At 70.3% G+C, this 115,343-nt stretch carries 71 protein-coding genes and 12 pseudogenes (1 of these 83 only partly in view); 40 read left to right on the top strand and 43 right to left on the bottom strand.

The genetic code is table 11. The features are described 5' to 3' along the window. From ABT057_RS24565 to ABT057_RS24520, 10 genes and pseudogenes are all read right to left on the bottom strand, one after another. Positions 1 to 196 carry the start of an SDR family NAD(P)-dependent oxidoreductase gene (locus tag ABT057_RS24565; protein WP_352345717.1) on the bottom strand. The gene continues 599 nt to the left of window position 1, outside the view, so 196 of the gene's 795 nt are visible here — the first part of the coding sequence; its start codon is at positions 194 to 196; the stop codon falls past the left edge of the window. 39 nt (positions 197 to 235) lie between these two features. After that, positions 236 to 1,021 carry an FAD-dependent monooxygenase gene (locus tag ABT057_RS24560; protein WP_352345716.1) on the bottom strand — a complete coding sequence of 262 codons (786 nt, stop codon included), beginning with the start codon at positions 1,019 to 1,021 and terminating at the stop codon, positions 236 to 238. Between the two features lie 245 nt (positions 1,022 to 1,266). Continuing rightward, entirely contained in the window at positions 1,267 to 1,929 is a 663-nt protein-coding gene (locus ABT057_RS24555; protein WP_352345715.1) for an O-methyltransferase, read from the bottom strand. 43 nt (positions 1,930 to 1,972) lie between these two features. Continuing rightward, positions 1,973 to 7,270, bottom strand: a pseudogene (locus ABT057_RS24550) (type I polyketide synthase); the annotation flags it as partial. After that, the gene (locus ABT057_RS24545; RefSeq protein ID WP_502973962.1) at positions 7,270 to 12,570 is read right to left on the bottom strand and encodes a type I polyketide synthase; all 5,301 of its coding nucleotides are present in this window, start codon (positions 12,568 to 12,570) and stop codon (positions 7,270 to 7,272) included. The gene ABT057_RS24545 and the pseudogene ABT057_RS24550, both read right to left, overlap by 1 nt. 57 nt (positions 12,571 to 12,627) lie before the next feature. Further along, the gene (locus tag ABT057_RS24540; protein ID WP_352345712.1) at positions 12,628 to 19,101 is read right to left on the bottom strand and encodes an SDR family NAD(P)-dependent oxidoreductase; all 6,474 of its coding nucleotides are present in this window, start codon (positions 19,099 to 19,101) and stop codon (positions 12,628 to 12,630) included. Next, entirely contained in the window at positions 19,098 to 35,960 is a 16,863-nt protein-coding gene (locus tag ABT057_RS24535) for a type I polyketide synthase (protein ID WP_352345711.1), read from the bottom strand. Before ABT057_RS24535 ends, ABT057_RS24540 begins: the two co-directional genes overlap by 4 nt. Beyond that, positions 35,960 to 36,493, bottom strand: coding sequence for a nuclear transport factor 2 family protein (locus ABT057_RS24530; protein WP_352345710.1), 534 nt, complete (start codon positions 36,491 to 36,493; stop codon positions 35,960 to 35,962). The genes ABT057_RS24535 and ABT057_RS24530 overlap by 1 nt, the downstream gene beginning before the upstream one ends. Beyond that, a complete protein-coding gene (locus ABT057_RS24525) occupies positions 36,490 to 41,814 on the bottom strand; it encodes an SDR family NAD(P)-dependent oxidoreductase (RefSeq protein WP_352345709.1) in 5,325 nt (1,774 codons plus the stop codon). Before ABT057_RS24525 ends, ABT057_RS24530 begins: the two co-directional genes overlap by 4 nt. 35 nt (positions 41,815 to 41,849) lie before the next feature. Further along, positions 41,850 to 46,757, bottom strand: a complete 4,908-nt coding sequence (locus ABT057_RS24520; protein ID WP_352345708.1) for a type I polyketide synthase — start codon at positions 46,755 to 46,757, stop codon at positions 41,850 to 41,852. A gap of 531 nt (positions 46,758 to 47,288) precedes the next feature. Here ABT057_RS24520 and ABT057_RS24515 point away from each other — a divergent pair. The 6 genes and pseudogenes from ABT057_RS24515 to ABT057_RS24490 form a co-directional block, all read left to right on the top strand. Then, entirely contained in the window at positions 47,289 to 48,155 is an 867-nt protein-coding gene (locus ABT057_RS24515) for a 3-hydroxyacyl-CoA dehydrogenase family protein (RefSeq protein ID WP_352345707.1), read from the top strand. Further along, positions 48,152 to 48,430 (top strand): phosphopantetheine-binding protein, encoded by a 279-nt coding sequence (locus ABT057_RS24510; RefSeq protein WP_352345706.1) that lies wholly within the window; start codon positions 48,152 to 48,154, stop codon positions 48,428 to 48,430. The genes ABT057_RS24515 and ABT057_RS24510 overlap by 4 nt, the downstream gene beginning before the upstream one ends. Next, complete coding sequence (locus ABT057_RS24505) at positions 48,423 to 49,544, top strand: acyl-CoA dehydrogenase family protein (protein ID WP_352345705.1); 1,122 nt, start codon at positions 48,423 to 48,425, stop codon at positions 49,542 to 49,544. Before ABT057_RS24510 ends, ABT057_RS24505 begins: the two co-directional genes overlap by 8 nt. Further along, positions 49,510 to 50,613: an HAD-IIIC family phosphatase gene (locus ABT057_RS24500; RefSeq protein ID WP_502973960.1), complete on the top strand. Its 1,104-nt coding sequence runs from the start codon at positions 49,510 to 49,512 to the stop codon at positions 50,611 to 50,613. Before ABT057_RS24505 ends, ABT057_RS24500 begins: the two co-directional genes overlap by 35 nt. 443 nt (positions 50,614 to 51,056) lie before the next feature. Next, positions 51,057 to 51,818, top strand: coding sequence for a thioesterase II family protein (locus tag ABT057_RS24495; protein WP_352345703.1), 762 nt, complete (start codon positions 51,057 to 51,059; stop codon positions 51,816 to 51,818). Positions 51,819 to 51,983: 165 nt separating this feature from the next. Beyond that, a pseudogene (locus ABT057_RS24490) lies at positions 51,984 to 52,301 on the top strand (hypothetical protein); the annotation flags it as partial. Between the two features lie 120 nt (positions 52,302 to 52,421). On the opposite strand, the gene ABT057_RS24485 reads toward ABT057_RS24490, so the two are convergent. Continuing rightward, positions 52,422 to 52,886: a MarR family winged helix-turn-helix transcriptional regulator gene (locus tag ABT057_RS24485; protein ID WP_352345702.1), complete on the bottom strand. Its 465-nt coding sequence runs from the start codon at positions 52,884 to 52,886 to the stop codon at positions 52,422 to 52,424. A 148-nt stretch (positions 52,887 to 53,034) separates the two neighbouring features. On the opposite strand from ABT057_RS24485, the gene ABT057_RS24480 reads away from it, so the two are divergent. Then, positions 53,035 to 53,520: a DUF2269 family protein gene (locus ABT057_RS24480; RefSeq protein ID WP_352345701.1), complete on the top strand. Its 486-nt coding sequence runs from the start codon at positions 53,035 to 53,037 to the stop codon at positions 53,518 to 53,520. 94 nt (positions 53,521 to 53,614) lie between these two features. Here ABT057_RS24480 and ABT057_RS24475 read toward each other — a convergent pair whose 3' ends face one another. From ABT057_RS24475 to ABT057_RS24465, 3 genes are all read right to left on the bottom strand, one after another. After that, entirely contained in the window at positions 53,615 to 54,781 is a 1,167-nt protein-coding gene (locus ABT057_RS24475; RefSeq protein ID WP_352345749.1) for a pentapeptide repeat-containing protein, read from the bottom strand. A gap of 99 nt (positions 54,782 to 54,880) precedes the next feature. Continuing rightward, complete coding sequence (locus ABT057_RS24470) at positions 54,881 to 55,705, bottom strand: helix-turn-helix domain-containing protein (RefSeq protein ID WP_352345700.1); 825 nt, start codon at positions 55,703 to 55,705, stop codon at positions 54,881 to 54,883. Then, positions 55,702 to 56,457 (bottom strand): peptidoglycan-binding protein, encoded by a 756-nt coding sequence (locus ABT057_RS24465; RefSeq protein WP_352345699.1) that lies wholly within the window; start codon positions 56,455 to 56,457, stop codon positions 55,702 to 55,704. Before ABT057_RS24465 ends, ABT057_RS24470 begins: the two co-directional genes overlap by 4 nt. Before the next feature lie 308 nt (positions 56,458 to 56,765). Here ABT057_RS24465 and ABT057_RS24460 point away from each other — a divergent pair, with 308 nt between their 5' ends. From ABT057_RS24460 to ABT057_RS24450, 3 genes are all read left to right on the top strand, one after another. Beyond that, a complete protein-coding gene (locus tag ABT057_RS24460) occupies positions 56,766 to 57,131 on the top strand; it encodes a peptidoglycan-binding domain-containing protein (protein WP_352345698.1) in 366 nt (121 codons plus the stop codon). A 103-nt stretch (positions 57,132 to 57,234) separates the two neighbouring features. Further along, the gene (locus tag ABT057_RS24455) at positions 57,235 to 57,600 is read left to right on the top strand and encodes a peptidoglycan-binding domain-containing protein (RefSeq protein ID WP_352345697.1); all 366 of its coding nucleotides are present in this window, start codon (positions 57,235 to 57,237) and stop codon (positions 57,598 to 57,600) included. Between the two features lie 115 nt (positions 57,601 to 57,715). Beyond that, positions 57,716 to 59,482 carry a C40 family peptidase gene (locus ABT057_RS24450; protein ID WP_352345696.1) on the top strand — a complete coding sequence of 589 codons (1,767 nt, stop codon included), beginning with the start codon at positions 57,716 to 57,718 and terminating at the stop codon, positions 59,480 to 59,482. Between the two features lie 35 nt (positions 59,483 to 59,517). Here ABT057_RS24450 and ABT057_RS24445 read toward each other — a convergent pair whose 3' ends face one another. The 3 genes from ABT057_RS24445 to ABT057_RS24435 all read right to left on the bottom strand — a co-directional run bounded on the left by ABT057_RS24445 (position 59,518) and on the right by ABT057_RS24435 (position 63,108). Continuing rightward, positions 59,518 to 60,873, bottom strand: a complete 1,356-nt coding sequence (locus tag ABT057_RS24445) for a GH25 family lysozyme (RefSeq protein ID WP_352345695.1) — start codon at positions 60,871 to 60,873, stop codon at positions 59,518 to 59,520. A gap of 145 nt (positions 60,874 to 61,018) precedes the next feature. Beyond that, positions 61,019 to 62,413 (bottom strand): sensor histidine kinase, encoded by a 1,395-nt coding sequence (locus ABT057_RS24440; RefSeq protein WP_352345694.1) that lies wholly within the window; start codon positions 62,411 to 62,413, stop codon positions 61,019 to 61,021. Continuing rightward, positions 62,410 to 63,108: a response regulator transcription factor gene (locus ABT057_RS24435; protein WP_352345693.1), complete on the bottom strand. Its 699-nt coding sequence runs from the start codon at positions 63,106 to 63,108 to the stop codon at positions 62,410 to 62,412. Before ABT057_RS24435 ends, ABT057_RS24440 begins: the two co-directional genes overlap by 4 nt. A 124-nt stretch (positions 63,109 to 63,232) precedes the next feature. Here ABT057_RS24435 and ABT057_RS24430 point away from each other — a divergent pair, with 124 nt between their 5' ends. Continuing rightward, positions 63,233 to 64,480: a DUF3500 domain-containing protein gene (locus ABT057_RS24430; RefSeq protein ID WP_352345692.1), complete on the top strand. Its 1,248-nt coding sequence runs from the start codon at positions 63,233 to 63,235 to the stop codon at positions 64,478 to 64,480. A gap of 1 nt (position 64,481) precedes the next feature. Further along, the gene (locus ABT057_RS24425) at positions 64,482 to 65,840 is read left to right on the top strand and encodes a HupE/UreJ family protein (RefSeq protein ID WP_352345691.1); all 1,359 of its coding nucleotides are present in this window, start codon (positions 64,482 to 64,484) and stop codon (positions 65,838 to 65,840) included. 88 nt (positions 65,841 to 65,928) lie between these two features. On the opposite strand, the gene ABT057_RS24420 is transcribed toward ABT057_RS24425, so the two are convergent. Then, positions 65,929 to 66,627 (bottom strand): 2-phosphosulfolactate phosphatase, encoded by a 699-nt coding sequence (locus tag ABT057_RS24420; protein WP_352345690.1) that lies wholly within the window; start codon positions 66,625 to 66,627, stop codon positions 65,929 to 65,931. 225 nt (positions 66,628 to 66,852) lie between these two features. Here ABT057_RS24420 and ABT057_RS24415 point away from each other — a divergent pair, with 225 nt between their 5' ends. The 4 genes and pseudogenes from ABT057_RS24415 to ABT057_RS24400 form a co-directional block, all read left to right on the top strand. Next, positions 66,853 to 67,275, top strand: coding sequence for a VOC family protein (locus tag ABT057_RS24415; protein WP_352345689.1), 423 nt, complete (start codon positions 66,853 to 66,855; stop codon positions 67,273 to 67,275). A gap of 109 nt (positions 67,276 to 67,384) precedes the next feature. Next, positions 67,385 to 68,416: an aldo/keto reductase gene (locus ABT057_RS24410; protein ID WP_352345688.1), complete on the top strand. Its 1,032-nt coding sequence runs from the start codon at positions 67,385 to 67,387 to the stop codon at positions 68,414 to 68,416. Between the two features lie 7 nt (positions 68,417 to 68,423). Further along, positions 68,424 to 69,518, top strand: coding sequence for a winged helix DNA-binding domain-containing protein (locus ABT057_RS24405; protein ID WP_352345687.1), 1,095 nt, complete (start codon positions 68,424 to 68,426; stop codon positions 69,516 to 69,518). Position 69,519: 1 nt separating this feature from the next. Then, positions 69,520 to 69,700: pseudogene (locus ABT057_RS24400) on the top strand (MBL fold metallo-hydrolase); the annotation flags it as partial. A gap of 102 nt (positions 69,701 to 69,802) precedes the next feature. Here the strand turns inward: ABT057_RS24400 and ABT057_RS24395 are convergent. From ABT057_RS24395 to ABT057_RS24375, 5 genes are all read right to left on the bottom strand, one after another. Further along, positions 69,803 to 70,117: a putative quinol monooxygenase gene (locus ABT057_RS24395; protein ID WP_352345686.1), complete on the bottom strand. Its 315-nt coding sequence runs from the start codon at positions 70,115 to 70,117 to the stop codon at positions 69,803 to 69,805. 100 nt (positions 70,118 to 70,217) lie between these two features. Beyond that, the gene (locus ABT057_RS24390; protein ID WP_352345685.1) at positions 70,218 to 71,507 is read right to left on the bottom strand and encodes an alpha-L-fucosidase; all 1,290 of its coding nucleotides are present in this window, start codon (positions 71,505 to 71,507) and stop codon (positions 70,218 to 70,220) included. 22 nt (positions 71,508 to 71,529) lie between these two features. Next, positions 71,530 to 72,390 carry a carbohydrate ABC transporter permease gene (locus tag ABT057_RS24385; protein ID WP_352345684.1) on the bottom strand — a complete coding sequence of 287 codons (861 nt, stop codon included), beginning with the start codon at positions 72,388 to 72,390 and terminating at the stop codon, positions 71,530 to 71,532. Continuing rightward, positions 72,380 to 73,285, bottom strand: a complete 906-nt coding sequence (locus ABT057_RS24380) for a carbohydrate ABC transporter permease (protein WP_352345683.1) — start codon at positions 73,283 to 73,285, stop codon at positions 72,380 to 72,382. Before ABT057_RS24380 ends, ABT057_RS24385 begins: the two co-directional genes overlap by 11 nt. A 43-nt stretch (positions 73,286 to 73,328) precedes the next feature. Further along, positions 73,329 to 74,621, bottom strand: a complete 1,293-nt coding sequence (locus tag ABT057_RS24375) for an ABC transporter substrate-binding protein (RefSeq protein ID WP_352345682.1) — start codon at positions 74,619 to 74,621, stop codon at positions 73,329 to 73,331. 96 nt (positions 74,622 to 74,717) lie between these two features. Here ABT057_RS24375 and ABT057_RS24370 point away from each other — a divergent pair, with 96 nt between their 5' ends. Continuing rightward, the gene (locus tag ABT057_RS24370) at positions 74,718 to 75,926 is read left to right on the top strand and encodes an ROK family protein (protein WP_352345681.1); all 1,209 of its coding nucleotides are present in this window, start codon (positions 74,718 to 74,720) and stop codon (positions 75,924 to 75,926) included. Positions 75,927 to 75,956: 30 nt separating this feature from the next. Here ABT057_RS24370 and ABT057_RS24365 read toward each other — a convergent pair whose 3' ends face one another. Next, positions 75,957 to 76,217: a hypothetical protein gene (locus ABT057_RS24365; RefSeq protein WP_352345680.1), complete on the bottom strand. Its 261-nt coding sequence runs from the start codon at positions 76,215 to 76,217 to the stop codon at positions 75,957 to 75,959. A gap of 243 nt (positions 76,218 to 76,460) precedes the next feature. Here ABT057_RS24365 and kilB point away from each other — a divergent pair, with 243 nt between their 5' ends. The 4 genes and pseudogenes from kilB to ABT057_RS24345 form a co-directional block, all read left to right on the top strand. Beyond that, on the top strand, positions 76,461 to 76,907 hold the full coding sequence (kilB, locus tag ABT057_RS24360) for a plasmid transfer protein KilB (protein WP_352345679.1): 447 nt from the start codon (positions 76,461 to 76,463) through the stop codon (positions 76,905 to 76,907). A 63-nt stretch (positions 76,908 to 76,970) separates the two neighbouring features. Further along, positions 76,971 to 80,321 (top strand): hypothetical protein, encoded by a 3,351-nt coding sequence (locus tag ABT057_RS24355; RefSeq protein WP_352345678.1) that lies wholly within the window; start codon positions 76,971 to 76,973, stop codon positions 80,319 to 80,321. A gap of 506 nt (positions 80,322 to 80,827) precedes the next feature. Beyond that, entirely contained in the window at positions 80,828 to 81,556 is a 729-nt protein-coding gene (locus ABT057_RS24350) for a dienelactone hydrolase family protein (protein ID WP_352345677.1), read from the top strand. Positions 81,557 to 81,627: 71 nt separating this feature from the next. After that, positions 81,628 to 81,783, top strand: a pseudogene (locus ABT057_RS24345) (IS630 family transposase); the annotation flags it as partial. Between the two features lie 283 nt (positions 81,784 to 82,066). On the opposite strand, the gene ABT057_RS24340 reads toward ABT057_RS24345, so the two are convergent. The 3 genes from ABT057_RS24340 to ABT057_RS24330 form a co-directional block, all read right to left on the bottom strand. Continuing rightward, on the bottom strand, positions 82,067 to 82,579 hold the full coding sequence (locus ABT057_RS24340) for a DUF6232 family protein (protein ID WP_352345676.1): 513 nt from the start codon (positions 82,577 to 82,579) through the stop codon (positions 82,067 to 82,069). A gap of 226 nt (positions 82,580 to 82,805) precedes the next feature. Next, positions 82,806 to 82,985 (bottom strand): hypothetical protein, encoded by a 180-nt coding sequence (locus tag ABT057_RS24335; protein ID WP_352345752.1) that lies wholly within the window; start codon positions 82,983 to 82,985, stop codon positions 82,806 to 82,808. 88 nt (positions 82,986 to 83,073) lie between these two features. After that, positions 83,074 to 84,030, bottom strand: coding sequence for a LysR family transcriptional regulator (locus ABT057_RS24330; RefSeq protein ID WP_352345748.1), 957 nt, complete (start codon positions 84,028 to 84,030; stop codon positions 83,074 to 83,076). 182 nt (positions 84,031 to 84,212) lie between these two features. On the opposite strand from ABT057_RS24330, the gene ABT057_RS24325 reads away from it, so the two are divergent. The 8 genes from ABT057_RS24325 to ABT057_RS24290 all read left to right on the top strand — a co-directional run bounded on the left by ABT057_RS24325 (position 84,213) and on the right by ABT057_RS24290 (position 90,299). Beyond that, entirely contained in the window at positions 84,213 to 84,554 is a 342-nt protein-coding gene (locus tag ABT057_RS24325) for a DUF6817 domain-containing protein (RefSeq protein WP_352345675.1), read from the top strand. A gap of 75 nt (positions 84,555 to 84,629) precedes the next feature. Beyond that, positions 84,630 to 85,547 carry a ketopantoate reductase family protein gene (locus ABT057_RS24320; RefSeq protein ID WP_352345674.1) on the top strand — a complete coding sequence of 306 codons (918 nt, stop codon included), beginning with the start codon at positions 84,630 to 84,632 and terminating at the stop codon, positions 85,545 to 85,547. Positions 85,548 to 85,703: 156 nt separating this feature from the next. Continuing rightward, positions 85,704 to 86,243, top strand: a complete 540-nt coding sequence (locus tag ABT057_RS24315) for an SRPBCC family protein (protein WP_352345673.1) — start codon at positions 85,704 to 85,706, stop codon at positions 86,241 to 86,243. Positions 86,244 to 86,740: 497 nt separating this feature from the next. After that, entirely contained in the window at positions 86,741 to 87,637 is an 897-nt protein-coding gene (locus tag ABT057_RS24310; RefSeq protein WP_352345672.1) for an aminoglycoside phosphotransferase family protein, read from the top strand. Between the two features lie 7 nt (positions 87,638 to 87,644). After that, on the top strand, positions 87,645 to 87,887 hold the full coding sequence (locus ABT057_RS24305) for a hypothetical protein (protein WP_352345671.1): 243 nt from the start codon (positions 87,645 to 87,647) through the stop codon (positions 87,885 to 87,887). Between the two features lie 66 nt (positions 87,888 to 87,953). Further along, positions 87,954 to 88,412: a MarR family winged helix-turn-helix transcriptional regulator gene (locus tag ABT057_RS24300; protein ID WP_352345670.1), complete on the top strand. Its 459-nt coding sequence runs from the start codon at positions 87,954 to 87,956 to the stop codon at positions 88,410 to 88,412. A gap of 26 nt (positions 88,413 to 88,438) precedes the next feature. Then, positions 88,439 to 89,893 (top strand): MFS transporter, encoded by a 1,455-nt coding sequence (locus ABT057_RS24295; protein WP_352345669.1) that lies wholly within the window; start codon positions 88,439 to 88,441, stop codon positions 89,891 to 89,893. 112 nt (positions 89,894 to 90,005) lie between these two features. Beyond that, positions 90,006 to 90,299: a DUF1330 domain-containing protein gene (locus ABT057_RS24290; RefSeq protein WP_352345668.1), complete on the top strand. Its 294-nt coding sequence runs from the start codon at positions 90,006 to 90,008 to the stop codon at positions 90,297 to 90,299. 58 nt (positions 90,300 to 90,357) lie between these two features. Here the strand turns inward: ABT057_RS24290 and ABT057_RS24285 are convergent, their stop codons facing one another. Both ABT057_RS24285 and ABT057_RS24280 read right to left on the bottom strand, forming a co-directional pair. Beyond that, positions 90,358 to 90,894, bottom strand: coding sequence for a hypothetical protein (locus ABT057_RS24285; protein ID WP_352345667.1), 537 nt, complete (start codon positions 90,892 to 90,894; stop codon positions 90,358 to 90,360). A gap of 177 nt (positions 90,895 to 91,071) precedes the next feature. After that, positions 91,072 to 92,037 carry a helix-turn-helix transcriptional regulator gene (locus tag ABT057_RS24280; protein ID WP_352345666.1) on the bottom strand — a complete coding sequence of 322 codons (966 nt, stop codon included), beginning with the start codon at positions 92,035 to 92,037 and terminating at the stop codon, positions 91,072 to 91,074. Positions 92,038 to 92,129: 92 nt separating this feature from the next. Between ABT057_RS24280 and ABT057_RS24275 the strand changes: the two genes are divergently transcribed. The 3 genes and pseudogenes from ABT057_RS24275 (at position 92,130) to ABT057_RS24265 (ending at position 94,253) form a co-directional block, all read left to right on the top strand. After that, positions 92,130 to 92,495 (top strand): VOC family protein, encoded by a 366-nt coding sequence (locus tag ABT057_RS24275; protein ID WP_352345665.1) that lies wholly within the window; start codon positions 92,130 to 92,132, stop codon positions 92,493 to 92,495. A gap of 40 nt (positions 92,496 to 92,535) precedes the next feature. After that, a pseudogene (locus ABT057_RS24270) lies at positions 92,536 to 93,572 on the top strand (IS481 family transposase). Positions 93,573 to 93,713: 141 nt separating this feature from the next. Further along, positions 93,714 to 94,253, top strand: coding sequence for a GNAT family N-acetyltransferase (locus ABT057_RS24265; RefSeq protein WP_352345664.1), 540 nt, complete (start codon positions 93,714 to 93,716; stop codon positions 94,251 to 94,253). Between the two features lie 38 nt (positions 94,254 to 94,291). Here the strand turns inward: ABT057_RS24265 and ABT057_RS24260 are convergent. The 6 genes and pseudogenes from ABT057_RS24260 to ABT057_RS24235 form a co-directional block, all read right to left on the bottom strand. Continuing rightward, positions 94,292 to 95,397 (bottom strand): annotated as a pseudogene (locus tag ABT057_RS24260) (IS630 family transposase); the annotation flags it as partial. A 788-nt stretch (positions 95,398 to 96,185) separates the two neighbouring features. Continuing rightward, complete coding sequence (locus tag ABT057_RS24255) at positions 96,186 to 97,094, bottom strand: aminoglycoside phosphotransferase family protein (protein ID WP_352345663.1); 909 nt, start codon at positions 97,092 to 97,094, stop codon at positions 96,186 to 96,188. 302 nt (positions 97,095 to 97,396) lie between these two features. Next, a pseudogene (locus tag ABT057_RS24250) lies at positions 97,397 to 97,585 on the bottom strand (IS5-like element IS4811 family transposase); the annotation flags it as partial. A 47-nt stretch (positions 97,586 to 97,632) separates the two neighbouring features. Continuing rightward, positions 97,633 to 97,797 (bottom strand): annotated as a pseudogene (locus ABT057_RS24245) (DUF6192 family protein); the annotation flags it as partial. 1,016 nt (positions 97,798 to 98,813) lie between these two features. Then, positions 98,814 to 99,383 carry a GNAT family N-acetyltransferase gene (locus ABT057_RS24240; RefSeq protein WP_352345662.1) on the bottom strand — a complete coding sequence of 190 codons (570 nt, stop codon included), beginning with the start codon at positions 99,381 to 99,383 and terminating at the stop codon, positions 98,814 to 98,816. A gap of 177 nt (positions 99,384 to 99,560) precedes the next feature. Next, positions 99,561 to 100,265 (bottom strand): GntR family transcriptional regulator, encoded by a 705-nt coding sequence (locus ABT057_RS24235; RefSeq protein ID WP_352345661.1) that lies wholly within the window; start codon positions 100,263 to 100,265, stop codon positions 99,561 to 99,563. Between the two features lie 160 nt (positions 100,266 to 100,425). Between ABT057_RS24235 and ABT057_RS24230 the strand changes: the two genes are divergently transcribed. Together ABT057_RS24230 and ABT057_RS24225 are read left to right on the top strand one after the other, a co-directional pair. Further along, positions 100,426 to 100,959 carry a YbhB/YbcL family Raf kinase inhibitor-like protein gene (locus tag ABT057_RS24230; protein ID WP_352345660.1) on the top strand — a complete coding sequence of 178 codons (534 nt, stop codon included), beginning with the start codon at positions 100,426 to 100,428 and terminating at the stop codon, positions 100,957 to 100,959. Between the two features lie 8 nt (positions 100,960 to 100,967). Next, a complete protein-coding gene (locus ABT057_RS24225; protein WP_352345659.1) occupies positions 100,968 to 101,660 on the top strand; it encodes an iron-dependent transcriptional repressor DtxR in 693 nt (230 codons plus the stop codon). Between the two features lie 211 nt (positions 101,661 to 101,871). Here ABT057_RS24225 and ABT057_RS24220 read toward each other — a convergent pair whose 3' ends face one another. From ABT057_RS24220 to ABT057_RS24185, 8 genes and pseudogenes are all read right to left on the bottom strand, one after another. Beyond that, positions 101,872 to 103,065, bottom strand: coding sequence for a barstar family protein (locus ABT057_RS24220; RefSeq protein WP_352345658.1), 1,194 nt, complete (start codon positions 103,063 to 103,065; stop codon positions 101,872 to 101,874). Positions 103,066 to 103,329: 264 nt separating this feature from the next. Then, positions 103,330 to 104,412, bottom strand: coding sequence for a protein kinase family protein (locus ABT057_RS24215; protein ID WP_352345657.1), 1,083 nt, complete (start codon positions 104,410 to 104,412; stop codon positions 103,330 to 103,332). A gap of 262 nt (positions 104,413 to 104,674) precedes the next feature. Then, positions 104,675 to 104,977: pseudogene (locus ABT057_RS24210) on the bottom strand (transposase); the annotation flags it as partial. A 4-nt stretch (positions 104,978 to 104,981) separates the two neighbouring features. After that, positions 104,982 to 105,349 (bottom strand): annotated as a pseudogene (locus ABT057_RS24205) (leucine zipper domain-containing protein); the annotation flags it as partial. Positions 105,350 to 105,451: 102 nt separating this feature from the next. Next, on the bottom strand, positions 105,452 to 106,240 hold the full coding sequence (locus ABT057_RS24200) for a class I SAM-dependent methyltransferase (protein ID WP_352345656.1): 789 nt from the start codon (positions 106,238 to 106,240) through the stop codon (positions 105,452 to 105,454). A 312-nt stretch (positions 106,241 to 106,552) separates the two neighbouring features. Further along, complete coding sequence (locus tag ABT057_RS24195) at positions 106,553 to 107,326, bottom strand: SDR family NAD(P)-dependent oxidoreductase (RefSeq protein WP_352345655.1); 774 nt, start codon at positions 107,324 to 107,326, stop codon at positions 106,553 to 106,555. 56 nt (positions 107,327 to 107,382) lie between these two features. Further along, positions 107,383 to 107,952 carry a TetR/AcrR family transcriptional regulator gene (locus ABT057_RS24190; RefSeq protein WP_352345654.1) on the bottom strand — a complete coding sequence of 190 codons (570 nt, stop codon included), beginning with the start codon at positions 107,950 to 107,952 and terminating at the stop codon, positions 107,383 to 107,385. 147 nt (positions 107,953 to 108,099) lie between these two features. Further along, positions 108,100 to 108,276: pseudogene (locus ABT057_RS24185) on the bottom strand (IS5/IS1182 family transposase); the annotation flags it as partial. Positions 108,277 to 108,407: 131 nt separating this feature from the next. Between ABT057_RS24185 and ABT057_RS24180 the strand changes: the two are divergent. The 6 genes and pseudogenes from ABT057_RS24180 to ABT057_RS24155 all read left to right on the top strand — a co-directional run. Next, positions 108,408 to 108,761 carry an antibiotic biosynthesis monooxygenase family protein gene (locus tag ABT057_RS24180; RefSeq protein ID WP_352345653.1) on the top strand — a complete coding sequence of 118 codons (354 nt, stop codon included), beginning with the start codon at positions 108,408 to 108,410 and terminating at the stop codon, positions 108,759 to 108,761. A 292-nt stretch (positions 108,762 to 109,053) separates the two neighbouring features. Then, a complete protein-coding gene (locus tag ABT057_RS24175; RefSeq protein WP_352345652.1) occupies positions 109,054 to 109,488 on the top strand; it encodes a M35 family metalloendopeptidase in 435 nt (144 codons plus the stop codon). A gap of 28 nt (positions 109,489 to 109,516) precedes the next feature. Beyond that, positions 109,517 to 110,293 carry an ABC transporter ATP-binding protein gene (locus ABT057_RS24170; RefSeq protein ID WP_352345651.1) on the top strand — a complete coding sequence of 259 codons (777 nt, stop codon included), beginning with the start codon at positions 109,517 to 109,519 and terminating at the stop codon, positions 110,291 to 110,293. Continuing rightward, complete coding sequence (locus tag ABT057_RS24165; RefSeq protein WP_352345650.1) at positions 110,290 to 112,896, top strand: ABC transporter permease; 2,607 nt, start codon at positions 110,290 to 110,292, stop codon at positions 112,894 to 112,896. Before ABT057_RS24170 ends, ABT057_RS24165 begins: the two co-directional genes overlap by 4 nt. A gap of 378 nt (positions 112,897 to 113,274) precedes the next feature. Continuing rightward, positions 113,275 to 114,606, top strand: coding sequence for an MFS transporter (locus ABT057_RS24160; protein WP_352345747.1), 1,332 nt, complete (start codon positions 113,275 to 113,277; stop codon positions 114,604 to 114,606). A 350-nt stretch (positions 114,607 to 114,956) separates the two neighbouring features. Next, positions 114,957 to 115,343 (top strand): annotated as a pseudogene (locus tag ABT057_RS24155) (hypothetical protein); the annotation flags it as partial.

Below are 115,343 nucleotides of genomic sequence, written 5' to 3'. Positions count from 1 at the left end.
GCGTCTCCAGATGCTTCACCTCCGGCCGGTTGTCGGTGGCCAGCACGGACGCCCCCCGGGCTGCGAACCACGCGGCCGTCGCCGCGCCAATGCCTCGGGCCGCTCCGGTGACCACGGCGACTAAGCCGTCCAGTTCGTCCGGTGAGGCGTCGGGAATGGTGTGCGGGCGCTGTTGTTCATGCTGTTTGTCGTGCATGAGGCTGATCCCATCTGGACTTGCTTCTCCGGACTTGCTTCAAAAAGTGGAAACGGAACGACCAGCAGAGAACTCGCCTTGCATTCCGCCCTGTGGAGAGGGAATCAGTGCTTGATTGCTTGCTTGTTGTCTCGTGTTGTTCCGGTGTGGCGAGCCCGGTTGCAATTGCTGACCGGTCCGCTGTGGCAGAACTGTCCGCCGGTGCATGACGGTTGCCCGGCCGGGCCGGGTCACCCGGACTCCCGGACGGCTCTCCCTGCCCGTCGCGCCGATTTCGGTCACCTTGGCGGCGATCTCCTCCTGCGGCACACCCACTTCCATCTCGCCCATCAGCGTCTCGGTCCGCGAGGGCTCACCGGGGAAGCCGACGCCGAGCAGTTTGCGCACCGTACTGCGCCCGCCGTCACAGCCGACGAGATAGCGCGAACGCAACTGTTCGCCGTCGGCCGGCTCGACGGTCACACCCTCGTCGTCCTGCTCGAAATCGGCCACCGCACAACCGCGCCGGACCTGTGCACCCAGTTGGGTCGCATGTTCTTCGAGCAGGTGAACGATGACCGGCTGCGGGATGCCCAGCAGATGGGCGTGCGCGGAATCGAGGCCCCGGGGCGCGGGTTTGTTGATGGCGGCGAAGAATCCGCCGGCGGGACGCTGCCTTCCGAGTTGGCGAATGCGATCCAGGAGTCCGCGCATTGCCATCATGTCGAGACTGCGAATGTGCAGACCGACGATGCGGACGAACGACACGGGCTCGGTTTCCACGGTGAAGCCGCGCTCGACCGTATCGCTGGACGACGGCTCGGAGGTGAACCGCGAAGAGGGCATGGGTGTTGCCTTTCGGGAGTGCCTTGTTGGCGAGGCACTCCCCGGCGACACCTACGTCAATCCAGGTGATCACGACTCCGAACGGGCCCGTGCGGTGGCAGGGCGGATCCGGTGTGGCGGCCCGGCCGGTCCCGGTCACCTCGTCCGGCTTCGGCGTGTCCGGGTCTGTGAGTCCGATCTGTGTCGCCGGGAAGAACTGCCCGCCTCAAGCCCACCCGTTGTCGCCGTCGACGGCCGCTCAGGTGTCACTTCCTGCGGGCGAGGGTGAGTCCGTCGGCCATGGACAGCATCGCCAGGTCCACGCGATCGTCATGGAGGAGGGCCGCATTCAGTTCGCGCACGGCGACGGTGTCCGCATCACGTGTGTCCTCGTCGAGGACGCGGCCGAAGAACACGGTGTTGTCCAGCGCGATCAGCCCGCCCGGCCGCACCAGCCGCAGCGCTGCCTCGTAGTAGAGGGGATAGCCGGCTTTGTCCGCGTCGACGAAGACCATGTCCGCTCCCTCGGGACCGAGTTCGGTCACCAGCGTGGTCAGGACGTCCGCCGCCGCCCCGATGCGGACTTCGATCCGATCGGCGACTCCGGCGCGCCGCCAGTACGGTTCGGCGATCATCGGCCACTTCTCGGAAACGTCCACAGTGATCAGACGCCCGTCGTCGGGCAGGGCACGCGCCATGCACAGCGTGCTGTAGCCGGTGAACGTTCCGATCTCCACAACCGTCCTTGCGCCGATCAGCCCGATCAGCAGCGCGAGAAACTGGGCTTCCTCCGCCATGACCTGCATGGCCTGGCCCATGGGCAGCTCGACGGTCTCGCGCCTGAGGTCGCTGAGGATCTCGTCGTCCCTCAGTGACACCTTCCGGACGTAGTCGAGCAAGGCAGGCGAGAATTCAGTTTGCTGTGCCATTTTCCATCCCATCTGTCCGACATGCGTACCTGTCTTCTGATCGTCATTCGGACAGGCCGAACCTCCTGTCGATGAGGCTGAGCACCTCCTGCGCCGACGCGTCGGCGAGGTCGAGGCCGGCCGCCGGAGGTTCCCGCAGGCTCGACAGCAGCCGTCGTAGGCGGCTGCCGACCTCCGCGGCGGTCGCGTCCCCAGGTTTCAGTGCGGGCGCCAGGGACTCCAACCGGTCCAGGACCTCGAGTACCGGCGCCACAGAGGTCGAGGGTCCGACCAGGGCGCACAGGTGCGCGGCCAGGTCGGTGGGGTTGGGCTGGTCGAAGATCAGAGTCGGCGGCAGCCGCAGCCCGGTCGCGGCGTTCAGCCGGTTGCGCAGCTCGATCGCCATCAGCGAGTCGAACCCCAGGTCGGTGAACGCCCGCTCGGCGTTCACCGACTCCGGCCCGGTGTGCCCGAGCACCGCGGCCGTGTGACCGCGTACCGCATCCAGCAGCACCCGATGTTGTTCGGCCTGCGACAGTCCGGCCAACCGGTGCGTCAGGTCGTGGTGTTCAGACGTACGGCGCGCTCGCCGTCCGATCAGTTCGCGCATCAGCGGTGGCGCGTCCTGGCCGGCGCCCAGGTCGAATCGCGCCGGGACCAGCAGCGCGCTGTCCAGCCGCAGCGCCGTGTCCAGCAGGGCCAGTCCCTCGTGCGCCGACAGGCCCGTGGCACCTGCCCTGGCCGCCCTGGCCCGATCGATCTCGCTCATCCCGGCGGTCATCCCACGGTCCTCGCCCCACAGTCCCCATGCCAGTGACTGCCCTGGGAGGCCGTGCGCCCGGCGCCGCGCCGACAGTCCGTCGAGCACCGCGTTCGCCGCGGCGTACGCCCCTTGGCCCGCACTGCCCAGGACCCCGGCCGCCGAGGAGAACAACACGAAGAAGGACACGGGATGGTCCTGGGTCAGCTCGTGCAGTGCGAGCGCGGCGCCCGACTTGGACCGCATCACCCGCTCGATCCGCTCCGGCGTGAGCGACTCGATGACTCCGTCGTCGAGTACGCCCGCCGCGTGGATCACACCACCGACGCGTACGTCCGCCAGCACCTCGGCCAGGGCGTCGCGGTCGGAGACGTCCACGGCGGCCACGCGCGCACCCAGCTGCGCGGCCAGTTCCGCGGCTCCCTCGGCGGCCATGCCCCGGCGGCTGAGCAGCAGAAGCTTCCGAATGCCGTGCTCGGCCACCAGATGCCGGGCGACAAGCCCCCCCAGTACACCCGTGCCGCCGGTGATCACCACCGTCGTGTCCGGGTCCACCAGGGGCTCGGCCGAGGTGAACGGTGCGTCCGTGGCCCGCATCAGCCTCGGTGCCAGCATCCGGCCCGCACGGACCGCGATCTGGGTCTCTCCGGCGGCCGCCGCGGCCAGGAGCGCCGAATCGTCGTGTGTGCCGTCGGTGTCGACGAGCAGGAACCGGTCGGGATGCTCGGACTGCGCCGAGCGCACCAACCCCCACACTCCCGCCCCCGCCAGATCGGGGACGTCCTCGCCCGAGGTTGCCGCGACCGCCCCACTGGTCATGATCACCAGCCGCTCGTGCGCGGACCGGTCACCCGCCAGCCACTCCTTCAGCAGCTGAAGCACCCGGCCGGCCTCGGCAGGCTCCGGCCCCCCACCGCAGCGGCGTACCACCAATGCGCGCACGGACGGGCCGTCGGACGTCGCCGCCGGGCGCCAGTGGAGCGTGAACATCGCCCGGTCCACCGCCGGTGCGGCCGTCGGCATGCCGGCCGCCACCGGCCGCACCACCAGCGACTCCACCGAGACGACCGGGTTGCCGGCCTGATCGTCCGCCACCAGGGTCAGCGTGTCGTGTCCCGTGCGGGTCAGTTGCACGCGTGCCACCGAGGGGCCTGTGGCGTGCACCGAAACCCCTGCCCATGCGAACGGCAGCCCGCCCCGGTCATCCTCCGTCCGCAGGAACATCGAGGCGTGCAGGGCCGCGTCGAGCAGTGCGGGATGCAGGGTGTAGGAACCGGAGCCCGAGCCGGTGTCGTCGATGCGCACCTCGGCGTACACCGTGTCGTCCGTCCGCCACGCCGAGCGCAACCCCTGGAACGCCGGGCCGTACTCGTAGCCCTGCTCGCGCAGCCCCTCGTAGGTGCCGGCCAGGGGGATCTCGGTTGCGCCCGGAGGTGGCCAGTGGGTCGTACCCGTGTTCGGCGCGGCGTCCCGGGCCGACAGGACGCCCGATGCGTGGCAGATCCAGTCGGGCGACTCCCCTGTGCGTGAGTACACCTTCACCGGGCGGTCGCCCGCCGCATCGGCCGGATCGAGTACGACCTGCAGGTGCACGTCGCTCTGTTCGGGCACCACCAATGGCGCCTGGACGGTCAGTTCCGCCAGCGCCGGGCAGTCGGCGAGCCGTCCCGCGGTGACCGCCAGGTCCACGAAACCGGCACCGGGGAACAGGACCGTTCCGCCGACGGCATGATCGGCCAGCCACCGCTGGGCGTGCCGGGCCAGCCGGCCGGTCACCACCAGCCGGTCGGAGTCCGGTGACTCGACCACCTCCCGCAGGATGCCGTGGTCGAGACCGCCGGCACGGAGGTGTGCCTCTCTGTCGCGTGCCGTTCCGTCGACCCAGTACCGCTTCGACTGGAAGGCGTAGGTCGGCAACTGGATCCGGCGTCCGGCACCGGCCAGCCAAGCCGGCCAGTCCACCGCGACTCCCTCCACGTGCAGCTTGCCCAGAGCTGTGAGGAGTGCCACCGGCTCGGCGAGACGTTTGCGCAGCACGGGCACCCACGGCACGACCCCGGACGCCATGCCCGAGAGCACGGCGTCGGGCCCGATTTCCACGCAGCGTGCGACACCCTGGGCGACCAGGCTGTCCACGCAGTCACCGAACCTGACCGTCTCCCGGATGTTCGCGACCCAGTAGTCGGGGGAGCACAGTTCGGCCGCCGACACCGGTGCGCCGGTGACCCCGGAGACGAACGGGATCGTCGGCGGGGTGAAGGCCACTGTCCGGGCGACAGCCCCGAACTCCGCGAGCATTCCGGCGACCAGCGGCGAGTGGAAGGCGTGGCTCACCGACAACCGCGTCGCCCGGATGCCGCTGCCGGCCAGCTCGGCGGCGGCCGCGAGCACGGCTTCCTCGGCTCCGGAGAGCACCACGGCGTCCGGTCCGTTCACCGCGGCGATGGCGACCTGCTCGCCCAGGAAGGGCAGCACCGCCGATTCCCCGGCCCGTACCGACACCATCGCCCCGCCGACGGGCAGCGCCTGCATCAGCCGGGCCCTGGCAGCGACCAGCCGGGCAGCGTCGGGCAGGGACAGAACCCCGGCCACATGCGCCGCGGCCAGTTCACCGACGGAGTGCCCGAGGACGACATCCGGACGTACTCCCAGGGACTGAATCAGCGTGGTCAGCGCCACCTCGACGGCGAACAGTCCGGTCTGGGCGAACTCGGTCTGATCGAGCAGTTTCGGCGTGTCGCCCCAGATCACCTCCCGCAGCGGGCGGGACAGGTACAGGTCCAGTTCGGCGGTCACCTTGTCGAACGCCTCGGCGAACACCGGAAAGGCCTCGTACAGTTCCCGGCCCATGCCCAGCCGCTGCGACCCCTGCCCGGTGAACCCGAACGCCGTCGGCCCCTCGGATCCGAGCGTCCCCGCGCTCGTCCCCGGCGCGGTGTCGCCCGCGGCGAGCGCGGCGAGGCCCGCCAGCAGCTCCGCACGATCCGTACCGACCACCACCGCACGGTGGTCCCACACCGAACGGGTACCGATCAGCGAGAAGGCCACATCCACCGGATCCGGGCCGCAGCCGTCGCGGTCCCGGTCCTCGAGGTACGACAGCAGTCGCCCGGACTGCGCGCGCAGGGCCTCCGCGGTGCGCCCGGACAACAGCCAGGGGATGACCGCCGGAGCCTTTGCCGGCTCGGCCTCGGCGTCCGCCGACTCGGCGTCTGCGGGTTCGGGCTCTTCGACGATGACATGGGCATTCGTGCCACTGACACCGAACCCGGAGACCCCGGCCCGCCGTGGTCGCGCGGCCGCGGGCCAGGCCCTGGCCTCCGTCAGCAGTTCCACGGCCCCGCCCGACCAGTCGACCAGCCGGCTCGGTTCGTCGACATGCAGGGTTCGGGGCAGCACACCGTGCCGCATCGCCAGCACCATCTTGATCACACCGGCCACACCCGCCGCAGCCTGTGCGTGACCGATGTTCGACTTGACCGATCCCAGGAGCAACGGCCGGTCACGGCCCTGACCGTAGGTCGCCAGCAACGCCTGCGCCTCGATGGGATCACCCAACCGCGTGCCGGTGCCGTGGGCCTCCACAGCGTCCACATCGGACGGAGCCAACCCGGCACTGGCCAGGGCCTGCAGGATGACCCGCTGCTGAGAGGGGCCATTGGGCGCGGAGAAGCCGCTGCTCGCGCCGTCCTGGTTGATCGCGGAGCCTCGTACCACGGCGAGCACGGGGTGACCGCCTCGGCGCGCGTCCGACAGCCGCTCCACGAGCAGCAGGCCGGCGCCCTCGGACCACCCCGTGCCATCCGCGGCCTCGGCGAACGACTTGCACCGGCCGTCCGCCGCCAGCCCCCGCTGCCGGCTGAACTCGATGAACGGGCGCGGCTCCGCCATGACCGTCACACCACCGGCGAGGGCGAGGTCGCACTCCTTGTTCCGCAGAGCCTGGCAGGCCAGGTGCAAGGCCACCAGCGAGGACGAACAGGCGGTGTCGATGGTGACGGCGGGCCCCTCGAGGCCCATCTGGTAGGCGATCCGGCCGGAGGCGACGCTGCCGGCGAGCGAGCTGCCCACGTGGCCCTCGAAATCCTCGCTCGACTGCTCGAGGAGGGCGCCGTAGTCGTGGTACATCACGCCCGTGAACACGCCTGTCCGGCTGCCGCGGACCGCGGCGGGACGGATACCGGCATGTTCGAACGCCTCCCATGAGATCTCCAGCAGCAACCGCTGCTGCGGATCCATGGTCAACGCCTCCCGCGGTGAGATCCCGAAGAACTCGGCGTCGAACCGGTCGGCGTCGTGGAGGAATCCGCCTTCCCGCGCGTAGGACGTGCCGTGGTGGTCCGGGTCGGGGTGATACAGACGGGTCAGGTCCCACCCGCGATTGACGGGGAAGCCGGAAACGGCGTCCTCGCCGTCTCCGAGGAGCTGCCACAGCTGTTCCGGGGTGCGCACACCGCCCGGATAGCGGCACGCCATCCCGATGATCGCGATCGGCTCCCGCTCGGCGGACTCGGCCGCGCGCAGTCGCTCCCGGCTCTCGTGCAGCTCGGCCGTCACCCATTTCAGGTGGTCAAGGAGGACATCTTCGTTCATCGCACCCACTACCTGCCGAATTCGTTCTGGATGAAGGCGAGGACTTCGTCCGCCGACGCCGACTGCAACTTGGCCGTGACCGTGCTCCTGTCCGGCCCCTTTCCGGGTCCCGTCCCGGACTTCTCCGCGAGGCCGTCCCACTTCGACATCAGTGCGCGCAGGCGGTCGGTGATCCGCGCATGTTCGTCGTCGCCCGGCGAGAGGGCGGACAGCAGTCCGTCCAGCCGGTCGAGTTCGTGCAGCGCGGAGACGACGGCTCCTGGCGCGTTGGGGTCGCCGGTCCGGCCACGTCGTAGTTCCGCCGAGACCTGGCGGCCCAGGGCTGTGGGTGTCGGGTGGTCGAAGACCAGGGTGGCGGGCAGCCGCAGGCCGGTCGCGGTGTTCAGCCGGTTGCGCAGCTCGACCGCGGTCAGCGAGTCGAAACCCATCTCCAGCAGTCCCTGCTGCGTGTCCACGCGCTCGGGGCCGGGGAATCCGAGAACCGCGGCTATGTGCGTCCGAACCGCTGTGATCACCCTCCGGTCCTGTTCGTCCGCCGGCAGCCCGGTGAGCTGCTCCCTCAAACCGACCGCGGCCGCCTCGCGGTGGGTACGTACCGTGGCCAGGCCGCGCAGTACGGCCGGAACCTCGCCTCGCAGTGCCGAGGCATCCAGGCGCATGGACACAACCGCCGGTTCGTCCGCCGTCACCGCGGCGTCGAAGGACGACAGAGCGTCGTCCGTGGGCAGTGCGCCGATACCGAACCGCGTGATCCGCGCACGGTCCGCCGCGTTCATTCTGCGAGTCATCCCGCTGGGCTGTTCCCAGGGCCCCCACGCCACGGAGACCGCCGGCAGTCCCGACGCACGCCGGTGCTGCGCCAGGGCGTCCAGGTACGCGTTCGCCGCCGCGTAGTTGGCCTGGCCCGCCGAGCCCAGCGTTCCCGCCGCCGACGAGAACAGGACGAAGGCGTCCAGATCCCGGGTCAACTCGTGCAGATGCCGGGCCCCGTCCGCCTTCGCCCGCAGCACCGCGTCCACCTGCTCGGGCGTCAACGACGACACCACGCCGTCATCGACGACACCCGCGGTGTGCACCACCCCGGTCAGCGGACGGTCGGCCGGGATCGACGCGAGCACCCCGGCCAGTGCCGCGCGATCACCGACATCGCACGCGACGACCGAGACCTCGGCATCAAGACCGGACAGGTCGGCGGAGCCCGTTGTTCCGCTCCGACTCACCAGCAGCAGGTGACGCACACCGTGTGCCGTGACCAGGTGCCGCGCCACCGCCGCGCCCAGCGCGCCGGTCCCACCGGTGACCAGCACCGTGCCGCCGGGGCGGAAGGGTGAGACGCCCGGGTCGGACACCCTCACCCGCTCCAGCCTCGGAACCAGCGCCCTTCCGTCGCGGATCGCCGTCTGGGGCTCGGCGGACGACAGGACGCCGGGCAGCAGGCGAAGTGAGGCGTCCTCGTCGTCCAGGTCCACCAGGACGATGCGGTCCGGGTGCTCCAACTGTGCCGTGCGCACCATTCCCCACACGGCCGCGCCGGCCAGATCCGTGACGGCAGGCCCCACGGCCCCTCGGGTCACCACCACCAGGCGTGACGAGGCGGGCCGGTCGTCGGCCAGCCATGCCTGCGTCAACCGCAGCACCCACTCGAGCGACGCGCGGACGTCCGGGTTCCCGTCCACACAGGACACCACCACGTCCGCTGCCGAGCTGTCGACCGCGCAGAGATCCGCGACCCGGCGGGCGCCGAGCGCGTCCGCCAGACCCGGCCCGTCCTGGCCGATCACCACATGTGTGCCGGAGGGCCCACCGGTCGCCGATGTGTTCTCCCATGCCACCCGGAACAGCGTTTCCCCGGCGCGGGCCGGCTGGAGCCGGCCGGCCGGCGCGGGCCGCAGCACCAGGGCGTCGATCGAGAGCACTGCCGCGCCGGATTCGTCGACCGCGGCCACGGCGAACTCCTCGGGGCCGATGGGGGAGAGACGAACCCGCAGGGACGTCGCCCGCACGGCATGCAACCGGACACCGCTCCAGGAGAAGGGCAACCGTGTGTCGTCGGTGGTGACGGTCAGCGCGGCCGCGTGCAGTGCGGCGTCAAGCAGCGCGGGGTGCATCCCGTACCGCCCGGCATCCGCGGTCACGTCGTCGGGCAGGGCCACCTCGGCGAGAACCTCGTCGCCGTACCGCCAAGCTGCCCGCACACCCTGGAATGTCCTCCCATAGGCGAGGCCGGCCGCATGGAGGCGTTCGTAGAGTTCCGGCACGGCAACCGGTTCGGCGTCCTTCGGCGGCCACTCCGTGAGGGCGAGCCCTGGTTCCGTTCGGCCTTCGCCGCATGAACCGCCTGCGTGCCGGGTCCATTCCCGCGCGCCCACGGCCCGTGAGTGAATGCCCAACACGCCTTGGTCGACGGTAACTTGAAGTTCGACCGCACCCCGTTCAGGCAGTACGAGCGGGACTTCGAGGGTGAGGTCCGCCAGCCAGTCGCCGCCCGTGCGGTCGGCGGCGTGCAGTGCCATTTCCACCATCGCCGCACCGGGCAGCACGACGCTGCCCCGTACCCGGTGTTCGGTGAGCCACGGGTGGGCGGCGGTAGAGAGCCGTCCGGTGAACACCGTGCCGCCGGTCCCGGCGACTTCGACCGCCGTGTCCAGCAGCGGGTGCTCGGCGGCGGAACGGCCGGGACCGGGGCGGAGCCAGTAGCGCTCGTGCTGGAAGGCGTAGGTGGGCAGGTCGACGCGCTGACCGCCGGTCCCGGCCGACAAGCCCGCCCAGTCCACGTCGACGCCGCGCACGTGCAGTTCCGCCAGTGCCGTCAGCGCGGCCTCCGGTTCCGGACGGTCCTTGCGCAGCAACGGAATCGCGTCCACGCCCTCGGCCGTCGCCGCCAGGACGGCATCGGGCCCGAGCTCGACGAACGTCGTCACACCCTGCGACTGCAGCGTCCGCAGACCGTCGGCGAACCGTACCGTCTCCCGTGCGTGCCGTACCCAGTACTCCGCCGTGAACTCCGCGATCGGCCCGCCACTCACATTGGACACGACAGGGATCTCCGGGCGCCCGTACGACAACGTCCTGGTCACACGGCGGAACTCGTCGAGCATGGGCTCCATCAACGGTGAATGGAAGGCATGACTCACCCGCAACCGCCGCGTCCGCCCGAACCGCGACGCCACGGCGAGCACGGCTTCCTCGTCCCCCGAAATCACCACCGACGAGGGCCCGTTCACCGCGGCGATCGACACCTGCTCGGTCAGCAACGGCGTCACATCGGCCTCCGAAGCGACGATCGCGACCATCGCCCCGCCGACCGGCAGTGCCTGCATCAGCCGCCCGCGTGCCGCGACCAGAGCGACACCGTCGTCCAAGGACAACGCCCCGGAGACATGGGCCGCGGCCAGTTCACCGATCGAATGCCCGACAACGACGTCGGGGCGCAGACCCCACGACTGCGCCAGACGGAACAGCGCGACCTCCACCGCGAACAGCGACGCCTGGGTGTAGACGGTCTGATCGAGCAGACCGCCGTCCGACACCGCCTCGCGCAGCGGTCGCGCCAGATACCTGTCGAACCGGGCGCACACCTCGGCGAACGCGGATTCGAACACCGGAAACGCCGCGGACAGCTCCCGGCCCATACCCACCCGCTGGGAACCCTGACCGGAGAAGACGAACGCCAGCTTCCCGCTCCCGGCCACCCCCCGCACCAGGCCGGCCATCTCATCACCGGAGGCCAGCGCCGCCAGCCCGCGCAGGAAACCGTCCCGGTCCCCGGCGACCACGGCAGCGCGATGCTCGAACGCCGAGCGGGTGGTGACCAGCGACGCTCCGACATCGTTCAGGCCGATGTCCGGCCGGGCCGCGACGAACTCACGCAGCCGCGATGCCTGCGCGCGGACTGCCGCTTCGTTCTTCGCGGACAGCACCCAGGGCACATGCACTCCGGGGCCGGCCCGTCCCGGCATACCGCCGTCGGGTTCCGGGACGCCGTCGGGTTCCGGGGCCTCCAGGATGACGTGCCCGTTGGTACCGCTGATCCCGAACGACGACACGGCCGCCCGCCGTGGCCGGCCGGTATCGGGCCACGGCTGCGCCTCGGTCAGCAGCCGGACCTTTCCGGCCGACCAGTCCACGTTCTTCGACGGCTCGTCCACGTGCAACGTCCTGGGCACCACGCCCTCGCGCATCGCCATGACCGTCTTGATCACGCCGGCGATCCCGGCCGCGGCCTGTGCGTGGCCGATGTTCGACTTGATCGAGCCGAGCAGGAGTGGATGGTCCCGGTTCTGCCCATAGGTGGCGAGCAACGCCTGGGCTTCGATCGGGTCACCGAGCGTCGTGCCCGTGCCGTGTGCTTCGACCACGTCGACCTGCGCGGCCGACAGTCCGGCGTTGGCGAGGGCCTGCCCGATCACACGCTGCTGCGAAGGGCCGTTCGGTGCCGTCAGACCACTGCTGGCACCGTCCTGGTTGACCGCACTGCCGCGCACCACGGCCAGCACCGGATGGCCGTTGCGGCGCGCCTCGGACAACCGCTCGACCAGCAGCACACCCACGCCCTCGGCGAACCCGGCCCCGTCCGCCCCGTCCGCGAACGCCTTGCACCGGCCGTCCGGGGCGAGACCGCCCAGTCGGCCGAACTCGGTGAACACGACCGGTGTGGCCATCACGGTCACTCCGCCGACCACGGCGAGTGAGCACTCCTCACGGCGAAGCGCATGGCATGCCAGGTGCAGTGCGGTCAGCGACGACGAACAGGCCGTGTCGACGGTCACCGCCTGCCCCTCGAAGCCGAAGGCGTAGGCCACCCGCCCGGACAGCACGCCACCGGACGCACCGGTGAGCAGGTATCCGTCGGCGCCCGACGGGGCCTCGCCGCCGGCCGGGCGGTAGTCCTGGCTGCCGTTGCCGACGAAGACGCCGACCTGAGCGCCGCGCAACGACTCGGGGTCGATGCCGGCCCGTTCGAAGACCTCCCACGCGGTCTCCAGCATGATCCGCTGCTGCGGATCCATCGCCAGCGCCTCCCGGGGGCTGATGCCGAAGAACTCCGCGTCGAACTCGTCCGCGCCCTGCAGGAATCCGCCCACGGACGGCTGCTCCGGATGCGTGGCGGCCGTCCCGCCGATGTCCCAGCCCCGGTCCGTCGGGAACGGCGTGATCGCGTCCTCGCCCTCCTCGACCAGCCGCCAGAGGTCCTCGGGGGAGGTCACGCCGCCGGGATACCGGCAGGCCATCCCGACGATCGCCACGGGTTCCCGATCCCGGTCCTCCAGTTCACGCACCCGTCGGTGTGCCTGTCGGGCGTCGGCGATCGACCGCTTGAGGTACTCGCGGAGCTTGTCGTCGTTCGACTCGTTCGACATGTGGCGTCACCCTCCGGCCTGGTCGTCGACCATGTGGAACAGTTCGTCGTCGGTCGCCGCATCGAGGTCGCTCACATCGGCGGGCAGGGCCCCGTTCTCGGCCGAGACCAGGGCTTTCAACCGCGCCATCACCTGTGCGCGCGCCGGGGCGTCGGAAGCGAGCCCGGCCAGGGCGCTCTCCAGCCCGTGCAGCGCGGCGAGGGCGCCGTGCGCGTCGGCCGTGCCGTCCGGAACGAGTTGCGCTTGAAGGAACTGGCCGAGCGCGACCGGGGTCGGGTGGTCGAACACGAGCGTCGCGGGCAGCCGCAGGCCGGTCACCGACTTGAGCCGGTTGCGCAGTTCGACCCCGGTGAGCGAATCGAAACCCTGCTCCTGGAAGCCGCGCCGAGCCCTGATCTCGTCCCGCCCGGTGAAGCCCAGCACGGCCGCCGCGTGGCTGCGCACCAGGTCCACCAGCGTCTGTTGCCGTTCACCCGGTGGCAGTTCGATCAAGCGTCGGGTCAGGGACCGCGGATCACCCGTGCTGCTGACAGTTCGCCGGGCCGGCGCGCCCAGGACGCCCTGGAGCATGGGCAGTCGCCCACCGCGCAGTTCGGATGTGTCGAGCCTGACCGGTGCCAGCACCGGTTCGCCGACTCCCAGCGCGGCGTCGAACAGCGCGAGACCTTCCTCGGTGGACAGCGCCAGCACGCCGCGCTGGGCCTTGCGCCGCAGGTCCGCGGAATCCAAGTGGCTCGTCATGCCGGTCCGCTCACTCCACAGGCCCCACGCGAGGGACACCGCCGGCAGCCCCTGCGCCGTCCGGTGATGGGCGAGCGCGTCCAGGAAGGTGTTGGCGGCCGCGTAGTTCCCCTGTCCGGGCGCGCCGAGCAGCCCGGCGGCAGAGGAGAACAGGGCGAAGACCGCGAGGTCCGCGTCCCGGGTCAATGCGTGCAGATGACCCGCGGCGTCGATCTTCGGACGTGTCACCGTGTCGAACCGTTCCGGCGTCAACGACTCGATCACGCCGTCGTCCAGGGCTCCCGCGGTGTGCACCACCGCGGTCAGCGGGTTCTCGGCGGGCACCGTCGCCAGGACGGCCTCGACGGCGGCGCGGTCGGCGACGTCGCACGCGGTCACGGACACGTCCACCCCCCGCGCCGTCAGTTCGGTCACCAGGTCGTCCGCTCCGGGGGCCGCCATGCCCCGTCGGCTGACCAGCATCAGTCGCCGTGCCCCGTGTTCGGTGACGAGGTGACGTGCCACCGCGCGGCCGAGTGTTCCGGTTCCGCCCGTGACGAGCACGGTGCCGTGGGGATCGATCGCGGCGGGAACCGTGAACACGATCTTGCCGATGTGCCGTGCCTGGCTCATGTACCGGAACGCCTCAGGTGCGTGTCGGACGTCCCAGGTGGTCACCGGCACATGCCGCAGGGCTCCCTTCTCGAACAGTTCCACGATTTCGCCGAGCATCTGTCCGATCCGTTCCGGGCCTGCCTCGAGCAGGTCGAACGCGCGGTACGCGACGCCCGGATGTGCCGCGGCCACGTCGGAGGGCATCCGGATGTCGGTCTTGCCCATGTCCAGGAACCGGCCGCCTCGCGGCAACAACCGCAGTGACGCGTCCATGAGGTCCCCGACCAGCGAGTTGAGCACCACGTCCACGCCCGCGCCCTCGGTGACGTCGCGGAACTGCCCTTCGAAGTCGGCATTCCGGGAAGAGGCGATGTGCCCCTCGGCCATCCCGGACGATCGCAGCACGTCCCACTTCGAGAGACCCGCGGTGCCGAAGACATCGGCCCCGAGATGTCTGGCCAGCTGGACCGCCGCCATCCCCACACCGCCGGCTGCCGCATGCACCAGGACGGACTCGCCCGGCCGCAGATCCGCCAGGTCGACCAGCCCGTAGAACGCCGTCAGGAAGACCGCGGGCACGGACGCGGCCTGCACGAACGACCAACCGTCCGGCATCACCGCGAGCATGCGCCGATCGACCACGGTGACCGGTCCGACACCACCGCCCAACAGCCCGAAGACCCGGTCCCCGGGGTGGAGATCGGAGATGTCCGCAGCGGTCTCCAGCACGATTCCGGAGCCCTCGGTGCCCATGACCGCATCGCCGGGATACATGCCCAGGGCGATCAGCACGTCACGGAAGTTGAGCCCGGCGGCACGCACGGCGATCCGGACGTGCCCGGCGGGCAGCGCCTCGCGCGCCTGCGGGTGGTCGACCAGCGCGAGGCCGTCGATCGTGCCTGTTCGCATGGTGTCCAGGCGCCAGGTGCGCGAGCCCGAGGGCGGCGTCAGGACTCCGGCCGAGGCGCCCCGGACCAGTCGCGGGACAAGCAGGGCGCCGCCGCGGACGGCCACTTGCGGCTCGCCGGAGCCCACCGCGTCGGCCAGCGACCGGCCACAGTCCGTGGTGTCGTCCACATCGATCAGCACGAACCGGTCGGGGTGCTCCGACTGCGCGGATCGCAGCAAGCCCCACGTCGGCGCGGCGGTGAGATCCGGCACGTCCTCTCGGGCATGCGTGGCGACGGCACCGCGCGTCACCACCGCGAGCCGTGATCCGGCCAGAGTCTCGTCACCGAGCCATCGCTGTGCCAGTTCGAGCGTCTCGCGCAGGGTCGTCCTCGTGTCGCCGTCGCGGGCGATGACCGGTACGAGCACGACCTCAGGTACGGCATCCCCCGGATCGCCCGGCAGAGCGTCCAGTCCGGAGCACGCCTCCACCTGGAAACCCGCCGCTTCGAGTCCGGCTCGCAGGCCGAGCCCATCGGTCCCGACGACCGCACACCGGCCGAGGGACGACGCCGGGGCCGCCGCGAGGGGCGTCCACTCCACCCGGTACAGCGAATCGCTCGCCGCGTCCAGGTGCTGAGCGGTGGCGGCCCGCGTCACGAGCGACCGGACCGACGCCACCGGCTGACCGGACTCGTCGGTCACCGCCACGGCCACCGAACCGGGACCGTTCGGGGAGAGCCGGGCACGCACGTGGCCGGCGCCCACCGCGTGCAGGCTCGCACCGGCCCAGGAGAACGGCAGCCGGACCTGTCCCGGTCCGGTCCCGGCGGCGTTCCCGTCGAGCAGGTCGGTCAGCAGTGCCTGGAGCGCGGAGTCCAGCAGGACGGGATGCAGCCCGAACCCGCGGGTCTCGCCGTTCTCCGGCAGCACCGCCTCGGCGAAGATCTCGTCGCCGAGCCGCCATACGGCCCGTAAGCCCCTGAACGCCGGGCCGTATCCCAGACCGACGTCGTTCAGCCGGTCGTAGAAGTCGTCCAGGTCCACCGGTGCGGCGCCCGTGGGCGGCCATGCCCCGAGCACCGCCGACGGCTGCGCCGGATCGCTCGACGTCAGAGTGCCGACCGCGTGCCGAGTCCACGGTGTGCCCGGGGGCGAGTCTTCGGGGCGGCTGTGCACGCTCAACGCCCGGTCACCCGAATCGTCCGGGGCCTCCACCGACACTCTGATGTGGACACCGGCGGTCTGCGGAAGTATCAGCGGTTTTTCCAGGGTGAGTTCGCCGATGTGACCGCAGCCGACCTCGTCGCCGGCGCGGACGGCCATGTCGACGAACGCGGTGCCGGGTACCAGCACCGAACCGAACACGGTGTGGTCCGCCAGCCAGGGATGGGATCGCAGCGAGACGCGTCCGGTCAGCACCACGCCGTCGGACTTCGGCAGCGCCATCGCGGCGCCCAGCAAGGGATGTCCGGTGATGTCGAGCCCGATCCGGGACGCGTCGCCGGGGTCGTCGGTGTCCGCCAGCCAGTAGCGCTGTCGCTGGAAGGCGTAGGTGGGCAGATCGACATGGCGCCTGGGAACGTCCCCGAACGCTCTGTCCCATGTGATGCCCACGCCGGCGACGTGGGCGTCGGCCAGTGAGGTGAGGAACCGCCGCAGACCGCCCTCGTCCCGGCGCAGCGAGCCCAGGGCGGCGATGTCCACACCCATCGCGTCCGCGGTGTCCTGCATGCCGACAGTCAGCACGGGATGCGCACTCGATTCGACGAAGGCGGTGAACCCGTCGCCGATCAGCGCCCGGATCGCGGACTCGAACCGAACGGTCTGCCGCAGGTTGCGATACCAGTACTCCCCGTCCAGCCCGCTCGTGTCGATCCGGCCGCCGTCCACCGTGGAGTAGAACGGGATCTCGCTGTCGCGCGGCGCGATACCGGTGAGGCCGGCTTCGATCTCGGCCCGGATCGCCTCGACATGAGCGCAGTGCGCGGCGAAGTCCACTCCGGCCAGGCGCCAGCGCAGCACGCCCCGGCGGGAGAGCTCGCGTTCGTACTCGTCGAGGGCGTCGATGTCACCGGAGACCGTCACCGCGGCGGGGCCGTTCACCGCCGCGACCCACAACCGGCCGTCCCACGGTCCCAGCATGGCCGCCACGTCGGCGCCCGGCGCGACCACCGAGAGCATCCCGCCCCGGCCGCACAGCCGCCGCAGCGCCCTGCTGCGCATCACGACCACCCGTGCCGCATCGCGCAGCGACAGCGCGCCCGCCACGCAGGCGGCCGCGATCTCGCCCTGGGAGTGCCCCACGACGGCCGCGGGCACGACACCGTAGGAACGCCATACGTCCGCCAAGGACACCATGATCGCGAACAGCACCGGCTGGACCACGTCCACCCGGTCCGGTCCCGGCGCGCCGTCGGCACCCCGCACCACATCGAGCACCGACCAGTCGACGTACTCGCCGACAACAGCGGCGCACTCGGCCATCCGAGCCGCGAACACCGGTTCCGTGTCCAGCAGCTCACGGGCCATCCCGGTCCACTGCGTGCCCTGCCCCGGGAAGACGAACGCCACTCTGCCGGTCACCGTGCCGGCCCCGCGCACCACGCCGGCCGCAGGCGCGCCCGCGCTCAGCGCGTCGAGCCCGCGTACCAGCTCGTCACGGTCACGCCCGACCACCACGGCCCGGTGTTCGAGGACGGCACGTGTCGTGGCCAGGTTGTACGCGACGTCCGCGACCGACACGTCCGGCGTGGCGCGCAGGTACTCCGCCAACCGCCCCGCCTGGCCGCGCAACGCGTCCTGCGTCCGGCCGGACAACACCCACGGCACCAGGTCGGGGCCGGTGGCGGGCCGTCCCTCGTCCGGACCGGGCCCGGCCTCCTCGAGGATCACGTGCGCGTTCGTACCGCTGACTCCGAAGGACGACACCGCAGCCCGCCTCGGGCGCCCGTTTCCCTCCCACGGCACGGGCTCGGTCAGCAGCGACAGGTTCCCGGCGGACCAGTCCACGTGCGGCGACGGGACGTCCGCATGCAGCGTCCGCGGCAGAACCCCGTTCTTGAGGGCCATCACCATCTTGATCACACCTGCCGCGCCCGCGGCCGCCTGGGTGTGCCCGATGTTCGACTTGACCGACCCCAGCCACAACGGCCGCTCCCGTCCCCGGCCATAGGTCGCGATCAGCGCCCGTGCCTCGATGGGGTCACCGAGCTGGGTGCCGGTTCCGTGCGCCTCCACGGCGTCCACGTCGGACGCGGCCAGCCGGGCGTTGGCCAGCGCCTGCGCGATCACCCGTTCCTGTGCCGGTCCGCTCGGTGCGGTGAGCCCGTTCGACGCGCCGTCCTGGTTGACCGCCGAGCCACGGACCACCGCCAGCACCGGGTGTCCGTTGCGGCGGGCGTCCGACAGCCGCTCCAGCAGGAGCAGACCCACGCCTTCGGCGGCGCCAAAACCGCCTGCGTCCGCGGAGAAGGCCCGGCACCTGCCGTCCTGTGCCAGTCCGCGTTGCCGGCCGAACTCGATGAACACGTCCGGCGCGGCCATCACCACCACACCGCCGGCCAGGGCCAGCGAGCACTCGCGGGACCGCAGCGCGTGCGCCGCCCAGTGCAGTGCCACGAGGGACGACGAACACGCGGTGTCCAAGGTGATCGCGGGGCCTTCCAGGCCGAAGGCGTACGCCACGCGGCCGGACGCGACACTCGCGGTGTTCCCGGTCACCAGGTGGCCCGCGAGTTCCTCGGGCGCCTGGCCGAGGCGTGACCAGTAGTCCTGATAGGTGACACCGGTGAACACACCGGTGTCGCTGCCGCGCAACGACACCGGGTCGATTCCGGCGCGTTCGAACGCCTCCCACGAGGTCTCCAGCAACAGACGCTGCTGCGGGTCCATGGCCAGGGCCTCACGGGGGGAGATGTCGAAGAACGCGGCGTCGAAGTCCGCGGCGTCGTACAGGAATCCGCCTTCGCGCACGTAGGAGGTGCCGGGGTGGTCGGGGTCCGGATGGTAGAGGGCGGACAGGTCCCAGCCGCGATCGACGGGGAACTGTGAGATTCCCTCACGACCCGCCCGGACCAGCTCCCAGAGGTCCTCCGGGGAGCGCACGCCGCCCGGGTAACGGCAGCTCATCGCCACGATCGCGATCGGCTCCTGGTCCCGCGACTCCATGTCGAGCAACCGCTGCTGCGTCCTGTGCAGATCCGCCGTGACCCTGCGGAGGTAGTCGCGGAGCTTGTCCTCATTGCTCGTGGTCATGACACTCCCAGGTCCTTGTCGATGAACGAGAACAGCTCGTCGTCATCGGCCGTCCGCAGGGACTCGGCCGCGTCCGCGCCGTCCTCGCCGGAGTCGCTCCACTTCACGAGCAGCGAGCGCAGCCGCATGGTGAGGTGTGCGCGCTCGGTGCTGTTCGCCGACGAGAGCCTTGCCGCCAGCCGGTCGAACTCGTCGCCCGGGGCGTTCCCGTCGTGGGCGAGCCGGCTCGCGAGGTAGCCGGCCAGCGCGCTCGGTGTCGGATGGTCGAACACCGTGGTCGCCGGCAGGGTCAGACCCGTCGCCGCGCCCAGCCGGTTGCGCAGTTCGACTCCGGTGACCGAGTCGAGGCCGAGCTGCTGGAAGGCGCGGTCCGTGGCCACGTCACCTCCGCCCGCATGCCCCAGGACGGCCGCGACGTGCGAACCGACCAGCTCCAGCAGATGGCGTGCACGGTCCTCCTCGGACAGTGCGGCGAGTCGTCCGGCGAACGACTGCTCTGCGGAGCCGGGTTCTCCCGCGGCACCCGTCCGGGCCGTGAGCTCGCGGACCTCGGGCACTTCCCGCAGCAGCGGGCTCGGCCGCAAGGCGGTGAAGGCGACGTGGAAACGGCTCCAGTCGACCTCGGCGACGGCCACGTACGTCTCGTCGGCCGCCAGTGCCCGGCCCAGCGCGGTGAGTGCCAGCTCCGGCTCCATCTCCGGCAGACCGTGCCGTCGGAGGGTTCCAGAGACCGCGCCACGCGCCATGCCGCCACCGGCCCACGCTCCCCAGGCCACCGATGTCGCGGGCAGACCGAGATCTCTGCGGTGCCGGGCCAGTGCGTCCAGGAACGCGTTGCCCGGCGCGTAGTTCCCCTGTCCGGGCAACCCGATCGTGCCGCCGAGCGACGAGAACACCACGAAGGCGGAGAGTCCGAGGTCCTTCGTGAGCTCGTGCAGGTTGAGCGCGCCGCCCATCTTGACCCGCAGCGAGCGGTCCAACTGGTCCGGGGTCAGGGCACTGACGGTGCCGTCGTCGAGCACGGCCGCCGTGTGCACCACCGCCGTCGGCGCGGGCACCGTGGAGAGCAGCCCGGCCAGGGCCGCGCGGTCGGACACGTCGCACGCGGCCAGGGTGACCCGGACGCCGGCTTCGGTCAGCTCCGCCTCGAGTTCCGGCGCACCCGGTGCGTCCCGGCCGCGGCGACTGACCAGCAGGAGATGTTCGGCTCCCTCGCGTGCCAGCCATCGGGCCACCCGCGCTCCGAGCGCTCCGGTGCCCCCGGTGACCAGCACCGTCCCTCGAGGACGCCACGACGAGTCGCCTTCCGCGGCGCGGCCGGCGGGTACCAGCCGGCGCACGAACACACCGGAGGAACGCACCGCCGCCTGGTCCTCGCCGGTCGTCGCGGCGAGGAGCGCACACAGCCCCGCCCCGGCACCGGCGTCCATCGTGGCGGGCAGATCGACCAGTCCGCCCCAGCGGTCGGGGTGCTCCACGCAGGCCACCAGGCCCAGCCCCCACGTCAACGCCTGCCGGATACTCGCCAGTTGTTCGCCCTCGCGCACGGCCACGGCGCCACGGGTGGCGCACCACAGCGGAGCGGACAGTCCGGCATCGCCGAGCGCCTGCACCAGTGCCACGGTGCCGGTGAAGCCCGCGGGCACGACCGGACTCGGCCGCTCGTCCAGCGCCAGCAGGGACAGCACACCCTCCACGGGGGAGTCGGTGGCAGCGCGGAGCCGGGCGGCGAGTGCCTCCCGACCGGTGTCGCCCGGGTCGACCTCGACCTCGACGACTCGCGCGCCCGCCGCGGTCAGCGCATCGACACATCCGTGGATCCATTCCCGCTCCACGCCCTGGAGCGGGACCACCACGAGCCAGCTGCCGGCCAACGACGCCGAAGACGTCTCCGGCATCGGCCGCCAAGCGATCCGGTACCGCCAGGAGTCCACGGCCGACGCTTCACTGATGTGCCGCCGGTATGCGGACAACACCGACATCACCGTGCGCAGCGACTCCGAGTCGTCATCCGCGTCCAACGACAGCGTCCGGCCCAGCACCTCGGCGTCACCGCTGTCCACCGCCGTCCAGAACGCGTCGTCGGCCGGTGCCTGCGCACCGCTCGGCAACCAGTACCGCTGCCGTTGGAACGGATAGGTCGGCAGATCCACCCGGCGTGCGTCCAACCCGGCGAAGGCCTCGCCCCAATGCACTTCGACGCCTCGCACATACGCCTCGGCCAGCGCGGTGAGGAATCGGTCCGGGCCGCCGTCGTCCCGGCGCAACGACCCGATCACAGCCGTGTTCTCCGCCGTTTCCCGGATGGCCGCCGTGAGTACCGGATGCGGGCTCACCTCGATGAACGCGCCGATTCCGGCCTCGGCCAGGCCGCGCACGACCGCGTCGAGGCGGACGGTCTCACGCAGGTTGCGGTACCAGTACGCGGCGTCCATGCACGTGGTGTCGATCGGCTCGCCGGTGACCGTGGAATGAAGCGGAATCTCCGCCGGACGCGGGGCGACCGGCGCGAGGACGGTCAACAGCTGTTCGCGGACCGCTTCCATCTGTGCCGAATGGGAGGCGTAGTCCACCGCGATCCGGCGCGCGCGCACACCGTCGGTCCTGCACTGGGCCACCAGGCCGTCGAGGGCTTCGGAATCACCGGACACCACGACCGCGTTCGGCCCGTTGACCGCGGCGATGGACAGCCGCTCACCCCACGCCTGCGCACGGACCCGGACCTGATCGAGCGGGAGCGGGACGGAGACCATACCGCCCCCGCCGGACAACGTGGCCAGGGCCTGGCTGCGCAGTGCCACGACACGCGCGGCGTCCTGCAACGACAGCGCACCGGCCACGTACGCGGCGGCGATCTCACCCTGGGAGTGGCCGGCCACCGCGGCCGGCCGGACGCCGTGGGAACGCCACAGCGCGGCCAGCCCCGCCATCATGGCGAACAGCGCCGGCTGGACGACGTCCACGCGATCCAGGTCGCGCCCGTCCGTCAGGACGTCCGTCAGGGACCAGTCCACGTACGGCGCCAGCGCCTCGGCACACGCCTCGATCTCCTGTCGGAAGACCGGGGAGGACTCCATCAGCTCGGAGGCCATCCCCGGCCACTGCGAGCCCTGGCCGGGGAACACGAACGCGACCTGCGCGCCGGTGTCGGCCACGCCCTGGACCAGGTCCGGGCCGGCACCGCCCGCGGCGAGCGCGGCCAGCCCGCCCCGCATCGCCGCCGAGCCCGTTCCCAGCACGACCGCCCGGTGCTGGAACGCCTGTCGCGTGGTGGCGAGCGAGTACCCGACGTCCTGTACGGCCGAGTCCGCGGCCTGCATCAGACGGGCGGCCTGGGCGCGCAGGGCCGGCTCGGTGTGTGCGGACAGGATCCACGGCAACGGCACAGGAGCGTCGGGCCGCTCATCGGCCGCCACGTCCGGAGCCTGTTCCAGGACGACGTGCGCGTTGGTGCCGCTGATCCCGAACGAGGACACCGCGGCGCGGCGCGGCCGGCCGTTCACGGGCCAGGGCCGGCTCTCGGTCAACAGCCGCACCGGACCGGAGGACCAGTCCACATGGGGCGTCGGCGTGTCCGCGTGCAGGGTCCGGGGCAGGGTCGCGTGCCGCAGGGCCAGGACCGTCTTGATGACTCCGGCGACACCGGCGGCGGCCTGGGTGTGTCCGATGTTCGACTTGACCGATCCCAGCCACAGCGGGTGATCCCGGTCCCGGCCGTAGGTCGCCAGCAACGCCTGCGCTTCGATCGGGTCGCCGAGAGCCGTGCCGGTGCCGTGCGCCTCCACCACGTCCACATCGGACTCGGAGAGCCGGGCTCCCGCCAGCGCCTGGCGGATCACCCGCTGCTGGGCCGGGCCGTTCGGCGCGGTCATGCCGTTCGAAGCGCCGTCCTGGTTGACCGCCGACCCTCGGATCACCGCGTACACGGTGTGCCCGTTGCGTCGGGCGTCCGACAGCCGCTCGACGAGCAGCATGCCCACCCCCTCGGCCCAGCCGGCCCCGTCGGCGGTCGCGGCGAACGACTTGCACCGGCCGTCGGGGGACAGCGCGCGCTGGCGGCTGAACTCGACGAACAGGCCCGGCGTGGACATCACCGTGGCCCCGCCCGCCAGCGCCAGCGAGCATTCGCCGTTGCGCAGGGCCTGCGCGGCCAGGTGCAACGCCACCAGCGAGGACGAGCACGCCGTGTCGACGGTCATGGCGGGCCCTTCCAGCCCGAACGTGTAGGCCACCCGTCCGGACGCCACGCTGGCGGCGCTGCCGATACCGACGTAGGCCTCGAGTTCCTCGGGCACCTGGCGCAGCCGGGAGCCGTAGTCCTGCTGCATCACCCCGGCGAAGACCCCGGTCTGACTGCCTCTCACCGTGTCCGGGTCGATTCCGGCCCGCTCGAACGCCTCCCACGAGGTCTCCAGCAGCAGCCGCTGCTGCGGATCGATGGACAGCGCCTCGCGCGGGCTGATGCCGAAGAACTGCGGGTCGAAGTCCGCGGCGTCGTAGAGGAACCCGCCGGTGCGCGTGTAGCTCTTGCCGGGCCTGTCGGGATCGGGGTGGTACAGCTCGCCGATGTCCCAGCCGCGGTCGGAGGGGAACTCGGCGATGGCGTCCCCGCCCCGTAGCAGCAGTTCCCACAAGTCCTCGGGCGAGCGCACACCACCCGGGAACCGGCACGCCATGCCGATGATCGCGATCGGCTCGTCGGCCGTCACCGCGGCAGGGCTCTGCGTGGCCGGAGCTTCCCCGCCGAGCAGTTCCCCCCGCAGGTGGGCGGCCAGCGCGACCGGGGTCGGGTAGTCGAACACGATGGACGCGGGTATCCGCAGACCGGTCTCCGCGCCCAGTCTGTTGCGCAGTTGCACCGCGCTGAGCGAATCGAACCCGACCTCCTTGAAGGACTGGTCCGACCGGATCGCGTCGGGTCGGTCGTGCCCCAGCACAAGGGCCGTCTGTGCCTGCACCAGATCCAGGACCGCACGTTCACCCGCCGCCGCCGGCAGGACGGCGAGGCGTTCGGCCAGGCTCGGTCCGGCCGTGTCGTCCACCACGCGCCGTACCGGTGCCGGCATCAAGCCGCGCAGCAGGGGGCTGGTGTCGGCGGGACGGGCGGTAGCCATATCCAGCCGGGCGGGCACCAGAACAGCGTCCGAACGGCCGATGGCCGCGTCGAAGAGCGCGAGACCGTGCGAGGGGGACAGGGTGGCCACGCCGGCCCGGGCCAGCCGTTGCCGCAGCCCGGTCGCGTCGAGCCGCCTGGTCATCCCGCTGGCCTCGGCCCACAGGCCCCACGCCAGCGACTGGGCCGGCAGACCCCGGCCGCGGCGCAGTTCGGCGAGCGCGTCCAGGAACGCGTTCGCCGCCCCGTAGTTGCCCTGGCCCGGATTGCCCAGCACCCCGACCGCCGAGGAGAACAGCACGAACGCGGACAGGTCCGACTCGAGGGTCAGCTCGTGCAGCCACCACGCGGCGTCCACCTTCGGCCGCAGCACCCGGTCCACCTGCTCGTCCGTCATCGACGAGATCACACCGTCGTCGAGCACGCCTGCCGCGTGCACCACCGCGACCAGCGGGTGCTCACCCGGCACCGTTGCCAGCAACGCGGCCAGGGCAGCCCGGTCGGAGACGTCACAGGCGGCCAGCCGGACCTCGGCGCCCAGGCCGGTCAACTCGGCTTCCAGATCGGCCGCGCCCTCGCTCGCCGGACCGCGGCGGCCGGCCAGCAGCAGATGGCGCACTCCGTGTTCGGTGACGAGACGGCGGGCGACCAGACTGCCCAACGCGCCGGGGGCTCCCGTGATCAGGACCGTGCCGCTCGGGTCGATCGGCGACACGGCGGCTTCTCCGGGCGCCGGTTCGAGCCGGGGTGCCAGGACCGTGCCCTGCCGTATCACGAGTTGTGGTTCGCCCAGGTCGAGCGCGGCCGGCAGGACGGCCCCGGTCGCCTCGTCGTCGTCCAGGTCCACCAGCACGAACCGGTCCGGGTGTTCGGCCTGGGCCGACCGGAGAAGTCCCCACACCGGTGCGGCGGCCACGTTGTCGCCCGGACCCACGGCGCCCCGCGTCACGATGACGAGCCGTGCGGAGGAAAACCGCTCGTCCGCGATCCAGGACCGCAGCAACGCCAGCGCCCAACGGACCGACTCGTGCGCGGCCGGGACCACGTCCCCGGACACCGGGCATGCCGCGAGCACCACGTCCGGCGCGGCCCCGGCCACCTCGTCGAGGTCCGCGAAGGGCTCGCCGGGCAGTCCGCCGACCGTACCGAGAACCGCCCACCGCGCGGCGGCGGGCGTCGCCGCCGGTGTCCGCTCGACCCAGTTCACGCGGTACAGCGAGTCCTCGCGCGTCCTCGGCCGGTCGGCCGTCAGCGGCCGCGTGCTCAGCGAGTCCATCGAGATGACCGGCGCGCCGGTGCGGTCCACGGCCGTCAGCGACATCCCGCCGGACTCGGTGGGCCTCAGCCGGACCCGGAGAGCCGAAGCGCCGGTGGCATGCAGCCGGAAACCGTTCCAGGAGAACGGCAGAAGGGGCGTGCCGTTCTCGACCGCGGCTGTTTCGAGGGCGTGCAACGCGGCGTCCAGCAGTGCCGGGTGCACACCGAACCCGTCCGCTTCCACGCCGTGCGGCAGCTCGACTTCGGCGAACAACTCGGCATCCCGCCGCCATGCCGTACGAAGTCCCCGGAACGTCGGACCGTAGTCCAGCCCGACACCGGCCAGCCGCTCGTACAGCCCGCCCACATCGACCGCGGCGGCGCCGTCCGGCGGCCACGCCACCGGGTCCACGGCGGAGGGCACGGAGGTCGTGAGTGAGCCGCAGGCGTGCAGTCGCCAGTCCTCGTCGGATCCGGAGTACCCGGAATGCCCGGAGTACCCGGAGTACACGGTCAGTTCGCGGCGTCCGGTCTCGTCCGCCGCACCCACCCGCACCTGCACCCGCACCCCGCGCTCCGGCACCACCAAAGGCTCCTGGAGCACCAGCTCCTCCACCAGGTCGCACCCCACCCGGTCGCCCGCCCAAACGGCCAGCTCCACCAACGCCGCACCCGGCACCACCACCGAGCCCAGCACCGCATGGTCGGCGAGCCACGGATGCGTGGCCGGCGACCAACTGCCGGTCAGCACGAGTCCCGCGCCGTCGGCGAGGACGACGCAGCCGGTCAGCAAGGGGTGGCCCGCCGTGTGCGCGGCCGACGTGGTGCCCGGCTCCAGCCAGAACCGGCGGCGCTGGAACGGATAGGTGGGCAGGTCGGCCCGCAGCGCGCCGGGGACAGCCGGTGTCCAGTCGACCGGGACGCCGAGCACATGCGCTTCGGCCAGCGACGTCAGGTACCGGTGCAGCCCACCGTCGTCACGCCGCAGCGTGGGGATCACCGCACCCGCCACACCGGCGGCGTCCACGATGTCCTGGACCGCGGGCAGCAACACCGGCTGCGGGCTCACCTCGACGAAGTGCGTCAGCCCCTGACCGGCCAGGTCTCGCACGACCTGCGCGAACCGCACCGGCTCACGCAGGTTGCGGTACCAGTAGGCGGCGTCGAGGGTCGAGGTGTCGTGCCGCTGGCCGGTGACGGTGGAGTGGAAGGGGACGCTGCCCGTGCGGGGTGTGATGGTGGTGAGGGAGGTCTGGATCTCCTCCTGGAGGACTTCGACGTGTGCCGAGTGGGCGGCGAAGTCCGCGCCGGCGATGCGCCAGCGCAGCTTGCCCAGGCGGGAGAGTTCGCGTTCGAGTTCGTCGAGGGCGTCGAGGTCGCCGGAGACCGTCACCGCCGCGGGGCCGTTGGTCGCCGCGATCCACAGACGGCCGCTCCAGGGCTCCAGAAGCTGCCGCACTTCGCCCACCGGGAGCACGATCGACAGCATCCCGCCCCGGCCGGACAGCCGGCGGAGGGACTTGCTGCGTTCCGCCACGACCCGGGCCGCGTCGGAGAGGGACAGCGCGCCCGCCACGCAGGCGGCGGCGATCTCGCCCTGGGAGTGTCCCACCACCGCGGTCGGGGTCACCCCGTACGACCGCCACAGTTCGGCGAGGGACACCATGACCGCGAACAGCGCCGGCTGTACCACGTCCACCCGGTCCAGAGCGGATCCGTCCCGGATGACGTCGAGCAGGGACCAGTCGACGAACGGGCTCAGCGCGGTCGCGCATTCGGCCATCCGGTCGGCGAACGCGGGGGAGGTGCCGAGCAGTTCACTCGCCATCCCCGCCCACTGCGTGCCCTGCCCGGGAAACACGAACACCACCCGGCGATCCTCACTCGCCGTGCCGGTCACCACACCCGGAACGTCCCGCCCCTCGGCCAAGCCCGCCAGCCGGGCCCGCAGTTGAGCACGGTCCGCGCCGACGACGACGGCACGGTGTTCGAACACCGTGCGGGTTGTCGCCAGTGACAGGGCGACGTCCTTGACGTCCAGTTCGTCGACGACGTCCAGGAGCCGGGCGGCCTGTGCGTGCAGTGCCTCGGGGGATTTGGCCGAGAGCACCCACGGTACCGGCGCGGCCGCGCCCGTGCCGGCCCGTGCGGGGGCGGCGACGGGTTCTGGGGTGTCGACGGACTGCGGGGTGCCGACTCGTTCCGGGGCTTCGACGGTTTCCGGGGCTTCCAGAATGACGTGTGCGTTGGTTCCGCTCATTCCGAACGAGGACACCGCCGCCCGCCGTGGCCGGCCGACGCTCGGCCACGGCTGTGGCTCGGTCAGCAGTCGCAGTGATCCTGCCGACCATTCCGCCTGGGACGTCGGCTGATCGACGTGCAAGGTCCGCGGCAGTAAGCCGTACCGCATCGCCTGCACCATTTTGATCACGCCTGCCATGCCCGCGGCCGCCTGGGTGTGGCCCAGGTTGGACTTCACCGAGCCGAGCCACAGCGGGCGGTCCGCCGGCCGCTGCCGGCCGTAGGTGGCCAGCAGCGCCTGCACCTCGATCGGGTCGCCCAGCCGGGTGCCGGTGCCGTGTCCTTCCACGGCGTCGACGTCGGAGGCCGTCAGGCCGGCGTTGGCCAGTGCCCGCCGGATCACGCGCTGCTGGGCCGTGCCGTTCGGTGCGGTCAGCCCGTTGGACGCGCCGTCCTGGTTGACGGCGCTGCCCCGCAGCACGGCGAGGACCTGATGCCCGTTGCGTCGGGCGTCGGACAGCCGTTCCACCACCACCATGCCGACGCCCTCGGACCAGCCCGTTCCGTCGGCGGCATCGGCGTAGGACTTGCATCGGCCGTCCGACGACAGCGCGCCCTGCCTGCTGAACTCGACGAAGGTGCTCGGTGTGGACATCACGGCCACGCCGCCTGCCAGGGCCAGGGAACACTCGCCGGACCGCAGCGCCTGCGCGGCCAGGTGCAGTGACACCAGGGACGACGAACATGCCGTGTCGACGGTGACCGCGGGCCCCTCGCATCCGAGCACGTACGCCACCCGGCCGGAGGCGACGCTGGCCTGGTTGCCGATCAGCAGATGGCCTTCCAGGTCGTCGGGAACGGCCTGCAACCTGCCCGCGTAGTCGTGGTACATGACGCCGGTGAAGACACCCGTGTCACTGCCGCGCAAGGACGCCGGGACGATCCCGGCGTGCTCCAGGCCCTCCCACGCGGTTTCGAGCAGGAGGCGCTGCTGTGGATCGGTGGCCAGTGCCTCCCGGGGGCTGATGCCGAAGAAGGACGCGTCGAAGTCGGCCGCGTCGTACAGGAAACCGCCCTGGTTCGTGTAGCTGGTGCCGGTCTTCGCCGGGTCCTCGTCGTAGAGCGCGTCGAGGTCCCATCCCCGGTCGGCGGGGAAGCCCGAGATCGCGTCGGTGCCCTCGACGACCAGTCGCCACAGGTCCCGTGGTGAGCCCACACCGCCCGGATACCGGCAGGCCATGCCGATGATGACGATCGGATCGTCGTCAGTGGAGGTGAGCCCGCGATCCGGCTCGTCGCCGTCGGACTCGGACCGGTGTCCCGTGATGGCGTCCAGCAGATGGCCTGCCAGCGCGGTGGGTGTCGGGTGTTCGAAGACGACGGTGGCGGGCAGCCTGAGCCCGGTGACGGTGTGCAGTCTGTTACGGAACTCGACCCCGGTCATCGAGTCGAACCCGAGATCCTTGAAGGAGCGGTCCGGGTCGAGGGTCTGTGGGTCGGGATGGCCGAGCAGGGCCGCCAGTTCCGTGCGGACGAGGTCGAGTACCGCGCGGGCACGCTCGGGTTCGGGTCGTGCGAGCAGGCCGGGCAGGCCACCGCGCGGTGGGGGAGTGGGCCCTGCCGGGCGGCGGCGGGTCAGCCTGGCCGGCAGCACGTGGGCATGCACGCCGGCCAGGGCCGCGTCGAAGAGGGCGAGTCCTTCCTCGGCGGTGATCGCCGCCAGCCCGCCGCGTCGCATCCGGGCTTCCTCGGCCGGGTTCAGGTGTCGCGCCATGCCGACGCCGTCCGCCCAGAGCCCCCAGCCCAGTGACAGTCCTGGGATGCCCTGTGCCCTGCGGTGCCGGGCGAATGCGTCCAGGAACGCGTTGGCCGCCGCATAGACCGCCTGTCCCGGGTTGCCGAGTTCGGCGACCGCCGAGGAGAACACGACGAACGCGGACAGATCGCGGTCCTGCGTGAGCCGGTGCAGGTGCACGGCTGCGTCCACCTTGGGGCGCAGCACGGTGTCGATCTGGTCCGGGGTGATCGACGTGAGGGTGGCGTCGTCGAGCACACCGGCCGCGTGCACGACGGCGTCCAGGTCCGGAAGCGCGGCGAGCAGGTCGGCCAGCGCGTCCGGGTCCGCCACGTCGCACGCCTCGACCGCCACGGTCGCACCCCATGCGGTCAACTCGGCCTCGAGTTCGGCCGCGCCGGGCGACTCCCGGCCGCCACGGCTGGTCAGTACGAGGTCGCGCACGCCGTGAGCGGTGACGAGATGGCGGGCGAGCAGTCCGCCGAGGCCACCGGTCCCGCCGGTGATCAGGACCGTGCCGCTGAGGGTGCGCGGGCCGTCGGCGGCGGGGCTGAGCCGGCTGACCCGCGGTACGAACAGCCGGCCCTCCCGCACCGCAGTCCGAGGTTCGTCCGCCGCCAGGAGGGCGGGGACGTCCGCCCGATCGGCCGGCTGTACGTCGATGAGCTGGAACCGCCCGGGATGTTCCAGCTGAGCCGTACGCACCAGGCCCCACACCGCGGCGCCCGCCGGATCCTCGATCTCCGTGTCGGACTCCACGGCCACCGCGCCGCTGGTGAGCACCGCCAGTCTGGTGCCCTCGAACCGCTCCCGGGACAGCCAGTCCTGGATCAGGGCGGTCAGCCCGGCCGTCAGGGCGTGTGCCCGGCCGGCCACGTCGTGCGAGGGCCGCTCGGCCGTGCAGTCGACGAGCAGGACGTCCGCGGCGGGGATCTCGGCGTCGAGACCGGCGGACCAGGATGTCTCCGCGACCACCGGTGTCCGGCCCACAGCCGCGGCATCCACGGTACGGCGCACCCACTCGACCGCGTGCAGCGCGTCGGGAACGGCCGTGTCCGTGGCCAGCAGCGCCAGTGATCCGACGGCCAGGACAGGGCTCCCGGACGTGTCGGTGACGGTCAGCGCCACGGTGTCGTCGCCGGTGCTGGTGAGCCTGACGCGCAGCGCGCTCGCGCCGACGGCGTACCGGGTCACGCCGGTGAAGGAGAAGGGCAGCAGACCGGTCCGGGGCCGCCCGAGCAGCCCGAGCACCACGGGATGCAGCAGGGAATCGAGCAGGGCGGGGTGCAGACCGAACGGGCCCGGTTCGGCTGCCAGCTCGACTTCGGCGTACACGTCCGCGCCGGATCGCCACGCGGCCCGCAGGCCCTGGAAGCCGGGGCCGTAGTCGTAACCGAGTTCGGCCAGTCGTGGATAGGCGTCGGTCAGGTCGATCGGCCGGGCTCCGGCCGGCGGCCACCGCTCGGGCAGCGGGGACGGGGGCGAGGCGGTGCCGGTGTCCAGGGCGCCGGTGGCGTGCCGGGTCCAGTGCGGGTCGCGCTCACCCCGGGCGAACACGCTGAACGGGTACTGGCCGGCCGCGTTCACCGGCCGGACGACCACCTGGAGGTCCGTGCCTTCCGCTTCGGACACGATCAGCGGATTCTCAAGGGTGAGCTCGGCGACGTGCTCGGCACCTATCTGGCCGGCCACGTACAGGGCCAGTTCGGCGAAGGCCACCGCGGGCAGCATCTCCCTGCCCAGCACGACATGCTCCGACAGCCATGGAATGTCCTGTGCCGACAGGCGTCCGGCGGCCAGCCAGCCCTGCTCGTCGGCCAGTTCGGTCACGCCGGTCAGCCACGGGTGCCCGGCCGGCGCGAGGGCGCCGCCGGTCAGCCAGAAGCCCCGGCGCTGGAAGGGATAGGTCGGCAGCTCGACCGGGCGCGGATCGCGGCCCGCGAAGTACGACGGCCAGTCGACCGGCACACCGCGGGTGTTGAGGTGCGCGACGGCGGTGCAGAGCGTTTCCGCCTCCGGCCGGTCGTGCCGCAGCGCGGGAACGGCGACAGCGGTCGCATCCGTGGCGGCGTCGCCCGCGAGGACGGCGAGCACCGCGTCCGGTCCCAGCTCCAGGTAACCGGTCGTGCCCTGTGCGTCGAGATGGCGGAGGCCCGCGTCGAAACGGACGGTGTCGCGCACGTGCCGGGCCCAGTAGTCCGCTGAGCCCAGCTCTGCCGGCGTCGCGAGCTCGCCGGTCAGGTCGGAGACGACGGGAATGTGCGGGGCCGTGACGGAGAGTTCGCCGAGTTCCCGGCGGAAGCCGGCCACCATCGCGTCCATGTGCGGCGAGTGGAACGCATGGCTGGACCTCAGCCTTCGCACCCGCCCGCCCAACTGCTCGGCGAGACGGCGCGCCGGACCCTCGTCGCCCGAGATCACCACGGAGTTCGGGCCGTTGACCGCGGCGATGCCCACGGATCCCTCGTGGCCGCTGAGCAGCGCGGTGACCTCCTCGACGCCCGCGCGCACCGCGAACATCGCGCCGCCGACGGGCAGCGCCTGCATCAGCCGGCCGCGCACCTCGACCAGTCGGACCGCGTCGGGCAGCGACAGCGCACCACCGACGTGCGCGGCGACGATCGCGCCCACCGAGTGCCCCAGCACGTGGTCCGGGCGCAGTCCCCAGTGCTCCACGAGCCGGAACAGGGCCACCTCCAGGGCGAACAACGCCGCCTGGGTGTATCGGGTCCCATCGAGCAGCCCCGTCTCGTCGGTGAACATCACCTCGCGCAGCGGGCGGTCCAGGTGGGGATCGAACAGCCCGCACACCTCGTCGAGCGCGTCGGCGAAGACCGGGTACGCGGCGAACAGGTCACGTCCCATGCCCACCCGCTGGCTGCCCTGGCCGGTGAACAGGAACGCCGTGCCACCGGCGGCCCTCGCACTGGCCCGCAGCACGTTCGGCGCGGTCCGGCCCTCGGCGAGCGCGGACAGCCCGGCCCGTAACTGCGCCCGGTCCTGCGCCACGATCGCGGCCCGCTGGTGAAACGCGGTGCGAGTGGTCGCCAACGAGAACGCGAGGTCGACCGGATCGGCGTCGAGTGCGGACAGCCGGCCGGCCATCTCGCGCAGCGCGTCGTCGTCCTTGGCGCTCAGTACGACGGGCGCGACGCCGGGTGCCGGACGCGCCGGCAGCGGACCCTCGTCGGGCGTCGGCTCCTGGAGGATCACGTGCGCGTTGGTTCCGCTGATGCCGAACGAGGACACGCCGGCGCGGCGGGGCCGGCCGGACGAAGGCCACGGCACGGCCTCGCGCAGCAGTGCGATGCCTCCCGCCGACCAGTCCACATGCGGCGACGGAGCGTCCACATGGAGTGTCTTCGGCAGCGAACCCTGCTGCATGGCGGTGATCATCTTGATGATTCCGCCGACTCCGGCCGCGGCCTGTGCGTGCCCGATGTTGGACTTCAGCGATCCCAGCCACAGTGGACGTCCGGCCGGCCGGTCCTGCCCGTAGGTGGCCAGCAGGGCCTCGGCCTCGATCGGGTCGCCGAGGGTGGTCCCGGTGCCGTGCGCCTCCACCGCGTCGACCTCGTGGGCGGCCAGCCCGGCGCCGGCGAGTGCCTGGCGGATCAGGCTTTCCTGGGCCGCGCCGTTGGGTGCGGTGAGCCCGTTGCTCGCGCCGTCGGAGTTGATCGCCGAACCGACGAGGACGGCGTGCACCCGGTGGCCGTTGCGCCGCGCGTCGGACAGCCGCTCCAGGACCAGTACGCCCACGCCCTCAGCCCATGCGGTGCCGTCGGCGCTCGCCGAGAAGGGCTTGCAGCGGCCGTCCGGTGAGAGCCCGCGCTGGCGGCTGAACTCCACGAACATGCCCGGGTTCGACATGACCGTGGCACCACCGGCGAGGGCCAGCGTGCACTCGCCCTGGCGCAGCGCCTGCGCCGCCAGGTGCACGGCCACCAAGGACGAGGAGCACGCGGTGTCCACGGTGACCGCCGGACCGAGCAGTCCGAGCGTGTAGGCGACCCGGCCGGACATGACGCTTGGCGTGCTGCCCGTCAACCGGTAGCCCTCGGAGCCGCTGTCGGCGGCGTGCAGGCGGGGACCGTAGTCCTGGGAGGTCGCGCCGACGAACACCCCGGTGCGGCTGCCGCGCAGGGTCGTCGGGTCCGTCCCGGTCCGCTCGATGCCTTCCCAGGACACCTCCAGCAGCAGGCGCTGCTGCGGGTCCATCGCGGCGGCCTCGCGTGGGCTGATGCCGAAGAAGTCGGCGTCGAACCGGTCTGCGTCGTGCAGGAAGCCGCCGTGCCGGGCGTAGGAGGTGCCCGGCCGGTCCGGGTCGGGGTCGTAGAGCCGCTCGACGTCCCAGCCCCGGTTGGCGGGAAGCGGCGTGATGGCGTCGCGGCCCTCGCTGACCAGACGCCACAGGTCGTCCGGCGAGCGCACGCCGCCCGGGTAGCGGCAGGCCATGCCCACGACCGCGATCGGGTCGTCCGCAGTCGCCGTCGTGGTCGCCGCCGTCGGGGACGTGGTCGGGGACGTGGGCTCGGACGGCCGGGTGCCGGCCAGCTCCTGGCGCAGGAAGCCCGCGAGCTCTGCCGGCGTGGGGTACCGGAACATCAGGCGGTACGTCAGACGCAGGCCGGTGGCCCTGCTCAGGCCGGCGCTGATCTGTGTCAGGCCGACGGAGTCGACCCCGAGGTTCTCGAAGGTCAGGTCCGGGTCGATCGACTCGCCGGTGACAAAACCCAGTTCGAGCGCGACGTGGGTCCGCACCAGCTCCAGCAGGTCCCGCGGCGCGGCCTGCGGCGCGGGCGCGTTCTCGCCCACCCAGTGCCGCTGCCTGGTGAAGGCGTACGTGGGGAGGTCGGTGAACCGGGCCGGTTCACCGGTCAGCCCGGCCAGCCACTCGATCCCGGTGTCGGCGGGCGGTCGCCCGTCCGCGAGGTCGGCCAGCGCGCGCCGGTACTCCGCGAGGCCCGGGCCACGTACCACGGCACGGTGCTCGAAGACCGTTCTGGTCAGGGCGAGCGACAGCCCGACAGCCTGCGGTTCGGCGTCGGGACGGGCGTCCAGCCAGGACAGCAGGGCGGACGCCTGGGCGGGCAGAGCATCCGGTGCGGGTGCCGAGATCAGCCACGGCACGTCGCCTTCGGACCGGCTGAGCGGAGTGACGTCACGTGCCGGGGGTTCGGCGAGCACGAGGTGGCAGTTCGTCCCACCCATGCCGAACGAGCTCACCCCGGCCAGCAACGGCCGCTCGGAACGCCACGCACCCAGTTCGCTCTGCACGCGCAGGCGCAGCTCGGACAGCGGGATGTCCGGGTTCGGCTGCTCGAAGTGGAGGCTGGGCGGCAGCTGCCGGTGCCGGATGCTCAACACCACCTTGAGCAGCCCGGCGATGCCTGCCGCGCCCTCCAGGTGGCCGATGTTGGTCTTGGCCGAGCCCACCAGCAGCGGGTGACGGGCCGAGCGGTGCTCGCCGAGTGCCGCCCCGAGCGCCCGCGCCTCGACGGGGTCGCCGACCCTGGTGCCGGTGCCGTGCAGTTCGACGTACTGCACGTCCGACGCGTCGACGCCCGCCTGGCGGTGCGCCTGTTCGATGACCTGACGCTGGGCGACCGCGCTGGGCACGGTCAGCCGGCTGTCGCCGCCGTCGTTGTTGACCGCACCACCGAGAATGAGGCTGTGGATCTCGTCGCCGTCGGCGAGCGCGTCGGACAGCGTTTTGAGCACCACCAGCGCGCCGCCCTCACCACGCACATAGCCATTGGCCCGCGCGTCGAAGGTGAAGCAGCGGCCCTGCGGTGACAGTCCGCCGAACCGGGCCGCCCCCAGGGTGGTCTCGGCAAGGATGTTGAGGTTCACCCCGCCGGCGAGGGCTGTGGTGGACTCGCCCCGGCGCAGGCTCTCACAGGCCAGTTGCACGGCGACCAGCGAGGACGACTGCGCGGTGTCCACGGTCATGCTGGGGCCGCGCAGCCCGAACGTGTGCGAGACGCGGTTGGCCATGACACCTCGGCCGATGCCCGCCATCGTGTGCTGGTCGATGGCGTCCGGACCGGAACTCAGCAGCACGGTGGCGTAGTCGTCCCACATCGCCCCCACGTACACACCCGTCGCGGTGCCCCGCAGCCGCGACGGCACGATGCGGGCGTGTTCCAGAGCCTCCCAGCTCAGTTCCAGCAGCAGCCGCTGCTGCGGGTCCATCGCGGCGGCCTCACGGGGGGAGACACCGAAGAACGCCGCGTCGAAGGAGGAGATGTCGTCGAGGAAGGCGCCGAAACGATGGGGCAGCGCGGAGCCGGGCCAGCGGTCCGGCGGCGCTTCCCCCACCGCGTCCACGCCGTCGCGCAACAGCTGCCAGTACTGGTGGGGCGTGGAGGACTTCGGGAGCCTGCACGACATCCCCACCACCGCGATGGGTTCGCCGGGCCCGGTGCGGGGGTTCGGGTCGCTCGTCGCCATCACGCCACCGTCTCCCGGTCCGGATCCGAAGCGGGCGAGGAGCCGGGCCGCACCGGTGGTGGCGCCATCATGTGCAGGCGCCGGTGCGCGATGCGCCACGCCGTGCCCTCGCGGTGCAGCAGGTCCACGTAGTTGCCGAGCCTGCGCAGGTCGAACCGTCCGTCGAGGTAGCGGCCCGTGACGGTGAAGATCGAATACACCTCGGCCGTGTCCTCGCTCAGCCTGGTGACCAGCAGGTTGGACGTGGCGTGCCGGGAGTGGACGCCCACCGTTTCCCGGTTGTGCCGCCACAGTGCCGCCAGTCCGGCGGTGATCTGGTCCCGGGTGCGGACCGCGGCGGGAAAGCCCTCGGGGGCCGGATCCATCTCGAAGAGCGCGTCCGCCGTGTAGAGGGTGCCAAGCGTCTCGAACTCGCCGGAGTCGAACAGCAGCCCGGCCGCGACGACGACATCGGTGACTGCGGCTCGCTGGACCAGGGTCCGGGGGTCGAGCTGATCCATGTCGCCCGGCTGGATCCATCCGGTGTCGGTCACGAAGTCCTCCTGAAATCGTCGTTCTGGTGGAGCGCGGACAGCCAGGACCACACCGCTGCCGCCGTGGTGTCGGAGTGATCGCCGACCATCGTGCAGTGGTCGCCGGGGACCTCACCGGCCTCGTGGCCGAACGGCCAGTGCGAACGCCAGTCCGTGACGGCCGGCTCGTCCGGCGAGCCCGGCACGCAGTCCCGCGGCCGCAGGAACAAGGTCCGTGCGGTCACCGGCCCCGGCCGCCAGTCGCGGAACATGCGCCGGTAGGTGCCGAACGCGGTGATGGCGGTCAGGTCCGGCCTGGCGAAGGTCTCCCGGCGCACCACGAGTTCGTAGTTCATGGCCCGGCGCAACGCCGGAGACATCCCGTCGGGCAGGTAGGTGTCCAACAGCACCAGCGCCGACGGCCGTACGCCTGCCGCCTCCAGTCCTTCGGTCACCGCGTGCGCGAGCCAGCCGCCGGACGAGTAGCCGAGGACGACGACCGGCGCGTCGCCACGAGCGCGCAGCACCTGCCGGACGAGCACACCGACGAGCGCGTCGACCGAGGACGCCAGCGGTTCACCGGCCCGGTAGCCCGGCACCGGGACCACCGCCAGCTCGGTACGGCCCCGGAAGTAGTCGGCCAGCCTGGCGAACTGGATCGCCGGCTCGACCGGTGCGAACGGCGGGAACGCGAACAGGGTGGGACCGTGTCCGCCGCGAGCCATCCGTACGAGGGGGGCGAGATCGAAGCCGGCGGGATCGTCGTAGGTCTCCCGCAGGCCCGCCGCACCGACGCACAGGGACTCGATCGCCTCCATCTTGCCCTGCAGAGCCAGTTTGCTGTACAGGGCGTGCAGCCCGCTGCCCTCGTCGGACGCGGTGCCCGGACCGGCCACCGCGTCCGCGCGCAGCAGCGTGGTCAGGTGCTCGGCCAGCGCGGCCGGGGTCTCGTGGTCGTAGATCAGGCCGGTGGGCAGCCGGCGGTCGGTCACCTCGGTCAGCCGGTTGCTCAGTCCGACCGCACGCAGCGAGTCGAACCCCAGCTCGCGGAACGGCCGTTCGGGCCCGATCGCGTCGGGTGAACCGTGACCGAGCTCGGCGGCGACCTGCTCCCGCACGATGCCGAGCAGCGTGTTCCGCTGCCCTTGACCGGATTGGCCGGCCAGTCTCGAGCGCAGGTCCGAACGGGCGGAGGGGCTGTCGGCAGCGGGTCGCGGGATCAGGGCGGCGATCAACGGACGGGGACGGGCCGCTGTGTATGCGGTCGCGAACCGGGCCCAGTCCACGTCGGCGACGACCGGCGTCGGGGTGCAGCCCGCCACGGCCCGGTGCAGCGCCCGTAAAGCCGCGTCGGGGTCCATCGGCCGCAGGCCCCGGGCGGCGTACCGGTCGCCGGCCCCTTCGGCCATGCCGGGTCCCGCCCACACGCCCCACGCGATCGAGGTGGCGGCCAGGCCGCGCGCATGCCTTCGTTGCGCCAAGGCGTCGAGGGCCGCGTTGGCCGCGCAGTAGCCGGCCTGTTCGCCGCTGCCCCACGTACCGGCGGCCGACGAGAACAGGATGAAGGCGTCGAGATCGTCCTCGGCGGTCAGTTCGTCGAGCAGGGCGGCCCCGGCCGACTTGGCCGACATCACCTCGGTGAGCTGCGCGAGGCCGGTCCGCGCGATCGGTGTGGCGGGCTGCGCGGTCCCCGCGGTGTGCACGACGGCCCGGACCGGGCGGCCATCGGCGCGCAGGCCGGCCAGCACCGAGGCGATCCGCTCGCGGTCGAGCACGTCACAGGCCACGAGGGTGACCTCGGTGCCCAGTGCGGTCAGCTCGTCGTGGAGTGCTTGTGCGCCCGGTGCGTCCGGGCCGCGCCGGCTGAGCAGGACCAGATGCTCCGCTCCCTCGCCCGCCAGCGAACGGGCCACGTGCTTCCCGAGCCCGCCGGTGCCGCCGGTGACCAGCACGGTGCCGGTGGGCCGCCACGGCTGCCGGCCCCGGGGGACGGGCGTGCGGGTGAGGCGGCGGGCGTGGCTGCCCGACGGCCTGATCGCCACCTGGTCCTCGCCGCGGTCGAGGGCGAGCACATCCGCGAGGGCGGCCAGGTCCGCCTCGTCCGGTGTGCAGGGCAGATCGACCAGCCCTCCCCATCGATCCGGGTGCTCCAGTCCCACCACCCTCGCCAGCCCGGCGACCGCAGCGCCCGCAGGACTCGTGACCGCCTCCCCGGACACCGAGGCCGCACCGGCGGTGACGCACCACAGTGGTGCGGGGATGCCCGCGTCACCGAGAGCCTGTGCCAGGACCAGGGTGGCGGCCAGGCCCCTCGGCACGCCGCCGAGTGCGGGAAGTGGCTCTTCGGCGTCGCTGAGCAGGGAGACGACCCCGGTCGGCTCCGTGGGCAGCGCACCGATCCGTCGGGCCAGCTCCGGCCGGTCGAGGTCCGTGACCGCCAGCCGCGACACCGTTGCACCGGCGGCGGTGAGGGCCGAGGCGACAGCGCCGCCCGAACCGTCCTCCGGGACCACGAGCAACCAGGTTCCGCCGAGGCGCGGGGCCGGGTGTGCTGTCGGCAGCGGCTCCCAGCCGATCCCGTAGTGCCAGTCCGGCCCGTCGTCGGCGGGCGCGGCGTACGTGAGTGTTGAGTTGAGCCAGTACGGGTCGCGCTGGAACGCGTACGTGGGCAGCTCGACGTGCGGACGCCGACCGCCGGCGGCCCCGCTCGGCGCGGGCGCCGGGCCGCCCCGCACGAACAGCCGGGCCAACGCCCGCTCGAACGTGTCGACCTGGCCTTCGTGGCGGCGCTGCGTGGCCACGAACACAGCACGCCGGGAGTCCTGCACGCAGTCCTGCGCCAGCGAGGACAGCACCGCGTCCGGGCCGATCTCCAGGTAGGCGTTGACGCCACTCGCGTCAAGCGCGCGCACGGCATCGGCGAACCGCACCGTGCGGCGCACGTTGTCCAGCCAGTACTCCGGTCTGCCCAGGTCCTTTCCCGACACGGCACGACCCCAGGTCGTGGACACGAACCCGGTGGCCGGCTCGCCGAAGGACACCCCGGACAGCACCTCGGCGTACCGGTCGAGCATGGGGTCGATCAGGGCCGAGTGGAACGCGTGCGTCACCGAGAGCCGCGAGGTCTTCCAGCCCCGGGCGGACACGGCGTGCTCCACGAGGGCGACGTCGTCCGCGGCGCCGGACACCACCACCGACTCGGGGCCGTTCACCGCGGCGATGTCCACCGGCCGGCCCAGGTCTGCGAGCACCGCCAGCACCTCGGGCTCGCCCGCGCGCACCGCACTCATGACCCCGCCGCCCGGCAGCTCCTGCATCAGGGACCCGCGTGCCGCCACCAGCCGCGCCGCGTCCGGAAGGGACAGCACGCCGGCCACGTGCGCGGCGGAGATCTCGCCGAGCGAGTGCCCCAGCACGTAGTCCACCGTCCGGCCCAGCGACTCGTACAGCCGGTACAGCGCCACCTCGACGGTGAAGAGCGCGGGCTGTGCGAAGCCGCTGAGGTCGAGCGCGGCCGCCTCGGCGGTGCCGGGCTCGGCGAAGACCACCTTGCGCAGCGGGGTCGGCAGGAGAGCGTCGAACCAGTCGCACAGCGCGTCGAACGCCTCGGCGAACACGGGGTACCGCTCGTACAGCTCACGCCCCATGCCGGGCCGCTGCGAGCCCTGTCCGGTGAACAGCGCCGCCGTCCGGCCCCGTCCCGCCACCCCGGTGACCACCGCGTCGACCGGTGTCCCCGCGGACAGCGAGCCGAGACCCGCCAGCAGTTCACCCCGGTCGAGGCCGGTGACCACGGCCCGGTGGTCGAACAGCGTCCTGCTCGTGATCAGCGCACGGGCCACATCGGGGACGGTCAGTCCCGGGCGTGCGGTCAGGTGGGCGTGCAATGCCGCCGCCTGCGCGCGGAGCGCGGGCTCGCTCTTCGCCGACACGACCCACGGCAGGCGGCCGGCCGGCTCCTCGGCGGGGACCTCGGCGGCGGCGGGTGCGGGCGGCGCCTCTTCGAGTACGACGTGGGCATTGGTGCCGCTGATGCCGAACGAGGACACCGCGCTCCGCCTGGGCCTGCCGGTCTCGGGCCAGGGCCGCTGATCGCGCAGCAGCTCCACCGCGCCGGCGGACCAGTCGACATGGGACGACGGCTGCACGACGTGCAGGGTGCGGGGCAGTACGCCGTGTCGCATGGCCTGCACCATTTTGATCACGCCGGCCACTCCGGCCGCGGCCTGGGTGTGGCCGATGTTGGACTTCACCGACCCCAGGTACAGCGGCCGGTCCGTCGGCCGGTGCTGCCCGTAGGTGGCCAGCAGAGCCTGCGCCTCGATCGGGTCGCCGAGGCTGGTTCCGGTGCCGTGGGCCTCGACCGCGTCCACGTCCGCGGGAGACAGGCCCGCGTTGGCCAGCGCCTGCTGGATCACCGCCCGCTGCGCCGCACCGCTCGGCGCGGTGATCCCGTTGGACGCGCCGTCCTGGTTGCCGGCGGTGCCCCGCACCACGGCCAGCACCGGGTGTCCGAGCCGCTGAGCGTCGGACAGCCGCTCCACCAGCAGCAGGCCGGCGCCCTCGCCCCAGCCGATGCCGTCGGCGGTGTCGGCGAACGCCTTGGACCGCCCGTCCGCCGCCAGGCCGCCCTGCCGGGCGAACTCGACGAGCGGGGCCGGCGACCCCATCACCGTGACTCCGCCCACCAGCGCCAGGTCGCACTCGTGGGCCCGCAGCGAACGGACCCCCAGGTGCAGGGCGACCAGCGAGGAGGAGCACGCGGTGTCCACGGTGACGGCGGAGCCCGCCAGCCCGAGGGTGTAGGAGATCCGGCCGGACAGCACGGACATCGAACTGCCGGTGACCGCGTCGCCCTCCGACTCGTCGAAGGTGCCCATGGTGCTGGGCGCGTAGCCGGTGAACGCGCCGCCGACCAGCACGTCGGTCCGGCTGCCGCGCAGGGTCGACGGGTCGATGCCCGCCCGCTCGATGGCCTCCCAGGCGGTCTCCAGCAGTAATCGCTGCTGGGGGTCCATCCCCAGCGCCTCCTTCGGCGACACCCCGAAGAAGTCCGCGTCGAACTCGCCCGCGTCGTGGAGGAATCCGCCCTGGTCGGGTCCGATGCCGGGTGGCCGCCAGCCGCGGTCGGCCGGGAACGCCGAGATGGCATCGGTGCCGGTGGTGACCAGCTCCCACAGCCGTTCCGGCGAGTCGGCGCCGCCGGGATAGCGGCATGCCATGCCGACGATCGCCACGGGTTCCAGTGGGCGGGCCTCGGCATCGGCGAGCAGTTGCCGGGTGTGGTGCAGCTGTGCGGCGGTCTCTCGCAGGAGGTGCCGGAGACGGTCGTCGTTGGACACGGACACTCCTCGGTCGGTGGGTTGGCCGGGTGGAATCAGGAGATGCCGAAGTTGTCGTGCAGGTACCGGAACATCTCCTCGTCGCCGGCCCCGTCCGGGATCACCCCGGCCACCGCATCGCCGGGGGCGGCCGCGGTCCAGTTCGTCACCAGAGCGGACAGGCGAGCGGTCACCCGGGCTCTCGCCTCGGCCGTGAAGGGAGTGGTGTTCAGACTGGCTTCCAGACGGTCCAGTTCGGCGAAGGTGGCCACCGGCAGGCCGGTGTCGTCCGCCGGCGCGAGTTCGGAGTGCAGCCGGCGGGCGAGGACCTGCGGGGTCGGGTGCTCGAAGACCACGGTGGTCGGCAGCCGCAGGCCGGTGGCGGCGTTGAGGCGGTTGCGCAGTTCGACGGACATCAGCGAGTCGAAGCCCAGGTCGCGGAAGCTGCGGTCGGGCTCGACCGCTTCCGGTTCCGGTTGCCGCAGCACGCCCGCGGCGCGCTCACGCACCAGGTCGAGCAGGATGTCCTCCTGCTCGGCGGGGGAGTGCCCGGCCAGCCGTTCCCGCAGCGGCGCCGGCCGGTCCACGTCGTCGCCGCGCGGACCGTCGGCGAAGTTCGCGACCAGGGGGCTCGGCCGCAGGGCGGTGAACGCGGGGATGAAGAGCGACCAGTCCAGGTCCGCCACCACCGATGTCGCCGCGCCGTCCTCGACGGCCCGACTCAGCGCGGTGATCGCCGGCTCGGGGGCCATGGCCCTGACCCCGAGCCGGTCGAACAGCTCCCGCAGTTCGTCCGGCGTGTCCGACAGACCGGTCTCGGTCCAGCCGCCCCAGGCGATCGACGTGGCCGCCCGCCCGTTCGCGCGGCGCTGTTCCGCCAGGGCGTCGAGAAAGGCGTTCGCCGCGCTGTAGGCGGCGTGGCCGGCGCCGCCCAGCACCCCGGAGAGCGACGCCATCAGTACGAAAGCGTCCAGCGGGGTGTCCGCGAGGACGGCGTCCAGGTTCGCCGCGCCCACGGCCTTGCCCGAGACCACTTCGGCGAACTCCGCCACCGTCGTCGCCGAGGCCGGCGCGTAGGCGCCGCTCACGGCCGCGGCGTGCACCACCGCGCGCAGCGGTGACTCCTCGGGAACACGGGCGAGCACCTCGGTGAGGCCCGCGAGATCGGCGGTGTCGCAGGCCTCGAACGCGACCGTGGCGCCGAATCCGGCCAGTTCCGCGGCCAGTTCGCCGGCGCCGGGGGCCTGGGCACCCCTGCGGCTGAGCAACACCACGTGCCGGGCGCCGTGCCGGGCCGCCCACCGGGCGACCCGTGAGCCCAGCGCACCCGTGCCGCCGGTCACCAGGACGGTGTCCCGCGGCCGCCACGGCTCGCCGTCGCGCTCCGGAGCACCGGCCCTGACCAGTCTGCGGGCCATCGCGCCCGACGCCGTCAACGCGATCTGGTCCTCACCGGTCCCGCCCGACAGGACGCCGGTCAGCCGTGCCTCGGCGGAGGGTTCGGGCACCGCGGGCAGGTCCACCAGGCCCGCCCACAGCCTCGGGTGCTCCTGCGCCACCGCCAGTCCGAGGCCCCAGACCTGGGCCTGGGCGGGACTGGGTGCCCGGCCGTGGGCCGATGTCGCACCCCAGGTCAGGCACCACAGCCTCGCCGTGGTCCGGGCCGCCGTCATGGCTTGGACCAGAGCCAGCGTCAACGCCACACCGGTGGGGAGCGCGGGGTGGTCCGGGTGGGGTTCCTCGGCCAGTGCCAGCAACGACACCGCCCCGGCGACCGTCTGCGGGTCGCCCACCGCGTCCCGGAGCAGTTCGGCGATCCGTTCGCGGTGCGCGTCGTTCACCGACAGCGTCACCGTCCTGACAGCCGCGCCGCTGCCCACCAGGTGCGCGAGCACCGCACGGACCCGTTCGTCCTGCTCGTGCGCCGCCGGTACGACGACCACCCACGCGCCCTGCGGGGCCTGCGTGCCGGTCGGCGCCAATGGCGTCCAGGCCACCCGGTACCGCCACGAGTCCGCAACAGCCTTCTCCTCGGCCTGTCGGCGCCAGGAGGCGAGGGCGGGCAGGGCCGCCTGGAGCGGGGTGTCGGCCGCGACTCCGAGCAACCGGGTCAGCGCGGGCAGGTCGCCACGGTCCACCGGGTCCCAGAACGGCCGGGTCACCGCGTCCGCCGTCGTCGCCGCGGGCACGGTCTCCTCCCGCCCGCCCTCGTCGGCCAGCCAGTAGCGCTCCCGCTGGAAGGCGTAGGTCGGCAGGTCGACGAGCTCGGCGTCGGTGAAGGCGGGGCGCCAGTCGACGGCACCGCCACGGACGTGGACCTCGGCCACGGCGGACAGGAACTGCTCCCGACCGCCGTGGCCGCGCCGCAGCGTGCCGATGACGGCGGCCTCCCGGCCCGACTCGTCGATCAGGTCCTGCACCCCCGTCGTCAGCACGGGCTGCGGGCTGACCTCCACGAACAGACCGTGCCCCGCGTCGAGCAGGGCGCGCACGGCGGCGTCCAGCCTGACGGGCCGGCGCAGGTTGTCGTACCAGTAAGCGGCGTCCAGGCCTGAGGAGTCCCGCCGTCCGCCGGTGACCGTTGAGTAGAAGGGGATCCCGGCCGTGCCGCGCGGCGTGATGCCCGCGAGGGATGTCTCGATCTCCTCCCGGAGCATGTCGGCGTGCCCCGAGTGTGCGGCGAAGTCCACTCCCGGGACGCGCCAGCGCAGCATGCCCCGGCGGGAGACTTCACGCTCGAACTCCTGAAGGGCGTCGGCGTCGCCGGACACCGTCACCGCTGTCGGCCCGTTGACCGCCGCGACCCACAGGCGCTCGCGCCACGGTTCGAGCAACTCCGCCGTCTCCTCGACCGACGCCACCATGGAGAGCATTCCGCCCAGGCCGCACAGCCGCCGCAGCGACTTGCTGCGCAGGGCGACCACGCGCGCCGCGTCCCGCAGGGACAACGCCCCCGACACGCAGGCGGCCGCGATCTCGCCCTGGGAGTGCCCGACGACGGCCGCGGGCGTCACACCGTACGAGAGCCACAGCTCCGCCAGGGACACCATGGTCGCGAACAGCACCGGTTGGAGCACGTCCACCCGGTCCACTCCCGGCGCGCCGTCGGCACCCCGCACCACGTCCAGCACCGACCAGTCGACGTATTCGCCGACCGCAGTGGCGCACTCGGCCAGCCGGGTGGCGAACACCGGTTCCGTGTCGAGCAGTTCGCGGGCCATCCCCTCCCACTCCGTGCCCTGTCCGGGGAAGACCAGGACCGGTCGCCGTGCTGCTTCCGCGCAGTGCCCCTGGGTGAGGCCGGCACCCCGCCCCGACTGCTCGGCCAACGCGCTCAGACCGTCCAGAAGGGACGTCCGGCCGGTCCCGAGTACGACGGCGCGGTGGTCGTGGGTGGTGCGGGTCACCGCGAGCGTATGGCCGACATCGGCCGGGTGCGGGTCGTGCTCGAGCACGTGCGCACGCAGGCGCTCGGCCTGGGCGCGCAGCCCCGCCCGTGAGCGGGCCGAGAGCACCCAGGGCACGACGACGTCCGGTGTGCGCCGTTCCTTGTCCGAAGCCGTCGGCGCCTGTTCGAGCACGACATGGGCGTTGGTGCCGCTCACTCCGAACGACGAGACGCCGGCCCTTCGTGGCCCGTCCGTCTCCGGCCACGCCCGCGTGGTGGTGAGCAGGCGGACCGCGCCGCCGGACCAGTCCACCCGGTCGCTGGGTTCGTCCACGTGCAGCGTGCCGGGCAGCACTCCGTGCCGCATCGCGAGCACCATCTTGATCACACCGGCCACGCCCGCCGCCGCCTGCGTGTGACCGAGGTTGGACTTGACCGAACCCAGCCACAGCGGCCGGTCGGCCGGCCGGTTGCGGCCGTAGGAGGCCAGCAGCGCCTGTGCCTCGATGGGGTCGCCGAGCCTGGTGCCCGTGCCGTGCCCCTCCACCGCGTCGATGTCGTTCACCGACAGGCCGGCCGCGGCCACCGCGGCCTCGACGACCTGCTGCTGCGCCGTCCCGTTCGGAGCGGTGATGCCGTTGGACGCGCCGTCGGAGTTGACCGAGGAGCCGCGGAGTACGGCCAGCACCCGATGTCCGTTGCGTCGCGCGTCCGACAACCGTTCCACCAGCAGCGCGCCGACCCCCTCGCTCCAGCCGGTTCCGTCGGCCGCGGCCGCGAAGGACTTGCAGCGCCCGTCCGGCGCGAGGCCGCCGTGCTGGGCGAACACGGAGAAGGTGGTCGGGGTGGACATCACCGACACCCCGCCGGCCAGCGCCAGATCGCACTCGCCCGCGCGCAGGGACTGAGCCGCCAGGTGCAGGGCCACCAGAGACGAGGAACAGGCCGTGTCCACGGTCATCGAAGGGCCGCGCAGACCGAAGGTGTAGGAGATGCGCCCTGAGACGACACTGCCCGAGGCCCCGGTGATGAGGTGCCCCAGGAGAGGGGTCGGCACGGGGAACGCGGAGAGGGCGTAGTCCGAGCCCATCATCCCGGCGAACACCCCGGTGCGGCTGCCCCGCAGCGAAGCGGGGTCGATCCCCGCTCGTTCGAAGGTCTCCCAGGCGATCTCCAGCAGTAACCGCTGCTGCGGATCCATCGCAAGTGCCTCGCGCGGTGCGATGCCGAAGAAGCCGGCGTCGAACTGGTCGGCACCGGCCAGGAAACCGCCGCGGCGGACGTGGGCAGCCGCGGGTTCACCTGGTTCACCGGGTTCACCGGGTGCGGCGGTGCTCGGCGACGCGAGCGGCCAGCCGCGGTCGGTCGGGAAGTCCGAGACGACGTCCCGGCCCTCGGTCACCACTCGCCACAGGTCTTCCGGTGACTCCACCCCGCCGGGGAAGCGGCAACTCATCCCGATGATCGCGACCGGTTCCCGCTGACGCTCCTCGGTCGCCCGCAGGCGTTCGGTGGTCAGGTCGAGTTCCGCGGTGACCCGCTTGAGGTAGTCAAGCAGTTTGTCGTCGCCTACCATCCGCGCCCTCCTGGAAGTCGAACAAGGAAATCGCAAGCAGAGAAACAATGCCTCGGCAGCAGAAAAGCAACGCCTCGCAAGCAGGGAAAGCAATACATTGACAACGACGTCACCTTGACATTGAGGATCGCGGTGAAAGTCAGGTGGTGAGGAGCGTGAGCGTGCCGTTCTCCGCACCAAAGGGAAGTCGTTTCCAGAAAAGGGCAGCCCAACGGAATCAAGCGTGCGAGAGTCCGGCTCGGCACCCCTAAAGGGCACCTCACCAGCAGTTTCGCCAGCGCAGGGTCATCGCACCGATGCCTGGGTGACGACTTGCAAAGAGTCTGCGGACGATCGGCCGTCACGTCAATCGACCTCTCCACGTTTAAATTCGTGTCACCCGAGATCGGGGCGGAAAATTGGGATAAACCATTGCCTCCGACTCCGTGTGAGCCATCTCACCCTTATTGATCCGCCCTTAAGTGCTGCTAGCATCGATCGAGTTCGCCCTCGGTATTGGGCCGTAATCGAACGCGATTATCGGAGGCGCATGTGGCGGCTGATTGCCAGGAACGTCCGGTTGCCGTTCTGGGTGCGGGTGTGATGGGGATGGGCATCGCGACAACCGTGCTGGGCAGCGGCCTGCCGGTCGTGCTGCTCGATGTCGAACAAGGTGTGCTGGACCGGGCCGAGCGCACGATCGAGACCCAGTTGCGGCACGCGCGGATGATGGACGCGCTGCCCCCCGACCGCGCGCCGGGTCGGCTCGTGACCACCACGTCGATGAGTGCGCTGGCCGGTGCACGCGCCGTGGTCGAGGCCGTCGTCGAGCACCAGGCCACCAAGGTCGAGGTCCTCACCGACGTCGCCGGCTTCGTCGACGCCGACACCCCCCTGATCTCCAACACCTCGGGCATCCCGATCGACGTACTCGCCGATCGACTGCCAAGGCCACGGCAGCTGATCGGCACACACTTCATGAACCCGGCGTACCTCATCGACCTGGTCGAGGTGATCCGGGGCCCCCGCACGGACGAGGCGACGGTGACCGCGGTCACCTCACTGCTGGCCGCCCTGAACCGCCGGGCCGTCGTGGTGCGCGACTCCCCGGGGTTCGTCACCAGCAGGCTGTTGCACCCGATGCTCAACGACGCCGCGCGACTGGTCGACGAGGCAGTGGCCACGCCCGAGGATGTCGACACCCTGATGGTGGGGTGCCTCGGGCACCGAACCGGGCCGCTGCGCACCGCCGACCTGATCGGTCTCGACAACCTCGTCGACTCGCTCGCGGCGCTGTACGAGCGGACCGGCGAGCAGCGCTACCGACCGTGCGACCAACTGCTGGCGAAAGTCCGTGACGGCGACCTGGGCCGCAAGTCCGGCCGCGGCTTCTACGACTACAGGGAGGCACTCTCATGACGACGGACCAGGAACCGGGTACGGACTCGGGCGCCATCGAGGAGACGCTGAGGTCATACCTGGTGGGCAGACTCAAGACCGATGTGCTCGTGGACCAGGACCTGTTCGAGTCCGGTCTGGTGACCTCGATGTTCGCGATGGAGCTGGTCGTCCACCTGGAGAAGACCTTCGAGGTGTCGATCCTGGGTGGCAACCTGCGGCTGGCCAACTTCCGAAGCGTCCGGTCGATGGCAACGCTGGTGCGGGAGTTGCAAGCCGGTGAAAGCCGTGGCTGAACACCTCGCCGACGCTCGGACACTGGTCGGTGAACTCGTCGGCGACCGGGCCGACGCCTGGGACCTGGCCGGCGAGCTGCCGCTTCCGGTGCTGCGCGAGCTGGGCAGCCGGGGGGTGCTGTGCGCCCAGGTGTCGCCGGAATACGGCGGGCTCGGTCTGAGCAGCGCGGACAACGGCGAACTCACGGCGCACACCGGCAGCCTGTGCAGTTCCGTGCGGAGCGTACAGACCTCGCAGGGGATGGCGGCCTGGGCCATCGGGCGGTTCGGAGCCCCCGATCAGCGGCGCGCCCACCTGACGGAGCTGACGAGCGGCGGCCTCGCGGCCATGGCCTTCAGCGAGCCGGGCGCGGGCAGCGACCTGTCCGCCATCGAGACCCGCATCGAACCCGACGGCGACGAGGTCGTCGTGACGGGACGGAAGGTCTGGGTCACCGCGGCGGCCTACGCCGACCTGATCGTGGTCGTCGGCAGGTTCGGAACGGACGCGGCTGTCGTCGTGGTCCCCAGCACCGCGCGGGGCGTCCATGTGGAGCCCGTCCCGAACCCGGTCGGCTGCCGGGCCGCCGGGCACGCCGATGTCCTCCTCGACTCGGTTCGCCTGCCGGCCGGCGCGGTGCTCGGCGGCGGCGGCCAGGCACTGGCGATGGTGGTCACCACGGCGCTGACGTACGGGCGGATGTCGGTGGCCTGGGGATGCGTCGGCATCCTGCGTGCCTGCCTGCGCGAGTCCACCGCCCATGCCCGATCCCGCTCACAGTTCGGCAAGCCGCTCGCCGAACACCAGCTCGTGGCCAGGCGCCTCGCCGAACTTCTGGTGGCCGAACGGGTGGCGACCACCGCCTGCGAGCACGCCAGCGGGCGCTGGGACTCGGGTGATCCCGACCTGGTCGTCGAGGCGGTGCTGGCCAAGCACGTCAGCTCGGGCAACGCGACCAGGGGCGCGGCTTCGGCAGTGCAGCTGCTGGCTTCCCGCGCCGCACAGGACGGCACCCCGGTCGCGCGCGCGTACCGGGACGCCAAGCTCATGGAGATCATCGAGGGCACCACCGAGATCTGCCAGATCGTGCTCGCCCAGCATGCGATGGCAACCGCGGGGAGGAACCGTGGCTGACGGGACCGTACCGGTGAAGTGCCTGGTCTGGGACCTGGACAACACCCTGTGGCAGGGAACCCTCCTCGAGGACGACGAGGTCCGGCTGCCGGACGCGGTGCGCGACGTGATCGTCACCCTCGACTCGCGTGGCATCCTCCAGTCGGTGGCCAGCAAGAACGACCACGACCTGGCCTGGCAGAAGCTGGAGCGACTCGGGATCGCCGAGTACTTCCTGCTGCCCGCGATCGGCTGGGGACCGAAGTCCGACTCGGTACGCAGGATCGCCGACGAGCTGCGTTTCGCGCACACCGCCATCGCCTTCATCGACGATCAGCCCGCCGAGCGCGCGGAGGTCACCTACCACCTGCCCGAAGTACGCTGCTACTCGCACGAACAGGTGCTCGACCTGCCTGGCCTGCCCGAGTTCACGCCGGCCGCGGTGACCGAGGACTCCCGTCAGCGGCGCCGGATGTACCAGGCGAACTTCCGCCGGGCGGCCGAGCAGTCCGCCTTCACCGGCCCGGACGAGGACTTTCTCCGCTCGCTGGAGCTGGTCATGCGGATCGCCGGGGCGGAGAAGGAGGACCTGGCCAGGGTCGAGGAACTGACCCTGCGCACCAGCCAGATGAACGCGACCGGCGTGCACTACTCCGACTCGGCGTTGCGCGAGCTGTGCGACGATCCCGCGCACGACGTTTTGGTGATCAGCATGGCCGACCGGTTCGGTCCGCACGGTGCGGTGGGTGTGCTCCTGCTGGCGAGGAACGCCGAGTTCTGGCACCTCAAACTGTTGGCCACGTCTTGCCGGGTGGTGTCCTTCGGCGCCGGTGCCGTGATTCTGAACTGGCTGATCGGCCAGGCCTTCAAGGCAGGGGTGCACCTCGTCGCGGACCTACGGCAGACCGGGCGCAATCGGATGATGGAGATCGCCTACCGGTTCGCGGGGTTCACCACGGACCCGTGCACCTGTACGTCTGCATGCGGCACGCCGCCGGAGGCAGACGTACAGCGCCTGCACCTGGTACCGGACCACAGAAACGAACCGGCCACCATGCGGCTGGTGTCGGAGGGTCTGCCACCCGGCTGACAGCCCTTTCTCGGATTCCGCCGGCTCGGCGCTCCATGGCGGCTCGGTCGCCCGCCACGGGGTCGGCGTGTGAATGTGGCAGGCCGCCGGTGATGCGGACGGCTCCGGGCCGAGGCCGCCCGCAGCCCGCTCGCTCAACCGGGCGGGCACCGCGGGCCGGGAGGCGCACCGAGGCACGGTCGCGCAGGGCGATCCGGCAGCACCTGCCGCAGCGTTGGTGTGCTCCCTCGCGTCCGCCGCACTCGGCCATGCCCATCAGCACCGGATCCAGCCCCGGCCAGGACCTCCCCGCGTCGGGCCCCCGCCGCCCCCGTTCGGACCGGACCGGCCGGTGCACTCACGGAGATCAGCGGTCCCGGCCCGCCACCGCCCCTGATCCACGACCACGCCACATCGGCCGTGCCGGCCGCGTACCCGGACGCGGAGAGGAAGAGGACCACGTCATGACATCCACACCGACGGACACCCCATGGATCCGCCGCGGTCACCCGGCCCCGCCCGGCGCCGCCACCCTCGTGTGCTTCCCGCATGCCGGTGGCTCGGCCACGTCCTTCCACGCACTGTCCCGCACGCTGTCCGAGCGGCTGGACGTCGTGGCCGTGCAGTATCCGGGCCGGCAGGACAGGCATCGCGAACCGGCGATCGAGGACCTGCGGGAACTGGCCGACCAGACCTTCGAGGCACTCACCGAGGCCCTGGGGACCGAACGCCCGCTCGCACTGTTCGGCCACAGCATGGGGGCGTGCGTCGCCTTCGAGGTCGCCCGGCGGCTGGAAGAGAAGTCGGGCGTGGAGCCCATGGCCCTGTTTGTCTCCGGGCATCGGGCGCCTTCCCGGCACCGTACGGAAAATCTGCACCTGAAGGGGGACGACGCCCTGCTGCGGGAGATCCGCGCGCTGAACGGCACCGCACCGCAGGTGCTGGACGACGAGGACCTCGTCCGGCTGCTCCTGCCGTCCCTGCGCGCGGATTACAAGGCGGTCGAGAGCTACCGCGCCGTCCAGGGTGCCGCCGTCGGCTGCCCCGTCGTCGCCCTGACCGGCGACGCCGACCCGAAGACCTCGGTGGAGGAAGCCCGGGCCTGGCGGGAGCACACCACAGGTCCCTTCGACCTGAGGGTGTTCACCGGCGGCCACTTCTATGTGTCGGAGCACACCGAGGCCGTCGCCGACGTGCTGTCGCGGCACCTGGACCGGACGGAGTGATCGCCGTCCAGCAGATGCGTGTGGGCCCCCGCGTGCACGGCCGGCTGATACTGGTCGCCGACCGCCCGCTCACCCCGGTCGACCACCTTCTGCTCGGCCACGCGGCGTCGCTGATCGCCCTGGAGGCGGAGAAGCCTCTGCGCCTGCGGCGACGAACAGCACCGCGGGCATCCCCTGGCGGCCAAACTGTGGGGGCCCGTGATCGGCCCCCTCGTGGCAGTCGCCTCGTTCGTGTGTTCCATCGGCAACGTGCCGCTGGCGGTGGTGCTGTGGAAAGGAGGCATCAGCTGGAACTGCACCACGTGGCTCAACCTTGCCTTCCTCGTCCTCGCCGCCCTGCTCCTGGCGCGCTTCTGGCAAACCGGTGGGCGGGCCATGCTCCGCATGATGGGCGGTCCTCCCGAGACCGGGAACCACATGGGTGAACACCACCAGCACGGCAACACGCAGAGGGGGGCGTCCCAGACCACGACCGAGGCGTAGGTCTTTGCAGGCCGCCTCCAGCGCGGCAGCCGCCCGCCCCTTGGCCGAGCCGACCGGCCCATCGTCGATCGCGGCGAGTTCCTCACGATGCTCGGTTCGTGTGGACGCCAGGGTGGTCTGTCAGAAGCGGTCGGGCGTCTCGGCGCCGAGGTGCCTGGCCAGAAGGCGGTGCAGCAGCGTGCCCAGGCCGGCCTGCTCCTCGGCCGTCAGTCCGTCGAGCAGCGGGGTCTCGACCGAGCCGACGGCATGGTTCATCTCGCGCAGCAGCCGGCGGCCGGTTTCGGTGACGCGCAGTTCCGCGGTGCGGCCACGGCCTGCTGGAGTCACGCGGCGGACGGCGTCGGCTTGTTCGAGTTGGCGAACAGTGGCCTGCATGCTCTGCGCCGTGACTCCAGCCCTGCGCCCCAACGCACTGTAGGAGAGTCCGGGCTCGCGCGAGAGGTGGCCCAGGGCGCTGAGATGTCGCAGTGACAGCCCCTGGGCCTCGAGGGCGCGCTCGACCTCCTCCCGCACGATCCGCCCCAGGGCGAGCAGCAGCAGCGCGGGGCGTACTGGAGGTGGGCGCTCGGCCGGGTTGCTCGTCACCTGTCCCACCTTCCAGGGCCGGATGCGGGCAGCCGGCAGTTCTGGGCTGTTGAAAGGGGAATGCTATCGTCGACCGAGTTTAAGTCAGACTGAAACCGTGTGCCTGAGGATCCGCCGCGGCATGCGGGTGAAAAGGGGAGACACCGCCATGGCCAAATTCCTGCTCAGCATCCACGTGCTGGCGGCAATCCTGTTCATAGGACCGGTCACCATTGCGGCGAGCCTGTTCCCTCGTTACGCGCGCCAGGCACTGGCCGACGGCCCCGAGCAGCAGTCGGCCAAGGGTTCGGTCCAGCTGCTGCACCGGATTTGCCGGGTCTACTCGGTGGTCGGGATCACCGTCCCCGTCCTCGGGGTCGGCACCGCCGAGGTGATGGGCGTGATGGGCAGCGCCTGGCTCATCTCCTCCATGGCACTGACAGCTGTCGCCGCGATCCTGCTGGGCATCGCGGTGCTCGGCACCCAGGACGACGTGGTCACCCAGCTCGACAGGCCCGAACAAGCGTCGACCGACGCAGAGTCCCTGATCGCCCGGCTGCCCCGGCTGTCAATGATCACCGGCCTGTTTGCCCTCGCCTGGCTGATCGTGGTGGTCCTGATGATCGTCCGCCCTGGATCGACGACAGGCGCATGACGGCTCAGCCACCGCAGTGCCCCCGCTCAGCCGGTGGCTGTCGTTGTCCGGAACGCCCTGCCGCCCCGCAGCGGTCTGCACCCGGATCGCTCGGTCACGGCATGGACCGCAGGGGCGGGTGCTGGGTCGTTATCCCTGGAGGCTGGAGCAGCGGCGGAGGCTCGGGGCCGGGATCCTCGGTGACGACGACGCCGGCGGCCACGTGGTCGAAACCGGCCGGCCATCGAGTGTGTCCGCTGGCCAGCGCGCCGGTCAGACGTGCCTGAAGGAGGTCGGCCGTGCTCAGGTCGCAGCCACGCAGGTCGGCCAGGCGCAGATCCGCACGGCGGAAGACGGCACCGCCTGCGTCGGCCTTGCGCAGGTTCGCCTCACGCAGGTCGGCCTCGCTGAAGTCCGCGTCGCGCAAGTCGGTTTCGACCAGCCGGGCGCCACGGAGATCAGCCAGAACGCAACGGGCCCGGCGCAGGATCGCCGTCTTGAGGTCGGCGTGCCGCAGGTTGACCGAGACGAGAGACGCCTGCGTCAGGTTGGCGCGGTACAGGCCCGCCGCCTCCAAACAGGACCGGTCGAGGTTGACCTCGTGCAGCCACAGCCCGTCGCAGTCGGCCCGCCGCAGGTCCGTGACGCTGAGGTTGATCCAGGACTGCTCCCGGGGATGCAGCAACAGAACGCCGAGCCCGGTCAGCGCCACCTGGGCGTCGGCCGCACGAACCTCCAGCGGCACGACGTCGTTGATCGGCACGTCCGCCGCCGGAGCGCCCGGTGCGGTGGGCGGCCAGGGCAGGTGTGTACGCAGGTAAGCGGCCTGGATGGAGACGACGGCCTCACGGTCGCGGGCGGAGTGCTCCGCGATCCGCCACAGCGCGTGGAGGCCACCGATGCGGGTTTCCAGTTTGTCACTGCCGAGCTGATCGACGGCCCGGCTGAACCGGTCGGTGACATAGCCCTCCTGGGTGGCGCGCAAGCTGTCCTGGCTGACGCGCAGTTGACGCCAGGTGGCGTAGGCGCCGAACAGCACGACCATGCCGCCCACGGCCTGCAGAAGTGCCGTACGGACGTCGTTCACCGCTTGCAGCCGGTCATGTGCGGCGACGCTCGCACCGGCGAGATCGTGGTCGACCACCGCGCCCGGCAGGACGACGAGCACCGCGCCCAGAACGGCCGGCCCCGCTGTCCCGGCCAGCAGGGCCGCGACCGCACGATGCCCGACCAGCCGGTCACGCCACGGCCTGCGACCCCGGCCCGGTTCCCCCACACCCATGGGCATGGGAGCCTAGTAGAAATCCGAGACGGGACACAGGACTTACCCGCCTGGTGCGCGCCGGGCGTCGCGACCCCGCGGAGATCCATCAGAAGGGCCCTACGGGCCGACCGTGCCCTCGAAGCACTCCTGCGGGCCGCCTGCGGCGGGATCCAGGCAGGCGCGTACCACCTCGCCTGCCGTCACTGCCACCATCGGGGTGAAGAGGTAGCCTTCCGCGTCATATTTGTCGTGGACGGTGGCCGTTCTCGCCGGTCCGCCGGGGGCGGACACCTCGATGCGGTCGCCGATCCGGCTCCGCCAGATCCGGGCCCAGGCCGCCCCGCACCCCACGCTGTACCGGATCGCCAGTTGCTCGCCGGTGGCGGCCTGCCGGGAGCTGAGGTCGCGAGGAGTGTTCCCGCACCTCATGTTGTCGGGGCTCTCCCCGGCGCAGGACTTCCCGTGGCACCGGGGGGCCGTCGGCGACGCTTCGGGGATGGTGGCCGCGCCGGGCCACCGGTGGTTCAGGAGCGCGATCGCGGCCGCGGAGACCAGCACGAGCGCGATGACGCCCGCGTACGCCACGCGACCGCGGAGCCGTACCGCTGCCGTGGCTTCCGCCGCCGCCGGCGGCATCTCCGGCTCCGGTTCCATGTCCGGTCCGGGCTCGGGGAGTTCGACCGCACCCCGCTGACTGACTGCCAGATCCGCCAGCTCCCACAGTGCCACGAGCCGACCTGCGGGCTCGTGGGCCAGCTCGCACAGCACTTCGACGGCCTCACGCGGCGGCAGCACCTGCCCGCCGAGATACCGTCCCCAGGCCGATTTGCTGTACGGAGTCTGCTCGGCGAGACCGGCCAGGCTGAGGCGCGTACGGTCCTTGAGTTCGCGGAGCCCCTCGGTCAGCTGCCTGCGCTCGGGCTCCGCCGGCGGGGATGTCATGCGCGCAACGCCGCCCAGGTGTGCGGCCCCACCATGCCGTCGACCACCAACTTCGCTTGCGTCTGCTCCCGTTTGACGGCACGCTCCGTGAGTTCGCCGAAGATGCCGTCGATGCCGCCCGGCGAGAAGCCGGCCCGCTTCAGCAGGCACTGCACCTCCGCGACGGCCGGGCCCGTGTCGCCGAACTGCACCAAGTCGTCCCGGGTCGTGCTCTGGCCCGCGTACCAGCGGCCGTCCTTGCGGTGGATGTGACATGTGTAGCTCGCCGGCGCGCCGGCGTGGGCCGTTGCCAGGCTCACGCTCTCGTGCCAGGGCTCGGTGACCAGCAGGGCGACGAGTGCGCCTGCCGCCGCTCCCGCCGCCACCAGCAGCAACCGCTTGGGCAGCCGGTGCGCCGGCACCGGCGCGAGCAGGAGTTCCCGCCCCTCCCGTCTCTCCTGTCCCTCGCGGCCTTCCTGCCCTTCCTGTTCGGCCGCCTGCCCGCCCTGCCCCCAGCACGCCGCGGCGACCTCGTGCAGCGCGAGCAGCCGGGTCGGATCCGTCCCGCACACCCGCGCCAGCTCCTCGACGGCCTGACTCGGCGGCAGGTTCCTCCCGTTGAGATACCGCTCCCATGACGACCTGCTGTACCCCGTCTTGGCTTCCAGGGACTTCAGATTCAGCCCGCTGTGGTCCTTCAGCCTGCGCAGGTGCACGACGAGTTGCCGGACCTGCGGGTCCAGTGACTCGGGCAGCGCCTTCCAACGAGACATGTTCCCTCCCCCACTCACACAGCCGGTCTGCCCCCTTGGCATCGGCACTCTACGGATAGCGATGCCGAGTGGCCGATACCAGTTCCTCCGCTTGGGCCCCACGCGTGCGTTCCGGCCACTCGACCCGTCCCCGCGCGACACCAGCCCGTGTGTCGTCCCCGCAGGTCAGAAGGTGGGACGCCCCGCCGACACTTCACCTGACCGGCAGCTCTCGACTCGACTTGAAGCCGCCCGCCAGCATCGGTGAGGCAGGACGGGCGGCAGGGATCCACTCCACCGCCCCATCCACAACCGAAAGGTCTCCGGACATGAACGTACGCAAGAGCCTCGCTCTCGCCGCCGCGACCGTCGCATTCGGCAGCGGCCTCGCCCTGGCTCCGGCTGCCCACGCCGCAGCGCCGGCCGCGGCCCCGGGCGGCGTCTCGGCGGCGGTCTTCGGCTGCGACTACACGACGGCCAAGCCGACGATCTCCTACGGTTCCACCGGCTCCGCGGTCAAGCAGGCCCAGTGCCTCCTGAAGTACTGGGGCTACTCGCCCGGCGCGGTCGACGGCATCTTCGGCACCAACACCCGCTCCGCGGTGATCAGTTTCCAGACGAACGTCTGCGATCTCGACGTCGACGGCATCGTCGGCCCCAACACCTGGCGCGCGCTGAGCACCGTCGGCTGCTGATCCCGGCAGGACCCGACGGCGGCCCGTCCCCCGCCGGGGGAGAGGACGGACCGCCGTCGGGTGTGGGCCGGGAGGTCTCTCATCCTCGGAAGGAGCGAGCACAGTGCGCAAACACCGAACCGCAGCCGGACTGGCGACCATCGCCGTGCTGGCGGTCGCCGGCGCGACGGCAGCCGCCGGCCAGGCGGCCGCCGCCCCGACGGCCGACGCCGTCCCGATATCCGTCCAGGTCAGCGACACGAGCTGCGATTACACCACCGCGACCCCGACTCTCCCGTACGGCAGCACCGGCTCGGCCGTCAAACAGGTCCAGTGCCTCCTCATCCAGTGCGGCTACTACGCCGGCCCCGTCGACGGTGTCTTCGGGCCGGGCCTCCTGACCGCGCTCAGGCGGTTTCAGGCCGACCACGGGCTGATCCCGAACGGCATCGTCGACGCGGCCACCTGGGCCGCTCTGCGCGAGTGCTGATCGGCGTGCTGTTCTCCGTCCTCGCGGGGAACAGCACGCACCTGTTCCCGGAGCACGTGAGCACCCCGCGCACGGCCCCTTCCCGCCCTGTGCCTCCACGTAAGAGGAGATCTTGATGACCGCTCACAGAAAGGCCCGCAGCAGGCTCTGGTCGCCGCTCGTCGTGGTGACGTTGGCCGTTGCGGTGCTGACCGGGCTCACCGCCGGCGCCCGGGCCGCCCCGGCGCCGGTCAACCTGAACTCGGCGTCCTGCCCCGCCACCATCAGCCAGGGCGAGTCCGACGGCTGCGTCGCCGAGTTGCAGAGGCTGCTCAACCTGTACGGACAGTCGATCGCCGTCGACGGTGTCTTCGGCCCGGGAACATACGCCGGGGTCCGTGTCTTCCAGTCCCAGTCCGGGATCGCCGTCGACGGCGTGGTCGGACCTGTGACCAAGAAGGCGCTGTACAACGGCAGCGGCTCTGCCGGCGCCCCCGCCCGCGTCGATCTGACGTCGGCTCTGTGCCCGGTGAACGTCACCGTGGGCGAGAAGGACGGCTGCGTCACCGAGCTCCAGGACCTGCTGAACCAGCACGGGGCGACGCTCACGGTGGACGGCGACTTCGGCCAGGCGACCCTGTCGGCCGTCAAGACGTTCCAGTCGGGCGCGGGTCTGGCCGCGGACGGGATCGTCGGCCCCGACACCAAGACCGCCCTCTACCGCGGCGGTGTCAGCCAGGGGACGTCGGCGGTCGACCTGCGATCTCCGTCCTGCCCCGCGCTCATGCGCCAGGGCGAGATCGACGGCTGTGTGATCACCCTGCAGAGCCTGCTGAACGCCCACGGGCAAAGCCTCGCCGTCGACGGCGACTTCGGTCCGGCCACGCTGTCGGCCGTCACGTCCTTCCAGACGAGCGCGGGTCTGTCGGCGGACGGGATCGTCGGCCCCGCCACCAAGACCGCCCTGTACACCGGCGTGGGCGGGAGCGGTACCGCCGCGGCGCCGACGCCGGTCAACCTGACGTCCAGCCTCTGCCCGACGTACATCGTCCAAGGCGAGAAGGACGGTTGCGTCACCGAGCTGCAGAGCCTGCTCAATCACCGCGGCGCGCAACTGACCGTCGACGGTGACTTCGGTCCGGCCACGCTGTCGGCCGTCACGTCCTTCCAGGCGAACGCGGGTCTGTCGGCGGACGGGATCGTCGGCCCCGCCACCAAGACCGCGCTCTACGGCGGGACCGTCGTCACGGGCGGATGCGCGCTGATCGACGGCGAAACCGGTTGCGCCACCGGCGACGCCATCGCCGCGCGCGTCGCGGAGTACGCGCACTGGCTCTTCGACTCCCCGGCCTCGGCGGCACAGACCGCCGACCAGGCAAGAGTCCTGGGCCCCTACGGCTTCGGGTCGCTGCACGACATTCCGTACGTCTGGGCCGGAGGGCACTCGGGGTCTCCCGGACCTTCCAAGGGTAGCTGCTGGGGCTACACCGGCGCCATCCAGCCCTGCCCGGCCGATGTCACCGTGGGTCTGGACTGCTCGGGGCTCGTGCGCTGGATGTACATGCTGGCCGCCGGCATCGACCTCAGCAGCGGCGGCGACTCCAGCACCCGCGGTGAGATCGCGAACAGTCACCTTCACGCCGTCTCCCGCAGCCAGTTGCGGCCCGGCGACCTGATCTTCTGGGGAAGCAGCCTCAGCGACACCGAGCACGTGGCGATCTACCTGGGCGATCAGGATGTCGTGTCGGCGGACAATCCCGGCGATCCGCTCCACCCCTTCTCGCCCCCCAGGAGCGGAACAGGTCCCGCTGTGATGGAAGCATGGTTCACCGGCAGCCACGTCGAACCCCATCTGCTGAGCTGGCACAGCAGTAGCCCGATCGGCTACTACCACGTCACCTGACGGGACCGTCGGTGCGGCCGGCGGAGCCTGTCGGGTCACCGATTGGCCAGCCGGTCGAGGTCGGCCTGCGTGCCGTTGAAGACGTCCGCGGTCACCGGGGCCTGGATGCCCTCGGGGATCGCGGCGTCGGTGTACTGCCACATGGTCCAGGTGGCCGACCCGGCAGGCAGCGGAGGCTGGGCGATCGACTGCCGGTAGTCCGCGAGTTGCAGCGGGTACGCGGCGAAGGCGGTGGTCGAACCCAGGCAGTCGTCCAGGAACGACTTCTGGGTGTAGATGATCGGCGTGCGACCGAACGCGGCCTTCACCGCGTCGAGCCAGGCCGTGGCGTCGGCCACTGTTCCGTAGACGGGACAGCGGCCGCTGCCGTCGTCCATCCGCTCCAGGTCGAAGACCGGCGGCAGGTCGCCCGCGCGCTGCCCGGTGTAGCCGGTCGCACGCACGGCGGCGATGAACCGGTCGGCCTGAGCCGCTCCGGTGTCAGGGGAGGTGGCCGTGTAGAAGTGGAACGGGGCGACGGCGAGCCCCGCCGCCCTGGCCGATTCGAGGTCGGTGGCGAGGTACGCGTCGGTGACGTTGAGACCCCGGGTGGCCTTGACCGTCGCGAACTCGAAGCCCGCGGCCCGTACGGCCTCCCAGTCGATCGGCGCGCCGTCCGGGTGCTGGTACTCGGCGGTGTCCACGCCGTCGACCGGATAGCCCGCGGGCCGCGGCGGAGTGCAGTACACGTTCCGGCTGGACCAGTCCACGAGTGCCGCCCAGGTGTTGGGCCCGACGACGCCGTCCGCGCCGAGGCCGGCGCAGCTCTGGAACTCGACGACCCGGGACTCGGTCCCGCCGCCGAAGTTCCCGTCGATCGTCAGCGGAGGGTAGTGGCCCGGTTCCATGGCCAGGTTCAGGCGGCACTGCACCTCCCTGACCTCGACGCCGGTCGCCCCCGATTGCAGCGTGGGGCGCGCGTCGCTGTGACCGCACACGGCGGCCTGCGCCGCGCCCGAGGAGCCCTGGACCGAACACTTCTGCGGATGCGCTGCCCAGGTGTTCAACGCCGCCCAGGTCAGCGGGCCTATCACGCCGTCGGCGGTCAGCCCGGCGCACTGCTGGAAGGCCTGGGTCCGGGCCGCAGTGGCGGGTCCGAACGAGCCGTCCGCCGTGATCGGCGTGTACCCGCTGCCCTTCGTCGCCAGGTTGAGCTCGCACTGAGCCTCGACGGCCGGGGTGCCCGTCGATCCCTGCCGCAGCGTCGGCTGTTCGGCGGTGTGCCCGCAGACTGCGACGGCGAGCGCGGCCGACCCGGAAGACTCTGCCGCGTCGACCTCCCCTGTCCCTAATGCGAGCAGGACCGCCGCCACGATCGGGATCAGGCTCCGCCGAAGTGTCCGCTCTTCCATCTGTTACCTCCTGCTGTTCACGGCCAGGGGCCCCGGCCATGGGCATCAGCCTTGCAGTGTGTGCCCGGAAAGCGCTCTCCCTCGCCGGATTCAGGAGGACCGGGCTGTCGTCGGGGTCGGCGAACCAGAATGAATCGCCTCAGCTTCACAGCAGGCGCGACTCGTCCACGGTGAAGCCGATCCGTGCCCCGCCGCCGGGGCGAGGACCCGCGGTAACGGTGCCTCCGTGGGCCTCGGCGACCTCACGGACGATGGCGAGTCCGAGCCCGGAGCCGGGCAGGGCGCGAGCGGAGTCGGCACGGTAGAAACGGTCGAAGACATGGGGGAGGTCGTCGGCGGCGATGCCCGGTCCGCGGTCGGACACAACGAACGCTCCGCGGCGGATGCCTACTTCGATGAGACCGTCGCCGTCGTGGTCGAACTTGGCGGCGTTCTCCAGAAGATTGCCCATCGCGCGTTCGAGGCCCTGCGGTCGGCCGCGGACCACGGAGCCGTCGGCGTCGATGTGCACCAGGCGCCCGGTCCGCCGGTACACGCGCCGTGCCACGCGGCGGGCGACCGATGCCAGCTCTACGGCCTCCTCCGCCTCGTCATGGCCGCCGGCCAGCGCCAGCTCGACCAACTCGTCGACAAGATCCGCGAGTTCGCCCGTCTCACCCTCGACGTCGTCGAGGAGCCGATCGCGGGCCTGCGGGGAGAGCTCGGCGACGCGGCGCAGCACGGTGGCGTTGGCGCGCAGGCTGGTGAGCGGGGTCCGCAGCTCGTGGGCGGCGTCGTGGACGAGCCGCTCCTGCGCGTCGCGGGCGGCAGCGATGCGGCCGAGCATTCCGCTGAACGACCTGGCGAGCCGGCCCACCTCGTCCTCTCCACCCACCAGGCCCGGCACCTCGGACCCGACCCGGCCGTCGGCGCTGACCTCTTCGGCGACCTGGGCGAGTCGTACCAGGCGACGGGTGATGCGTCCCGCGACCAGCCATCCCGCGCCCGCGGCGGCCAGCATGACGGCGAGGCTGACCATCGTGATCTCCCTGGCCATGCCGGTCAGTACGAAGTGTGTCTGGTCGACGTCGACCGCGACCTGCAGGGCGCCCCGGTCGCGGCCGAGGGCGGTGGTCAGCCGGCGATAGGTGCGGCCCGCCACCACGACCTCGGTGATCGCCGACTCCCCGGTGTCGCCGGAGGCGGCCAGCCGTCGCGCGAGGTCGGACACCGGCAGCCGCACGTCCGGGCCGCCGACGTGGACGGATGTTCCGTCAGCGGCCACGGTCTGCAGGATCAGCCGGCGGTCCTTCTCGTCTCCGGGACCGGGGAGGTCGGGGCCGGGAAAGAGCTCCGGCGCCTGGGCGATCACCTCCGAGGACGCGGGCCGCCGGTCCGTTTCCTCGGTCTGGGCCAGTGCCACCGCGGCCGAGCGCAGCGTCCGGTCGATCTCGGAAAGGACCCGGTCCGAGGCGGCGCGATAACTCAGAGCCCCGACCAGGACCGCCACCGCCGCGCCGACGGAGGCGAAGCCGAGCGCCAACCGCGAACGAAGTGTCATGGCCGTGCCGCGTAACCCACGCCGCGCACGGTGTGGATCAGGTCCGGCGCTCCGGTCGTGCCGAGCTTTCGCCGAAGGTACCCGACGTAGGTCGCGAGATTCTTGGCGTCCACCCTGACGTCGGGACCCCACACCGCGCCGTAGATCGTCCCGTGGTCCAGGACGAGTCCCTCGTTGCGTACCAGGAGCTCCAGCAGGTCGAACTCGGTCCTGGTGAGGCGCACTTCCTCCGTCCCCCACCACACGCGGCGGGCCGAGGGAGCGATGCGCAGCGACGCCATCCGCAGGACGGTACCGGCGGAGGGCGCCTGCGCGGTCTCCGGTGTGAGTGCGGCCCTGCGTAACAACGCTCTCAGACGGGCCAGCAGTTCGGGCACCGCGAAAGGCTTGGGCAGGTAGTCGTCGGCACCGGCGTCGAGGCCGGCCGCCCGGTCCGGCGGTGCGGATCGGGCGGTGAGCATGAGGACCGGCGTGCGGTCGCCGTCGGCGCGCAGCACGCGGCACACGCCCATGCCGTCGACGTGGGGCATCATGATGTCGACGACCAGTACGCCGAAGGACTCCTGCCTGGCCCGGGTCAGCGTCTCCACCCCGTCGGCGGCGGTGACGACGTCGTACCCCTCCAACTCCAGGGCGCGCGCGAGGGATTCACGGACCGCGCGATCGTCGTCGGCTATGAGGACACGATCAGACATCCGGGCATGATGGCACATCCTCCCGGCACGGCTTCTCATCGAACTCCGGACAGATTCCCGACCGCCTCTGAGAACGCTCGTGCAGCATGGGGTCTCATCTTCACTCACCCCCCACAGGAGTCCCATGTCTTCCGTTTCCCGCCCAACGACCGCCCCCGCACTGTCGCCGCAGCGGGACGGCAGACCGCAGCGCGTACGTCGTGCCGTCGCCCTTGCCGTGTGCCTCGGCCTCGGTGTCGTGGGCTGCGCCGCCCTCGACCCCGGTTCCTCCGCCGCGGCGTTCACGAAGCCGAAGCAGATACCGGCGTCCGCCCTCCGCACCGGCGCCGGCGGCGCGAACACCGCACAGGTCGTGCGCGCCGCCAACGCCTTCCTCGCCACGCTGACGGACGAGCAGAAGGACACCGCCCTGTACGACTTCGACGACCCGGCGAAGAAGACCGGCTGGTCGAACTTCCCGACGCCCGTCGTCGAGCGCAACGGCCTGAAGCTGGGCGACCTCACCGACGAGCAGGAGGCCGCGGCCCTGAAGGTCATGGAGGCCGCGCTGAGCAAGAAGGGCTACGAGGAACTCGTCGAGATCCGCAAGGCCGACGACTACCTCGCCTCTCTGCCGGACACCGGCGGACCCGGCGGCGGCACCCCGACGGGTACCCCCACCGCAGCTCCGACCGGCACCCCCACCGCGACGCCGACCGGTGGCGGCGGCAGGCCCCCGGGCGGAGGAGGCGGCGCCAACTTCGGCTCCGAGTGGTACTACATCTCCTTCTTCGGCACCCCCAGCAGGACAGGGGAGTTCACCGTCCAGTACGGCGGTCACCACGCCGCCTACAACCTCACCTACGCCGGCGGCAGCGTCAGCATCTCGCCCACCCTCACCGCCGTCGAGCCGATGGAGTTCGACTGGGAGAACCTGTACTACGCCCCGCTGGAGGACAAGCGCACCTCCACCATCGGCGCCGTCCAGTCGCTCACCGCCGACGAGCTGGCAGCCGCCGAGATCGACGGCAGCTTCGACGACCTGTACCTCGGCCCCGGCCACGACGGCCCCTTCCCCGCACAGCCGGCGGGCGTCCTCGTCGGCAGCCTCACCAGGAAGCAGCAGGCCAAGGTGACCGCGATGCTCAAGGCCTGGGTCGACGACCTGGACGAGAAGGCGGCGGCGCGCCTGCTGGCCAAGTACGTGTCCGAGTACGACGAGACGTACATAGGCTGGAGCGGCGGCACCACGCTGGACAATGACCAGACATATGTGCGACTTGACGGGCCGTCGGCCTGGGTCGAGTTCTCCAACCAGCCGGGCGCGTCGACGGACGGGATCCACCAGCACACGATCTTCCGGGACGAGACCGCCGACTACGGCTGGGAGTGACGTGCGCCGAGCGTTCACCGTCCTGCTGTTCGGGGTACTGCTGCTGGTCGGTGGCCTCGCGTCACCGGCCGGCGCCCACCCCATGAGCACCTCCGCGGTACTCCTCGACGTCCGTGCCGACGACGTCGAGGGTGAGGTGCAACTGCCGATCGACCGTCTGGCCGTCGCAGTGCACCGCGATCTCACACCCGCGAGCGTCCTCGGCGCCGACCGGGCCTTCCTCCGGGACTATGCGGCGAAGCACATCGCGGCCGTCGGCTCCGAGGGCACCTTGTGGACGGTGACGCTGGGCACCCCGGCGGTCCGCACGATCGACGCGACGGCCCATCTGGTCTACCCGCTCGAGATCCGTCCGCCCGACGGTCACGTCACCGACTTCGAGCTCCGCTATGACGTCATCGTCGAGGAACTGCTCACCCACCGGGTCCTCGTCACGGTCCGGTACGACCTCGACCGGGGCATCGTCAGGACGGACGACGCCCAGACCCTGGGGGTCGTCGACTGGGACACCAAGAGCCTGAAGGTTCCCGCCGGGGACGGAACGTGGCTGAAGGGCTTCGTCACGACCGTGGGCCTGGGAACGGAACACGTCGGCGAGGGAGCCGATCACCTCCTTTTCCTCCTCATGCTGCTCGTCCCCGCTCCCTTGGTGGCGGCCGGGGGCCGGTGGCGCACCGTCGGCTCGTCGAGGCGGCGCAACGTTCTCCGGGTCGTGCACGTGGTCTCCGCCTTCGCCGTGGGCCACTCGCTCACCCTGGCCCTGGCGGCGGCCGGGGTGATCCAAGTGCCGTCCCGGCCGGTGGAGACACTGATCGCCTTCTCCATCGCCGTGTCGGCCGTCCACGCGATACGACCCCTCGTGGCCAGGGGAGAGGTGTTCATCGCCAGTGGCTTCGGACTCGTCCACGGGCTTGCGTTCGCGTCGCTCATCGGCGACCTCGGCCTGGACCGCGGAAACCTCGTCGCGACGCTGCTCGGCTTCAACCTGGGCATCGAACTGACCCAGTTGCTCGTCGTCGCCCTGATGATGCCGTCGCTGCTGGCCCTGGCCCGCACCACCTGCTACCCCGCGCTACGAGTGACCCTGGCCTGTCTCGGCCTGCTGTTCTCCGCGTCCTGGATGCTGGAGCGTTCGACCCTGACCTCCTCCGACCCGTTCGAAGGTGTCCAGACGTGGCTGGTGGAACACCCGCTGCTCGTCGCCGCCGGGTTCGCCGGGTTCGCCGTCGTCGCGTCGCGCCTGGCACCCCTCGGGTCCGCCGCGGGACCGGACCCCGGCGGCATGCCCGAGCCGCGGTCCACCGACTCCGAGGTCCGGCCCCTAGCGGACGCCGCGCGCAAAGGCGGCCCCACTTCGTGACGGGGGAGACCGGCATCATCCGGTGAGGGCACAGCGCAGCGATCGGCAGGTGAGAGTCGGACCTCACTCGCGATCAGATCAGATCAGGTCAGATCGGGGCGTCGGTCGGCGAAGGCACGGCGCGGGGGCGCAGGACCATGAGCGAGTCTTCCAGGCTCGCCGCCATGGCGAAGGGGAACCGGTCGAGCTCGAGACAGAGTGCGACGTCGTCAGGATGGACTCCTTGACGCACGCCCTCCGCCAGTTCGGCGGCGGCACGTGACTCGGCGGCGCGGCGGAGGAACTCGGCAGGATCCGTCCTCGCCCCGGTGGCTCTCCGAGCGATGTATTGAGCGCACGCCAGATCTTCATCGGCCTGTCCGTCGTCGCCGGTGACCACGAACGTGACACCGTCACTCCTGCGGGTCCGCAAGAGCCGAGCCGTCGCCTCCGCCACCACGAAGCCGGCGCACAGCACCAACGACGCGTCCTTGACCGCAAGGGCGCCGACCGTCCCTGCCGTGGTCTTCTGCACAACGGTCCGGCCGCCAAGGTCGACCGACCGCAGCAGGCCGGGCGAGTTGACCATGTCGAACCCGGGCGCGGGGGGACCGTCCTTGAGCGCCGCCCAGTCCGGATGGCGGGACTTGAGCGCGAGGGCTTCGTCCAGCGACTCGGCAAGCACGATCTTTTCCGCCCCCTGGGCAAAGGCCCAGGCAGCCACGGTGAAAGCACGCATGACGTCGACCACGACCGCCACGGACGGGGCCTCGGCCAGCTTTGCGATGCCAAGAAAACGAGCGTCCATGCCGATCATGATCGCGCGTGCCGGACCCGAAGTACCCCGGGAGTGATACGCGTCATGTCTGCATGTGCCCACGCTGCCCGCAGTACCGGACCGATCCTGTCCTGTACCCCTGTGATGGTGGGAATCCAAGCCGCCCGGGAGGCATCGCTCCTGGTCACGGAGGCCGCGCCGTGGGCTTGGGACGACCGGCGGCCGACTTCGACACATCAAGGCAAGGAGCGGGCCATGTCCGTTACGACCACCACCCACCTGAACTTCCGGGGCGCCGCGCGTGAGGCGCTGGACTTCTACCGGTCCGTCTTCGGCGGACGCACCGTCGCCGTCACCTACAAGGACGCGGGCGCCGTCCAGAACGAGGCCGAGGCGGACTGGGTGATGTGGGGCGAGGTGACCGGCGACAACGGCTTCCACGTGATGGCCTACGACGTGCCCTCGCAACTGCCGTGGAACCAGGGCCAGAACCCCTTCTTCGTCTCCGTACGCGGCGACGACGCCGAGGAGATCAGCACCCTGTGGGGCAAGCTCGCCGAGGGCTCGACCGTCGTGCGTCCGCTGGAGCCCGCGCAGTGGGCGCCCCTGTACGGGATGCTCACCGACCGGTTCGGCGTCACCTGGGTCCTGGACGTCACCGCCCCGTACAACGGCTGACCCCAGGCCTAGTCGACACAACCGCCCGTCCGGGCCGCCGCGACCCCACGGGGCGGCCCGGACGGGCAGACAACGAACTCGTAGATCAGGGAAAGGAAAGCGACCCACCGTGCGGATACGGAAGCTGGGACGGACCGGCATCGACGTCAGCGCCTACTGCCTGGGCACCATGATGTTCGGCAAGATGGGCAATCAAGATCACGACGACTGCGTGCGCATGATCCACCGGGCGTTCGACGCGGGGGTCAACTTCGTCGACACCGCCGATGTCTACGGCTACAGCGAGACCGAAGAGATCGTCGGCAAGGCGCTGAAGGGACGCCGCGACCAGATCGTGCTGGCAACCAAGTTCAACGGCCCGATGGGCGACGGCCCCAACCGGAGCGGCAGTTCCCGGCGCTGGGTCGTCCAGGCGGTCGAGGACTCGCTCAAGCGGCTGCAGACCGACTACATCGACCTTTACCAGATCCACCACCCCGACCCCCACACGGACATCGAGGAGACCCTCTCCGCGCTCACCGACCTCGTACGGGCCGGAAAGGTCCGCGTGATCGGTTCGTCCAACCTGCCGGCGTCGGACATCGTCGAAGCCCAGTGGGTGTCCCACCAGCGGGGCCTGCACCGCCTGCGGAGCGAACAGCCCACCTACTCCATCCTCAACCGCGGCATCGAGCGGGAGGTCCTGGCGGTCTGCCGCCGCTACGGCATGGGCGTCCTGGTATGGAGCCCGCTGGCCATGGGCCTGCTCACCGGCCGCTACCGCAAGAACGCCTTGCGGCCTGACAACGCCCGCATGCACTGGGTCCCCCGACACCTGACCGACGAACGCAAGCTCGACGCGGTCGAGCAACTGCTCACCCTCGCCGGGGAAGCCGGCCACTCCCTCACCCACCTGGCCATGGCCTTCGCCACCAGCCACCCCGACGTCACCGCCGCCATCATCGGCCCGCGCACCATGGACCAACTGGACGACCTGCTCGCCGGTGCCGCCCTCACCCTCAGCGACGACATCCTCGACAAGATCGACGCCATCGTCCCGCCCGGCACCGACATCAGCCCTCTGGACGTCTCCTACACGCCCCCGGCCCTCACCCGCACGGATCTGCGCCGACGTCCGTCCCGCGAGCGAGCCGCAGCCTGAGAACGCCATGACCGTCCTCGACACCCGCGCTCTGAACCGCGCCACCCTCGCCCGCCAGCACCTGCTCACACGCAGCGCCGTATCCGCGTTCGAGGCGGTGGACCACCTGTGCGGCCTGCAGGCGCAAGAGCCCCAGGAACCGTTCACCGGGCTGTGGTCCCGCCTGGCCGACTTCAAGCCCACGCAACTGGACGATGCGCTGACCGGCCGCACCGTGGTGCGCACCCATCTGATGCGCCGCACCGTCCACCTCGTCACCGCCGACGACGCACTCGCCTGGCGAGCCCGCCACGACACCATGCTGCGCCAACGCGTCCTGGGTACCTACCGGCGCGAACTGGCCGGCCTCGACCTGGACGAGGTCGCCGCCGCCGGCCGCGCCATCATGGCAGACCGGCGGCCCCGCACCATGAGCGAGCTCGTGCAAGCCCTCGAAGACCGCTGGCCCGGCCCCCCACGCCGGGTCCTGGGCGAGCTGCTCGTCGCCGCCCTCATCCCCATGGCCCAACTCCCGCCCCGCGGCCTGTGGCACCACAAGGCCGGCGTCCGCAACCTGCCCTTGGCGACCTGGCTGGAACGGGAGATCGCCCCCCTGCCCGCCGACGACGGCGACCCCGTCGGACAGCAGCTGCTGCGCCGCTACCTCGCCGCCTACGGGCCCGCCGCCGGCGCGGACCTACGTGCCTGGTGCGGTCTCGCCGGCCTTCCCGCCGCCATCAAAGCCGCCCGAGAAGAACTCGTCGTCTTCCGCGACGAACGCGGCCGCGAACTCCTCGATCTGCCCGACGCACCCCGCCCCCACCCCGACACCCCCGCCCCGGTCCGGTTCCTCCCGGCCTTCGACAACGCCATCCTCGGCTACCACGACCGCAGCCGCATCATCGACGCCCCCCACCTCGGCCTGTCCGTCGCGGGCCACCGCACCGTGCTCGTCGACGGACGCGTCACCGCCACCTGGACGGTACGCGACCACCGACTCCGCATCAGTCCCCTCCGGCCCCTCACCGCCCCGGAACAGGAAGCCGTCCGCGCCGAAGCCCAGGACCTGAGCACCTTCCTGGACGAGGACATCGAGCACGTCCGACTCGACACCGCCGACTGACGACCGGGCGGTCTTCGTCGGAGATCCGCTGCACAGCCCGGTGCAGATCCGCCGGCCCTGCCGCAACAGCGACGCCTGCCCGGCCCCGGAACAAGCGGTGGCCTTGCCGCCGCCGGATTCTCGGGCGGGCGGCTGATGAACGGGAGCTGCTCGTCGCTGCGCACATCGGCGGTGCGGGTGCGGACGATGCCTTCTTCGGGCCGACTGTCGCGCGTGTGGCCCCGGATGGCCGGAAAGGCGAAATGCCCGCCGAGAACGCCGGTTCGGCGGGCACCTCGTCATGTTCAGGCCGGGGCGGCGGGCAGCGCGGAGTACGGGTGGACTTCGATGCGCATGGGCGGCTCGGCGAGGAGGCCGATGATCTCGTCCCGCAGCTCGTCGGCGAGGGGGCTGTTCTCGTAGGCGTCCTTCGCCTCGCGGTTGCGGAACACTTCCATGTTCCACAGCACGTCGGGGTCGGCGTCCTCGCGGGCGATGATGAACCGGTCGGAGGACCCCGACTTCTCCATCCCCGCGGTGGCCAGTGCGAACAGCTTGTCACCGAGTCCGGGCTTGGCGCGCATCTTGATGATGTACGCGGGCTGGTCCTGCAGTGCCATGTTTCCTCCTCTGTCTCGCGGCGGAGCGGTCTGGCGCGAGCCGGTGCCCCATCGCTGGAACCTTGTTCCAGAGTGATTCTGGAACAAGGTTCCAGCGATGTCAAAGCGTCAGGAACAGCTCGATGACCGGCACGGCCACCTCTGGCCGCTGTACGGGCAGTCGAAGCGTCAGCGTCCCCGCGGGCGGCGCGGACATCCGGGTGGTGTCCGGCGCCTGACCCTCGTCGATGCTCTGCACTGCGATCTCCGAGGCGTCGTGCAGGAACTGCGCATACCGCACCCTCCCGGCCAGCCCTGGCAGTTGCAGATGCCCGAACGGCCACGCGAACAGATGCAGATAGAGCCGGTCACCGCGCTGTGTGTAGCGGCAGTCGGGCGGAGCCGTGAACTCGCTCGGCCCGCTGCCGTACACCGCACGGCCGTGCAGCCGCATCCACTCACCCACGGCCCGGAAGGCCCGCTCGGCACGCGGATCGATCAGCCCCCGCCCGGTCGGCCCCACGTTCAGCAGTAGATTGCCGTCCTTGGCGACGGTGTCGACGAGCATCCGGACCAGCAGGTCGGGCGACTTGTCGTCGCGGTTGTCGCGGTCGTACCCCCAACTCCCGTTGAGCGTCTGGCAGACCTCCCATGGCACCGGTGAACCGTCCGCGGCGCGCATCGGTGCGTCGGGCTGGTACTGCTCGGGGGTGACGAAGTCGCCGGGGATGTCGAGCCGGTCGTTGACGAGGATCCCCGGCTGCAACTGCCGCACCATGGCGAGCAGTTCCTCGGAGCGCCAGTCGGCGGCGCCCTTCCCGTTCCAGGTGTCGGGCCTGCCCTCGTAGGAGAAGTCGAAGAAGAGATAGTCGATCCGGCCGTACCCGGTGAGCAACTCCCGTACCTGTGCGTGCAGATAGTCGGTGTACTTGGTCATGTCGCGGTCCGCGTTGGCCGCCTTGAAGTCCTCGTCGTCGCGCTGCGGGTGGTGCCCGTCGACGGGGAACTGCGGATGGTGCCAGTCGAGCAGTGAGTGGTAGAAGCCGATCCGCAGGCCTCGGTCCCGTACGGCCTTCACCAGCGGCGCGATCAGGTCCTTCCCGTACGGGGTGTTGGTCACTTTGTAGTCGGTGTGCGCGGAGTCCCACAGGCAGAAGCCGTCGTGGTGCTTGGTCGTGATCACGAGGTAGCGCATCCCGGCTGCCTGGGCGAGCCGCGCCCACTCGTCGGGGTCGTGGAGATCGGGGTCGAAGTGGTCGAAGTAGGGCTGGTAGTCCTCGTCGGTGAGGCGCTCGCGGTTCTTCACCCACTCGTGGCGGGCCGCGAGCGAGTACAGCCCCCAGTGGACGAACATCCCGAAGCGGGACTCGGCGAACCAGGCGTGGTCGTCCGTGGGGGAGGCGTTGGACATGGTGGTCCTTTCCGTTGCTCCGTTACCGGCCACCGAGGCCGCTGGTCGCGATCCCTCGGATGAGGTGTTTCTGCAGGACGATGAGCAGCAGTGTCGTGGGCGCCATGGAGATCACGGACGCGGCCATGACGAGATTCCACTGGGTGCCCTGCTGCCCGAAGAACAGCTGGAGGCCGAGCGGGACGGTCGCCTTCTGGTCCACCGAGTTGGTGATGATCAGTGGCCACAGGAAACCGTTCCAGTAGTTGATGAACGTGAAGACCGCCAGCACCGCGAGCGCCGGGCGCACCAGCGGAAGCATGATCTGCGCGAAGATCCGCACCTCACCCGCGCCGTCGATCCGCGCGCTCTCCGCGATCTCCGTCGGTACGGTCAGGAAGAACTGGCGCAGCAGGAACGTGCCGAAGGCCGTGAACGCCCAGGGAAAGATCAGCGCCTGGTACGAGTCGACCCAGCCGAACCAGCGCATGAGCAGGAACATCGGTACGACCAGGACCTCCTGCGGGATCATCAGCGTCGCGAGAAACGAGAGGAACACCGTGTCCCGGCCTCGCCAGCGCAGCCTGGCGAAGGCATACGCCGACATGCTCGACGCCACGAGGACCACGAGCGTGCCGCAGACGGCCACGAGAAGACCGTTGAGTACGAACCGGCCCAACGGCAGGAAGGTGAACGCCTCCTCGTAGTTGGCCCAGCGAACCACCGAGCCCCACAACGCGGGTGGCGAGCCGAACACTTCGTCGGCAGGCTTGAGCGAGGTCGCGACCATGTAGACGAGCGGCGACACGAAGGCAGCGGCGACGAGATAGACGAGCACATGCGATACGACGAGCCTCGCGCGGCCTGCCCCGCTGCCACCGGCCCGCATCGGTTCAGAGGTCATGACTCACCCACCTGCGCTGGCCCGCGAACTGCACGGCCGTGACCCCGAGGATCAGGACGAACAGGATCCAGGCGGCGGCGGAGGCGAGCCCGAACTGGAAGACGGAGAACCCCTCGTCGTAGACGAACATCATCAGCGTCTCCGTATCGATCCCCGGGCCGCCGCCGGTCAGCAGAAACGGCTGGGTGAAGACCTGGAACGAGGTGATGAGGGTCATCGTCGTGGCGAAGAACAGCGCCGGCGAGATCAGCGGCAGCCTGATCCGCAGGAACATCCGCCAGGGCCCGGCCCCGTCGAGCTGCGCCGCGTCCACGATCTGCTGGGGGATCGCGTCGAGGGCGGCGGAGAAGACCAGCATGTTGTAGCCAAAACCCTGCCACACACTCATCGCCACGACCGCGGCCATCGCCCACCCCCGCTCCCCGAGGAAGTTGGGCGCATGGCTGCCGGTGACCGTCTTCATGGTGCCGTCGATCAGCCCGTCCGGCTGGTAGATCAGCCGCCAGACGATGGCGTTGGCGACCATCGGCGTGACCACCGGCAGGAAGAACAGCACCCGCAGCAGCCGCTGCCCGGTGATCCGCGGTGTCAGCCACACCGCGAGCCCTACCGACACCACCAGATTCAGCGGTACGTAGAGCACGACGAACAGCACGGTGTTGAACAGCGCCCGGCGGAAGACCGGGTCATGGAAGAGAGCCGTGAAGTTGCCGACCCCGGTGAACTCGTGAGCGCCGGCGGCGGGCCACTTGAAGAACGCGATCACCAGCGACATCACGATGGGGAACACCGTGAACAGCGTCAGCCCGATCAGACTCGGCGAGGCGAAGAAGACGGCGGCCCGGCCGTCACCGCCCCGCCGCCGACGGGAGCCCCGGACCGGGTGGGGCGCCACGGTCCGCGGTTGACGCGGCCGGAGCAAGGTGCCGGTCGGCACGTCAGCCCGTCCCGGCCTGCTGCTGGACCTGCTGGAGGACACTGGCACCGGACTCCTGACCGTTGAACGCCTGAACCCCGTACTGGGAGAGCAGCTTGGTCACCTGGTCCCAGTTCTTGGTGGTCCTGAACGGTGTGGCCGACCTGTTGGCCGCGTCGATGACCTCCTGCGCCCCGGCGAACGCGTTCTTGTACCACTGGTCCTGGACGGCCGTACGCGCCGGGAAGGCCCGTCCCAGCGCGCCCAGCTCGCCCAGGACCTTGGCGCTGGTCATCGTCTTGATCGCCTGGAACGCCTGGTCCGGGTACTTGCAGGACTTGGATATCCCGAACCCGGACCCGGCCGAGTACGTCCTCGTCCCGTCCGGCCCCGCGGGAATGGTCGCCAGCCCCACGTCGAACTTGGCCTGTGTCCTGAGCGAGAGCACCGACCACGGCCCGTTGACGGACATCGCCACGTTCCCGTTGAGGAACTGTGTGTCGGGGAAGGCGTTGTCGACGCCCGGCACCTTCGGCGCCACGTGGTCCTCGGCGGACAGTCCGGTGTACCAGTCGAAGCCGCTGACCATGGTCTTGTCGGTGAGCGCGAGCTTGCCGTCCCCGCTGACCGGCTCGGCCCCGGTCCGGGAGAGCAGCATGGGGAACATGTACAGATCCACCGGATACGCCGCGAAGCCGTACTTGCCGCCACGGGTCAGCTTCCTGGCCGCCGCCTCGAACTCGGCCATGGTCCAGCCGACCTTCGGCGCGGGCACGCCGGCGGCCTTGAACATGTCCTTGTTGTACGTGATCACCAGCGAGCCGAAGTCGTACGGGAGCGCGTACTGTTTCCCGTCGACCGCCAGCCCTTCGATGATCGACTTGTCGAAAGATCCGATGTCTAGCTTGTTCTTGGCGATGAGGTCGTCCAGCGGGAGCATCCCGTCGGTGTAGCCGCCGGCCCGCAGGCTCTGCATGGAGACGATGCAGGGCGCGCTGCCCCCGGCGAGCCGGGTCCCGAGCTTGGTGAAGTAGTCGGCGAAGGGGGAGGTCTCGAGCTCTACCTTGATCTTCGGGTTCTCCGCGGTGACCTCGTCGGCCACCTTCTGCCAGGCGTTGCGGTCGTCGGTGCCGGAGGCCCACATCGACCAGGTGAGGGTCACCTCGCCATCGGCTTTCCGGCTGCCGCCCGCGCTCTGATCGCCGCTGCCGCATGCGGCGCAGCCCGCCCCGATGACCGCGGTGGCGAGCCCCACGGCCAGGGCTCTTGTCGTCTGTGTCGTGCCTGTCCCGCTACTTCTGGGGGTCTTGCCCATCGCTGCTCCAGTCAATAAGCTCAGGGCCGAGTTAATTAGCGCGAAACGTAGGCCCGCCGTGGGGCACTGTCAAGGGATGGGACCAAAAGACACCCGATGAATCCGCGCCGCATCGCCGAGCAACCCGCTGCCCGGCCAACTCGCCGCACCACCGGCAGTTCCGCCGAACGTGGCGACATCACCCGCGTCGAGATCCTGGCGCTGCTCTCCATGGCCGGACCGCTGGACCGCCGGCAGATCGCCAAGTGGCTGCAACTGGGAGTGGGAACGGTGCACGAACACACCCGTCGACTCCTGGAAGCCGGTTACCTCCAGGCCCTCGAACCGCAGTCCGGCACCGTCGGCCGCCCCCGCATCCCCCTGCGGATCGTCCCCGAAGCCGCTGCCACCCTGGGCATCCGTATCGCCACGGACCATGTGGTCGCGGTGGTGGTCGGCCTCGACGGCCGCATGGAGGCATCCGACGTCCACCCCTTCGATCCCGCCCCCGCCGCGAACCCGGTCGCCCAGCTCCTCCAGATCATTCGCGGCTACCTCGACGACCCCGCGCTGAGCCCCCGCCTCAAAGCCGTCGGCGTGGCCACCCCCGACACCGTCGACCCGGAGACCGGCTATCTCCACTTCGCCCCCCGCTTCGGCTGGACCGACTTCCCCCTCGGCCAACTGCTGCGCGACCAGCTCCCGGTCCCCGTACTGGTCGACAACGACCTCATCGCCAGCACCACCGCGGAACTCCTCTACGGCGCCGGCCGCGAGCACGACGACTTCCTCGTCCTCGCACTCGGCGACGGAGTGGGCCTCGGAGCGGTACTGGCCCGCCGGGTCCACCGGGGCCCCGGCGGACTGTCCAGCGAGTTCGGACACAGCCCCGTCCGCGATACGGGAGTGCTGTGCGCCTGCGGTGCCCGCGGATGTCTGGAGACCTTCACCAACGACCAGGGCATCCTGCGCGAGGCCCGCCGCCGGGGTCTCGCCACCGAGGACACGGACATCACGGAGATCCGCACCAGGGCGGTCGCCGGGGACCAGGACCTGCTGTCCCTCCTCGCCGATGTCGGAGTGATCCTCGGCCGGGCCCTGGCCGGCGTCGTGAATCTCCTCGGCACGCCCACCATCGCCGTCATCGGCGAGAACTACGCTCTTTGGCCCGGCCTCGAACCAGGTTTCCTCGACGTCATGCGCACGAGTCCGATCGCCGCGGCGCACCGGGTGAAGGTGGTCGTACGACCCTGGCACGACAGTCAACACGCCCACGGCGCGGCGACGTTGGCGCTCGGATCCCCCGGGACCCTCACTCGGGAATGAGGACGACGGCGACCATGGCGCCGACCGGCGTCAGCCGAAGAGGAGGCCGACGTCCTTCTCCACGCAGAGCTGCACGACGGCCGTCAACCGGCGGGCGTCGTCGATGTGCCGTTGCAGGAGAGGACTGACGCTTCCCTCCTGAGGCTGCTCGGCGATCTCCCGCAGGCGGGGGAGGAGCGCGGCGCACTGGATCGGCGTCAGGTCGGGGCCGCCGTCGTCGGGATGATCGAGGAGTGGTGCCAGGACCGTGGAGACGCCTTTCCAGGGGCGCTGTCCGCCAAAGCCGTGCATCAGGAAAGGGCGACCGCAACCGGAACGGTTCGCGGACGGGCCTGAGTGCGGTCGCGCAACCGCCGACCACCGGCCGCTGACTGCCGCAGACCGTCCGGCCCGGGGCTGGAGTCGCCGTCGCACCGCATGCGGCTCCGCAGAGCCCTTCGGCCCGCGGGACGGTTTCCGCTCCCGGCCGGGGGCCGTCTCCGGATGCGACACGAACGGCGGTTGAAGGCTGCCTCCGTTGCGCAGGTACTTCGCATGGCTGACATAGTCTCCGCGGCGACGGGAATCGGCGGTGCCCTGCTCGGCACCGCGGTCGGTGCCTTTGTGACCCATCTACTGCAGCGGCGGAACGCGTCCTTCGCGCGTCTGCACGAGGAGCGCATCCTGGCCTATGTGGCTTTCGCGGAGGCGGTCATGGAGTTCCGCAGAGAACTGATGGACCGCTGGTTCGCCGAACACAACGGCGCCGCCCACGACTCTTCTCCGGTCTACGCCTCCCGCAGCACCATGTGGACCGCCTACTACCGTGTGGCCCTGCTCGCGAGGGACGAGGGCATTCGGCAAGCAGCCACAGCGGCACGGGAGACCGTCTCCTCGATCAAGAAGGCACAGAGCCTGGATGTCATGAAGGCGCGTTCCGACGCCACACGCGAGGCCGTGCGCCGCTTCGTCGACACCGCTCGCGCCGAAGTGTCGCAATAGCAGCTTCCGAGGCTGCGGTCCAGTCCGCTTGTCCGGTCCCAACCTGCCTGCCAGGATGGCCCGGTGACGGGCGGAGACCGGTCGGAAGGCCGGGCACACAAGGCATCACCCCTCGACGACATGGTCAAGGCGCTGCGCACGCACGGCGTCGACATCCCGGGAGACCTCCCACAGGCCATGAGGAAATGCGTACGGCCGGTCAGGTTGGACGCGGTGTCCGTGAATCCGGCACCTGATGACCTGGTCAGGGCATGGCGAGCGACTTACAAGCACGCGGAGAAGCGCGAGGCGGTGTGGATTCCGCTGCTGCACATGTTCCGAGAACACTTCTCGCGGCGCAGCCCGGCCCTGGAAAAAGCCGTGCGGGCCGCCAACCCCTACTGGTCCCTCGCCGGTACGCGCCGCGAAGTCACCCTGCAGTTCGGCAGCAGGTGCTTTCACCTCGGGCAGAAGCTCCTCATGAACGGCCGGCGCGAACCCGCGCGGTTCCTGCTGAACGAAGCTGTCCAGGCCCTCACATGGGCCGACCGCAACGGACGGCCCCTGCCGCTCGACAGGCGGTGTCACTGCCACGGCCAGTTGGCCATCGCGCTGGTTCTGCTGGCCCGGGATCTGGACGAGACCGATCCCGAGGCCACCGTCCTGCTGACGCGGGCCGAGGGATACTCGGCTCTCGCGGAGCAAGGGGACAAGACCGAGCAGCATTTCGCCTACCGGATGGAAATTCATCTGCGCCTGTTCCGTGCCGATCGCGATCCGGCGCATCTGGAGAAAGCGCAGACCATCCTGCACACCCTGGTGGACCCGCCGGCCACGAGGAGGCTGCGCGCAGCTCGCGCGGACGTCCTGGCCGGTCTGGGGATGGCGCGGTTGCGCAGCGGGCAGTTCGAGGAGGGACTTCGGCTGCTGACCGATGCGGAGTCCGCCTTCACGGAGGCGGAGCGGACCGCCGCCCTCCCCGATACCGAAGGCGCACACTCCGGATACCTCCTGGCCCGGCGCGGGTATGTGCGCCACCAGCTCTACCGTTTCGACACGGACTTCCACGGCCGCCGAAGCACGGCACATCTCCAGGCCGCGCTCACCGACCTCCTCACCCCCGAAGCAGCCGACCACATCAGCGGGCAGGTGATCGCCGCGGCACTGCTGGACCGCTCCCGGGTCCTGTCCCGACGCGGCGACCGGGAGGGAGCGGCGACCGATCTCGCGCGTGCACGTGACTTGCTCGGTTCGCTTCCGCCATCAGCCCGGCTCGCTGCCAAGGCACGAGCCCAGGAACTCGACGCCGCGATCGCCGTGGCGGTCGGGTCCCAGGCCACGGATGAACTACGCCGACTGGCCAGGGAGATCATCCGGCTGCCTTCCGACGCGCCCATCCCGGCTGCTGCTCTGTCCCGCGCCTGCAAGAGCGTGGTCGCCGCAGAGGGCATCGATCAATGCCGCCTCCTGCTGGAGGACGCGCTGGAACGCCTCGAGATCGACGTCATTCACCCGGAGCTGTCGCAGCCCGGCCGCCGGCACGTGGCCAGCCACGCCGCACTCATCGCCCGCCTCCTGGCCCGCAGCGACGAAGAGGCGGCTCCTGCCGCGCTCGACCGCGCACTGACGTTGTACCGCACCAGCTTCGACGCGGTGGACGACCCTGCCAGCGTGGACGCCTACGCCGACGCCGGTGCCAGCGCTCTCGCGCTGGCCAAGATACTGGCCCGTAGTGGCGACGCCGACGCGGAAGACGCGGCCGGCCTGCTGCGTGAAGCGGTCGACTGGCTCGGAAAGGCGGTCGCCAAAGCCCGGACAGGCTCCGGCGCACGACGCCATGACTTCGACCCGGTCATCACCCACAGTCGGCTGGGCGAGGCCGCTCTGCGCTCGCACGGCTTCACCCCTGACGACCGACTGCTCGACGTGGCGATCGACAACCTCCAGGAATCTTTGAACCTCGAAGTGGGCGAGGCGGCTGAACCGGCCCGGCCGGAACGGAACCGGACGGCCGTCCTCGGACACCTGGGCGACGCCTACTACCGGCGGGGCACCAGAGCCTGGAGCTCCGCAGACCTGGAACGCGCCATCGAGCTCAAGGAAGAGACCTACACCGACCGCAGCCAGGCTCGGGAGAACCGAAGCGTCGCCGCTGCTGCCGCCGAGCGGCTGCACCGCATCACGTCAGACGCCACTCAGCTCACCCGTAGCGCCGGGTTCGCCCTGCAGGCCTCCACCTGTGACGCCCAATGGCCCTGGCCGGTGCTGCAGTTGGCCGACCTCGCCCGACAGCACGAAAGCCTCGACCCCTCTCGCCTGGCCGACCGGGCACCAGCCTCCCTGTCCGCGCTGCTCCTTGCCGGCGACCGACCCGGTCTCCTGGAGCGGGCCGCCGAACTCGCCGCCCGCAACCGGGAGTTCCTCACCACCGTTCTCGGCGGGCAGAAGAGGTCCGGGAAACAGGGCGTCTTCGTCCTCGACGACAGCCACCGTCTGATCGGGCAGACCATCGTCCTCAAGCGGCTGAGTGCTTCCGCGGCGCTCCAGGAGCGGGAATGGACGCAACGCTTCCGCCAGTGGCTCACCGACCGGGACGCCCCGCAGGAGTGGCTGCTGCCCGAACCCCTCGGCCTGGTCTCGCTCCAGCCGCACGAGCAGGACGCGGTCTACGTCATGCGGCGGATGCACGGACGGCTCCTGGGCGCCACCGTGATCGACCACAGTGCGATCGGGGGAGAGGACCCGCTGCCCCACTTCGTCAGTGCCCTGCGCTACCTCGCCGCTTTCCAGGCGTGGAGAGCTCAGGACGACCCCGGCACGCCTCGCACCGCGAACCACGTCCATGCTGACGAATGGGCCGAACAAGTAGCCAGATACTGTGACAAGCTGGATGCCGGTCGAGACATCACAGATGCCCTGACCGCCCTTGTGGGACCGCTTGCCGAGCCGGGCAGCCCTGTCGTGGCCAAGAAGGACCCCCATCCGGGGAACTGGATCGTCACCAGACGCGGCGAGCTCGTCCTCTTCGACATCGAATCCTCCGGCACCCTGCCGTTGCTCCAGGAGGCCGTCACCGTGATCGACGACCTCCCGCTGCTGCCTCTCGACGCCGAAGGCTGGACCCGGCGCGAGGAACTGCGCGACACCTATCTGGCCGCCCTGCACGAGTTCGGCCTGCCCGTGCCTGACGCGCAGGACATCCCCGTGAACCGCCTGGAGGCCCTGACCGCCTTCCATGCGGTGAAGGGAATCGGCCGCACCCGCGGCTGGGGCGACGACGGCTCGTCGTTCACCCTCTCGTTGCGCAGCCTGCAGTACGAGCACTACTGGAACATCCTGGACCACCTCGCCGCCGACGGCCGGGACCCGAGCACACGGGCGTTCTGCCGCCTCTTCCTCGGGCGGTACGACAGGGTTCGAACCGTCGTCCGCTGAGTGTCGCGCGGCGTGTTCTCCTTGGCGTCCGATGTGTCCGCCGGCCTCTCGGGCGCGGACCGCGGGAAGACGGCTTCGGGACGGTCAGGAGCCCTCACGTCGGTGTCAGGCACACGTGGAGGAGCGGGCCATGCCTCCATGGCGGGCCGGGCAGTGTCGCCGCTGCGACGGACCGAGTGCTAGGCGCGTCGCACTTCCACTCGCAACGCCGGCAGCCCAAGGTGTCGAACACGTGCCTGGCCATCGGATACATCGCCTGCCCGAATTCGTCGGTCCGTGTCGTCCGGTCCTCGAATCACCAGGGCACAACCTCGCCCTTGCCGGGTGACGAAACGTCCGCCCTGACGAGGCGCGCGTAATGATCTTTGTGATACCTTCACCACCGCTGTGCACCACTGCGAGTTCAAGGAGGTGAGACCGATCAACGCTGTGACAGGTCGGGGCTCCCTCCTTTGCATGGCCTAGGGAGCGCCCGCACAAGGCATCCCGAAGGGCTTGGAACGCTGATGCGCTTCACCTCCCAGACGTCGTCGGACGGCGTCACAGAACAGTTCTTCACCCTCGACGAGATCCCCGGTGTGCTCTGGACGCCGCAAGGCGCCTGCGGTACTCGCCCCCTGATCCTTCTGGGCCATGGGGGCGGGCAGCACAAGACGGCCCCCGGCAACGTGTCCCGCGCGCGCCGCTACGCCGCCGAGGGTTTCGCGGTTGTGGCGATCGACGCACCCAACCACGGCGATCGACCCACGGACGAGGATTTCGGCAGGGTCGCCGCCGAGATGCGCGCCGGCATGGCCGCCGGTGAAGATCCAGGCGGGCTGGTCGCCGGCATGCACAGCCATCTGGCCCCTCAGGCCGTCGCGGACTGGCAGGCGGTCCTGACTGCTGTCCAGCGCCTCGACCAGGTCGGCGTCGGCCCGGTGGGCTATTGCGGCATGTCGATGGGCTGCGGTCTCGGCATCCCGCTCATCGCTGCAGAGCCCCGGATCCGCGCCGCGGTACTGGGCCTGCTAGGTGTGCACGGGCTGGCCGAGGACGCCGCGCGGATCACCGTGCCTGTGCAGTTCCTAATCCAGTGGGACGACCAGATGGTGCCGCGGGACCAAAGCTTGGCGCTGTTCGACGCCCTGGCCTCGGCCGAGAAGACACTGCACGCCAACCCCGGCAGGCACGGGGACGTGCCGTTGTTCGAAGTGGACAGCTCACGGCGGTTCTTCACCCGGCATCTGAGCTGACACGACATCACTGTCCGGCGCGCTGGCCGGAACCCCTTCCCGGCCGGCGCGTTCAGTCAAGACTGTCCGGCATGGCCGAGCGGGTGCAAGTGCGGGAGATCGATGACGACGAGGGCAGGCGGATGCTGCGGATCATCCGGAGGGGCACCGGGTCGATGGTGACCTGGCGGCGGGCTTCCAAGGTGCTGTTATCCGCACAGGGCGTGCCTGTGGCGAAGACCGACGAATTCGGACCGCTCAACCTCCAGCCTCACCCCGGTCGGCAGTGGGCCGAGCGCGGCACGTCACCGGGTTCTGCTCCCGGGAGGCGGGGGTTGAGGAACATCCGAACGAAGACCGGCGCTAAGGATCAGTCGGCCCAGGTGGGCGGCTGATCCTTAGCGCCGGCGGACGGACCCGTCTGAAGTCTTCCCGCTGATAACGCCCTATTGTCTGTGGCATTGCCGAAGCCGACCTGCGGCGACGTCGCCGCGCCGCTGGGCGTAGCGACCCCGTTGTTCGATGTGTCGCTCATAGTTTGATCCCTGTGTTTCCCCTGCCGCCGTTCATGTTGACTACGGAACCGAAGTTGTTCGTGGTGTTGTACTGCTCGAGGACGGCGGAGAACTCGTATTCCGGGTGGTCGATCGCGTACACGATCTGCCCGGCGATCGCCCGTAGTTCATCCATGGTCGGCAGGGTCAGGACCACCCTGGAACCGCTGTTCAGCTCGACGACCAGCACCGGCTTCCTCGACCAGAGCAGGACGGCGAAGACAACGACCAAGGCGAACAGGGCCAGGACGGCCGGGGCAGGACCGCCGACCCCGCCGCCCCCGTCCGTGGAGTCGAGCCGGGCGGAGACCAAGAAGGCGACGACCACCAACAGCAGGAAGTAGCCGCCGGCCTTGCCCCAGGCGGGCTTCAGCCTGAACACTTCGACCCAGCTGACATTGCGCAACGGAACCGCGGCCGACCCCACCCACAGGATCTGCCGCTGGACCCGGAGTTCCAGCGGCTTTCCGCTGCGGGGAGGCAGCGGCATCGGCGGTATCTGAGGAGACGGCTGCGGCGGCTGAGACGGGGGCCGGGGCGGAAGCTGTGGCGGAGGCCCGGGAGGTGTCCCGGGAGGTGGTACGCCGATGCCGCCTGTGTGATCCATGCTCCCCCCGTGCTGTCGTCACAACCACCCGCGCAATGCGTGGCGCGGGAGCATCATTAAGCCTGTGTGGGGTCGTGGGACGGCAGACGAGATACGGCCAATGTCATCGTCACTCGTCTGCGTCGTCCTTGTCGCGCAGCGGACGTAGACCGCCGGGCAGGTCGGGAAGCCGGAACGAGTACCGGCCCAGCATGTTGATGTGGTGCCGCACGAACGAGGAAGAAGAACCGCCCCAACTCCGTACGGGACGGCGCCCCGTCGTATGCCGCGTACCGTGCGGCTTGCTCATCCGTCAGAAACTCGACCGGCACCCCGGACCTCCAGACAGTCAGTGATCAACACGACTGCCGAAGGCTCCGCCCCAGCCGAAGCCCAGGTCAAAGCGCTCCCGGACGCTCGAAGGGCTTAGCGCCGGTTTTCGTTCCTATGTTCTTCAACCCCCGAGGCCGCGTCGCGCAGTGGTGGGCGACAGTGTCGGCGAAGGTGCGGGCCACGGGTGACAGGGCGTCCCAGCGGCGCACGGCCCACCCTGCGGTAAGGGCAGGCAGGGCGGGGATGGGGACGAGGCGCACGCCGGAGTGGCCGGGGCCGCGCCAGCGGGGGAGCGTGGGAACGATGGCATGACCCAGCCCCAGTTCGACCAGGAGGACTGCGGTGTCCCAGTCGGCGACACTGGTGTCGAAGACGGGACGTACACCGGATTCCTCAAGCCAGGAGTCGAGTTGCGAGCGGGAGGCGGAGTTCTCGGGGAGCCCGATGAGCCGGGCGTCTTGCAGGTCTGCGGGTTCGATGAACCGTTTGTCGGCCAGCGGATCGTCGGCGGTCACAGCAAGCACCCAGGGAAGTTCGACAACCGGGCGCTGCTCGATGCCGCGGACCGGGGGCCCGAGTGTGATCCAGGCGAGGTCGAGTCCGTCGGTGGCGAGTGCGTCGAAGCAGTCCCGGCCGGAGGTCTCGGTCTGGAACTCCAGGCTGACCTGGGGGAAGCGCTGACGGAAGTCGACGATGGCGGCCGACATGAAGTGCCGGACGGTAGTGCCTCCGGTGGTGATCCGCACCGCACCGCCATCTCCTCGTGCGAGTTCGTCGAGGCGACGCAAGGCATGGTCGATGCTGCCGAGCCCATCGACGACCGCCGAGTGCAGGACGTGCCCAGCCTGGGTCGGTATGACCCCACGCGGTTGCCGCTCGAACAGACTGAGTCCCAGTTCCCGCTCGAGCCTCTTCACATGCTGGCTGACCGCCGACTGTGTGCACATCAGGTCGCGGGCGGCGGCGCTCAGTGAACCGGCCTGGCACACGGCGGCAAAGACGCGAAGATCATCAAGAGTCACAGCCATCCAAGGTATCGCTTGGGTATGGACAAGCAAACACGAGGATTGACTTGGATTTACACGATGCTTGACCATCGGTGCAGGGCCCCGGGCGGCAACCCGCCCTGACTTCGCGACGATCCGGACGTGAGGCGAAGGCACGGCGGGTGCCGACCCACCACGCGCCGAGAGGAACCACCGCCATGTCCACCCCGCCCGCCGCCACGGCTCGGGCCACCGCCCCGCTGCGCCGGCTCGGCGCCGCGAACATCGAGCACCCCGGCAGGACCCTCCTCACCCGTCTGCAACGGGTCCAGCAGCAGCTCGCCATCTGGGGCGCCCGCCCTGCCCCGCAACTCCCGGGCCTGTTCCACGCCTTCTACGGAACCGACGGATTCGCCACCGCACTGCTACCCCTCGACCGCCGCAGAGAGCCGGCCACGATGATCGGCGCCGAAGCACCGGTGTGCTTCCACGCCGGTTGCGACCGGACCACCTCCTACCCGACGTTGGGCGATCCTGACCCCGCGTTCCGCGAGCGCTGAGGGCCCGACCTCCTCGTCCTCTTCACCCGCCTCCGATTGCAGCTGAGCCCGCCCGCATGAAAGGACAGCCACACAGTGCTCACCACCCCGTCCTCCACCGCCGACGACACCGCGCGCCGATCCACCGTGACCGTCCTGGGCCCCGGAGGCGTCGGCGGCCTGCTCGCCGCGCTGCTGTCCCGCGCCGGTCACCGGGTCGTCTGCCTGTCCGGCGAGACAACCGCGCAGGCACTCCGCCGGAACGGCCTGCGCGTGCGCAGCCGGCAATTCGGCGACTTCACCGCCGAGGTGGAGGCGGACACCATGCTGCACGAGCCGGTCGACCTGTGTCTGGTGACCGTCAAGCACACCGCCCTGGGTGCGGCGTTGGAGCGGGTCCCGCCCGCCATGCTCGAAAACGGCCTTGTGCTGCCCCTCCTCAATGGCATTGAGCATCCCGAAGCCCTCCGCCGACGCTACGGTGTCGACCGGGTTGCACCCGGGGTCATCCGGGTCGAGTCGACCCGCGTCTCAACGGGCGTCATCGAACACGGCAGCCCCTTCACCGAGATCGATCTGGCCGGGCCGGCACAACGGCTGGAGGACCTGGCCGCCATGTTGCAAGCCGCCGGGGTGAAGGCTCGGGTGGCCGAGGACGAGACCGCCGTACTCTGGGCCAAACTGGCCTTCCTCGTGCCCTTCGCACTGCTCACGACGCGATACGGGCTCACCATCGGCGGCGTCAGGACCGAGCGTCGGCAGGAACTGGTGGCGCTTGTCGAGGAGACCGCCGCTGTCAGTCGGGCTTGCGGCGCCCCCGCCGACCCCGCGAAGGCACTGGCGCTGTACGACGCCTTCCCAGCCGGAGCGAAGTCCTCGATGCAACGCGACGCGGAGGCGGGGCGTCAGCTGGAACTGGACGCCATCGGCGGGGCACTGCTGCGGGCCGCTCGTCGACACAACGTCGCCGTCCCCATCGTCACTCGGTTGGTGACCGAGCTGGCCATCCATTGAGGACGCCAGGAGAGCCCTCTGACTTGCGATGCGCCCCGGGCGCCGGCGCCGGCACTCGGCTGAAGGCCGGTGCGCTGACCGACCGGTGCCCGACTTCACCGGACTTGCTGCCATGCCCGCAATGGTGTGGCGGGCATCCAGGATCACGGAGACGAGATGCGATACGCGGATATGCCTGGCGCTCAATGTGAGACCTTCGTCGCTGCGGCTGCATCGGCCGTATGGGAGATCGCGATCGACATCCAAGCCCCAGCCCGTTGGAGTCGTGAACTGCACCGCACGGAATGGCTCGATGGCGCGACGGCTCCCGCGCTGGGGGCTCGCTTCGCAGGCCACAACCAGCATCCAGTGATCGGTGCCTGGCGCACGGTTTCCCAGATCACCGAACTCGACCCGGAGCGGGCCTTCGCGTGGCGCGTCCTCGATGCGGACGGCCGCTTCGGGAAGGCAACGCTGAGCCTGGCAGAGCCGATGGCCACATGGCGCTTCACGCTCACGCCTGATGCAGGAGGCACCTTGCTTCGGCAGACTGTGCGAATCGGCCCCGGACGCTCAGGGCTGAGCGCTGCCATCGACAGGATGCCCGACAAGGAAGAGTATCTCGTGGCCCTCCGTCTCGGTGAGCTGCACGAAGGCATGCACGCCACGCTGAACGGAATCAAGGCGGCGGCAGAGCAGCGGAAGCGGGGCGACTGAACTCGGCCCTCTTCTCGATCGGGGTGGTCGTCCTGGTCCTGGCCGGGTGGGGTTTGGGCGCATGGGCCGGACTGCCGAGGTGGGGGGCGGATGTTCCTGAACCCGCGCCGGACCCGGGCCGGGGTGAGTGCGGTGCCCGTGCGGGTGGTCTTCTCCCCGGGATTGCGCTGGTCGACGGCGATGGGTGCGGCCAGGCGGAGTCGGGTGTGCGCGACGATCACCGGCCAGGTCCAGCGATTCGCACCCTGCGGGCTCCGCAGCCGAGGCAGGGTCCGGCCCGGGGACTGCTTGAACAGGCCGAACGAGCCGGATCAACGTCCCCTCGTCCAGCGGCGGTTCGCCATCCAGGTCGGTCGGCTCTTGCAGACGAAAGAGGTCGTCCCAGAGCCTCTGATCTGCAGCTCCCTGGAACCTGATTGGTGGTGCCACAGGAATCGCGCGAGATGTTCCGGAGAGCGAGAACCGCTCCGCCTGCCGCCTCAGTACTGTGACTTCGCATGACCGACACCGAGATCGAGATCACCGCAGACCTGGTCCGCGACCTGCTGCAGGAGCAACATCCAGACCTCGCAGGGCTGGCCATCCGCGAGGTGGCGGGCGGCTGGGGCAACCAAATGTGGCGCCTAGGGGACGAGTTGGCCGTGCGTATGCAGCGCATGGACCCCACCCCGGAGCTCCAGCTCAAGGAGCGGCGGTGGCTACCCGTGCTGGCCCCGCGCCTGCCGCTCCCGGTGCCGACCCCGGTACGGTTCGGCGAACCGTCAGAGCGCTTCCCCAAGCACTGGACCGTCATGACGTGGGTTCCCGGCGAGCCGCTGGACTATGGCTCGATCAGCCGCGGCGCCCACGCGGCCGACACGCTGGCGGGCTTCCTCAGGGCGCTCCATGTGGAGGCGCCCACCGAGGCACCGATCAGCGCGGACTTCGGCGCCCACCCCAAGAAGTGCACGGACGGCTTCGACTACTTCTTTGAAGCCGTTGTCCCCGGCGGCATTGCCGACGAGGTCCGGTCGGTCTGGGACGATGCCGTTGCGGCCCCCGAGCGGGAGGGCCCGCCGGTATGGGTGCACGGTGACCTGCACCCCGCGAACGTCGTCGTCTCGGACGGAACCCTCTCGGGCATCGTCGACTTCGGTGCCCTGTGCGCCGGCGATCCGGCCTGGGACCTCGCCGCCGCATGGGTGCTGCTGCCCGCGGGCACGGCCTCACGTTTCTTCGACATGTACGCGCATGCGGACGAGGCGGCGATCCTGCGCGCCCGCGGGCTGGCCGCCATGAAGAGCCTCTTCCTGATGCTCATGGGCCAGAACGGAGATCGGGACCTTCCCGGCGGCAAGCCGAACTGGGGACCTGTAGGCCGCGCGGCACTTGATCGTGTCCTGAAGGGCGTCTGATGCAGGCATGGCGCGAGACGCCTCGCTCAGGGGCTGTCAGGGCGGACTCTTGGGAGAGCTTGGCTTTCGCCGAGGTCAGGCTGACCTTGAGTTCTTCGGCCTCGCCGCGCCGACCTTCGCGCTCGGCGTCAGCACGTGGTGGCCGCAGGTCCTCGCCGCGATCACGACCGGCGTCACCAACGCCGCCTCCGAAGGGATCAACAGGGCGATCAAAACCGACGCCGTTCATCTTTACGCGAACGCGTTGTAAGTCAAATATCGCCGAACCCTGATAGAGATGCATAAAGGATTCATATAAATGAGCTATGCTTCAGGCGTGAGTCGCCGAGACGCCGCGCACGGCGCTTCCGATGCCATCGGGTCAGCCCTCTACGGTCTGGCCACCAGGGCCGTGAGACGCCTTCCCCGCGACATGAGCCTGACGTCCGCCGCCACCTTGGCCACCCTGGACAAGACCGGCCCGCGACGGATCACCGATCTGGCGGTGGCCGAGGGCGTCACCCAGCCCGCGATGACCGTCCTGGTCCGGGTGATGGAGGAATCCGGGCTGGTCGAGCGGAAGGGCGATCCGTCCGACAAGCGGGTCACGCTGGTGTGCCTGACCGAGGCCGGCGCGTCGTACGTCCGGACGCGACGCCGGGCGGGCGTCGACGCGTACGCGCGGTTGATCGACGAACTCACCGGTGACGAGGTCGAGGCCTTGGCAGCAGCTCTTCCGGCGCTGCTGCATCTGGCGGAGCTCGAAAGCCACGCCCGAGAGGAGTCGGACCGGTGACCGCGGCCCAGGCTCATGACCAACCCATGAGTACTGCCCTGATACGTTCCGAGGCGCGGCTGCTGGTCCCCGCCCTGATGTTCATCGCCCTGGTGGTGGCGGCGGTCGCCAGCCTCGGGACGCCGCTCATCACCAGCGTGGCGACCACGTTCCACGTCTCCCTCGACAGCGCGCAGTGGACGCTGACCATCGCCCTGCTCAGCGGCGCCGTCGCCACGCCCGTCCTCGGCCGGCTCGGAGCCGGTCCGCACCGGCGGGCCACGATTCTCGCCACGCTGGCGATCGTCGTCGTCGGCAGCGCGCTCACCGTGCTGCCGCTGCCGTTCGCCTGGCTGCTCGTGGGCAGAGCGGCCCAGGGCGTCGGACTCGGTCTCACGGCGCTGATGATGGGCGTGGCCCGCGACCATCTTCCCGAGGAGCGCAGCGCGGCCACGATCGCCCTGATCTCAGTGGTCTCCATCATCGGAGCCGGTGTCGGTTACCCGCTGGCCGCGCTGCTCGCCGAGTTCGGCGGACTGCGGGCCGCCTACGGCCTCGGCCTGCTCGTCACCGCCATCGCTTTCGTGGCCGCGTGGCGCTCCATGCCCGCAGCTCCCGAAGGCCGCTCCGCTCATGTGAACGTGGCCGGTGCGCTCGTCCTGGCGGGTGGACTGCTCCTCGTCCTGTTCCTGGCCGGCGAGAGGAGCCTGTGGAGCCGACACCTCGCCGTGGCGGTGACCCTTGCCGTCGCCGCCGTTCTCCTGCTCTGTGTCTGGACCGTTTCCGAACTGCGAACCAAGACGCCCCTGGTCGACGTCCGGGCGGTGCGACACCCGGCGGTCGCCGGGGCGAACATCGCCATGTTCGTCGGCGGGAGCGGCATGTACCTCCTGCTCACGCTCATCACCCGCTACGCGCAGACGCCGCACAGCGCCGGCTACGGCTTCGGACTGACCACCTTCGTGGCGGGGCTGGTCCTCATCCCGTTCTCCGTGCTGGGGTTCGTCGCCGGCAAGCTCACTCCGAGGGTCCGCGAACGGATCGACGGCCCCCTGCTCCTGGCCGGCAGCGCCGCCATCGTCGGCGGCGGGTTCGTCCTGTTCGCCACCGCCCGGTCCAACCTGGCCGAACTGCTCGCGGCCATGGGCGTGTTGGGCTTCGGCGTCGGCAGCTTCTCGGCCGCCATGCCCGGCGTCATCCTGGCCGTCACCCCCAAGAGCGAGACGTCGAGCGCCATGAGCTTCAACTACGTCGTCCGCAGCGTCGGGTACTCCCTGGGCAGCGCCATCGGCGGTCTGGTCCTGGCCGCCGGCACCGCCACGGGCCGCCTCTTCCCGAACGACGACGCCTACACGACCGCGGCGCTGGTCGGCGTCGCCGCGATGGCGATCACGACGATGGCCAGCCTCGCCCTCGCCCGCCGACGCTCACCCGAGACCAATCCGATCACAGCCCCAGTCGGTGTGCCGGGCCCGGGCCGGTCGAGTCGAACCGGAAGCTGAGGATCGAAGCCGTCCGACTTCGGCGCCGTCTCCGTCGGCTCGCTGACCCACAGCGCGCCTGCCATGGATCCGAGCATGCTTCTGAGCATCAATTCCGAACACGGGAGGTACCGTGGCCAAGGGCTACTGGGTCAGCGTCTACCGCACCATTGCGTACCCCGAGAAGGTGGCTGCATACGACAAGCTGGCCGGTCCAGCCGTCAAGGCCGCGGGCGGGCGGCTGCTCTCCCGCGGCAGCCGGGTCGTCGCACACGACGCCGGAATCGCCGAGCGCACCGTCCTGATCGAGTTCGACAGCTTCGAACAGGCGGTCGCCGCACATGCGAGTGCGGCCTACCAGGAGGCGCTGGCCGCACTTGCTGACGGCGTCGAGCGCGACTTCCGCATCATCGAAGGCCTCGACTGACGATCGAGGCTGCGTCGGCGACGAACACGAAGCCGACAGCGCGGATCACCCCGGCTCGTCAGCGCGCGGAGGGCGTCGGGGTCGACGTCGTTGAGGACCAGGCGGTCGGCGGGGTGCAGGAGAGCCGGGTCGACTCGGCGCGGGTCGGCGGCGCCTCCGGACCCATCAGCAGGATGTGACGGCCGGTGGCGCGCGCGGGGGCCGTGCTCGGGACGTCCGCCGGGTCGCTCCCGAGTGCGGACTCGATGAGTGCGGCCTGGTGGGCAAGCGTGTTGCGGTGCTGGTCGGTGATGGGAGCGTGCAGGAGGTAGTCGTCGAAGTGGTGGCCCCAGGTGCCGGGCACGCCTCCGGGCTGAGCACGCAGGATGTACTCGATGATCTCGAAGTCGCCGGCCCGGCCGCGAGCTTGCTCACGGCTCAGCTGGACCATGCCGCCGACGTTGGCGAACATCTCGGCCAGCGGTGCCATGGCGGCCGTGACGGTGTCCTGACGGGCCGTGGCGAGCGCGGCAGGGAGTCGGCGGAGGGCGCAGTCGTCGAAGTAGCGGTGTGCGGTCGCGCGGTCTGCGCCGGCGATCGCCGGGAGTTCGGCCATGGCTTGCCGGACGAAGTCGGCCAGCGCGGTAGGGCCGACTGTCTGATCCGGCGTGACGACCGACGTATCACATCCGCATACATCCAGTATGCGGATGCCCCTTCGCCTCGCGATGCCCGCATCTGACACCGAGCGCTGATCCACCGGGGATTACGGGACAGCCCAAAGTGTTGCGGGTCAGGACGTTGGTGACGGCGCATAGTGGTGGGCAAGATTGGTGGCGAGGTCGCGGAGGTGAGCCCTGGCTTCGGTGGGACCGTGCACAGTGATGGCGTTCCCGAACGGCAGTAGTGCTCGCACGTCCTCCAGATGGAGGAAGCGGATCGTTACCTTGTGGCCGGTCGCGGATTCTTCATGGTCGTCCCGGACGAGTCGTAGGCCAAAGATCCGTTGCGCTCGCTCGATCTGGGTCCGGTCGATGGTGGCGCTGACCTCTATCGCGTGGTTGTGTTCCCACTGATCAATGAGCGCGGCAGCGACGGTGGCCAGGGTCTGGCTCTCGCGGATCCGTCGTGGCTGGTCGACTTCTTTCCACGTCGTGATCCGTTCGAGTCGGTACATTCGTGGCACTCGGGCACAGTCGGCGACGAGGTACCAGATGCCGGCCTTGGCGAACAGCCCGTAGGGATCCAAGACCAGGTCGCGTGGGCATGACTCGCGTGGGCTGTTGTACTCGATCCGTAGCCGGCGACCTCGCCGCACCGGGCCGATCAGCGAAGCCGGAGTCGTGCCGGAAGCTCGTGCCTGACGCCAGGGACGGCTGTCCACGTGCACTACGTCGGTGAGCGGCAGGAGCTCATGAACTCGACGTGGCTGTGCAGCGGCGATCTTGGAGAGCGCGCGCCGGCTTTCGGCCGATGCGTTGAGCTCCGCACGTTGCGTCTCATCCAGCCCGGTGAGCGACAGCTGATCACGCTCGTCCGGTGTGAGTCGCGTGAGGTCGAGTCCGGATCCGGGCAACATGGTCACGCCTCCGAGGCGGCCCCGTTGTGCGGTCACCGGCAGACCGGCGTCGCGGAGCCAGTTCAGGTCTCGGGTGATGGTTCGAAGGGACACCCCGAGCGCTGAGGCGAGTTCCTGTGTGGTCACGGCATCCCTCGATGTGAGGAGCAGCATCAGGGTGAAGAAGCGATCTGGGGTCACGCACCAATTTTTTCAGGAATTACGACAGGATGCGGCGCATATCCCGGTCAGGCTGGTGGATGCGTACCTACGATCTGTGAGAAGGAAAAACCATGACTACATCCGTCGTGTCCATCGTCTACGTGAACGACGCTCCCGCCGCAGCTCGCTTCTACGGCGACCTCCTCGGCATGAGCCCCTCGTTCGAGACTCCGGGATACATCACCTTCGACCTCGGGCCAGGCGCTGATCTCGGTGTGTGGTCCGGCCAGTTCGAGGATCTGTCACCGGACGTCCCGCGCACCAGTGAGGTTTGCCTGGCCATCGACGGTGGACCCGACGAGCTCAACGCGACCTTCAAGCAGTGGAAGTCCAAGGGGGTCACGATCCTGCGCGAGCCTCATGATGCGGGGTTCGGGCTGACCTTCCTCGCAGCCGATCCTGACGGGAACCGTATCCGCGTCGCCCCGCAGGACTGAAAGGCCGCAATGCGGCAGGCGCGCACGACAGGAGTCGCGCCTGCCGTCGTCCGACTTCGAGAGGACGACGAGTGCCCCACGCGATGCGCCCTTGAGCGTCGAGGGCCGTAGAGGCGGCTCGTGAAGCGGTGCCAGACACGTCCCATCGCCCATGTCGCCGCTGAGATGGGCATCTCTCGCGCATGCGCCGGCAAGTGGGTAAATCGCCGGCGGCTACACGGTGATGCGGGATTGCAAGACCGGCCGTCGAGTCCGCACCGGAGGCCGAACGCGAATCCAGCATGGGTCATCGAGCAGATCGAGTCCTGGCGCCGCGAGCACAAGTGGTCCACGCAACGGGTCACCGACGAACTTGTGAGTATCGGTTTTGTGATCAACCGGCGAACTGTCAGCCGACACCTGACCCGGCTCAGCCTCGGCAAACGCCGCTTCATCGACCCAGGCGGTGAGAACGACCGGAAGCCGGGGAAGATCACCGCCCGCTGGCCCGGACACATGGTGCACCTGCTGGTGAAGAAGGTCGGCCGGATCCCTGATGGCGGCGGGTGGCGGATCCACGGCCGGGACAGCGATCAGGCCAAGGTCGCCAGTCGGGCGAAGTCGGCCGGGGCGAAGCGTGGCTACGTCTACCTGCACTCCGTCGTCGATGGTTTCTCACGGCTCGCCTACACAGAACCGCTGGGCGATGAGAAGGGCACGACGGTTGCTGCTTTCCTCGCCGGGGCGAAGGTCTGGTTCTCCGCCCACGGCATCAACCACATCCACCGGGTCGTCACCGACAATGGCGCTTGCCACCGCTCCGGCGACTTCGCCCGCATCATCGGGCAAGGCACCCGGCATCAAAGCCCCAAGCCATACACACCTCGACACAACGGGAAGGTGGAGCGCTACCAGCGCATCATGGCCGAGGAAGTCCTCTACGCCCGCGAGTTCACCAGTGAGGACACCCGGTCAGCCGCGATCGCAGTGTTGAACATCCACTACAACTACCACCGGTCGCATAGTGCTGCCGCCGGAAAGCCGCCAGCAACACGCCTCCGCGAGATCGTCACCAACGTCGAGCCCTCATACACCTAGTGCTCTGACCGGGAAGGTTCGCCGGGGCCGTGGTCGCTTCGTCAGTCTTGGAGCCAGCCGTGCATTCTCCTTTTGAGCGGCGGTAGCAGTCCCGAAGAAAATAGATTGCCTTGGGGGCAGCGCTCACGTTGGCTGGGCAGCATGGCTGAACTGCGTACCGATCGTCTCGTGCTCCGTCGATGGCAAGACTCCGACCTTGAACCGTGGGCGGCGATGAATGCTGATCCCGAGGTTCGGGAGCACTTGGGCGACCTGCTCACCCGTGAACAGAGCGATGCCTCCGTGGCGCAGTTCCAGGCCGAGTTCGACCAGCGAGGCTACGGATGGTGGGCAGTTCAATTGCAGGCCACGGGCGAGTTCATCGGCTTCGCGGGCTTGGACCAAGTGGATGATGGTATGCCGTTCACGGGGGTTGAGATTGGTTGGCGGTTCGCGCGCTCGGCATGGGGCCATGGTTACGCCACCGAGGCCGCCCTGGCTGGCCTGGCCTTCGGCTTCGAAACGCTTGAACTCCCCGAGATCCTCGCAGTGACGACTGCTACCAATCTCCGTTCCCAAGCAGTGATGCGCCGGATCGGCATGACCCGCGACCCGGCTGACGATTTCGACGACCCCACCGCGCCCGAAGGGCCACTGCGTCCGAACGTGCTGTACCGAATCGCGCGTGGTGTGAGGGTCTGACGCTCTCGGCTCGGTCGCTTGGCCAGGCTGCGGCGGGGGAGCGGGCGTCCGCCCCAGCGGATGCCCTTCTCGCCGCGTATGCGGGCGCGTTCGCGACGCTGCGCCGCGAGGACGTCGGGGTGGCGGGCGTTGGTGTTGCGCCAGCGCAGGTAGGCGTGCAGGGCCCGGGTCTGCACGTTGTGGTTGCGGTGGTTGGAGTTGGCGATCGTGAACTGCCGCAGTGGCCCGAAATGGGCTTTGATCGGGTTGGCCCAGGAGGCGTAGGTCGGGGTGAAGCACAGCTCGACGCGGTTCTTCTTCGCCCAGCGACGGATCTTGTCGCCTGTGTGGGCGGACAAGTTGTCCAGGATGACGTAGATCGGGGCGCCGTCCGGGCGCGCGGCCCGGATCGACCTCAGTGCGGCCAGGGTGTTCACTGCACCCTTCTTGCGGCGGTTGACGCCCCACAGCCGGTCGTCGCCGACGGAATAGCAGCCGTGGAAGTACCGCACCCCGTGGGTGCGGTGGTAGGTCGCGGGATGGCGCTCGGGGTGACCGGCGGGAGCCCAGCCGGCCCCGGCTGTGGGGCGGATGCCGAGCGGCCCGAACTCGTCGAACGCGAACACGCGGTCCGGGAAGCGTTCCAGCACCTCCTCGATGCGGTCCAGCTTGGCGTCGCGCTCGGGGTCGGGCGATTCCTTCCAGGTCTTGGTGCGTTGGAAGGTGATGCCGCGGCGGGCGAGCAGGCACCGTAATGCCTCACGGCCGATCCGGATCACACGGCCGTGCACCTTCCGCAGGTAGGCGGCGAGTTTACGGATGGACCAGCGGGTGAAGGGCTGGCCGAGCTTGGTCGGGCGGGTGGTGGCCGTCTGGACGGCGAAATCCTCGTCGTCAAGACTGAGCAGGCAGGGACGGCCTCCCGCCCAGCGAGGGTCCAGGCAGGCCAGGCCGATCTCGTTGAACCGGTGGATCACGTCGCGGACAGTGTCCTCGTCAGCCTGGACTAGCTTCGCGATCACCGGGACCCGGTTTCCGCCAGCCGAGGCCAGCAGCATCATCGCGCGCCGGTATCGCACCGAGCTGGTGCTGCCCCGGCGACGATCTGCTGCAGCTTCTGCCCCTCCTGGTCGGTCAACCTGCGCACACGGACAGGCTCAGCCACCACACCCCCAACGGTCAGATCAGACGTCTCCGGACATCCAACCGCTGGAACCGCCGACCCGGCGAACCTTCCCGGTCAGAGCACTAGGAGCGTGGGTCGGCAATGGCCCAGCCGACGAGCGGTTGTGGATCGGCTGATGGCCGGTCGCGGCCGTTTGTTCGGGCCTGGTGCCGCAGTGGTGGGCTCGGGCCATTGTGCAGGGGGCTCCGGCCGGGCCGTCAGGCTCGGGCGGCGGCCAGCCCGGCGTTTCCGGCGTGCCGGAAGATCTTGCGGAGGTTGTGGCAGGCCGCCAGGAGTCGCCATTCGCCACGGGCTGGCCCTGATGTTGCTCAGTGGGGTCTGGCACAAGTTCCGTGAGCGATCAGTAACTGTTTCTAAGCCTCGGTGAGGGTCTGACCAGCTCAGAAATCGAACGGGCCCCTAACTCATGCGACCGGCCGTCGTTGAACGGGCTAAGGGCTATCCCGTAATCCCCGGCGGGCGCGCGACGACAGCTGCGGCACCTCGCCGCGTTGTCGGAACATCCGCATACATCCAGTATGCGGACGTCCCTCCGCCTTGTGATGCACCGCATCTGACGCCGCGCGCTGATCCACCGCGGATTACGGGACAGCCCTTAGGAGACGAGCTTGGAGGCAGGGGTGGATGCCGCAGACCTGGGGATCACGCCGACGACGGGACCGAGTTGTGAAGGCGTCGGGGGCCTGATCGTGGAACTGCTTGTAGGTTCCGAATAGAGATGTCGTTGTCCAAGTGACTTGTCATCAACTTGTCGTTCGGTCCAGCCGCTAATGGGCGGCGAGGATCTCCTCAAGAACGAACGATGAATCCGTCGGCAGGCCGTCGCCATCGCGCACCGCTCCGGCGCAGACGACCAGGGCCTTCCAGAGTGCCCAGCCTTGTCCACGCTCCCAGGTCGCCTTGTCGACCCCTAGCCGATCGCGGAACGCGGCCCGACCCTTGCCGGTCAGCATCGTCCAGGCGATCGACAGATCGCAGGCCGGGTCTCCGACTCCGCAAGTGCCGAAGTCGATGACGGCCGCGAGCGCACCGTCCTTCACCAGAAGGTTCCCCGAGGCCATGTCACCGTGGAACCAGACCGGCTTACCGTCCCACGAGGCTCGCAACGCCCGCTCCCAGATCTCCTCGGCGGCCTCGGACCGGATCAGGCCGTCCAATGTCTCCAGGGCTGCCCGGGCCCACCCGTCGTAGGTCGTCAGTGGTCCGCCTCGGAACCAATTGTGCAGTCCCGGGCCCGGTCCGCCTGCCGGGTCGATCCGCTGCAGGGACACGAGGAACTCCGCAAGGTCGACGGCGAACGCCGTCATGTCCTCGACGACGGCACGGGCCGCAGGCTCGCCACCGATCCACCGATAGACCGACCAGTTGTGCGGAAAGCTCTCATCGGACACGCCCCTGGCCAGCGGAACCGGAACCTCCAACGGCAACGCGGGTGCGAGCACCGGCAGCCACCGGTGCTCCTTCTCCACCGCCAGCGCGTACTCCTCGGCAGTCGGTAGCCGCACCAGCATCTCGTCACCGAGGCGAAAGGTGCAGTTGTCCCAACCCTGCGCGTTGACCGGCCGGACCTCAAGGTCGGACCACTGCGGGAACTGCGCGGCGATCAACCTGCCCGCCACCGCGGCGTCGACTGGTTTCCGATCCGGCAACGGCAGAACCTCGGGCCTCTCGTTCATCGGAGGCGACCGTACGATGCCCCATCGGATCACCACAAGCGAATTCCGATCGCCCTCAAGGGCCCATCAGCCATGTCACCGCGCTTCAAGCGCCCCGGGGTGACATCGGGATTCAGCTGGAGATCGGCGGAATTGACTTCGAGGTCTGGGTTGAGCCCGCGTAGAGGTCTCTTCGGCGGGAGGATCGGTGCAGGTGTCGCGGTTCGGGCCGGTTCGGGCCAAGGAGATGACGCTGTCTTCGAGAACGATCAGTCCCGTGCTGCTTCTCTGGGAGCCGGCTGGCCGCTGCGGCGGGAGGTCCGGCGGGTGATGCGCCTGGTCATGATACTGATCGCGGCCCAGGTGATCAGTGATTCAGAGTGCTGGATGAGCAGTTCGTAGTCCCGGGCATGACGGCGGGCGTGCATGGTCCAGGCGAGCGACCTCTCCACCACCCAACGACGGGGCAGGGCGACGAACCCGCTCGCGTCCTTCGGGCGGCTGACGGTCTTTTGTCGACCTGACGGTCCGTGCGCCGCTTGGCCTCGTCCGGTGTCCACCGCGGCCTGCCCGGCGGCGGCGTGAGGATGGCCGCGTACCGTTCCTCGTCGGCGGCGATGGACGCGAGGATGTTGTGGACGGGGAAGGACACGTCCGCGACCCGACGGTCCTCGGGCCACTTCGACGCGGTCTGCCGTGCCTGTTTCACCGTGTAGTAGGACATCCCGATGTCCTCGGACAGACGGAACAGCGAGTCCTTCACCGTGAACAGCCCGTCGGCCGACACCACACCGCCGTGCTCGCGCATTGGCTCGATCTCCAACGCGTAGTCGCCGACCTTGAACAGGATGCGGCTGGCCGTCTTCACCAGTTCCCGCAGCTCAGCGACGATCTCCGCATAGCGGCTCGCGCTGACGCTGCCGACCTTGTCCTCGGCCGTCTCGATGGCCGCCTCGTTCTCTTCGGGCATGGTTTCACGCCCAACCCGCGGGCCGTGCAAGGCAGTTGACCGTGACGGACACAGCCCGCCTCTGAACCCGAGAGTTAGACCGATAATCCTAAGATCACAACAAGCGACCGCAAATGACTGAGATATGACGGAAGTTGAGATTTGGTGCGTTCGCGATGCGGTCACTGTTACCGTTCGCCGAACGATTCCTTCCGAGCCCTCCAGGCCCTCGTCACGCACAGCCGCGAGCAGTAGACCGCATTCGAACGGCGGTCCACCCCGGCCACCCAACTCTCCCCGCACTCCGGGCACTTGGCCCGGCCGGCACCGCTGATCTCAGCCGCCACTCGCTTGCGCAACCGCAGGTCCCGGCGCCAATGCTTGGCCCGACAAGACGCCGAACAGAACCGCGTACGAGCTGGAGCACCCGGCCTCAACCGTTCACCACAGCCCTCACACACCCGCCCTGCGGCCTCCCTGGCGTCCTTGGACACCCAGCCAGGCTAGGGCCCAAAGCTACCCAAAACCGAGGCTTAGAAACAGGTACTCACGCCTTGTAGTTATTGATCTGCCTTCACGTGGCATGGAAGGCGCCTTGAAATCGCTCCTCGACGGCGGCGGCAACATCATCTGATCGGGGACGAACACCCGGAACGTCTTCTTCACCGGCACCGTCGGCGTGGTCTGGGGCTCCACCACCGCCGCCGTATCCACCTCGAACAGGCCAGCCCCACCAGACATACGAGGATTCTTCCATGCGGAAGATCACGAACAGGAGGCCGGCGTCGGGCTCAACTGCCTGATTGACCGCCGATGTCCGCGGCCAGCGCCGCGTAGATGTACTCGCTGCCCCAGCGATCCCCGTCGAGGTCGTTCTCGACCAGGTGCGCCTCCCGACGCATCCCGAGGCGCTCGCAGACCCGCACAGACCCGGTGTTCTCCACATCCAGCCGTGCGTAGAGCCGGTGCACGCCCAGCCTGTCGAAGGCAAACCCGGCCAGCGCCACGGCCGCCTCGGTCGCATAGCCGTGCCCCTGGTGACGTGGGTCGAGAGTCCAGCCGATCTCGGCCTGGGCGGCGCGGGCACTGGCCAGGGTGAGCGTCACCTCGCCAAGGACGCCGGGCTCATGGCGTCGGCACACGGCAAGCGCCAGCTTGTCCCCGTCGGCGCACCAAACCGAGTGCGCCGCGCGCTCGGCCGCCACCTGCTCGCTGCGCTCCCGCGTGTGTGCCGGCCGGTACAAGTAGCGCGCCACGCTCGGCAGGCTCTGGTAGGCGTACAGGTCTTCGGCGTCGCCGGGAGTGAACAGGCGCAGCGACAACCGGGCCGTGGTCATCGGCAGCAGCGAGGCGATGTCCATGCGGACCTCCGGGACGCGGATTTGGATCAAGATGCGGATTGTCGCATCACGACTGACGGGCAGCCACGCCTTTTCAACAGCAGCGCCCGACAGCCCCACCCCACCACGAGGCGCGGCATTCCAGGAGTTGTTTACTGACCCACGCTCCTGGCTACCTCGAAGCATCGGCGAGGCGTGTCAGGTTTCTTTCTCGGGTTCGCGGTGGGTGCAACCGGTCAGTCCGGCCGCGGTCTGGGTGAGGTGCTGGGTCAGTACCTCGGCCGCGGTGTCGGCGTCGCGGGCCAGCGCCGCCTCCTCCAGCCGGCGGTGCTCGCCGACGTGGTCCCGGTCGGGTCTGTGGTGCGCCGACCAGCGGCGAGCCAGTTCGCTCGCGGTCCACGTCCGGTCGAAGGTCTCCAGCAGGACGGGGTTGCCGCAGCCCTCCAGCAGGGTGCGGTGGAAGACCCGGTGGGCTTCGGACCATGCGCCGCTGTAGTACTCGCCCTCCTCCGGCGCGTGGGCCGGGGTGCGGGTCAGACGGTGGTGGGCCGCTCGTACGCGGGCCTCCCAGTCGACGTCCCCGCGCTCGATGGACATGCGCAGCACGACCGGTTCAATGGTCCGGCGAGCCTCCGCGATCTCCTGCCAGCGGCGGTCGGAGAAGGCCGGGACGGCGAAGCCGCGGTTGGGTAGCCGGTCGGCGAGACCCTCGCCGACCACCCGCACGAGCGCCTCACGCACGACGGCCAGGCTCACGCCCTGTTCCTTGGCCAGGTCCTGCGGTTTGAGGGCGTCACCGGGGGCATAGTCCCCACGCATGATCGCGTCCCGCAGGTGTGAGTAGACCTGCTCGGAGAGCATCTGCTTCCCCGGTGAGGTCAGGGTGTGGACCGTCTGATTCATGCCTCCAGCATAGACGATCCAGCGAATAATCGATTATTAGTGTTATCGTCGATCTGGCGGTCGATGAAGGTCGGCGGCGGTGCCTCTACGCGATCCTGTGGGCCCGTCGGCCGCATCACCGCCACCCCACCCCACAGCACGTCCTGAAAGGAACGACGCGATGAGCGCCAACAACCCCTTCGCCCGCCTCCCCGAGGCGGCCTCCTTCACCGTTACCAGCACCACCGTCACCGACGGCGCCGCATGGTCGCCCGAGCAGTACTCCTCCGGCGTCCCAGGCGGGAAGGACATCTCCCCACAGCTGTCCTGGAGCGGCGCCCCCGAAGGCACCAAGAGCTACGCCGTCACCGTCTACGACCCCGACGCCCCCACCGGGTCCGGGTTCTGGCACTGGGCGGTCGCCGACATCCCCGCCACCGTCACCGAGCTGCCCGAGGGCGCCGGCGACGACACCGGCTCGGGCCTGCCCGAGGGCGCCTTCCAACTGCCCAACGACGCCCGCGCAGCCCGCTTCATCGGCGCCGCACCGCCGGCCGGGCACGGCCCACACCGTTACTTCGTCGTGGTGCACGCCCTCGACGTCGCCGCCATCGGCGTCCCTTCCGACGCCACCCCGGCCGTCCTCGGCTTCACCATGGCCGGCCACATCCTCGGTCGCGCGGTCCTGACCGCCACCGCCGAGACCGCCGCCTGACGAACAGCATGTCGCGACTCATCGACACCACTCAGATGTATCTCCGCACCATCCTGGAGCTCGAGGAGGAGGGCGTGCTCCCCATGCGCGCCCGCATCGCCGAGCGCCTGGACCAGAGCGGCCCCACCGTCAGCCAGACCGTCGCCCGCATGGAGCGCAACGGCCTGCTCCACATCGCCGCCGACCGGCACCTGGAGCTGACCGGGGAGGGCCGACGGATCGCCACGCGCGTGATGCGCAAGCACCGGCTCGCGGAGTGCCTGCTCGTCGACGTGATCGGGCTGGACTGGGAGCAGGCCCACGCCGAAGCCTGCCGCTGGGAGCACGTGCTGAGCGAGGCCGTCGAACGCCACGTCCTCGAGCTGTTGCGGCACCCGACCAAGTCGCCCTACGGCAACCCGATCCCGGGCCTGGAGGAACTCGGCGGGAAGAGCACCCTGGATCCGTTCCCCGACGAGAGCATGGTCAGCCTCAGCGACCTCAAGCCCGAGCCGAACGGCGCGAGCGCGGTCGTACGGCACATCAGCGAGTTGATCCAGACCAACCCCCAACTGATGTCCACCCTGCGGCACGCCGGGGTGCAGCCCGGCGCGGTCGTGAGCGTGACGTCCTCGCCCGGCGGCGTGATGGTCAGCAGCGGCAGGGAGGCCGCGGAACTCCCCACGCAGGCCGCCGCGCATGTCTTCGTGGCTGAGCGCTGAGCCTGGCGGGGCGCCGGCCCATGCCGTAAAACCCCTTGCAGGCAAGAGGATGGCCCTCGACCGCGATCGTGGTCGAGGGCCATCCTCTTGATTCAGGGAACGCGTGCACGAGCTTGCTCCGCACGTGACGGCCGGCCAGTTCTCCCACGACTGCCGGGACCTCGTCGAGGGCAAGCGCTATGGACAGCAAATGCACCGGGTTGAAAAGCACCTACTGAAGAACGACGGTCACACCGCAGCGTTTGAGCAGCCGAACGATGTCCTCGAAATAGGAGAGCCCCTCATCAGGGTCCGAGACGGCGTCTGCCAGCGCTCGGCGCGCTACGTTCGCATCGTGCCAGATCAGGGTGAAGGGCGGGGCCACGCCGAAACCACCACCCAGGCAGTCCTTGAACGCGTTCCACTCCCGGCCGAAGTAGCCCCCGGGTCCCACAAGGGCTTCTGCCATCGCGCAGTGAAGGCCGGGCACGTCGGTAACGAACTTGCCGTCAAGATGATGGGTACCGCCGGAGCGGTCCGGGCGCCGGCCGCCCATGCGGGCGGCCGTCAGGTCAAGCCACTCGGATCTGCCCTGCGCGGAGAACGGGGCCCATTGGTTGCGGGTTGTCGGAGCTCCCCGATACCAGGTCTCCCAGACCGGCCGGGCCAACAGCGGAGGCCGATCGTCGCCGCCATCGGCGAGCGTGATGTCGACGAGGACGCCTCCGAGCACAGACGGCCGTGTCTTCCCGATGCGCAGGGACACGTTGTGGCGGTACATCACCTCGCCATGGCGGTCCAGCGCCCACAACTGCACCCAGTCCCGGTCCCACTTGTGGGGCCGACGCAAGACGGCGAGCAAGGATTCAGCGGCCTCACACCCGATGAGGTGCAGTGGAGACGATGGCAGCGCCCCGCGCGAGACAAACAGCCCATCCACTCCAGCGCAGTCTCCAGCGGGACTGGCGACCACGGTGGTGGTTCCCGCGAACAGTTTGAACTGCGGCGACACCGGCAGGGTGTGGTCCCAGGCGTGCTCCTCCTCGACCCCGGCACCCACGACGACATCCACCAGGGCCGGATCACTCCGATTCGGCTGGTGGGCGAGGACGACAGAGTCCACCAGGGTCCACCACTGCAGCGGCTGCTGCTCGTCCCATACCTCGACACACACATCGCCCAGCAGCCCAGTTGACTCCGCGGCAGGCGACAGGGCATCGCGCAAAGAACCTGTGGGAGTGCATCCTCGCAGCGTCAATACCTCGCGCTTCGGTGGCACCTTGTCCACAAACATGCCCTCGACGCTCGCGCACCGCCCCCAGTACTTCTCCTCGCCCCCCTCGTCCTCACGGACCAGAAGGTACTTGACCGGGAAACCCCGATCCCAGACAGCGTGATCCGCGATCCGCACAAATCCCCCGAACACTCGACCGATCTCCTGCCCAAGATACGGCGCCGGTCGGGAGACCACCGTCGCGGGAGACCGAATGCTCAGCAGCCTGGTAGCTGTCGCTCTTCTCCAAGGGTGGTGCGGCGAGCGGAGAGGAATTACGCAGGGTCGGAACACCTCGCTGGAACAGCAGGGGTATGGGTGGGTCCCGGGCCACGCAAGCGCGGACCGAGCGAAGAAGCCGCCACCGCCGCACAGGCTGAACGCGCGGTCGGATGACCAGAGCGGAGCAACCGGCCCTCACTTCCGTGACCTTGACGCGTCGGCCAGGGCCCGCAGAACCTCAGCCGCGGGGAAGGGAGTGCGCTTGCTCTGCGTAAGCAGTCGATGATGGAAGTCGTCCAGAATGATGGCGTGCGGGGCGTGACGGTCGATGATCGCGCCGATGTCGGGTGGAACGTCGGCGGGTTGGTGGCCATCGACCCATTCGCGCAGGAATGTCCCGTGTTCGGTGCCACCACGTAGGTCGTCCGGCAGGTGGTGGCGAAGCAGGTGGTTCGGTGCGTAGGAGCGGTCGTACACGAGGTGATCAGCGAGGAAGGCGCACTCCTCCGCTGAGAGTTCGAAGTCGCGGCTCAAGGCGAGTCCGAAGTCCGCGAAGTACACCCGCTGGCCGTCGGTGAGCAGATTGGCGAAGTGCGTGTCGAAGTGGACCAGTCCGCGCGCGCTCATGAATTCCGTCCCCCGCAGCAGCGCGTTCTCGACCCATCGATAAAGCGACTTGCCTCCCGGCTCCGGCCGGGCGTCATCACGGGTGTCGCCGAGCCACTCGGCGAGCGTCTGTGGCACATGCTCGAGGAAGAGCACCAGGCTGAAGGAGGACCTTCCGATGGCCTCCAGTCGACGGCGCACGGCCGGCGAGCCCTCCCAGTGCGCTACGGCCCCCTCAACACCCCCGAGCTCGTCGACAAAGCCGGCAGGGGGACTGTCAGGCAAGACCCGCCAGTGATACAGCAGCGGAAATCCTGCGTACTCGTTCTTGAGTGCCCAGCCTGTCGTCATGATGTGCGCGGCCAGCTCACGCCAGGCACCGAACCCCGCCGACCCCACCCCGTACTGATAGAAGAGAGGAAGGTCGAACAGGTTTCTGGTCGACCTCACGTGCTTCGGCTGCAACTCGATGTCTGTCAGCGGGACCCGCTTGACGAAGACGCGTGTCCCTTCGACTTCCATCTCCGCCGACCTACCGCCGATACCGGAGCCGAGACTCGGCGCGGCGGCCACCGCATTCTCAAGCCGACGGTCGCTGAACAGGGACAGCCGTGTTCCCACGGCCGCGTAAGCGGACACTCGCGCGGCATGCGCTGACTCGGTCACGTCCATCGGCGGCTCCAACCTGACATCAGAACTGATTTCTGTTGATCATGTCAGGGTGGTGAACGAGACTCCCGAAGTCGCCGCCAAATGACTTCCTTAGAAGCTGTGTCACATCCTCTTTCCGCAGGTCGAGAGGTCTTGAGGCTGGGTGATGATCGGCCTTGCCGTTCGGTTGAGCGTCGATGGACGCCGAGGCGAACGGCAGCCGGAGGGATCGTCAAGCGACTGCCGCAAGGGGAGTTGGGACCGCGTCGGTTCGGCGGTTTCGTCGGGTCAGGCGGCGGGTCATGAGGGTGATGAAGGCCCACTGGACGTGGGCTTCGACATGGGACATGAGGCGTTCGTAGTCCCGCGCGTTGCGACGGGCCCTCATCGGTTACGAATTCGACCGTTCAACCACCCAGCGCTTGGGCAACTAGACGAAGCCCTTGGCGTCTTTGGGCCTGGAGACGACCTTGATAGTGATGCCGAGGGTGGTCTGTGCCCAGGTGCTGAACTCGTCTCCGCCGTAGCCGTTGTCCGCCCAGACCAGCACGATCTCGGGGTGCTCGGCGTGGAGGCGGGTCAGCAGGACCGCGGATGACCTGGCCGGTGGGCCGGTCGAGGAACGCGAGGCGGTGCAGGCCGTGGCGGGTCAGGATCCGGTGCACGGTCGAGGCGGGCAGGCCCAGGATGGGGCCGAGGCGGGCCGGTCCGAGTTTGCGTGTCTGCCGCAGCAGGCAGACGTGGGCCTCCACGGCCGCCGGGGTGCGGTGCGGGGCCGGCTGGAGCGGTCGGCGAGGCCCGCCTCGCCCTCGGCCCGCCAGCGGCGGATCCACTTGTGGGCCGTGGCGCGGGAGATGCCCATTTCGGCGGCCACATGCGCGACGGGGCGGCCTGCGCAGACACGCTCGACCAGCAGTCGCCTGCCGTGAACGGTCAGCCGGGCATTGGGGTGGGACACGAAGACCTCCGTGTGGTGCAGTCCTAGACAGCTCCACCACACCGGAGGTCTTCGCCATGATCAAGCACCAGCGAGTGTCAACAACGCTCGTGATCAATACACCTAGCTCGCCTGCAAGACGAAGAACAGGAAGCACAGGAAGCGCGGCATGGCCGCGATGGCCTCGGGGAACAGCTCGCGGGCGGCTGGATCAGGATCCGGCTCGCTGATGACCGTTATCCGGAAACCGGCCCCGATGAAAGCCTCGATCATCGCGTGCAGCGGCCTGTGCCATCTGGTCACCAGGGCGGTCTGGCCGGACACGGTCCACTCTACGGTCCAGTGGGTGGTGTCGAAGTAGTTGCACTCGGCCTCGCGACCGGCCTCGCGGTGTATGAGGTTGACGGCAAAGGGATGGTCGACAGACGCGATCAGCCGGCCGCCGGGCCTGAGTATGCGTCGCAGCTCGGCCAGCGCCGGCCCCCAGTCCTCCAGGTAGTGCAGCACCAGGGACGCCGCTACATCGTCGAACGTGTCATCAGCGTAAGGAAGCGGGCTGCCCAGGTCCGCCACCTGCAGGTCCGCACCGTCACCGAGCCGCTGCCGAGCCAGCTCCAGCATCCCGGCACTCGTGTCGAAGCCACTCACAATGGCGCCACGGTCGCGCAGCGCGGCAAACAGGGCCCCCGAGCCGCAGCCCGCGTCGAGGATCCGCCGACCGGCCACGTCTCCAGCGAGGGCCAGCATCGCGGGCCGCTCGTAGTAGGCATTGACCAGGTTGGTTTCGTTTGCGGCCGTGTACGCCTCGGCGAAGCTGTTGTAGTCGTTGGTCTTCGACGGATCCATACTCACTGCGGACGGCGAGACCAGCTTGGTGGAAATCGCGTGCTCTTGGCGCTCGCTTGAGATCATGGTCCGGGAGACGTGCGCTGCAGCAGTTCGGTTCCGGGCCGTTCCCGATCGCCCTCACATCCTTGAAGATCCAACGAGCCGTGCTTTCAAGCGTCCTGTCATGTCGGCCTCAGGAACAGGCACTTAAGAGGTCACGCGGATTGGTGCGGTTGGGGGATACCGGCAGCAGAACGGGCACGCTCCACAGGCGCTCGGAGTACCACCCTGACCGTCCACTTGGCTGTCACCGGCGACGCATCAGCGACCGGCCGCCGCACTTGCGTGTGCCGCACGGCTCGAACGGGGTGGCGGCGCGGCTCAGTATGACTCAGCTCAGTGGGGCCAAGGGGCGGTGCCGCCGTCGACTCCGAGGGCCATGCCGGTGACGTAGCTCGCGCGGTCGCTGAGGAGCCAGGCGGCGGCTTCGGCGATCTCGTCCGGCCGGCCAGGGCGGCCGAGGGCGGCGAGAGAGCTGAGGTGCTCGACGATGCCTGGGTCGCGCTGCTGCCAAGCGACCATCATCTCGGTCATCGTGGCGCCGGGCGCGATCGCGTTGACACGGACACCGTCGCGGCCGTATTCGGCGGCGGCGGCTCGGCTCATGGCGATGACGGCAGCTTTCGTAGCCCCGTACACGCTCTGCCCGGCGGCGCCGAAGGTGCCACCGATGCTGCTGATGTTGACGATCGAGCCACCAGCGGTCCCCTGCGCGGTCATCGCCTGCAGTTCGGCGCGCATCGCCAGCCATACGCCCTTGAAGTTGGTCTCGAGGACGGAGTCGAAGGTCTCGTCGGTGACCTCGGCGAGGCGGCCGCCGCCCTGGCTGCGGCCCGCGTTGTTCAGAGCGCCATCGAGGCGCCCCCACTCCTCGACCGCGGCCGCGACGGCTCGCTGTATCTCTTCGGCGTCCGTCGTGTCGGCCTGAATGGCGAGGACGTTGCCTCCGTCGGCGGTGATGTCCTCAGCGACACGCTCGAGTTCAGGTTTGCGGCGGGCGGTGATGACGACGTTCGCGCTTTCGCGGGCGAACAGAAGCGCGGCGGACCTGCCGATACCGGACGAGGCGCCGGTGATGAGTATGGTCTTGCCTGCGAGCAGGTCAGTCATGGTTGTTGCTCCGTTGTAAGGGCTGTCACTCGATCCGGGGTCGGATCGCCAATTGGTCAGCCGCGTGGCGGGTCGGCGACGAGCGCCTTGATGAGAGCGTCGCGGACGACGACGGACGTCAGGTCGTTGTCGTCGCTTCCAGGGTTCGCGGCGACGGCATGGGCGACGCCGCGTAGGGCCGCGCGGAGCGCGTTCGTCGCCAGCGCCGCGGTGATCCCGGGCCGGAGGGCACCTACTTGCTCAAGCTCGTCGAACCCGGCGCGCAGCAGTGCACCACTTCGTTCAACCTGCCCTGGCAGCGGGCCCGATGTCGGGTACATCGCCGGGTAGAGACCCGGGTAGGCGAGCGCGAACGCGACGTGCGCGTCCCATCCAGCGGCGACGCGGGTGCGCGGATCCGCGTCATCCGTCGCGACAACGGCGTCCTTGCGGTGGAAGTACTCCTCGAACGCGATGTCGACGACAGCGCGGATCAGTCCCGCCCGGTCGCCGAAGTGGTGGTAAAGCGACGGAGCCTGTACACCCGCGGCGGCGCAGACCGCGCGCGTGGAGACCGCGTCGACACCGTCGCGCGTGGCGATCTCGAACGCCGCCGCAAGCATTCGCTCGCGGGCGTCACCGACCATGTTCTGTAGCACAGCTACAGACTATAGCACCGTTATAGGCGCTCATGCGGGAATCCGCATCCCGTAATCCGTTTTCGCAGGTCAAGCCACCTTGGCGATCGGAGGGTCACTTGACGACCGAGCCGTTGGGGAGGCGGTGCGGATAGGTCAGGGGCGGCGGCTCGGGCGTTGGTCCCAGCGGTGAGTCGTCCATGCCTGCCGGATCAGGCTGCGCACGGTGATGATCGTGTCGGCGAGGTCGATGAATGCGTCGATGACGGCGGTGCGCCGTTCGTGGCAGCGGGCGAGCCGGTAGAAGGCGTTCTGCCGGGCGTGGGTACGCTTTCGCGAACGGCCTCGGACTCGACCGTACCGCCTTGACCGATCTGGATGGCGAACCGCCGCTGGGCGAGGGGACGTTGATCGGCTCAAGGTGACGCCGGATCGTGGGACGCGCCCTGTCTTACAGTGGCGCCATGAGTAATCACTCCGAAGCACCTGTCGCTCCCGTCGAGGCCTATGAACCCCCTTACTACGTGGCTGTCTTCACTGCGGTGCGAACCCAGGACCAGAGCGGCTACAGCGAGACCGCGGCCCGCATGGAAAACCTGGTGAAGGACGTCCCCGGGTTCCTCGGGATGGACCAGGCGCACACTCCCGGTGGACTGTCCATCACCGTCGGGTACTTCCGCGACGCCGACGCACTCACGGAGTGGCGGAGCAACGCCGAGCATCGCGCGGCGCAAAAGCGCGGGCAAGCCGAGTGGTACCAGAGCTACACGCTGCATGTGGCGAAAGTGGAGCGGAGCCACGGGTTCGCAGCAGAGTAGGTTCCGCCGGTCTCACGGTGTCCTCGGTCCGCCGACCGAACGTCATGATCGAAACGAGCTTGTGCGGCTTGGTGTCCGGTGTGCGTGGGAGGGCCGGTGTCGGGGTGTTGGTCGGCCGGGGTGTGCGACTGCGGTCGTAGTCCCGTCTTCTGCCTCCGGTCGTAGCTCTGGGCGTGCGGGATCTGATTCTGGATCGATGTGCCGTGTTGCTCTTCCTTCGAGAATTTCCCTTGCCGATCGACGGACAGCGTCGGTGAACGGCTTTCGGAATTTCAATCTTCGGAGGGGCATCATGGCTGTTTCCGTTTCCGCCCAGAACAACAAGGCGTCGAAGGGCACGAAGATTTTGTTCGGCGGGGTCGCGGCGGCACTCGTCATGGTGCTCGGTGGCGGCGGCGCCTACTGGTGGCACGAGCACAACAAGCTCAGCCAGGCGTCCATGGCCGACTGCCAGCTCGCGCAGAAGATCGTCGAAGAGGCGCAGAACCCTCCGAGTGACAAGGCGGCCCTCGAGAAGTGGTACAAGAACGCTCAGCAGCGCAGGTCGCGGATCGGGGACGGCTACCTCGCCGCCAACGTCTCGAACTACGACGGGTGGGCGTACCTGAACGCGAAGGGCGAGGGCAACCCGCCGTCGAAGGACGACGTGAAGAAGCTGGAGGACACGGCCGACCGGCACTGCATCGAGGCCGGGATCGACATCTCGCTCCCTCCGGTCTCCTCCTGACCCGCCGCGGAAAAAGGGAATTCACTTCATGTCTGTGGTGCAGGAAACGGGAGTTTCCGCTGGCCCTGGTGAGGACATCGCGGCCGCTGTGAACCTGGTGAAGGTCTATCAGCAGGGCGAGGCGGAGATCAGGGCGTTGGACGGGGTGTCCGTCGCCTTCGCCCGGGCGCGGTTCACGGCCATCGCCGGTCCGTCGGGCTCGGGCAAGTCGACGCTGATGCACTGCCTGGCCGGTCTCGACACGGCAACCTCCGGCCAAGTGGTGCTGGACGGAACGGAGTTGAGCGGTCTGTCCGACCGGGCGCTGACCCGGGTGCGGCGGGACAAGGTCGGGTTCGTCTTCCAGTCGTTCAATCTGCTGCCGCAGTTGACGGCCCTGGAGAACATCGCCCTGCCGGTCACGATGGCCGGCCGGCGCCTGGACGAGGATCTGCTCGACCACCTCGTCGGCGTGCTGGGCATCGGCGAGCGGTTGTCACACCGGCCCGGTGAGCTCTCGGGCGGCCAGCAGCAGCGGGTGGCGCTGGCACGGGCCCTGGTGGCCCGGCCGGCCGTGGTCTTCGCCGACGAGCCCACCGGCAATCTGGACTCGCGCTCGGGCGCGTCGGTGCTCGACTTCCTGCGCGGCTCCGTGCGCGATCTCGGGCAGACCGTGGTGATGGTGACCCACGACCCGCGGGCCGCCGCGAGCGCGGACCGGGTCCTGCTCCTCGCCGACGGCCGCATCGTCGATGACATCGACACGACGGCGGCCGGTGGCGCCGATGTCGTCCGGGCCCTGGGGGCCGTGGGGGGTGTCCGGTGAAGCCGACGAATTCGCCGCGCCTCTCCTGGCGCGCAAGCATCCTCGGATCCCAGCTCGCCGAACTGCTGCGCCGCCCCGGCCGGCTGCTCATGACCGGCCTGGCGGTGCTGGCGGCCGCCTTCGTGGTGTTCGGCACCGTCATGGCCCAGCAGATCACCACCAACACCACCATCGACCGCTTCCGCGGCACACCCGAGGCCGTGAGTCTCATCGTGACCGCCGACGGGACGTCCTCGGGGATCAGCGGTGCGGCCCTGCGGCAGATCCGCGCGCTGCCCGGTGTGGCCGAGGCCGTCGGCCGCCTCGACGGGGGCGTGCCGATCGCCGGGGTCTCCGAGCAGTACCTGCAGCTGTACGCCGACCCCGGCACCGGACCGCTGTCCCGGATCGAGCTCGTCGAGGGGCGCTATCCCGACGGTGCCCGCGAGATCGCCGTCAACCGGCAGGCCGCCGCGGAGCTGAAGCTCGCTCCCGGCGCCCGCACGACCCTGCTCATCACCGACCCCGAGGACGCGGACAAGACGGCCGAGGTCACCGTCCTTGTCACCGCGGTGGTCAAGAGCACCGCGACCGCCGAGCAGCAGTCGGGCGGCTACGCCACCGACACCCGCCTCGCCCGGATCGAGGGCCTGACGGGCTATGCGGGTGTGGACATCCGCGCCAAGAACGGCACCTCGCCGGACGAACTGTCCGCGCAGGTGCGGACCGTGCTCGACAAGACGTCCTCCGGCGCGTCGCTCAAGTCCGGTCACGCGGTGCGCGCCCAGGAAGCACGCGACGCCGTGGGGGCGTTCAAGGAAATCTTCCTGCTCATCTCCGTGTTCCTGGCCGTCGCAGTGGGCGCCGCGGCCCTGGTCGCCACCTCGGCCTTCCGGATCGTCTTCGCGCAGCGGCTGCGGCAGCTGGCGCTGCTGCGCGCCATCGGTGCCGGACAGCGCCGGCTGGTGGCCGCGCTCGCCGTCGAAGGCGCCCTGGTGGGCGCCGTGGCGGGGTCCTTCGGTGTGCTGGCGGCGCTGGGCGTGGGGCACCTTGTCCCGCCGGCCGCCCGCAGCGCGGGCCAGGACCTTTCCGCACCGGGCTTCCCCGTGCTGTACGCCGTGCTGGTCGTGGCGGGAACAGCGCTGGTGACGGTCTGTTCGGCCCTCGCCCCCGCCGTGGCGGCGGCCGAAGTGCCACCGGTCAGGGCACTCGGCGCGGCCGCCGTCGCCGCCTCCGAACGCCGCATCAACCACGCCCGGCTCGGCGCCGGATGCGTCTGCGCCGCCATGGCCGCGGGGCTGGTCGCCCTGCTCGTCGGCCAGCTGCCCGGGCCGGGCGAGAGCGGCGGCATCGACCACGAGTTCGCCCTGATGGTCACCGTCGTCTCGGCGGCCCTCGCCTTCGTGGCGCTCATCGCTCTGGGCCCGCTGCTGGTGAGGCCCGTACTGTCCACGGCCGGGTGGCCGCTGCACCGGCTGGGGACGACCGGCAGGCTGGCCGTCAGCGGCGTCGGCGGCCAACCGCGCCGGGCCGCGGCCGTCTCCGTCGTCGTCGCCCTCGGGGTGGCGCTGGTCTCCGGCGCCCTGGTCTGCGTCGCCTGCCTGGGCGGTCTGGCGGAACGCAGGCTAGCCACCGAAGCCCCTACCGACTTTCAGGCCACGGCCGAGAGCAAGGGCTTCGCTCCCGGCCTTCTCCGCCGCATCGCCGCCTCGCCCGAGCTCACCCACGTCATCGGCTACCGCACCCTCGACGTGACCTCCGACGCCACCGGGCAGGTGATCGAGGTGTCGGACCTGAACCCGCAGGACCTGCCCACCGCCGAGGACATCGCCACCGTCACCGGCGCCCTGGGGGACCTGGGGCCGGGCCGTGCGATCGTCGCAGCCGACCTCGCCGACTCACTCGGTGTCAAGGCAGGCGACACCTTCACCCTCCCGTCCGGTCACGCCGGCACAGGCGGCGGCATCGAGCTGACCGTCGCCGCGACGCTGCCCGCTCAGGGCCCGCTCATGGCCGACGTGGTGGTCCCGCCCGCCGTACTCGACCGGATGGGTGCCTCCGCGAAGGCGAACGGCATCCTCGCCGACGCCGCCCACCAGGGCCTCGCCGCCCGCGCAAACGCACAGCGGGTCCTCCAGAGCACGATCCGCGAGGCGGCCGCAGACCCCGACGACGTGACCCTGACCGTCCTGGCGACAGGGCGCGACGGCAACCGGGACTCGCTCAGGACACTGAGCACCATCGCCGTCGGGCTCGTCGGCCTGACCGTCCTCATCGCCGTCGTGGGTGTCGGCGCCACCACCGGTCTGACGGCCATCGAACGCACCCGCGAGTTCGGACTGTTGCGCGCACTGGGGCTGGGCGGCAACGCCCTGCGCCGGACCGTCACCCTCGAGGCCGCACTGTACGGCGTTCTCGGCGGCGTCCTCGGCCTGGCGCTCGGTGTCCCGTACGCCCTGCTGCTCGTGCGGGTCGTCGTCACCGGCGCGCCCTTGCTGCTCCCCGCGGGACAACTGCTGGTGGTCTTCGGCGGCCTGGTGGTCCTCACCGCCCTCGCCGGTCTCCTGCCCGCAGGCCGCGCCACCCGCATCACGCCGATGACCGCACTGAGCGACACCGAATGAGCCCGGGAGGGCGGTAACGACCTCTGAATCGACGGCCGCTCCCACCGGCATGACGCGAGCACGCGAGACTGCGACCCAGGGTCTCCTGATACTGCTCGGCGCGGGTCGCAATCCCGAGCTACCAGGAGGCCCTGCCGTGGCCCGTGCGAGCGATCAAGCGGAGGCGTCGTCATGGAAGACAGGCTCTGCGCCGACCGGTGCCAACGCCACGACAACGACAAGGACCGCCGGCGCTGCAAAAGCATTGGTCCTGGCCGGCTATTGCTGGATACGTTGCTGCCCGTGACCCGCCGCTGCCCTGCACCCGTCGCATCTGCTCCTGGGCCCGGGCTGTTCTCCCGCGGGTATCTGGCCGCCACCGCCAGTTTCGTGGCGGTGATGTTCCTGACCGGGTTCGCCGCGCTGGCGGTGTTGCCGTTGCTGCCGGTGGCAGCCGAGGACCTCGACGGGGTTGCTCTGTACCCCCTGGTGGCGGGGGCCTTCGTGGCCGCGAGCCTGCTCGGCGGGGTGCTGGGCGGGGCATGGGCGGACCGTGCCGGAGCCCGGCGGCCGCTGACGGCCGGGGTGGTACTGACCGTCGTGACGCTGCTCGTCTCCGCGACCAGTACCACCATCTGGCAGCTGGCCCTCGGGCGTTTCGCGGACGGCATCGCGGCGGGACTTGTGGCGGTGTCTGTCAACGTGGCCATCGGCCAGTCCTACCCGGACCACGTACGCGCCCGCGCCCTGGCGCTGATGAGCGCCTGCTGGATCGTGCCGTCACTCGTCGGCCCGCCGCTCGCGGGGCTCGTAGCCGCGTGGTGGTCCTGGCGGGCGGTGTTCTTCGGCCTCGCGGGCCTCACTCTGCTTCCGGCGGTGGCCTCAGTGGTGCTGCTTCGAGGGCGGGCGGTGGAGGGCGGCGCATCGCAGGGAGCCCGAGGGGCCCAGGGACCCGTGCGGCGGCCGGCCCTGCCCGCTGCGGTGGCGGTGAGTGCGGCAGCGGCGCTCACTCAGTACGGCGTCTCCGCCTGGGACGTAGGGCATGCGGTGTGCACGGTGTCCGGCCTGGCACTGCTCGTGGTGTTCGCCCCACGGCTGCTGCCGCTGCGCACTTGGCGGGCTGAGTGCGGGCTGCCCGCCACGGTGCTGCTGCGGGCACTCACCTCGGGCGCGTACTTCACACTCGAAGCGTTCGTACCGCTGATGCTGAGTACCGCGCGACGAGTGCCGGGCGTGGTCACGGGGCTTGCGTTCACCGGGGCCGCGCTCGCCTGGGCCGGGGCCTCCTGGATGCAGGGGCGTCTGCAGGGCCGGGTGGCGCGGCACCGGCTCGTCGCCGTCGGGGCCGGGGCGATGGGGGCCGCGGTTGCTCTGGCCGTACTGTGCACTCTGCCCGCAGTGCCCGCGGCCGCGGCAGCGTCCTCGATGGTGCTGGCCGCTGTCGGCATGGGGCTTGCGACGCCGTCGCTGACCTTGCTGTCCCTCACGCACGCGCCGGTCGGCGGGCAGGGTTATGCGAGCGGCGCAATGCAGACTTCGCAGAATCTCGGCCAGACGTTGGTCCTGGCCCTGGCCTCGGCCCTGTTCAGCGCAGTATCGACGGCGACGACCGGTCAACTCACGCCGTTTGTCTGGGCGTTCGCGCTACTGGTACTGCCGGTCGCGGGGACGGCCTGCCTGGCAGGCCGAACCCGGACGGCAGCCCGGATCAGCATCCCCAGCCATCACTGAACTGAGTGCTGGCTGTCCAGCTTCCTTGCCGCAGAGGAAGTTCGGGCAACGCATCGACCATGCCGACATCGGCGACCGCCGCCGCTGCTCGGCTCGACGGTGTGAACTTCCGTCGCCTGCCGCAAGATTACGACAATACCCCGCAACAACAAGCCAGAGCGGGGCCGACGGATGCCGTATCGTCACAGACGCACAGCACTTCCACAGGCGCACCGCTGATCCAGTATTTGGAGTTCACAAGGCGAGACAACGTTGTCGACATGGCGGTGTCCAGAGCGGCAGCGCCTGCGGCCCTGGAACTCCCAGTGCGTCACGCACCACCCGCACTTGTCGACCTCACGGGAGCAAACATGGCAAAACGGCGAATCGCAGCTGTACTGGTGGCCATATTCGCCACCCTGGGCGCGGTGTTACTCGGACCGACTCCCACCGCCAGCGCCGCGACCCCTTGTGACAGCGCACCCAACTGGGTGGCGGGCACGCAGTACACCACCGGAACGGTGGTGCGTTACACGGACGGGCTGTACTACATCGCCGAACACGACAACCCGGGCTACGACCCCGTCATCAGCACCTGGTACTGGGACCCCTACACCTGCTCCGGCGGCGGAGGCGGCGGCAACGCCTGTACCACGGCACCGAACTGGGTGGCGGGCACGCAGTACACCACCGGAACGGTGGTGCGTTACACGGACGGGCTGTACTACATCGCCGAACACGACAACCCGGGCTACGAC

It is taken from the genome of Streptomyces sp. NPDC002588, assembly GCF_040295925.1.
Taxonomy (GTDB): Bacteria; Actinomycetota; Actinomycetes; order Streptomycetales; family Streptomycetaceae; genus Streptomyces.
This window is presented reverse-complemented; position numbering and strand designations above follow the sequence as displayed.

Coding starts and splice junctions, on each gene's coding strand:
- ABT057_RS24560 (WP_352345716.1), bottom strand. CDS start 1,021: ATGCCCTCTTCGCGGTTCACCTCCGAGCCGTCGTCCAGCGATACGGTC.
- ABT057_RS24555 (WP_352345715.1), bottom strand. CDS start 1,929: ATGGCACAGCAAACTGAATTCTCGCCTGCCTTGCTCGACTACGTCCGG.
- ABT057_RS24540 (WP_352345712.1), bottom strand. CDS start 19,101: ATGACCACGAGCAATGAGGACAAGCTCCGCGACTACCTCCGCAGGGTC.
- ABT057_RS24535 (WP_352345711.1), bottom strand. CDS start 35,960: ATGGCGACGAGCGACCCGAACCCCCGCACCGGGCCCGGCGAACCCATC.
- ABT057_RS24520 (WP_352345708.1), bottom strand. CDS start 46,757: ATGGTAGGCGACGACAAACTGCTTGACTACCTCAAGCGGGTCACCGCG.
- ABT057_RS24510 (WP_352345706.1), top strand. CDS start 48,152: ATGACGACGGACCAGGAACCGGGTACGGACTCGGGCGCCATCGAGGAG.
- ABT057_RS24500 (WP_502973960.1), top strand. CDS start 49,510: ATGCGATGGCAACCGCGGGGAGGAACCGTGGCTGACGGGACCGTACCG.
- ABT057_RS24495 (WP_352345703.1), top strand. CDS start 51,057: ATGACATCCACACCGACGGACACCCCATGGATCCGCCGCGGTCACCCG.
- ABT057_RS24480 (WP_352345701.1), top strand. CDS start 53,035: ATGGCCAAATTCCTGCTCAGCATCCACGTGCTGGCGGCAATCCTGTTC.
- ABT057_RS24475 (WP_352345749.1), bottom strand. CDS start 54,781: ATGGGTGTGGGGGAACCGGGCCGGGGTCGCAGGCCGTGGCGTGACCGG.
- ABT057_RS24470 (WP_352345700.1), bottom strand. CDS start 55,705: ATGACATCCCCGCCGGCGGAGCCCGAGCGCAGGCAGCTGACCGAGGGG.
- ABT057_RS24465 (WP_352345699.1), bottom strand. CDS start 56,457: ATGTCTCGTTGGAAGGCGCTGCCCGAGTCACTGGACCCGCAGGTCCGG.
- ABT057_RS24460 (WP_352345698.1), top strand. CDS start 56,766: ATGAACGTACGCAAGAGCCTCGCTCTCGCCGCCGCGACCGTCGCATTC.
- ABT057_RS24450 (WP_352345696.1), top strand. CDS start 57,716: ATGACCGCTCACAGAAAGGCCCGCAGCAGGCTCTGGTCGCCGCTCGTC.
- ABT057_RS24445 (WP_352345695.1), bottom strand. CDS start 60,873: ATGGAAGAGCGGACACTTCGGCGGAGCCTGATCCCGATCGTGGCGGCG.
- ABT057_RS24440 (WP_352345694.1), bottom strand. CDS start 62,413: ATGACACTTCGTTCGCGGTTGGCGCTCGGCTTCGCCTCCGTCGGCGCG.
- ABT057_RS24435 (WP_352345693.1), bottom strand. CDS start 63,108: ATGTCTGATCGTGTCCTCATAGCCGACGACGATCGCGCGGTCCGTGAA.
- ABT057_RS24430 (WP_352345692.1), top strand. CDS start 63,233: ATGTCTTCCGTTTCCCGCCCAACGACCGCCCCCGCACTGTCGCCGCAG.
- ABT057_RS24420 (WP_352345690.1), bottom strand. CDS start 66,627: ATGGACGCTCGTTTTCTTGGCATCGCAAAGCTGGCCGAGGCCCCGTCC.
- ABT057_RS24415 (WP_352345689.1), top strand. CDS start 66,853: ATGTCCGTTACGACCACCACCCACCTGAACTTCCGGGGCGCCGCGCGT.
- ABT057_RS24405 (WP_352345687.1), top strand. CDS start 68,424: ATGACCGTCCTCGACACCCGCGCTCTGAACCGCGCCACCCTCGCCCGC.
- ABT057_RS24395 (WP_352345686.1), bottom strand. CDS start 70,117: ATGGCACTGCAGGACCAGCCCGCGTACATCATCAAGATGCGCGCCAAG.
- ABT057_RS24390 (WP_352345685.1), bottom strand. CDS start 71,507: ATGTCCAACGCCTCCCCCACGGACGACCACGCCTGGTTCGCCGAGTCC.
- ABT057_RS24385 (WP_352345684.1), bottom strand. CDS start 72,390: ATGACCTCTGAACCGATGCGGGCCGGTGGCAGCGGGGCAGGCCGCGCG.
- ABT057_RS24375 (WP_352345682.1), bottom strand. CDS start 74,621: ATGGGCAAGACCCCCAGAAGTAGCGGGACAGGCACGACACAGACGACA.
- ABT057_RS24370 (WP_352345681.1), top strand. CDS start 74,718: ATGAATCCGCGCCGCATCGCCGAGCAACCCGCTGCCCGGCCAACTCGC.
- ABT057_RS24365 (WP_352345680.1), bottom strand. CDS start 76,217: ATGCACGGCTTTGGCGGACAGCGCCCCTGGAAAGGCGTCTCCACGGTC.
- kilB (WP_352345679.1), top strand. CDS start 76,461: ATGGCTGACATAGTCTCCGCGGCGACGGGAATCGGCGGTGCCCTGCTC.
- ABT057_RS24350 (WP_352345677.1), top strand. CDS start 80,828: ATGCGCTTCACCTCCCAGACGTCGTCGGACGGCGTCACAGAACAGTTC.
- ABT057_RS24340 (WP_352345676.1), bottom strand. CDS start 82,579: ATGCCGCTGCCTCCCCGCAGCGGAAAGCCGCTGGAACTCCGGGTCCAG.
- ABT057_RS24335 (WP_352345752.1), bottom strand. CDS start 82,985: ATGAGCAAGCCGCACGGTACGCGGCATACGACGGGGCGCCGTCCCGTA.
- ABT057_RS24325 (WP_352345675.1), top strand. CDS start 84,213: ATGTCCACCCCGCCCGCCGCCACGGCTCGGGCCACCGCCCCGCTGCGC.
- ABT057_RS24315 (WP_352345673.1), top strand. CDS start 85,704: ATGCGATACGCGGATATGCCTGGCGCTCAATGTGAGACCTTCGTCGCT.
- ABT057_RS24310 (WP_352345672.1), top strand. CDS start 86,741: ATGACCGACACCGAGATCGAGATCACCGCAGACCTGGTCCGCGACCTG.
- ABT057_RS24305 (WP_352345671.1), top strand. CDS start 87,645: ATGGCGCGAGACGCCTCGCTCAGGGGCTGTCAGGGCGGACTCTTGGGA.
- ABT057_RS24295 (WP_352345669.1), top strand. CDS start 88,439: ATGAGTACTGCCCTGATACGTTCCGAGGCGCGGCTGCTGGTCCCCGCC.
- ABT057_RS24285 (WP_352345667.1), bottom strand. CDS start 90,894: ATGGCCGAACTCCCGGCGATCGCCGGCGCAGACCGCGCGACCGCACAC.
- ABT057_RS24275 (WP_352345665.1), top strand. CDS start 92,130: ATGACTACATCCGTCGTGTCCATCGTCTACGTGAACGACGCTCCCGCC.
- ABT057_RS24265 (WP_352345664.1), top strand. CDS start 93,714: ATGGCTGAACTGCGTACCGATCGTCTCGTGCTCCGTCGATGGCAAGAC.
- ABT057_RS24255 (WP_352345663.1), bottom strand. CDS start 97,094: ATGAACGAGAGGCCCGAGGTTCTGCCGTTGCCGGATCGGAAACCAGTC.
- ABT057_RS24240 (WP_352345662.1), bottom strand. CDS start 99,383: ATGGACATCGCCTCGCTGCTGCCGATGACCACGGCCCGGTTGTCGCTG.
- ABT057_RS24235 (WP_352345661.1), bottom strand. CDS start 100,265: ATGAATCAGACGGTCCACACCCTGACCTCACCGGGGAAGCAGATGCTC.
- ABT057_RS24230 (WP_352345660.1), top strand. CDS start 100,426: ATGAGCGCCAACAACCCCTTCGCCCGCCTCCCCGAGGCGGCCTCCTTC.
- ABT057_RS24225 (WP_352345659.1), top strand. CDS start 100,968: ATGTCGCGACTCATCGACACCACTCAGATGTATCTCCGCACCATCCTG.
- ABT057_RS24215 (WP_352345657.1), bottom strand. CDS start 104,412: ATGGACGTGACCGAGTCAGCGCATGCCGCGCGAGTGTCCGCTTACGCG.
- ABT057_RS24200 (WP_352345656.1), bottom strand. CDS start 106,240: ATGATCTCAAGCGAGCGCCAAGAGCACGCGATTTCCACCAAGCTGGTC.
- ABT057_RS24195 (WP_352345655.1), bottom strand. CDS start 107,326: ATGACTGACCTGCTCGCAGGCAAGACCATACTCATCACCGGCGCCTCG.
- ABT057_RS24190 (WP_352345654.1), bottom strand. CDS start 107,952: ATGGTCGGTGACGCCCGCGAGCGAATGCTTGCGGCGGCGTTCGAGATC.
- ABT057_RS24180 (WP_352345653.1), top strand. CDS start 108,408: ATGAGTAATCACTCCGAAGCACCTGTCGCTCCCGTCGAGGCCTATGAA.
- ABT057_RS24175 (WP_352345652.1), top strand. CDS start 109,054: ATGGCTGTTTCCGTTTCCGCCCAGAACAACAAGGCGTCGAAGGGCACG.
- ABT057_RS24170 (WP_352345651.1), top strand. CDS start 109,517: ATGTCTGTGGTGCAGGAAACGGGAGTTTCCGCTGGCCCTGGTGAGGAC.
- ABT057_RS24160 (WP_352345747.1), top strand. CDS start 113,275: ATGTTCCTGACCGGGTTCGCCGCGCTGGCGGTGTTGCCGTTGCTGCCG.